General features: G+C 64.5%; 75 protein-coding genes and 2 pseudogenes. 57 read left to right on the top strand and 20 right to left on the bottom strand.

Annotated features, from left to right (window positions below):
* Window positions 1-118 precede the first annotated feature (118 nt).
* A complete protein-coding gene (locus H7U32_RS04910) occupies window positions 119-2,242 on the top strand; it encodes a beta-galactosidase (protein ID WP_204468588.1) in 2,124 nt (707 codons plus the stop codon).
* Between the two features lie 169 nt (window positions 2,243-2,411).
* Complete coding sequence (locus H7U32_RS04905) at window positions 2,412-3,470, top strand: LacI family DNA-binding transcriptional regulator (protein WP_204468586.1); 1,059 nt, start codon at window positions 2,412-2,414, stop codon at window positions 3,468-3,470.
* Between the two features lie 915 nt (window positions 3,471-4,385).
* On the opposite strand, the gene H7U32_RS04900 is transcribed toward H7U32_RS04905, so the two are convergent.
* Window positions 4,386-6,608 carry a sugar porter family MFS transporter gene (locus H7U32_RS04900; protein WP_204468584.1) on the bottom strand — a complete coding sequence of 741 codons (2,223 nt, stop codon included), beginning with the start codon at window positions 6,606-6,608 and terminating at the stop codon, window positions 4,386-4,388.
* 185 nt (window positions 6,609-6,793) lie between these two features.
* On the opposite strand from H7U32_RS04900, the gene H7U32_RS04895 reads away from it, so the two are divergent.
* The 3 genes from H7U32_RS04895 (at window position 6,794) to H7U32_RS04885 (ending at window position 9,891) form a co-directional block, all read left to right on the top strand.
* A complete protein-coding gene (locus H7U32_RS04895) occupies window positions 6,794-7,663 on the top strand; it encodes an aldo/keto reductase (protein WP_204468583.1) in 870 nt (289 codons plus the stop codon).
* Window positions 7,663-8,424 (top strand): HNH endonuclease family protein, encoded by a 762-nt coding sequence (locus H7U32_RS04890; protein ID WP_204468581.1) that lies wholly within the window; start codon window positions 7,663-7,665, stop codon window positions 8,422-8,424. Before H7U32_RS04895 ends, H7U32_RS04890 begins: the two co-directional genes overlap by 1 nt.
* Before the next feature lie 123 nt (window positions 8,425-8,547).
* Window positions 8,548-9,891, top strand: coding sequence for an Nramp family divalent metal transporter (locus H7U32_RS04885; RefSeq protein WP_204468579.1), 1,344 nt, complete (start codon window positions 8,548-8,550; stop codon window positions 9,889-9,891).
* A 27-nt stretch (window positions 9,892-9,918) separates the two neighbouring features.
* Here H7U32_RS04885 and H7U32_RS04880 read toward each other — a convergent pair whose 3' ends face one another.
* Window positions 9,919-11,448 (bottom strand): MDR family MFS transporter, encoded by a 1,530-nt coding sequence (locus H7U32_RS04880; protein WP_239457525.1) that lies wholly within the window; start codon window positions 11,446-11,448, stop codon window positions 9,919-9,921.
* 538 nt (window positions 11,449-11,986) lie between these two features.
* On the opposite strand from H7U32_RS04880, the gene H7U32_RS04875 reads away from it, so the two are divergent.
* The 19 genes from H7U32_RS04875 to H7U32_RS04780 all read left to right on the top strand — a co-directional run bounded on the left by H7U32_RS04875 (window position 11,987) and on the right by H7U32_RS04780 (window position 35,776).
* Window positions 11,987-12,439, top strand: a complete 453-nt coding sequence (locus H7U32_RS04875; protein WP_204468577.1) for a hypothetical protein — start codon at window positions 11,987-11,989, stop codon at window positions 12,437-12,439.
* Between the two features lie 191 nt (window positions 12,440-12,630).
* Window positions 12,631-14,217, top strand: a complete 1,587-nt coding sequence (locus H7U32_RS04870; protein WP_204468575.1) for a sugar transferase — start codon at window positions 12,631-12,633, stop codon at window positions 14,215-14,217.
* Between the two features lie 751 nt (window positions 14,218-14,968).
* Entirely contained in the window at window positions 14,969-16,132 is a 1,164-nt protein-coding gene (locus tag H7U32_RS04865) for an ATP-binding protein (RefSeq protein WP_204468573.1), read from the top strand.
* Window positions 16,133-16,284: 152 nt separating this feature from the next.
* Window positions 16,285-18,186, top strand: a complete 1,902-nt coding sequence (locus tag H7U32_RS04860; RefSeq protein WP_204468571.1) for a DUF4012 domain-containing protein — start codon at window positions 16,285-16,287, stop codon at window positions 18,184-18,186.
* A 168-nt stretch (window positions 18,187-18,354) separates the two neighbouring features.
* Complete coding sequence (locus tag H7U32_RS11005) at window positions 18,355-19,797, top strand: polysaccharide biosynthesis tyrosine autokinase (RefSeq protein WP_204468569.1); 1,443 nt, start codon at window positions 18,355-18,357, stop codon at window positions 19,795-19,797.
* A gap of 45 nt (window positions 19,798-19,842) precedes the next feature.
* Entirely contained in the window at window positions 19,843-20,946 is a 1,104-nt protein-coding gene (locus H7U32_RS04850) for a glycosyltransferase family 4 protein (RefSeq protein ID WP_239457519.1), read from the top strand.
* Complete coding sequence (locus H7U32_RS04840; RefSeq protein ID WP_239457518.1) at window positions 20,943-22,676, top strand: glycosyltransferase; 1,734 nt, start codon at window positions 20,943-20,945, stop codon at window positions 22,674-22,676. Before H7U32_RS04850 ends, H7U32_RS04840 begins: the two co-directional genes overlap by 4 nt.
* Entirely contained in the window at window positions 22,673-23,851 is a 1,179-nt protein-coding gene (locus H7U32_RS04835) for a hypothetical protein (RefSeq protein ID WP_204468566.1), read from the top strand. The genes H7U32_RS04840 and H7U32_RS04835 overlap by 4 nt, the downstream gene beginning before the upstream one ends.
* Window positions 23,848-24,981 carry a glycosyltransferase family 4 protein gene (locus tag H7U32_RS04830; protein WP_204468564.1) on the top strand — a complete coding sequence of 378 codons (1,134 nt, stop codon included), beginning with the start codon at window positions 23,848-23,850 and terminating at the stop codon, window positions 24,979-24,981. Before H7U32_RS04835 ends, H7U32_RS04830 begins: the two co-directional genes overlap by 4 nt.
* Window positions 24,982-25,018: 37 nt before the next feature.
* Complete coding sequence (locus H7U32_RS04825; protein ID WP_204468563.1) at window positions 25,019-26,215, top strand: polysaccharide pyruvyl transferase family protein; 1,197 nt, start codon at window positions 25,019-25,021, stop codon at window positions 26,213-26,215.
* A 2-nt stretch (window positions 26,216-26,217) separates the two neighbouring features.
* Window positions 26,218-27,231 carry a nitroreductase family protein gene (locus tag H7U32_RS04820; protein ID WP_239457517.1) on the top strand — a complete coding sequence of 338 codons (1,014 nt, stop codon included), beginning with the start codon at window positions 26,218-26,220 and terminating at the stop codon, window positions 27,229-27,231.
* Entirely contained in the window at window positions 27,232-28,218 is a 987-nt protein-coding gene (locus H7U32_RS04815; protein ID WP_204468561.1) for a glycosyltransferase family 2 protein, read from the top strand.
* 34 nt (window positions 28,219-28,252) lie between these two features.
* Complete coding sequence (locus H7U32_RS04810) at window positions 28,253-28,849, top strand: hypothetical protein (protein ID WP_204468559.1); 597 nt, start codon at window positions 28,253-28,255, stop codon at window positions 28,847-28,849.
* Window positions 28,846-30,039: a glycosyltransferase gene (locus H7U32_RS04805; RefSeq protein WP_239457516.1), complete on the top strand. Its 1,194-nt coding sequence runs from the start codon at window positions 28,846-28,848 to the stop codon at window positions 30,037-30,039. The genes H7U32_RS04810 and H7U32_RS04805 overlap by 4 nt, the downstream gene beginning before the upstream one ends.
* A complete protein-coding gene (locus H7U32_RS04800; RefSeq protein WP_204468557.1) occupies window positions 30,036-31,046 on the top strand; it encodes a glycosyltransferase family 2 protein in 1,011 nt (336 codons plus the stop codon). The genes H7U32_RS04805 and H7U32_RS04800 overlap by 4 nt, the downstream gene beginning before the upstream one ends.
* Before the next feature lie 5 nt (window positions 31,047-31,051).
* Complete coding sequence (locus H7U32_RS04795) at window positions 31,052-32,044, top strand: glycosyltransferase family 2 protein (RefSeq protein WP_204468555.1); 993 nt, start codon at window positions 31,052-31,054, stop codon at window positions 32,042-32,044.
* A gap of 65 nt (window positions 32,045-32,109) precedes the next feature.
* Complete coding sequence (locus H7U32_RS04790; RefSeq protein WP_204468553.1) at window positions 32,110-33,609, top strand: lipopolysaccharide biosynthesis protein; 1,500 nt, start codon at window positions 32,110-32,112, stop codon at window positions 33,607-33,609.
* A 92-nt stretch (window positions 33,610-33,701) separates the two neighbouring features.
* Entirely contained in the window at window positions 33,702-34,751 is a 1,050-nt protein-coding gene (locus H7U32_RS04785) for a polysaccharide pyruvyl transferase family protein (protein ID WP_204468551.1), read from the top strand.
* 14 nt (window positions 34,752-34,765) lie between these two features.
* Complete coding sequence (locus H7U32_RS04780; protein ID WP_204468549.1) at window positions 34,766-35,776, top strand: nitroreductase family protein; 1,011 nt, start codon at window positions 34,766-34,768, stop codon at window positions 35,774-35,776.
* A gap of 163 nt (window positions 35,777-35,939) precedes the next feature.
* On the opposite strand, the gene H7U32_RS04775 is transcribed toward H7U32_RS04780, so the two are convergent.
* The 5 genes from H7U32_RS04775 to H7U32_RS04755 all read right to left on the bottom strand — a co-directional run bounded on the left by H7U32_RS04775 (window position 35,940) and on the right by H7U32_RS04755 (window position 42,256).
* The gene (locus H7U32_RS04775; RefSeq protein WP_204468547.1) at window positions 35,940-37,814 is read right to left on the bottom strand and encodes a DUF6020 family protein; all 1,875 of its coding nucleotides are present in this window, start codon (window positions 37,812-37,814) and stop codon (window positions 35,940-35,942) included.
* 49 nt (window positions 37,815-37,863) lie between these two features.
* On the bottom strand, window positions 37,864-38,769 hold the full coding sequence (locus H7U32_RS04770) for a glycosyltransferase family 2 protein (RefSeq protein WP_323804580.1): 906 nt from the start codon (window positions 38,767-38,769) through the stop codon (window positions 37,864-37,866).
* Between the two features lie 180 nt (window positions 38,770-38,949).
* Entirely contained in the window at window positions 38,950-40,164 is a 1,215-nt protein-coding gene (locus H7U32_RS04765) for an IS110 family transposase (RefSeq protein ID WP_204468543.1), read from the bottom strand.
* Window positions 40,165-40,755: 591 nt separating this feature from the next.
* Window positions 40,756-41,643 (bottom strand): hypothetical protein, encoded by an 888-nt coding sequence (locus H7U32_RS04760; RefSeq protein WP_204468541.1) that lies wholly within the window; start codon window positions 41,641-41,643, stop codon window positions 40,756-40,758.
* A gap of 388 nt (window positions 41,644-42,031) precedes the next feature.
* Entirely contained in the window at window positions 42,032-42,256 is a 225-nt protein-coding gene (locus H7U32_RS04755; protein WP_204468540.1) for a helix-turn-helix domain-containing protein, read from the bottom strand.
* Between the two features lie 58 nt (window positions 42,257-42,314).
* Here H7U32_RS04755 and H7U32_RS04750 point away from each other — a divergent pair.
* Window positions 42,315-43,530: pseudogene (locus H7U32_RS04750) on the top strand (IS3 family transposase).
* Window positions 43,531-43,884: 354 nt separating this feature from the next.
* Window positions 43,885-44,868 carry a glycosyltransferase family 2 protein gene (locus H7U32_RS04745; protein ID WP_306452353.1) on the top strand — a complete coding sequence of 328 codons (984 nt, stop codon included), beginning with the start codon at window positions 43,885-43,887 and terminating at the stop codon, window positions 44,866-44,868.
* 215 nt (window positions 44,869-45,083) lie between these two features.
* On the opposite strand, the gene H7U32_RS04740 is transcribed toward H7U32_RS04745, so the two are convergent.
* Window positions 45,084-46,571, bottom strand: a complete 1,488-nt coding sequence (locus tag H7U32_RS04740; protein ID WP_204468537.1) for an ArnT family glycosyltransferase — start codon at window positions 46,569-46,571, stop codon at window positions 45,084-45,086.
* Window positions 46,568-47,617 carry a glycosyltransferase family 2 protein gene (locus H7U32_RS04735; protein ID WP_323804582.1) on the bottom strand — a complete coding sequence of 350 codons (1,050 nt, stop codon included), beginning with the start codon at window positions 47,615-47,617 and terminating at the stop codon, window positions 46,568-46,570. Before H7U32_RS04735 ends, H7U32_RS04740 begins: the two co-directional genes overlap by 4 nt.
* A 311-nt stretch (window positions 47,618-47,928) precedes the next feature.
* Here H7U32_RS04735 and H7U32_RS04730 point away from each other — a divergent pair, with 311 nt between their 5' ends.
* Window positions 47,929-48,144: a hypothetical protein gene (locus H7U32_RS04730; RefSeq protein WP_204468533.1), complete on the top strand. Its 216-nt coding sequence runs from the start codon at window positions 47,929-47,931 to the stop codon at window positions 48,142-48,144.
* Between the two features lie 1,209 nt (window positions 48,145-49,353).
* Here H7U32_RS04730 and H7U32_RS04725 read toward each other — a convergent pair.
* The gene (locus H7U32_RS04725; protein WP_204468531.1) at window positions 49,354-50,355 is read right to left on the bottom strand and encodes a DNA-processing protein DprA; all 1,002 of its coding nucleotides are present in this window, start codon (window positions 50,353-50,355) and stop codon (window positions 49,354-49,356) included.
* A 476-nt stretch (window positions 50,356-50,831) separates the two neighbouring features.
* Here H7U32_RS04725 and H7U32_RS04720 point away from each other — a divergent pair, with 476 nt between their 5' ends.
* The 3 genes from H7U32_RS04720 (at window position 50,832) to H7U32_RS04710 (ending at window position 51,929) form a co-directional block, all read left to right on the top strand.
* Window positions 50,832-51,323, top strand: a complete 492-nt coding sequence (locus H7U32_RS04720) for an ATP-binding protein (protein WP_204468530.1) — start codon at window positions 50,832-50,834, stop codon at window positions 51,321-51,323.
* Between the two features lie 112 nt (window positions 51,324-51,435).
* Window positions 51,436-51,687, top strand: coding sequence for a hypothetical protein (locus tag H7U32_RS04715; protein ID WP_204468528.1), 252 nt, complete (start codon window positions 51,436-51,438; stop codon window positions 51,685-51,687).
* On the top strand, window positions 51,687-51,929 hold the full coding sequence (locus H7U32_RS04710; protein ID WP_204468527.1) for a hypothetical protein: 243 nt from the start codon (window positions 51,687-51,689) through the stop codon (window positions 51,927-51,929). Before H7U32_RS04715 ends, H7U32_RS04710 begins: the two co-directional genes overlap by 1 nt.
* Before the next feature lie 153 nt (window positions 51,930-52,082).
* Here the strand turns inward: H7U32_RS04710 and H7U32_RS04705 are convergent, their stop codons facing one another.
* The 7 genes from H7U32_RS04705 to trxA all read right to left on the bottom strand — a co-directional run bounded on the left by H7U32_RS04705 (window position 52,083) and on the right by trxA (window position 57,376).
* On the bottom strand, window positions 52,083-52,625 hold the full coding sequence (locus tag H7U32_RS04705; RefSeq protein WP_204468525.1) for an arsenate reductase/protein-tyrosine-phosphatase family protein: 543 nt from the start codon (window positions 52,623-52,625) through the stop codon (window positions 52,083-52,085).
* Window positions 52,626-52,671: 46 nt separating this feature from the next.
* Window positions 52,672-54,021: a hypothetical protein gene (locus H7U32_RS04700; RefSeq protein WP_204468524.1), complete on the bottom strand. Its 1,350-nt coding sequence runs from the start codon at window positions 54,019-54,021 to the stop codon at window positions 52,672-52,674.
* Between the two features lie 219 nt (window positions 54,022-54,240).
* Complete coding sequence (locus tag H7U32_RS04695) at window positions 54,241-54,870, bottom strand: hypothetical protein (protein ID WP_204468522.1); 630 nt, start codon at window positions 54,868-54,870, stop codon at window positions 54,241-54,243.
* A 278-nt stretch (window positions 54,871-55,148) separates the two neighbouring features.
* Entirely contained in the window at window positions 55,149-55,361 is a 213-nt protein-coding gene (locus H7U32_RS04690) for a helix-turn-helix transcriptional regulator (RefSeq protein ID WP_204468520.1), read from the bottom strand.
* Complete coding sequence (locus H7U32_RS04685; RefSeq protein WP_204468593.1) at window positions 55,351-55,773, bottom strand: hypothetical protein; 423 nt, start codon at window positions 55,771-55,773, stop codon at window positions 55,351-55,353. Before H7U32_RS04685 ends, H7U32_RS04690 begins: the two co-directional genes overlap by 11 nt.
* A 126-nt stretch (window positions 55,774-55,899) precedes the next feature.
* Window positions 55,900-56,901, bottom strand: a complete 1,002-nt coding sequence (locus H7U32_RS04680) for a G5 domain-containing protein (RefSeq protein ID WP_204468518.1) — start codon at window positions 56,899-56,901, stop codon at window positions 55,900-55,902.
* 121 nt (window positions 56,902-57,022) lie between these two features.
* Window positions 57,023-57,376, bottom strand: a complete 354-nt coding sequence (gene trxA / locus H7U32_RS04675; RefSeq protein WP_204468516.1) for a thioredoxin — start codon at window positions 57,374-57,376, stop codon at window positions 57,023-57,025.
* A 175-nt stretch (window positions 57,377-57,551) separates the two neighbouring features.
* Here trxA and H7U32_RS04670 point away from each other — a divergent pair, with 175 nt between their 5' ends.
* The 8 genes from H7U32_RS04670 (at window position 57,552) to H7U32_RS04635 (ending at window position 67,279) form a co-directional block, all read left to right on the top strand.
* The gene (locus H7U32_RS04670; RefSeq protein ID WP_204468514.1) at window positions 57,552-58,178 is read left to right on the top strand and encodes an NUDIX hydrolase family protein; all 627 of its coding nucleotides are present in this window, start codon (window positions 57,552-57,554) and stop codon (window positions 58,176-58,178) included.
* Between the two features lie 24 nt (window positions 58,179-58,202).
* Window positions 58,203-59,057, top strand: coding sequence for an alpha/beta fold hydrolase (locus tag H7U32_RS04665; protein ID WP_204468512.1), 855 nt, complete (start codon window positions 58,203-58,205; stop codon window positions 59,055-59,057).
* Window positions 59,054-60,238 (top strand): NAD(+) diphosphatase, encoded by a 1,185-nt coding sequence (gene nudC / locus H7U32_RS04660; protein WP_204468510.1) that lies wholly within the window; start codon window positions 59,054-59,056, stop codon window positions 60,236-60,238. Before H7U32_RS04665 ends, nudC begins: the two co-directional genes overlap by 4 nt.
* Window positions 60,239-60,389: 151 nt before the next feature.
* A complete protein-coding gene (locus H7U32_RS04655) occupies window positions 60,390-62,003 on the top strand; it encodes a L,D-transpeptidase family protein (protein ID WP_204468509.1) in 1,614 nt (537 codons plus the stop codon).
* A 92-nt stretch (window positions 62,004-62,095) separates the two neighbouring features.
* Window positions 62,096-62,503 (top strand): glycine cleavage system protein GcvH, encoded by a 408-nt coding sequence (gene gcvH / locus H7U32_RS04650; RefSeq protein ID WP_204468507.1) that lies wholly within the window; start codon window positions 62,096-62,098, stop codon window positions 62,501-62,503.
* A 2-nt stretch (window positions 62,504-62,505) separates the two neighbouring features.
* Window positions 62,506-63,732 (top strand): App1 family protein, encoded by a 1,227-nt coding sequence (locus H7U32_RS04645; RefSeq protein WP_440201436.1) that lies wholly within the window; start codon window positions 62,506-62,508, stop codon window positions 63,730-63,732.
* 65 nt (window positions 63,733-63,797) lie between these two features.
* Complete coding sequence (locus H7U32_RS04640; RefSeq protein ID WP_204468506.1) at window positions 63,798-66,188, top strand: S9 family peptidase; 2,391 nt, start codon at window positions 63,798-63,800, stop codon at window positions 66,186-66,188.
* A 59-nt stretch (window positions 66,189-66,247) separates the two neighbouring features.
* The gene (locus tag H7U32_RS04635; RefSeq protein ID WP_204468504.1) at window positions 66,248-67,279 is read left to right on the top strand and encodes a 3-isopropylmalate dehydrogenase; all 1,032 of its coding nucleotides are present in this window, start codon (window positions 66,248-66,250) and stop codon (window positions 67,277-67,279) included.
* A 1,560-nt stretch (window positions 67,280-68,839) separates the two neighbouring features.
* On the opposite strand, the gene H7U32_RS04630 is transcribed toward H7U32_RS04635, so the two are convergent.
* On the bottom strand, window positions 68,840-69,148 hold the full coding sequence (locus H7U32_RS04630; RefSeq protein ID WP_204468502.1) for a hypothetical protein: 309 nt from the start codon (window positions 69,146-69,148) through the stop codon (window positions 68,840-68,842).
* A 112-nt stretch (window positions 69,149-69,260) separates the two neighbouring features.
* On the opposite strand from H7U32_RS04630, the gene H7U32_RS04625 reads away from it, so the two are divergent.
* The 5 genes from H7U32_RS04625 to H7U32_RS04605 all read left to right on the top strand — a co-directional run bounded on the left by H7U32_RS04625 (window position 69,261) and on the right by H7U32_RS04605 (window position 83,078).
* Complete coding sequence (locus H7U32_RS04625) at window positions 69,261-77,474, top strand: cell surface protein (protein ID WP_204468500.1); 8,214 nt, start codon at window positions 69,261-69,263, stop codon at window positions 77,472-77,474.
* Between the two features lie 10 nt (window positions 77,475-77,484).
* Window positions 77,485-78,675 (top strand): lipoate--protein ligase family protein, encoded by a 1,191-nt coding sequence (locus tag H7U32_RS04620; protein WP_204468498.1) that lies wholly within the window; start codon window positions 77,485-77,487, stop codon window positions 78,673-78,675.
* A 113-nt stretch (window positions 78,676-78,788) separates the two neighbouring features.
* On the top strand, window positions 78,789-79,508 hold the full coding sequence (locus tag H7U32_RS04615) for a Crp/Fnr family transcriptional regulator (protein WP_204468590.1): 720 nt from the start codon (window positions 78,789-78,791) through the stop codon (window positions 79,506-79,508).
* Between the two features lie 90 nt (window positions 79,509-79,598).
* Complete coding sequence (locus tag H7U32_RS04610) at window positions 79,599-81,854, top strand: transglycosylase domain-containing protein (RefSeq protein WP_204468496.1); 2,256 nt, start codon at window positions 79,599-79,601, stop codon at window positions 81,852-81,854.
* A gap of 69 nt (window positions 81,855-81,923) precedes the next feature.
* Window positions 81,924-83,078 carry an NADH:flavin oxidoreductase/NADH oxidase gene (locus tag H7U32_RS04605; protein ID WP_204468494.1) on the top strand — a complete coding sequence of 385 codons (1,155 nt, stop codon included), beginning with the start codon at window positions 81,924-81,926 and terminating at the stop codon, window positions 83,076-83,078.
* A gap of 176 nt (window positions 83,079-83,254) precedes the next feature.
* On the opposite strand, the gene H7U32_RS04600 is transcribed toward H7U32_RS04605, so the two are convergent.
* A complete protein-coding gene (locus tag H7U32_RS04600; RefSeq protein WP_204468492.1) occupies window positions 83,255-84,403 on the bottom strand; it encodes a quinone-dependent dihydroorotate dehydrogenase in 1,149 nt (382 codons plus the stop codon).
* Between the two features lie 132 nt (window positions 84,404-84,535).
* Here H7U32_RS04600 and H7U32_RS04595 point away from each other — a divergent pair, with 132 nt between their 5' ends.
* The 7 genes and pseudogenes from H7U32_RS04595 to H7U32_RS11785 form a co-directional block, all read left to right on the top strand.
* Window positions 84,536-85,351 (top strand): DeoR/GlpR family DNA-binding transcription regulator, encoded by an 816-nt coding sequence (locus H7U32_RS04595; RefSeq protein ID WP_204468490.1) that lies wholly within the window; start codon window positions 84,536-84,538, stop codon window positions 85,349-85,351.
* Window positions 85,348-86,598, top strand: a complete 1,251-nt coding sequence (gene galT, locus H7U32_RS04590; protein ID WP_204468489.1) for a galactose-1-phosphate uridylyltransferase — start codon at window positions 85,348-85,350, stop codon at window positions 86,596-86,598. The genes H7U32_RS04595 and galT overlap by 4 nt, the downstream gene beginning before the upstream one ends.
* Before the next feature lie 28 nt (window positions 86,599-86,626).
* Window positions 86,627-87,877, top strand: coding sequence for a galactokinase (galK, locus tag H7U32_RS04585; protein ID WP_204468487.1), 1,251 nt, complete (start codon window positions 86,627-86,629; stop codon window positions 87,875-87,877).
* Between the two features lie 432 nt (window positions 87,878-88,309).
* Window positions 88,310-88,894, top strand: a complete 585-nt coding sequence (locus H7U32_RS04580) for an IS607 family transposase (protein ID WP_204468485.1) — start codon at window positions 88,310-88,312, stop codon at window positions 88,892-88,894.
* A complete protein-coding gene (gene tnpB, locus H7U32_RS04575) occupies window positions 88,884-90,257 on the top strand; it encodes an IS607 family element RNA-guided endonuclease TnpB (RefSeq protein WP_204468483.1) in 1,374 nt (457 codons plus the stop codon). Before H7U32_RS04580 ends, tnpB begins: the two co-directional genes overlap by 11 nt.
* Before the next feature lie 28 nt (window positions 90,258-90,285).
* Window positions 90,286-91,440: an MFS transporter gene (locus tag H7U32_RS04570; RefSeq protein ID WP_239457513.1), complete on the top strand. Its 1,155-nt coding sequence runs from the start codon at window positions 90,286-90,288 to the stop codon at window positions 91,438-91,440.
* Window positions 91,441-91,450: 10 nt separating this feature from the next.
* Window positions 91,451-91,534 (top strand): annotated as a pseudogene (locus H7U32_RS11785) (hypothetical protein); the annotation flags it as partial.
* Here the strand turns inward: H7U32_RS11785 and H7U32_RS10740 are convergent.
* A complete protein-coding gene (locus H7U32_RS10740) occupies window positions 91,513-91,677 on the bottom strand; it encodes a hypothetical protein (RefSeq protein ID WP_239457512.1) in 165 nt (54 codons plus the stop codon). The pseudogene H7U32_RS11785 and the gene H7U32_RS10740 overlap by 22 nt on opposite strands.
* A gap of 772 nt (window positions 91,678-92,449) precedes the next feature.
* Here H7U32_RS10740 and H7U32_RS10940 point away from each other — a divergent pair.
* The 7 genes from H7U32_RS10940 (at window position 92,450) to H7U32_RS04535 (ending at window position 100,390) form a co-directional block, all read left to right on the top strand.
* Window positions 92,450-93,370, top strand: a complete 921-nt coding sequence (locus tag H7U32_RS10940) for a serine hydrolase (protein ID WP_275051221.1) — start codon at window positions 92,450-92,452, stop codon at window positions 93,368-93,370.
* A gap of 50 nt (window positions 93,371-93,420) precedes the next feature.
* Window positions 93,421-94,377: a serine hydrolase gene (locus tag H7U32_RS11000; RefSeq protein ID WP_204468479.1), complete on the top strand. Its 957-nt coding sequence runs from the start codon at window positions 93,421-93,423 to the stop codon at window positions 94,375-94,377.
* Window positions 94,378-94,645: 268 nt separating this feature from the next.
* Window positions 94,646-96,253 (top strand): extracellular solute-binding protein, encoded by a 1,608-nt coding sequence (locus tag H7U32_RS04555; protein ID WP_204468478.1) that lies wholly within the window; start codon window positions 94,646-94,648, stop codon window positions 96,251-96,253.
* Between the two features lie 248 nt (window positions 96,254-96,501).
* The gene (locus H7U32_RS04550; protein ID WP_239457520.1) at window positions 96,502-97,419 is read left to right on the top strand and encodes an ABC transporter permease; all 918 of its coding nucleotides are present in this window, start codon (window positions 96,502-96,504) and stop codon (window positions 97,417-97,419) included.
* Between the two features lie 12 nt (window positions 97,420-97,431).
* Window positions 97,432-98,385, top strand: a complete 954-nt coding sequence (locus H7U32_RS04545) for a carbohydrate ABC transporter permease (RefSeq protein WP_204468474.1) — start codon at window positions 97,432-97,434, stop codon at window positions 98,383-98,385.
* Between the two features lie 155 nt (window positions 98,386-98,540).
* Window positions 98,541-99,188, top strand: coding sequence for a YesL family protein (locus tag H7U32_RS04540; RefSeq protein WP_204468472.1), 648 nt, complete (start codon window positions 98,541-98,543; stop codon window positions 99,186-99,188).
* Window positions 99,189-99,265: 77 nt separating this feature from the next.
* Entirely contained in the window at window positions 99,266-100,390 is a 1,125-nt protein-coding gene (locus H7U32_RS04535) for a LacI family DNA-binding transcriptional regulator (RefSeq protein ID WP_204468470.1), read from the top strand.
* Window positions 100,391-100,784 lie beyond the last annotated feature (394 nt).

The following is a 100,784-nucleotide window of genomic DNA, read 5'->3' as shown; positions in this document are numbered from 1 at the left end:
CCCCAATCCCTGACCCCGGTCCCCGACCCAGACCCAGATTCCGGTCCTCGGTCCCGACCCGAGTCTCCGCCCCCCACACACACAATCCCAGCCATCCCAATCATCCCAAGGAGTTCCCATGCGACGTCCCTTCCGCTGGCCGCGTCTGCTCACGCCTGACGGCGGCGGCATCGCCTACGGCGGCGACTACAACCCCGACCAGTGGCCCGAGGAGGTGTGGGACGAGGACATCGAACTCATGCGCCGCGCCCACGTCACCACCGTGGCCCTCGCGATCTTCTCCTGGGCGCGCATCGAACCCGCCGAGGGGGTGTGGGACTTCGGCTGGCTCGACCGCATCATCGGCAAGCTCGGCGATGCCGGCATCGCCGTCGACCTGTCCACCGCCACCGCCACCGCGCCGCTGTGGCTGTACGAGGCGCACCCCGAGGTCCTGCCGCGCGACCGCTACGGGCATGTGATCAACCCCGGCTCCCGCCAGTCGTGGAGCCCTGCCAGCCCCGTCTTCAAGGACTACGCGCTGGCGATGTGCCGCCGCCTGGCCGAGCGCTACGGCGACCATCCCGCCGTCACCGCCTGGCATGTGGGCAACGAATACGGCTGGAACAACCGCCATGACTACTCCGACGACGCCCAGGCCGCCTTCCGCACCTGGTGCCGGGCGCGCTACGGCACCGTCGAGGCGCTCAACGACGCCTGGGGCACCTCCTTCTGGTCGCAGCATGTCGCGTCCTTCGACGAGGTGCTGCTGCCCCGGCACATGGGCGGCGACTCCATGGTCAATCCCGCCCAGCAGCTCGACTTCGAACGCTTCGGCAACGACATGCTCCTCGATTTCTACCGTGCCGAGCGCGACGCCATCGAGGCGATCTGCCCAGGCAAGCCGCTGACCACGAACTTCATGGTCTCCACCGACCAGTGTTCGATGGACTACGCCCGGTGGAGCGACGAGGTGGACTTCGTCTCCAACGACCACTACTTCCACGAGGGCGCGACGCACCTGGACGAGCTCGCCTGCTCCGACGCGCTTATGGACGGCTTCTCGCAGGGCCGCCCCTGGTACGTCATGGAGCATTCCCCTTCCGCCGTCCAGTGGAAGAGCCTCAACGTGCGCAAACGCGCCGGCGAACTCGTGCGCGACTCCCTCGCCCACGTGGCCTTCGGCGCGGACGGCGTCAACTTCTTCCAGTGGCGCCAGTCCCGCTCCGGGGCCGAGGCCTTTCATTCCGCGATGGTGCCCCACGCGGGCGCCGACAGCCGCGTGTTCCGCGAGGTGTGCGAGCTGGGGCAGCTCCTGACGGCGCTGTCGGACGCCGGCATCCAGGGCACCGAGCTGGAGCGGGCGGACACGGCCATCCTCTTCTCCGCCGAATCCGAATGGGCCACCTGGTCCGAGACGCTGCCCACCACGAAGCTTGCCCACTTCCACGACGTGCGCGACTGGTACCGCGCCTTCCTGGACGCTGGCCGTCGCGCCGACGTGGTGCCGCTGCGCGACGACTGGAGCGGGTACCGCACGGTGGTGCTGCCCACCGTGCTCGTCCTCGACGACGCCGACGTGCGCCGCCTCGTCCGCTTCGCCGAATCCGGCGGCACGGTGGTCGTCGGCTACGCCACAGGCCTCGTTGACGGGTGCTTCCGCGTCGGCCTGGGCGGCTACCCGGGCGTGGGGGAGGGGCAGCTGCGCGACCTGCTTGGCGTGCGCAGCGAGGAATGCAACATCGTCTCCGGTGAGGAGCCCGCCGACGGGGGAACCCTCGACGATCCCGGCACCGACGATCCCGGCGTGGTGCGGCTGTCCGACGGGTCGACCAGCCGCCTCTGGCAGCAGGTCGTCACCTCGCTCGCCCCGGACGCGCAGGTGCTCGCCCGCTACGAGGGCCCCGAGGCCGCCAGCTGGGAGCTGGACGGCACGCCGGCCGTCATCGTGCATCCCTACGGGGATGGACGGGGGGTCTACGTCGGCTGCGACCTCGACGTCGACGACCTGGCGCGGCTGATTCGCCGGCTGCCCGCCGCGGATGCCGGCGGCGACGCCTCGCTCATCCACACCCGTCGCGTGGCCCCCGACGGCACCGTCGCCTTCGACTTCTACCTCAACCGCACCGCCGGCCCCGTAGCCCTGCCGGCCGTCGGCGGCGAACGCATCGTGACGCATCGGTGCGACGTCGCGCCCGACGGCACGGCGACACTGCGGCGCAACGGCCTGGTCGTCGTCCGGACCGCGGCGTCGGCGGCATAGCGGCGGCGGCCGGGCGGGCCGGCTGCCAGGCCGGGCGGCGATGTCAACGCCGCGGGATACGGTCAACCGCAATCCTGCGGCAGGTGGCGGCCGACGCCCTGGACGGGCGAAGGTCAGGGCGCCGCAGGGCGGACAGCGCGAGCGGACAACACGGAAAGGCGGAGCGCGTATGGCAGGGCAGACCGGCGCCAACGGCAGACGCGTCACGTTGCGCGACGTCGCGCAGGAAGCCGGCGTGTCGCTCAAAACCGCGTCGAATGTCATCAACGGCACCGGGCGCATGGCCGAGGCGACGCGGCTGCGCGTGCAGCAGGTCATCGACCGGCTCGGCTATCAGGTGAACGTCGCCGCGCGCAACCTCAACCGCGACCGCACCGGCGTGATCACGCTCGCCGTGCCCAGCCTCACCCCGCCGTATCTGGCCGAGCTCGCCAACCGCGTCATCGACGCGGCCCGCGAGCGCGGCTACTCCGTGTACGTCACCACCTACGCCGAAGGCTCGGCCAAGGGAGCGCGCGACCTGCTGGCACGGTTCAACACCACGGTTTCCGACGGCCTGATTCTGTCGATGTCCGAGGTGGAGACCATCGCTCCCGAGGACCTGGACGTGGACTTCCCGCTTGTGGTGGTGGGCGCGCGCAGCACTTGGGGCCTGTGCGACCATGTGACGCCCGACGACGTGCAGGCGGCGTCGGAGGCGGCGCGGTACCTGTTCTCGCGCGGTTCGCGGCAGCTCGCCGTGGTCGGCGTGCGCGACCTGATCGACGAGGAGACCGCGCTTACGGCGACCGAAGGCAACGCGCAGCAGCGTCTGCGCGGCGTACTCGAGGAATGCCGCCGCCAGGGGCATCCGCTCAACCTGCGATTGGTCGGATACACCGGCCAGGACTGGACAATCGGCTCCGGCTACCGCGTCACCCAGCGGCTGCTGGATGCCGGCGTGCCGTTCGACGGCATCGTGGCGTTCAACGACCAGCTGGCGATCGGCGCCGTCTCCGCGCTGACCGCGAACGGCCGCGAGATCCCCGGGCAGGTGCAGGTGATCGGCTTCGACAACATCGAGGAGGCCGCCTACCTGCAGACGCCGCTGACCACGATGGATTCCCGGCTCGATTGGACCGCGCCCACCGCCGTGGGGCGCATCATCGCTCGCATCGACGGCTCCTCCCTTGAACCGGAGCTGCTCACCATCCCCTCGCGGGTGATCGCCCGCGCGACCACGCGCTGACCCCCACGGGCTGAACGTGCGGCGGGGTCCATGGGCTGAGCGCGGTGACTCCTGCGGTTCCCATGCGGCGAACCGTACTCTTACTCGCCGTCAGCGTACGGTTTGTCACGTGGGTGCGGTTTCTATGCGGCGAACCGTACTCTTGCGCGCTCTCAGTGTACGGTTTGCCGCAGTCTTGCGGTGTCTGTGCGGCGAACCGTACTCTTACTCGTCGCCAGCGTACGGTTTGCCGTAGTCTTGCGGTGTCTGGATAGCTTTGCTTTTGTGCAGTTGTGCATGGGGCGGCATCCTTGGGGCATGGCTGTGCATGCCGTGGCTGTGGGATAATCCTTAAACGCAGGGCTGTGCATGGAGTGGCCATTCGTTGGTGTTCTGAAGGTGGTTTGCGATTCAATGGGGCGCCCCAACGGTGGTATCTCGGTTCGTTGGGGCGGATTCGGGCCCGTGCGGAGGTCTATCTGCGTTCGTTGGGTCCTCTCCGGTGTGATACCTCATCTAGGCAAGTCCCGAAAACGGCGGAATTCCAAGGCCAGGTTCCTCGATAGGCCTCAGCCTGAGGACCCAATGAACGCAGATAGACCTCCGCAACAAGGAAAATCCGCCCCAACGAACCGAGATAGGTGGTCTGCCGCGCCCCAACGAACCGGGATACGTGGCCTGTAGCGCCCCAACGAACGCAGATACGTCAGCTGCCACGCCTCAGTGAACGCAGGTGTCGTGTCTTTCACGGCGAACCGTACTCTTGCGTGCTCTCAGCGTACGGTTTGCCGCATGGCCTTCGTATCAGTGCGGCGAACCGTACGCTTACTCGCCGTCACAGTACGGTTTGCCGTAGAGCCTTCGTTTCTGTACGGCAAACCGTACTCTTACTGCGGCTAAGAGTACGGTTCGCCGTATGAGGGGGTGCGTGGCGGATCAGTCCTTGCGTATGAGCTGGTCGAGCGAGTCGAGCACGTTGCGCAGCGCCTCGTTCTCGCGGCGCAGCTCGGCCTCGTCCTTGCGGCGGTCGGCCTCCGGCAGGTCGTCCAGCTCGGAGAGATCCACATCCGCGAAATTGTCCACGTTTACCGCGCCAATCCTCGTGTCCCCTGCGCCGGTTCCCGCGCCAGCCTCGTGAACACCCGCGCCAAGACCCGTCCCCGCCGTGCCGGCTCTGCCCGCCAAGCCCGACGAACCAAGTCCCGCCGCGCCGGCCGAGCCAAGCCCGATCCCCGTCGCGTCGTCCGCGCCGGCCGAACCAATCCCTGCGCCAAGCCCGGCTCCGGCCGCGCTACGCACCGCGTTCGCCAGTACCTCGTTGATCGACGCCAGGTCCTCCAACGGCAGCATGTCCGCGGTGATGTGCTCCGGTCCCTCGCCGGTCACCTGCACCAGGTCGTCGGAATCGGGGGAGACGCTGTCGGCGTGCAGCCGCCGCGCCACCAGACTGTCGATCGGGTCGGCCTGCGGCCCGGGCACCTGCGTGACATGCACGGTGCTGCCGCTGCGCTCCTCGGTCTCCCGCAGAGCGCGGCGGTACTCGTCCAGCCGCCGTGTGATCTCGCGGCGCATCCGCTCGTTCTGCAGGGAGAACAGCCGCTTCTGCGCGGCCACGCGGTCGCGCTCCGCCTGTTCGATGATGCCCAGCGCCTGCATCCGCTGGTTCTCCACATGCGCCAGCGTGGACTCGGCGCGCCGGATCCGCGCGTCCGCGGTGCTCAGCGCCACACGTGCCGAAGCCTCCGGCGTGCGCGGCAGCCAGTCGCTCTCGATGTCCTCCAGCGTGCGGTCCATCGTCTCCGGCACCAGTTTGACCACGCCCACCAGGCACGCCAGGTCGAGCAGCGCGAACAGCGCGAAGGTGCCGCCTCCACCGACCGAACCGACCAGCATCGGCGTGAACTGGCCGACCGCCCAGTTCGTCAGGAACAGGAACGCGGTGCACAGGCCCACGGCCCGGCCGCGCAGATGGTTGGGGAACAGCTCCGGCAGCATGACCCATGGCACCGGTCCCATCGAGAATCCGAACGTGGAGGTGAACAGCATGGCGAACACCAGCATCCACAGCTGCGAGCCCGCCGAATAGCTGACGGCCAGGCACGCCGCGAACACCGCCATGAGCGCCGCCCCTGCCTCCAGGAGGTGCTTGCGGCCCACCGCGTCGATCAGGTACATGCCCACCACCGTGGCCACCAGCTCCACGCCCGCCACGCAGGAGGCGGCCAGGAATCCCGTGTCGCCCTCGTAGCCGATGCCCTTGAACAGCACCGGTCCGTAGTAGGAGATGACGTTGACGCCCACCGCCTGGTTCGCGACCGCCAGGAATACGCCCACGATGAGCGCGCGGCGCAGTCCCGGGCGGAACAGGTCGGCGGCGCTGGCCCCCAGCTCGCGCTCCAGCGCCATCGACGACTGCACATCCGTGACGCGCGTGCGCGCCTTGTCCGTGCCGTTGACATGCTCCAGCACCGCGAAGCCCTCGTCCACGCGGCCGGACTGGATGAGGAAGCGCGGCGACTCCGGCGCGAACCACATCGTCATGAGGAACACGGCCGCCGGCACCGCGCCGATGCCGAGCATCCACCGCCAGCCCGTGGCTATGTCCCAGGCGTCGGTGCCGCGCGCCGCGATGATGTAGTTGGCCACGTTGGCCAGGAAGATGCCGCAGACGGCGAGCAGCTGGTACGAGAACGCCAGCGTGCCGCGGATATGCGTGGGCGCCGATTCGGTGATGTACGTGACGGCCAGCGCCGCCGTCAGCCCGATGCCCACGCCGCCGACCATGCGCGCGACGATGAGCTGCAACGCCGTGTCCGAGGCGGCCGAGAACAGGGAGGCGACGAGGAACAGCGCCGCGCCTGCCATGAGCACGCGTCGCCGGCCGAACCGGTCCGCCAGGAAGCCCGCGCCCACCGCGCCCGCGATGCCGCCGAGCATGACCGAGGAGATGACGAGCCCCTCGAACGCCGCGTCGAGCCCGTAGTGCGCGCGCAGGAAATCGATGGCCCCGGAGATGGCGACGGTATCGTAGCCGTAGAGCAGCCCGGCGAGCCCGGCCGCGAGGGCCAGCCCGAAGGTGTAGCGTCCGGTGCCGCGCGTCCGGGCGAGTGTGCCCAGCGGATTATGGGGATTGCGAACGGCATGGAACAGACCGGTCATCGTTCTCCTTCTTCACACCGCAACCGGCTGGGACTGTTTCATCCTAGCCGGGATGGGTGAACGCCGGCGCCGCCGGTCCACGGACGCGCCGCCGGCCCGCCCCGCCGCCCCGCCGCGCGCCGCCGAGCCCACCGGCTAGGCTGGGAGCCGGACGAGCATCGGACTCACTTTTGGGAGGCACAGCCATGACCAACGGCATCACCAACCCGGCCTCGGTTCCGGACATCACGCTCGCCGACGGATGCGGCATCCCGCAGGTCGGCCTGGGCGTGCTGCGCATCGACGACGAGGGGGTGCAGCCGGTCGTCGAGGAGGCGCTCGCCGCCGGCTACCGGCACATCGACGGCGCCGCCGGCTACAACAACGAGGGCGGCGTCGGCCGTGCGCTCGCCGCCGCCGGATACACCGCCGGCGAGGCGCGCGCCAGCCTGTGGGTCACCACCAAGCTGCGCGACTCCGAGCAGGGCTACGACTCCGCGCTCAAGGCCTTCGACCGCCAGCTCGGCCTGCTGCGGCTCGATTACGTGGACATGTACATGATCCACTGGCCCACCCCCTTCGACTGGCGCAGCGGCGAGACCTGGAAGGCCTTCGTGCGCCTGCGCGGGGAGGGCCGCGTGAAAACCCTGGGCGTGTGCAACTTCCTGCCCGAGCACCTCGAGCGCCTGCACGCCGAGACGGGGGAGTGGCCCACCGTCAACCAGATCGAGCTGCACCCCACCTGGCAGCAGCGCGAGGTCGTCGCGTTCTGCAAGGCGCACGGCATCGCCGTCGAAGCCTATTCGCCGATGGCCCGCGGCTCCGACCTCAACGCCGGCGGCGGCACGATCGGGCGCATCGCCGCCGCGCACGGCGTCTCTCCGGCGCAGGCGATCCTGCGCTGGCACATCGAGAACGGCACCGTGATCATCCCCAAGTCCGTGCACGCCGACCGCCAGCGGGAGAACCTCGACCTCTTTGGCTTCGCTCTGACGCCCGAGGAACACGCCGCGATCGACGCGCTCGACGGCCCCACCCGCGCCGGGCACGACCCGCTGACCTTCACCTACGCCTGATGGCCGTCCGACGACGGCGCCGTCGCGCCGCCCCCGCCACTCGGTTCAGCCGGCGGCCCGGCGCCACCGGGCCGCTCGAGGGGCTGCTCATCCTGCTGGTCATCGCCGTCGCCGTCGGGATGAGCGTCGGCTTCGTTCTGCCGAAGGTGAGCCCCACCGTCGGCAAGGCCACCGGCGAGTTCACGGCCAGCGGCCCGGCCGCCGACGCGCTGGCCGGGCTCGCCGTCGACGACCACCCCCGCAAGGACGGCTACGACCGCAACCTCTTCGGCTACCGGGAGACCGACGAGGACGGCAACGGCTGCGACGTGCGCGACGACGTGCTCGCCCGCGACCTGACGGACGTGACCTTCCGGCGCGGCTCGTGCATCGTCGAATCCGGCGTGCTCGACGACCCGTACACCGGCAGGACCATCCACTTCCAGCGGGGGCGCGCCACCAGCGCCGCCGTGCAGATCGACCATGTGGTCGCGCTGGAGAACGCCTGGCAGTCCGGCGCCCGCGACTGGGACCAGGCCACGCGCTACCGCTTCGGCAACGACATGGGCAACCTCCTGGCGGTGGACGGCCCGGCCAACAGTGAGAAAGGCTCCGCCTCCGCCGCCTACTGGCTGCCCACCAACGGCGCCTACCGCTGCGACTACGTGGCCCGGCAGATCGCCGTGAAAGCCGAATACGCCCTGAGCGTGACCAGCGCCGAACGCGACGCGATGCGCGCCGTGCTGCACACCTGCCCCGCCCAGGAGCTGCCCCGCTCCTGAGCCGGGCGGCCTCCGGCGGCCGCCCGGTCCGCGTCGGTAACATGGCGTTATTTCACACGGCTATACCAAGGTGACGGATTGGGGAACCTTGGGTAGGTCTCCGGAACAAGGAGGCAAACGGATATGAAGGACGGGACTCGGACGGAAGGCCGGGCCGGCGGGCCGGGTGACGCCACTGTGACGCCGCGCACCGACGCGACGCCGCACACCGAGGAGGAGCGGCAGGACGCGCGGCACACGGCCGGCAGCCAGCGGCACGGCCATGCGCTCGCCGGCATCCTGGGGCCGGCGTTCGTGGCGGCCGTCGCCTATGTGGACCCGGGCAATGTGGCCGCGAACATCACCTCCGGCGCGCGCTACGGCTTCCTGCTGGTGTGGGTGCTGGTGCTGGCCAACGCGATGAGCGTGCTCATTCAATACCAGTCGGCCAAGCTGGGCATCGTCACCGGCAAGTCGCTGCCGCAGCTGCTCGGCGAACGCATGGGCGACGCCGGCCGCTTCCTGTTCTTCATGCAGGCGGAGGTCATCGCCATCGCCACCGACCTGGCCGAGCTCATCGGCGGCGCCATCGCCCTGAAGCTCCTGTTCGGCATCCCGCTGTTCTGGGGCGGCTGCATCATCGGCGCCGTGTCCACCGTGCTGCTGCACTTCCAGGGCGGCAGCACGCACCGGATGTTCGAGAAGATCATCATCGCGCTGCTGCTGGTCATCACCTTCGGCTTCATCGCCGGGCTGTTCATGGACCCGCCGTCCCCCGCGGACGTGCTCGGCGGCTTGGTGCCGCGCTTCTCCACCGTGGATTCGGTGCTCATGGCGAGCTCGATGCTCGGCGCCACCGTGATGCCGCACGCCATCTACCTGCATTCCACGCTGGTCAACGACCATTATTCCGGCGGGCAGCGCAAGCCCAGCACCAAGCGTCTGCTGCTCGGCTCCAAGGTCGATGTGGTGTGGGCGCTGGTGCTCGCCGGCAGCGTGAACCTGGCGCTGCTCATCCTCGCCGCCAACTCGCTGTACGGCATGACCGGCACCGATTCCATCGAAGGCGCCCAGCACGCCATCGTCACCGTGCTCGGGCCGGTCATCGGCACCATCTTCTCCATCGGGCTGCTCGCCTCGTCGCTGAGCTCCACCTCGGTGGGCACCTACGCCGGCTCGGAGATCATGTACGGGTTGCTGCACATCAAGGCGCCGATGTGGGCCTGCCGCATCGTCACGCTGGTGCCGGGGCTGACCGTGCTGTGGTTCGCGTCCAACCCCACCGAGGCGCTGGTCATCGGGCAGGTGATCCTGTCCATCGGCATTCCGTTCGCGATCATCCCGCTTATGCGCTACACGCATGACCGCGAGCTCATGGGGGAGTATGTGGACGGGCCGGTCAAGCACGCCGTGTTCATCCTGGTGGCCGCGCTGATCATCGCGCTCAACGTGGCGCTCATCGCGCTCACGCTGCTCGGCATCAGCTAGCCGCGGGGGACTTCGGCCCGGCCTCCCTCACACCTCGACGTGCCGCATGCGTGCGATGGCGCGGTGCGCCAGGTCGCGCGTGGAGCCGGAGCCGTCGCCCCTGACGCCGACGAGCACCATCACCACCATCGCGAAGGAGATGACGGCGCTGATGCGCAGCACCCACTGGATGCCGAAGATGGACCCGGACACCGTGGCGGCCGCTCCGCCGCCGAGCTGGCCGGCGCGCATGGCCGCCAGTGACTCCATGATGATGACGAGCACCGGCGCGCCCATCGCGCCCGCGATCTGGCGCAGCGTGTTCGTCACCGCGGAGCCGGCGGACACGTCCTTGGGCTCCAGGCAGTTGAGCGACCAGGTGGTGATGGGCATGAGCACGAAGCCCATGCCGATCTGGCGTACGAACTGGCAGATCGACACCCACCAGATCCAGGTGCTCGGCCCGATCAGGGACATGCCCACCGTGCCGAGGAACAGGATGATCGTGCCCGTCAGCGCCACCGGGCGGGCGCCGAAGCGGTCGAGCGCGCGGCCGCCGAAGAACTGCGAGATGCACTGGCCGATGGCGCCGGGCAGCATGATCAGGCCGCTCATCGTGGCCGAGTAGCCGCGGTCGTCCTGGATATACAGCGGCATGATCACCATGATCGAGCTGAACGCGAAGAAGCTCATCGCCGCGATCACGGTGCCGTAGGTGAAGGAGCGGTTGCGCATCACGAGCAGGTCGAGCAGCGGCACCTTGGTGCCGGTGCCGGCGTCCAGCCTGCGCTGGCGGCCGATCTGGCGCAGGGCGAACCAGACGACGCCGGCCACGCCGATCGCCATGGGCAGCCACACCATCGGGTTGGCGAAGGGGTAGGCCTCGATGTTGGTGAAGCCGAACATGAGGCCGCCGAAGCCGAACACCGAAAGGCCCACCGAGAAGAAGTCGGCCTTGGCGTCCTTGTCGCTGGCGCCGAAGTTGCGCAGCAGCAGCGTCGCGAGCACCAGCGCCACGGCGCCGAGCACCGTCAGCGTCAGGAAGATCGAGCGCCAGCCGTTCATATCGGTCTGCCAGCCGCCGCAGGTGGGGCCGATGGCCGGGGCCACGCTCATGGCCATGCCCACCGTGCCCATGGCCACGCCGCGCCTGGACAGCGGGTAGATGTTGAACACCGTGATCTGCAGCACCGGCCACATCACGCCGGTGCCGACGGCCTGGAGCAGACGGCCGGCGAGCACCAGCACGAAGGTGGGGCCGAGCCAGGAGAAGAGCGAGCCAAGCGTGAACACCGCCATCGAGGTGATCACGATCTGGCGCGTGGAGAAGCGGCGCGTGAGGAACGCCGTCAGCGGCACCATCACGCCCATGACCAGCTGGAACACCGAGGTGAGCCACTGGCCGGTGGTCACCGAGATATGGAATTCGGCGACGATGGTGGGCAGCGCCGCGCTCAGCTGCAGCTGGGTGAAGTTGCCGACGAAGGTGATGAAGGTGAGGATCGCGATGGAGACGAACGCCGCGTGGGTGAGGTGGCCGTCCCGGTACGACTCCTCCCGGGTGAGGACGCGGCCCAGAGAGCCGCGCCTGGAAGCGGGACGCTCGGAGGAGGGCCGGTTCCCGGAGGAGGGTTGATCCGCCCGCTGTGCCGCCGTCAGTTCGGTGCCGTTCTCGTTCGATGCCACGTCCTCGCCTCTTCCTCGCCCCGGCTTGCGCCGGCGGTTCATCTCGCGTCCATACCGCATTGATGCCGCGTTCACCCCGCGGAAAGCAACCACAGCATCATACGCTTGCGCCGGTCGACGGCAGGCGGGAGTGTCGAACGGTGGACAGGATGCCGGCATGTGGGACCGCCGCATGGAGGCTGGGCCGATGGGTGCGGACCGCGGCGCGGGATGCGCCGTGTTTTTTTACTCTGCGGATTGCGACTCTGAATACGGTTGCCGAATTGCGCGATGGAATTGCGTTGAGAATGGTTTGTGGATACGATGGGATTCGTCAGAAGTATTCCATGAGGAAAATGCAGAGGGAATGGCCGGTGTTTTTCATATGAGAATCGGCCGGCTCTCGTGTGAAACACATAGTGGAATATCAGGATATAAGGAGCGGAATACCATGGCCTCTGTGCTGCAAGGATTCGAGGAAGTGAGCCTGACGGCGCCCGTGCCCAAGGTGACGATGACGGTCACCGAATCGGTGGTGCGGTTCAACAAGGACACCGCCGAGGCGCTGGGCTGGCCGGCGTACGTGCGCGTGCTGGTCAACGACCGCAAGAAGCAGGTCGCGGTGCAGGTGTGCGGCAAGGACGATCCGAACGCCGTGCGCTTCAGCAAGCCCGAGGGCAAGCAGACCGCCTCCGTGGCCATCCACGAGCCGATGGTGCTGGTGGCGGTGCAGAAGTATCTGCCGCTGGCACAGGCCCCGGAGGGCGAGGTGGCCTATCAGAGCGTGGACGGCACGGTCCATGCGGATGAGAAGGTCGCGCTGTTCAACACCGCCGATGCGGTGGCCGGCATGATGAAGAAGCGCGGCCGCAAGAAGGCCTCCGCCCCGGCGAACGCCGAGTGAGGCGACGGTCTTCGATTCTCCGCCGATGTGACTGACCGGCCGGCCAGGTGCCGGCCGGTCAGCCGCGTCAACGGACTGTAACGGAAAGATGGGGGTGTTCCGCTATAGTGAAAGTCGCACTCCCCCCCCCCCCCACTGGATGCTGTCACCGGCATGGGCCGAGGGTGCGGTCTTGGACGAGGAGGAAGAGAATGGCTAGGCTCGCGACTTCCGCTGGCGGCGCACGTGTCCCCAAGGCGGGAACCACGCCGGTGTGGAATCGTGAACAGTTGGACGAGCTGCGGCGCAAACAGCTGTCCAGCGCGGTCCATTGGCGGTTCTATATCAATCTGGCGCTGATGCTGCTGGATGCGGCCATGGTGATCGTGGCCAGCCAGACGGTGCTGCTGCTTATGGGCCAGTGGGCCGGGGTGGCGTCCCTGCGACTCGGCTTGGTGATTCCGGCGGTCGTATACCTCCTGGTGATGGGCGTGGTGTCCGTGATCTGCCTGCATGCGGTGGGGGTGTACCACCGGCATGTGATGGGCGACGGCTATCAGCTCAACGTGCTGCTGTTCAAGGGCATGCTGAGCAGCTGGGTGGTGATGTGCGCCATCAGCTTCGTGTTCGGCTTCACGCTCGGATTGGGCACCCTGACGGTGATGACGCTGGCCTCCTGGATCGTGGTGATGGGCGGCCGCGCCGTCTCGCGGATGCTCATCACCCGGGAACGCCACAAAGGGGCCTATGCCTATGGCACGGTGATCGTGGGATCGCCCGAGGGCATCGGCAACGCGCTGCGCTTCCTGGCGAACCGTTCGCAGCTGAACTACCGGCCGTCGGCGGTGTGCCCGGTGCGGTTCAACCCCGCGACCGAGTTGATCGAGGCCGATCCGGACGCGGCTGTGGTGGCCAAGGAAGTGCGGGACAACTGGGGAAGCCCGCTGCCGGTGCTTGATTACGATGACAGCCGCATGGCCGAGCATGTGGTGGAGCTCGGCGCCCAGACGGTGCTCGTCACCGATGTGATCAAACGGTATTCGGATAATTTCAACATCTTCTCCGTGCGCATGGAGTCCCTCAACCTCGAGGTGGCCATGCTCACGTCGACCGCGGATGTGGGCAGCCACGAACTCTCCATCCGCTCGATCCAAGGCGTGAGCATCATCACGCAGCGCCTGGCGCAGTACTCGCCGTACAGCCTGGCGCTCAAACGCGCGTTCGACCTCATCGTCTCCTCCCTGGCGATCGTCTGCTCGCTGATCGTCACACTGCCGGTGGCGATCGCGATCAAACTGACGGACCACGGTCCGGTGTTCTACACGCAGACGCGCATCGGTCTGCGCGGCAAGCCGTTCAAGATGATCAAATTCCGCTCCATGGTGGTGAACGCGGATGCGCTCAAGGCCGAGCTGGCGCATGAGACCGGCCAGGACGACCGCTTCATCTTCAAGATGAAGGACGATCCGCGCATCACTCCGGTGGGGCGCTTCATCCGCCGCTTCTCGATTGACGAGCTGCCGCAGTTCCTCAACGTGTTCAAGGGCGATATGTCCGTGGTGGGGCCGCGCCCGCCGCTGCCGGAGGAGTACGCGCGGTACAACAAGCTGTATGCCACGCGCATGCTGGTCAAGCCCGGCATCACCGGCCCCTGGCAGGTGTCCGGCCGCTCCGATCTCTCCGAGGAGGAGAGTGAGGCGCTGGATGTCGGCTATGTGCAGAGCTGGAGCATCCTGGGCGACATCGTGCTCCTGCTGCGCACCGTCGGCGCCGTGCTCAGCCATAAGGGCGCGTACTGAGCGTAAGGCCCATGTGGCTTATGCTGCAGTGTTTCTCTTGCGAACTCATCGTGCAGCGCATCGATTATGGGCTCTTCGCATTGCTATGCGCGAGGGGCACGGATCCGGTCCAGGGCGAGTCGGCGTAAGCCTCCGCCGCGCAGCGGGCTCCGTTGGACGTGGCCGGTGATGCCGCGGAAGTCCTGGGCGATGCCGCGCGGGTGCTCAAGCCGGGCCTTCCGCCTGCTCGCCGAGGGCGGCCCGGTCTTCCTAGGAGGATTCCGCGGGCCCGGTGGGTCAGGGCGGCCTTGGCACCGTACCGGCTGTCCTTCCTGTCGGCCGGGCCCACGATTGTTCATGCTCAAGGTCCGTTCGACTCAACCACGGCGCATCCCGATCCCAACGATCCATGCGTTGTCGCCCAGGCCGGATCTCGCACAGCCCGCTCAAATCCTCACGCGGCCCGCGCAGCGCCCGCCCAGCGTACGGTTCGCCGCACTGATACGAAGGCCATGCGGCGAACCGTACTGTGGCGGCGTGTAAGCGTACGGTTCGCCGTATGCGTGTGATGCCGGGGCGGCGGACGCACATCGGAAACACCTCCACACCTCCGGAAACAACACCCCGGCGACAACGCACGCACGCGAAAATGCGAAGAGCCTGATTATGAGCGTTCCTACTTATCGATCGTGGTAGTCTCTATTTACTGATTGTGGTAATTTTGCTGTATTCGGCAGAAGGTTACGGATACGATCTGAGGGTGAGGGGCGTCATGATTCCCAGAAAGCTTGCGGACAAGACGAGGCAGCTGGCTGAGTGGTTCCCCGTGGTGTCGGTGACGGGACCTCGTCAGAGCGGCAAATCAACGCTGGTCCGGGATGTGTTCCCTGACTACGATTATCTCAATCTCGAGGATCCGCAACTGCGAAAGGCAGCACTCGACGATCCCGTGGGCTTCATCCGGAATCGTTCCGACAGAGTCCTCATTGATGAGGTTCAGTACGCTCCGGATTTGTTCTCCATGATCCAGGTCGTCTCCGATGAGCGCAATACGCCCGGCCAATACATTCTGTCCGGCTCACAGAACTTCCTGCTGCTCAAGCGCATCACCCAGTCTCTGGCCGGACGCGTGGGCATCCTGCGCCTGCTGCCGTTGGGATATGACGAAGCGGTGGCGGTCAAGCCCGAGCTGACCGTGGACGAATTCATGTTCCGGGGTGGCTTCCCCAGGCTCCATGTCACAGGCATGCCCACGGACGTCTTCTTCGACGCCTATCTGTCCACGTATGTCGAGCGCGATGCCGGCGACTACCTGGACGTGCGCAATCTTGATTCCTTCCGTAAGTTCCTCGGCCTATGCGCGCTCAATGCCGGGAATCTGGTGAACTATGCCAAGTTGGCGGACGGCGTGGAGGTCAGCACGGCCACGGTGCGCTCATGGCTGTCGATTCTGGAGTCAAGCTATATCGCGTTCGAGCTCATGCCTTATCACGCCAATGTGCGCAAGCGTCTGACCAAGACACCGAAGCTGTACTTCCATGACACGGGTCTGCTGTGTCATCTGCTTGGCGTGAGAACCGTTTCCGAGCTTCTCGTCTCGCCGTACCTGGGCATGGTGTTCGAGAATCTCATCGTTGCCGAGACCCTCAAGCAGCACTTCAACGAGGGCAAGACCCCCGGCCTGTTCTTCTACCGGGACGACAGCAAGATCGAGGTCGACCTCATCGACGCCACGGATCCCAACCGGATCGAACTCATCGAGATCAAATCCGGACAGACCTATCACGACCGCTTCGCCAGGAATCTGGGGCATGTGGGTGAGATGCTGGGTGTGCCGGAGGACAGCCGCTACGTCGTATCCCGGGTCGCCGACAGCTTCCAGGGCAGGGGAGCACGAGTGCTGAGCGCCGCCGACTGGCTCCGTGCCCAGCCATAAGGGCGCGTACTGAGCGTAAGGCCTATGTGCCGGCCCTCTGCGAAGCACCCCGACTGGGACAATCCGCCGCGTGGACGGGGGGATATTCCTTCATCCGGCTCTCAACACCCCCCATTGGCTATAGGATCCCATCATGACTACCATGGGGCACCATGGATTTGCAGGATACGCTGGGGGGAGCGGAGCAGCCTCCCGAGCCGCCGGATCAGAAAGCCGGGCAGACGGTGGTCGCGCCGGACCTGTCCGTGGTGATCGACGACCCGCATGACCGCCGGCGCAAACCGTCGCGCCGAGGGCGTATCCGTGCAGCGAAACAACGGCGCCGCCGCAGGCGCCGCATCATCATCGGCAGCGTGTTCACCGTGCTGCTGCTGTACCTCGCCTTCCTGGGCGTGAGCGCGCTGATGGCGTTGCGCGAGGCCAAGAGCGCGGTCCAGGCGGTCAGGCAGCTCACCTCCCTGAGCGACATCGGCAACCTGGGCAATGTGAACACCACCGCCGCGGCAACGGCGTTGGACACATTGTCCGACTCGATCAACGGCATCGAGACCTGGGTGGGGAATCCGGGCTGGAAGCCTCTGGAATGGGTGCCGTATTACGGCAAGGACGTCAAAGCGGCGCGCAGCATGATTCATGTGGCCAACACCGTGGCCAATGATGCGATGCCGCAGCTGCGCAATGCGCTCGGCTCCATCAAACCCGCCGAATTCGGCATCACCGGCGGCACGGTGAGCCTGCCGGGACTGGCGGATGCGGCGCCCAGCCTGCAGCTGGCGAATCCGGTGATGACCCAGGCCGCCGCCGATCTAAGGCAGATCCAGCCGGGGCATATCGGCGCGGTCACCGATGCGTTGGAACAGGGCAAAGCCCTGATCGGCACCGTGGCGGATCTTACGGACGGTCTGTCCCGGTTCGCCACGGTCGCTCCCTCGATGCTTGACCTTAACAACAGCCAACCGCGCACCTACCTGGTGTTGGCGCAGAACAACGCCGAGCTGCGTGCCACCGGCGGTCTGCCCGGATCGTGGGGCACTCTCACGGTGGCGGGCGGGCGCATGACGCTCGGCGAGTTCATCCCCGAGACCCAGCTGCCCATCCTCGACCAGCCAGTCATCCCGCTGGAGTCGGAGGAGACGAACCTGTATACGGATGCGCTCGGCCGCATCCCTCACGATGTGAATCTGACCCCCGAATTCCCCAGGGCGGCCGCCATCGCCAAGGCCATGTGGGAGCAGGCGAATCCCGGGCAGACCATCGACGGCGTCATCGCACTCGATCCGGTGTTGCTGCAGTCGCTGCTGGGGGCCGTGGGCGGCGTGACGGTGGACGGCATGACGCTGGACGGGCAGAACGCCGCGAAGGTGCTGCTGCACGAGGTCTATGCCAAGTCGGCGGATGCGAACTGGCAGAACGAGTTCTTCGCCCGGGCCGCGCACGCGTCGTTCGCGCGCATCGTGGACGGTGCGAACGCGAATGTGATGGCTCTGGTCGGCGCCATGCGCCAGGCTGTCGGCGGCGGACATCTGCTGCTGTGGTCGGCCCAGGGCGCGGAGCAGCGGCAGATCGAAGACACGGCGGTGGCGGGCATGCTCAACGACACCCCGGCCCAGCCGAAGCTAGGCATCTACTTCAACGACCTGGGCCAGTCGAAGATGGACTGGTATCTGGACCGCCGCACAAAGGTGACGCTCGACCATGCCAATGCGGACGGCTCCAAGGTGTGGACGGTGAACGTCACCCTCACCAACACCTTGGACCCGGCGGACGTGGACTCCACGCCGGCGTATGTGCTTGGCGACGGCGCGCATGGCATCACTCCCGGCCAGTTGGGCGTGAACGTGTTCCACTACACGCCCGCCGGCGGCCGGCTAGTGAGCTGGCAGCTGCCGGACGGCGGCGATTTCGACCTGCTCACCACGCATGACGGGCATACGGTGGGAGCCAAGGCCTTTGTGCTGGATCCGGGCCAGTCGGTGACGTACACGCTCAGCGTGCAGACCGCGGCCACGCCGAATGCGGCGGACCTGGTGGTGGCCCAGACGCCGCTGCTGTGAGCGGCGCTGCCGCGATTCCCAGCCTCACCCTAGTCTCACCGGACGTGTGCCAGCACCCCCTTAATACGGGCATTATAGGGCTGGGCTATGATGAGGGGGTCAAGTCGTTCCCCGATATGGTGTATGAGTCCGGGACGACCGCTGCCTGGAAACACGAGGAGAAGAACCGTGACCGTCACCGAGATCGTGCAGATACTGAGGAAACACTGGATCGCAGGCGTTCTGGCCTTGCTGGTCGCGCTGGGCGTCACCGGTGGACTGGTGGCGACGAGCACCCCCCAGTACACGGCGTCGATGACAGCCATCGCCACCAGCTCCTCCGGCCAGGCCCAGACCAGCACCAGCGACAGTGCTTCGGGCATGACGTCGATCGCCACGCGCCTGGCCACGGTGCCGGCGGTGCTGCAGCCGGTGATCGACAGGCTGGGGCTCAACACCTCCGTGGATGCTTTGGCCAGCCAAGTCAGTGCCGTGGCTGACGCCAACGGCTTCATCACCATCAGCGCCACCAGCAGCAACCCCAAGCAGGCGGCGGACATCGCGAACACCGTGTACACCAGCCTGACCCGGCAGATCGCGGACGATAGCTTCGCCAGCGACAAGACGGGGGTGCTGGCCACCCTGCGCCTTTCGGTGATCAAGCAGGCGGAGACCCCGGGCAAGCCGAGTGCCCCGAACGTGACGAAGATGTGGTTCATCGGATTGCTCGCCGGCATCGTGCTGGGATTCCTCGCGGTGATCGTCGCCGAGTTTTCCGACAAGAAGATCCGCCGCGAGGAGGACGTGCAGCGCACGGTCGGCGCGCCGGTGGTGGTCTCCGTCCCCAAGACCTCGGTGTTCAAGGGCAGCGCGCCGGTGGTGGTCTCCAACCCGGCCGGACGCGCCGCGGAGACGATCCGCCGCCTGGCCCTGAACCTGGTGTTCATCTCCCCGGACCGTGCAGCCATGCCGAACGTCACGGTGGTGACCTCCGCCGGCCCGAACGAGGGCAAGACCACGATCGCCACCAACCTTGCCGCGGCCATCGTGGAAAGCGGCAAGCGCGTGCTGCTCATCGACACCGATCTGCGCAAACCGTCCGTGGCGAACATGCTGGACATCAACGGCAAGGTGGGCCTGGCCCATGTGCTGGCCGGCCAGGCTTCGCTGGACGAGACGGTGCAGCGGTACTGGAAGCCCAACTTCCATGTGCTGCCGGCCGGCGAGCAGCACGGCAACCCCTCGATTCTCATCAATTCGCAGGCGATGGAGAAGCTGCTGGCCGCCGCATCCCAGCAGTATGACAATGTGATCGTGGATTCCACGCCGATGTCCGTGGCCAACGACGCGGCGGTGTTCGCCCGTCAGGGTTGCACGCTGCTGATGGTGGTCGGCCAGGGCACCGGTCTGAAGAAGCTGCTGCGTGACACCGCGCGGGAGTTCGCGATGATCAACGTCGCTCCCGCCGGCGCGGTGTTCAACATGGTCAAGGAGACTCGTCTCGCCAAGAAGGACTACTACTACAAGTACAGCGACGAGAAGTCGGAGAAACGGCATGGCAAGGCGCCGCGTGCGGCGAAGTCCGGAGCGGCCGAGGCGACCGGCGCCTCGGACGAGCCGAGGGAACGGTGACCGCCCATGCCTCGCCGTATCCGACTCCTGTTGATCATCGAGTCGATGGGCGGCAGCAGCCGCCATGTGGTGGATCTGATCGACGGGCTCGACCCGGAGCGCTTCGAGATCACGCTGATCCATGGCACGTCGCGCGTCGACGACTACTTCGCCGCCGCGCTGCCGCGCCTGCGCCAGCGAGCCCGCGTACTCGGCTGCCCCGACCTGGTGCGCGAGATCAGCCCCGCCCATGAAGCGCGCGCACTGCGGTTCGTGCGGCGGGTGATTCGCGACATCCGCCCGGATGTGGTGCACTGCCACAGCTCCAAGGCCGGCGCGATCGGACGTGTGGCCGCCAAGCTGTGCGGGGTGGGGAAGGTGTTCTACACGCCGCATGCGTATGCCTTCCTGGCTCCGGAGTTCGGCGGCAAGAAGCGCATGGTGTTCGTGGGCATCGAGCGTTTCCTGAGCCGCCACGCCACCACGCTCACCTTCAACGTCTCCCAGGGCGAGCGCAGCGCCGCCCTGGCGGAACACCTCGACCGCCCGGATAAGTTCGAGGTGGTGTACAACGGCATCGCCGACATCCCCCTGCCCACCAAGGCCGAGGCGCGCGAGGCGCTCGGCCTGCCGCAGGATGTGCCGGTGGCAGGCGTGACCGCGCGCCTGGTGGAGCAGAAGGATCCGATGACGTCGGTCCGCATCGCCGCCCAGGTGCTGCAGGCCCGTCCGGACGCGCACTTCGCGTACATCGGCGACGGCGACTTCGAGGAGCGGATGCGCCAGGCGGCGCGCGAGGCCGGCGTGGCCGACCGCGTGCATTTCCTCGGCTACCGGAAGGACGCCGACCGGCTGGTCACGGCCTTCGACGCCTATTTGCTGACCTCCCTGTACGAGGGGATGCCCTATTCGCTCGTGGAGGCGTTGCGCGCGGGCGTGCCGATCGCCGCCACCCGCACCACCGGAAACGACGAGGTGGTGATCGAGGGAGAGAACGGCACACTGTTCCCCGTCGGCGACGTGCAGGCCGGTGCGGTCGCGCTGCTCGGCCTGTTGGACGACCCGCCGAGCCGTGAGCGCGTGCGCGCCACATATCTGGAGCGGTTCACGGTGCGGCGGATGCTTGACCATATCGCCGCGCGGTACGAACAGAGGGGAACGGACGAATGATTCTGATCAAGGTGTGGTACCGCATCACCGGATTGCTGCTCAAAGCGCTGTACCGGGTGGTGTACGGCCGCCATATGCGCTGGGGCAAGGGTCTGCACATGCGCCGCGGTTTCCAGGCCACGGTGGAGCACGGCGGCGAGATCGCCATCGGCGACAACGTGTTCTTCAACAACGGCTGTGGTCTGCACGCGCGCAAGTCCATTCGAATCGGTTCCGAGACGATTTTCGGTGAGAACGTGCATGTGTACGACCACAACCACCGGTTCGCCGATCCGAGCCTGCCGATCAAGGACCAGGGGTACAGCGAGGCGCCGGTTTCGATCGGCCGCCACTGCTGGATCGGCTCCAACGTGACGATCCTCAAGGGCGTGACCATCGGAGACAACGTGGTCATCGGCGCCGGATGTACGGTGGACCATGACATTCCGTCGGACACGGTGGTGCGACAGCACACGGAGCTGGTGGAGACGCCGGTGCGCCAGCCGAAGACGGCGCAGGCCGCCGTGCCCGCCGCGCCGGCCACGCTGGCTTCGGCCTCCGCCGACGCCGGGCAGGCCGCTCCGATGCGGGTGCTCGTGCTGGACACGGTGATGGACCGCGGCGGCGCCGAGACGATGATGATGAACTATCTGCGGCATTTCGACCGAAGCCAGGTGACCTATGACTTCTTGGTCAACCGCCCGTACCGCGCCGCCTACGAGGACGAGATCGAGCAGCTGGGCGGGCGTGTGTACCGCATGTGCCCGATGTACCCGCAGTACTTCGGCCGGTACAAGCGCGAGTTCCGCGCCTTCCTCGAGGCGCACCCCGAGTACCAGGTCATCCACTCGAACCTCGAGGAGCGCAGCTACTTCGGGCTCAAAGTGGCCAAGCGCATGGGTGTGCCCGTGCGCATCGCCCACGCGCATAACCGTCCGGTGGGGTTCACGCTGAAATCGGTGTTCCGCGAGTACTTCCGCCTGCGGCTGCCGAAGTATTGCAACTACATGTTCGCCTGTGGGCAGGAGGCCGGCGACTGGCTGTTCGGTGAGAAGAACCGCGGCCGGGTGGTCCAGCAGCGCAATGCCATCGACACGGCCCGGTACCGCTATGACCCGGCTGTGGCCGCCGCGGTGCGCGCCGAGTTCGGCGTCACCAACCCCAACACGCTGGTGCTGGGGCATGTGGGGCGTTTCTTCCCGCAGAAGAACCATCTGTTCCTGGTGGACATCTTCAAGGCCGTGCACGATCAGCGCCCGGACAGCGTGCTGTGGCTGGTCGGCGGCGGCGAACTCGACGACGCGCTGAAGAACCAGGTGCGTGCCAAAGTGCATGAGCTGGGGCTGGATGACGCGGTACGCTTCCTCGGTGTGCGTTCCGATGTGGAGCGCATCATGCAGGGCATGGACGCGTTCGTGCTGCCCAGCCTGTTCGAAGGCCTGCCCGTCACCATGATCGAGGCGCAGGCGGCCGGCCTGCCGTGCACGATCAGTGACCGTGTGCCGCGGCAGTGCGATGTGACCGGCACCACGCAGATCGTGGCGTTGGACGCGGCTCCGGCCGAATGGGCGCGGCGCATCCTCGGGCAGGCGGACCGGCATGCCGCGGACAAGGCGGACGGCACGCGTGCCGCCGGGCCTGAGCGGGTGAAGGCCGCCGGATTCGACATCGTGGAGAACGCCGCCTGGTTGCAGCGCTTCTACCGGCAGGCGTTGTCCGAGCAGCGCGCCGCGGAGGGCCGGGCGTCATGAGCGGCATGCGCCGGACCGAACGCCGCCGGCTCAGGCATGCGAGGGACAATCATGTGCGGCTGGTGATGGCCGTGCTCATCATCTTGGTGATGCTCGTGGCCAAGGGGCTGGTGGCGTTCATTCTGCCGCCGAAGTACTTCTACGACAACAATCGCATCCTGGGCATGACGAACGCCACACTCGGCATCGGTGACCAGAGCGGCATGAAGGAATGGGAAGGCAGCTACCGCGTTGCCTCCGATCTGTTCGCCTCGCTCAACATCCCCCGGTTCGAGACCATGCTGGACTGGTCGATCGCGCTGGGCTTCCTGCTGACGCTGGTCATGGTGTTCATGACATTGCGCGCCGACGCGCCGGACCTCATGCAGTCGGTGTTCATCCTCGCCACGGTTGGGCTGCTCAACATCTACGTGTTCACCATCGGCAAGGATGTGATCCAGTTCTTTTTCTTCTTCGCGGTGTATGCGATTCTATTGCTGCCGCTACGGAGCTCGACGCTCAAAGTCGTGCTCAGCGCGGCGGTGCTATGGTACGAGAGCACGTTCTTCCGGGAATACTATGTGCTTATCGCGGCGCTGGTACTGCTGGTGTACGCCATTCTGACGTTCTTCCGCACCACGGTGCAGCGGTTCACCGCCGGCACGGTGGTGCAGATCTGTGTCACCCTGTTCGTGACGATCTGGCTGGTGCTGGCGGTGTCCAGTGTGGCCATGCCCGATGAGTACAACCAGGTGATGACGCTGCGGGATTCATACAGTACGACGATGGACGGCAACGCCGATTCCTCTACCTTCATCCAGAACTGGGTTCCCGGCGGCGGCCTGCCGGTGTTCATGGCCAATTATGTGATCGACGCATTCCGCATGATGATTCCATTGGAACTGGCGCTGCGCGGGCCGTACTACTGGCCGTTCTTCATCTTCCAGGTGCTGGTGACCGTGTACCTGGTCAATCTGCTGCGGCAGATGAACAAGCTTAATGACCCTACGGTGTTCCTGGCATTGTGCGTATTCATCGGCTATGCGCTGGCGTCGTTCCTCTTCGAGCCGGACTTCGGCTCCTGGACACGCCACGAGGCGGCCACCTTCCCGGTGCTGCATTTGCTTGTGCTCAACCGGTACCAGCGGATTCCTCTCACTGAACAGGAACGACAGATGGAAAGGGAACTGGCATGATCGCACAGAGCTCGGTACCGCATATCGCATTCTTCTCCGGGGACATCACACGTTCCGGTGGCACCGAGAATGTGAGTGTGATGATCGCCAATGCGTTGGCAGAGACCGGCGAGTGGCGGGTTTCCTTCGTCAGCCTGTTCGAGGAAGCGGACCGGCCGTTCTTCGCCATCGATGGTCGCATCGGCCGGTTCACGCTGTATCCTGTGCCCACGCACGGCATCCAGCATTACTTCGACACCTGCGCACGGCTCAGGCGTATGGTCCGCGAACAGCACTTCGACGTACTGGTGGACATCGACGGCATCCTTGATATGTACTCGCTGCCCGTCAAGCGTGCCACTGGTGTGAAGGTCGTCTCCTGGGAGCATTTCAACTATCTGCAGAACCCGAGCGTGCCGTACCGCAAGCTCACCCGCCGTTGGGCGGCCCGTTCCGCCGACGCGATCGTCACGCTCACCGAGGCGGACAGGAAGCTCTACGAGCGGTATCTGAAGCTGCGGTGCCCGATTGTGGCCATTCCCAATCCGATGACCGCTGTGGAACCCGAGCCGGTGTACGACGCGGACTCGCACCTCATCATCAGCTCCGGCCGCCTGACCTACCAGAAGGGCTTCGACATGGCGGTGGACGCGGCTGCGCGCGTGCTGCCCGGCCACCCCGACTGGACCTGGGTCATCCTGGGAGAGGGCGAGGACCGTCCGATGCTGGAGCGGAAGATCGCCGAGGCCGGTCTGGAAGGCAGGCTGATCCTCCAGGGACGTGTGGAGAACATGGATGACTGGTACCGCAAGGCGGCCATGTTCGTGCTCACCTCGCGCTTTGAGGGACTGCCGATGGTGCTGCTGGAGGCCAAGGCCCACCGGCTGCCGATTGTCAGCTTTGACTGCCCGACAGGGCCGAGCGACATCATCGAGGACGGCGTCAATGGGGTGTTGATATCCTGCTTTGATATAGCGGCGATGGCCGAGGCCATATCCGCGTTGATCGACGATGACGCGAAGCGTGCGGCCATGGCGGAACATACCGTGGCTGGCGCCGAACGCTTCGACCGCACGGCCATCCTTCGGCAGTGGACGGCGCTGCTGGCATCGCTGACAGAGCAGCCGCGGCATGAGACGAACGCCGGCTGAGCGAGAAGACCGAGAGAGCAAGGACAAAGGACACGACATGACGGACACCAAACAGGTCGCGCTGATCACCTACCATGCCGCGCACAACAACGGCTCCTTCCTGCAGGCGTACGCCACGCAGCGGGCCATCGAGGCGTTGGGCTACAGCTGCGACATCATCGACTTCTCCACGCCGCGCCAGCGGTATCTGTACGACGTGTACAAGACCGTGCACGGGCCGAAGGATGTGGCGAAGAACATCTATGCGCTGTTTCACCACAAGCTCATCCAGCGCCGGCACGACGACTTCACGTCGCTTATCCATTCCGCGCTCATGCTGACGCCGAAGTCCTATGACGATGACGCGCAGCTGGCGGAGCTGAATGACCGCTACGAGACCTTCGTCTCCGGCTCCGACCAGATCTGGAACACGGACGCCTGGGACTATTCGGACGCCTATCTGCTGGACTTCGTGCATGGCAGGCGCAAGATCTCCTACGCCTCCAGTATGGGCGGGCATATCTTGGACAAGCGTGGCGACCAGAAGCTTGCGAATCACTATGCCACGCTGCTGGCCGACTACGAGGCCATCTCGGTGCGTGAGCGCAGCGCCCAGGAATACCTCCAGCCGCTTGTGAAACAGCATGTGGAACAGGTCATCGACCCGACGCTGTTGCTCGACGGGGACGCATACGACGGCATCACCGCGCCTCGGCTGGTGGACGAGCCGTACATCTTCTACTATGCGATCGACTCGATCGAACTCAACGACTCGGCGGCCAGGGCCGTGCAGGCCTTCGCCGAGCGCAGGGGGGGGCTGCCGGTGTACGTGATGTTCACCGGCAACAAGTCGTACGGGCTGCGCAAGTACGGCTTCCACCTGCTCGAGGTGGCCGCGCCCAACCACTACCTGAGCCTGATCCGCCACGCCGAGCATGTGCTCTCAGCCTCGTTCCACGGCACCGCGTTCTCCATCAACTTCCACAAGCAGTTCCACGTGGTGCGAGGCAAGCACAACGGCACCGTGAACATGGACGACCGCATGAGCTCGCTGCTCGCCCTGTGCGGACTGGAGAGCCGCCAGCTCATCGAAGGCGAGCCGTGGGACGACGGCGTGATTGACTACGGCCCGGTGAGCGAGCGTCTGGGGGCGGAGGTCGCCCGGTCGAAGGCGTTCCTTGAGGCGGCGCTGACGGGGAAGTCTGTGACAGGGCATACGGACAGCCGAGCCGATGAATCCGGCAAGGAGATGTGAGAATGATGAAGGATGCAATCAAGCGGGCCATTCCCGAACCGGTGATCGCCTGGGCGCGCGGCGTGCAAGCCGATGTGAAGCTGCGTCGGGAGACCCTCCGGCAGATGAAGCGGTTCCGCCGCAATTATGCACGGCGTGGCTGCACGGGGGTGGAACAGATGCGTACGCGCATCATCTATTTCACCCATCAGATTGAGAAGGGGCTGAGCCACAGCGATTTCCGCTATGGATTCGGCAAGGGGGTGCTTGCCCAGCTTGCGCCGCTGCTGGTCCAGCTGCGCAAATCCGAGCCCGGGTATGCAGGCGATGGCGTGTATCGTTCCGCGCTGTCGGCGCTACACGAGTACCGGCAGCGCCATGAGGTAGCGGACTACGACCTGGGGTACATGCGCCAGCTGTTCCCCTTAGACCTCTGGCAGGAGATCGGAGCGGCAGATGGCACCTATGGTGGGGACATCGTCATTCGCGCCGTCGACAAGGCGGACAATGCGAGTCTGCCGTTCTCCGCGCTGTCGGAGGCGCGGCATTCCATCCGTGAATTTACCGATGAACCGGTGAGCGTGGATGACATCATGGCCGCGGTGCGGGTGGCGATGCGCACGCCGTCGGTGTGCAACCGCCAGCCCACGCGTGTGCACATCACTACGGACCGTGATCTGATCGGTCGCCTGCTGGCCGTGCAGGGCGGTTTCCGCGGCTATCCGACGCCTCCTGCCTTGGTGCTGCTCACTGCGGACACCTGGGCCTTCATGAACCAGGACGAACGCAACGAAGGTTTCACGGACGCCGGCCTGTTCGGCATGTCGCTGCTGCTGTCGCTGGAGGAGCGGCAGCTGGCTGCATGCCCGCTCAACACGATGCTGCCGATGCAGCGCGACGACCAGACGCGTTCGCTGCTGCATCTGCCGGACAACGAACTGCTGGTGATGTATGTGGCAGTCGGGCACTTCCCCGAGGAAAGCAAGACATGCATGTCACGTCGTTTCGAGGCCGAACAGATTGTGACGGTGCATTGAATGGGAACGGAGACTGACATTCCGCTCATCAGCGTGATCGTCCCCGTGTATGGGGTGGAGCGGTATCTTGACCGTTGCGTCGAGAGCGTCGTGAATCAGACGTATCGGCATCTGGAGATCATCCTGGTGGATGACGGTTCACCGGATGCCTGCCCTGCCATGTGCGATGCATGGGCTCAGCGGGATACGCGCATCCGCGTGGCGCATAAGGCCAATGGCGGACTGTCCTCGGCGAGGAACGCCGGGCTGGATGTTGCCACTGGCGAACTGGTCGGCTTCGTGGACAGCGACGACTGGATTGATTCCACAATGTATGAGACCATGGCGGCGTGGATGCGCAGGCATGAGGATGCCGACGTGGTGATGTGCGGCACCATGCGTGAGTATGAGGACGGACGGCATGAACCGTTCGATGCGCATTATCCAGAGCGGAGCTTCACTTCGCAGCAGGCGGTGCACGACTTCCTGTACCACCGCAACCGCATGGCCAGCGCTTCTTGGAACAAGCTGTATGATGCGCGTTTCTTCCGGGGAAACGATGCCGTCCGCTTCCCCGAAGGTCTCAATAACGAGGATTATTACATGCTGGCCCAGGTGTATCCGCGGATGCGAGGTCTGTATTTCAATCCTGCGTCGCTGTATCACTATTCGCTGCGGCCAGGATCCATTACCACAGCAAAATTTAATGAACACTCTTTGGACAGAGCCAAAATTGCAGATGCCTGCTGTAGTCTGCTCCAGGAAACCGGATATCAGGATGATCATGCGCTGGCATACTTCGCCATGCAGGGGCGCTATGACGTGCTGCATGACTTGGTGCGCATGCGAGTCGACCGGTCGGTGATCCGTGACTGCCGCAAAGATCTGGCCCGTGCCGCACGGCCCGTGTATGCTAACCCTGCGCTCGGCTGTGGCAGGAAAGCCAAGATCTTTACTATGGCGCATATGCCGCGTCTGTATGTTGCGTTAAGTGAGCGCGGCAAGTGATAAGGGTATGTGGATATGGAAAGGGATAGTTTATATGGTAGAGAATAATAATGTGAATATTGTTACCAGGGGTGATCTTAAAAGATTTCTTGATGTTGAGCGAACGTTTTATATTCCTCGAAATAGACAGAAGCGCTGGTATCTGTATTTGACGAATGATATTCAGGTTCAAATATGGCGATTTCAGAAGCGTTTACGTGTTGGTGAATATTGGTTCAACAATCGCCATCGTTCACTATTCCACTATCTGATATTTCTATGGAAATATCGCATGAAAAACAATGCGGGAGGACGACTTGGAATCAGCATTGCGGAGAATTGTTGTGATATTGGTTTACGTATCTATCACGAAGGTATCATTATAAATGGTCATGCGAGAATCGGTAAAAATCTTCATCTGCATGGTCGTAACTGCATCGGGAATCGTGGTATGACTGGAGTGAAAGACGAAAAAAACTGGGCAACTCCAGTTATCGGCGACAATGTTGAATTTGGTATGGGTGCCACTGCTATAGGTGGAATTACGATTGCTGATGATGTGACGATTGGTGCGGGAGCGGTGGTTGTTAAATCTTGTTCTTGCCAGGGGGGGACTCTGATTGGTGTTCCAGCTCGACTTTATAAATCTTGAAGCAAAAATCTCTTGACAGACGAGCAGATGAAGTGATGAGCGTAATACATAAGCCTATTCGTATTCTTCAGTGGGGCATGACCACCGGGCTGGGCGGTCTGGAGACTTTTCTCATGGGGGTGTACCGCCATATCGACCGGTCTCAGGTGCAGTTCGACTTCCTGCAGGCCCATGACGAGGGGAAGCTGGCGTTCGAGGACGAGATTCGTGACCTGGGCGGACATGTGTACCGGGTCATGGTGCCGCAGCGGGAGTCCTTCGTGCGATCCCGCCGATGCCTTGCGGAGTTCTTCGCTGAGCATCGGGAGTTTGCCGGCGTGCACGTCAACGCGAACTTCCGTTACGCCTTCCCGCTGCGGTATGCGAAGCGCGCCGGCATCGGCCTTCGCATCCTGCACTCGCACAACATAGCCGAATCGCATGCGTATACGGACCCGGTGCACGAGCTGGCATGGCGGCTGCGCACATGCAGCGTGAACCACGACATCAACACCCTTCCTACGCATTACTTCGCCTGCTCGGCGCAGGCCGCGGAATTCATGTTTCCCGGCAGGCCGTTCACCTGGATCCGCAACGGCATCGACACCGCCGTCTTCGCCTTCGACGCCGATGTCCGCAACCGGCTCCGGCACGAACTGGGCATCGCACGCACGACGACGGTGCTCGGATTCTGCGGCAACCTGCGCGAGCAGAAGGCCCCGCTGTTCCTGATCGACATCTTCGACCGGTACCACCGCATGCAGCCTGACTCGAAGCTGCTCATCGTCGGCGATGGCGTGCTGCGGGACGCCGTCGAACGGCGCATAACTGACCTTGGATTGACAGGCTCCGTCCTGATGCTGGGGCAGCGCACGGATGTCGCCGACCTCTATCAGGCGATGGATGCCTTCGTGCTGCCATCCAGGTTTGAGGGGCTGGGCATCGTCTACATCGAGGCGCAGTGCGCCGGACTCCCCTCCTTCGCTCCGGAAGGCAACGTGCCCCCCGAGGTAAGGGCCAGCGACCTCATGACCTTCGTGCCCCGGGGAAGCGATGCAGAGAGCTGGGCATGGGCCATCGACCGGAAGTTCGTCGAAGTCAGGCCCCGTGCCAATCGGGTCGCACAGGTCAGGGCCGCCGGCTATGAGATGGCCGACGTGGCTGCCGGGCTTCAGGAGTTCTATCTGACGCATGCGGAGGCGGGCCGATGACGAACCGCACGGACAACATGGACCGGCCGCTGGTCAGCATCATCGTTCCGGTATACCGGGCCGAACGGTTCCTGGACGAGTGCGTCGCCTCTCTGACCGGGCAGACGTATCGTGAACTGGACATTGTGCTCGTTGATGATGCCTCCCCGGATTCCTGCCCGGAAATGTGCGACGCATGGGCGGCAAGGGACAGCCGTGTGCGCGTCTCCCACACATCTGGAGGTGGCGCATCGGCTGCGCGCAATGCCGGGTTGGACATGGCACAGGGAGACGCCGTGATGTTCGTGGACAGCGACGATGTCCTCGATTCGCAGGCCGTGGAACGGGCACTCGCCGCCATGCAGGCGACGGACAGTGCCGTGGTCATCTTCGGGAAGAGGTATATCGACGAGAACGGCAGCGTGCAGCGGACCTCGGCCATCGACCATGACATGGTCTGCGACGGGACGTCCTACGACGAGAATCTGGCCTATCTGCTCGACCATGACTATCTCAGCCCGCCCTGGGGCAAGCTGTTCGGCAGATCCGTCATCGACGGGCTGCGTTTCGACGAGACCATGGTGTACGAGGAGGATCTGGACTTCAACCTCCGGGCACTGGCGAACAGACCTCGCGTCTGCGCCATGGCGGAGGCGATGTACCGGTACCGGCACATGGACTCGGGTATGGCGACGGTGTATTCGGAAGCGAAGGTCGTCAACGTCATTGCGGCGAATCGCAGCAAGCTGAGATTCTTCGATGGACGTCTGGGGAAGGAAGGACTGAAAAGCCTGGACCATCACATCGCCAATGACGTGGGGTGGATCATCCCCCAGATCGCCGGAGCGCATGATGTTCCGATCGGCCGGAGAATCCAGGACATCATGTCTATGACATCGGAACCGGCATATCGCCGTCATCTGGTGCACGGTCTGCCGCATGCCGGCCTGACCAGGCGGCTCAAGATGCTGATGCTGGTGAATGCGCGATGGCTGTGGCGGATTTATATGCGAGGTTGGGAGGAATGACATCTATGGATGACGCTAAGAGTGATGACGTTCTGGTCAGCGTGATCGTACCTGTATATAATGTTGCTAAATATTTGGGACGATGTCTTGACAGTCTGCTTGCGCAGACACATGGCAATTGCGAGTTCATCGTGATTGACGACGGTTCCACTGATGAATCTGCCCGGATATGCGACCATTATGCTGCACAGGACGGCAGGGTGCGAGTTGTGCATAAACAGAACGGAGGGCTATCATCCGCACGGAATGCCGGTCTGGATATAGCGCGAGGCTCATACTATGCTTTCGTGGATAGTGATGACTATGTCGAGTCGAAGTATGTCGAGAATATGTTGCGTGCGATTCTTGAGTCCGAGGCCGAGCTTGCAATGTGTTCCGTTGTGTGTGAAGACGGGGAGGGACATCCTGTCGCATTGCCATTTTTCGTCGCTCTGGATGACTGTGTGCATAGAAGGTATGACTGCATGGCCATGTCCTGCGACAATACGGCCATGATTGTGGCATGGAACAAACTGTACAGGGCGAATCTGTGGTCCTCCCTTCGATTCCCGGAAGGGGAGATTCACGAGGATGAGCTTGTGTTCCACCATGTGTTGAAGCAATGCAAATCCGTAGCGTTTGTCTCCGATGGGCTATATCACTATGTGAGTAACGATAAGAGCATCATGCATGCGGATTATTCTTCAAGGAATCTTTCGCGTATCACGGCTCTATCGGAACGTATAGCCGTTCTGAGGGACCTAGGATATGACGATCTGGTCTCCACTGTGACCGATATGCTTATCGATGCCTATCTGGTTCAGGTCATTCGCATGAATTATCGCGATGCGTCCACTCGAAGGGAACTGAGCTCCCTGGGTAAACGGATCAGCAGGGACCTCGGAGGGGCATCTTCGTTGCTGACCTTGAAGCAAAGAATGAATCTGCAGGGGATATCCCGCTGCCCCGTATTGTATCTGGATTTACGACGGTGCCTGAATAAGTTGCGGAAACAGTGAAGACGGACATGAAGTGACGACGGAGGTGGTTGAATTTGGGCGGGAATAAGCGGCTGGCAATCAACATGATTGCGAACGTGATAGCGTTCGGTGTGCAGTTTGGCATCAACTTCGTGCTGACGCCTTACATCATCAAAACCTTGGGCAGCGAGGCGTACGGATTCGTGCCTCTGGCGAACAATTTCATCGGATACGTCAACATTCTCACTGTTGCATTGAATTCCATGTCAAGTCGTTTCCTTACTATCGAGATAAACCGTGGGAATACAAGACAGGCACAGGTATATTTCAATTCCGTACTCATGGCGAATACGGTAATGGCTGCGATTCTTGCTGTACCCAGCGTGCTGCTTGTGGCGTTCGCCGGCAGAGTCATGAATGTGCCGGAGGGATTGTTGCAGGATGTGCAGCTGACGTTCGCATATGCTCTGCTGGGCATGGAGATCTCCCTGGTGCTGAGTGTGTTCGGCGATGTATTCTATGTCAAGAACCGTCTGGATCTGAGCGCGAAACGCAATATCGAGAGCAACGTGTTACGTGCTGTGATTCTCGTGGGACTGTTCGCGATATTTCGTCCTAGAATCTGGTTTATCACAGGAACAATGCTCATCGTGACCATATATCTGTCATGTGCGAACATCCATTACACGCATAAGCTTACTCCGGAATTCAAGATCGATCGTACGAAATTCAGCGGCAAGACAGTGAGAACACTGCTGAGCGCTGGAGTGTGGAACTCCGTCAATCAGCTAAGCATGGTGCTGCTGACCACGCTGGATATATATCTGGCGAATATATTCATTGGGGCGCAGGCAAGCGGTGAGTATTCTCTTGTGAAGACGGTACCGAACTTCATTCAGTCGCTCGTTGGCGTACTTGTTGGTGTGTTCATCCCCCAGTTCACTATCAGCTATGCGAAGCGCCAGAAGAGGCAATTGTTGGATCAAGTCGATTTCTCCATCAAGGTGATGGGGTATGTCATGATGCTGCCTATCGGCTTTCTACTGGTATTCGGCGAAGATTTCTTCAGGGTGTGGGTTCCATCGCAGAACTCCCAATTGCTGCAGCAGCTCTCGATTCTGACCATTCTTCCGATGGTCGTGACATGTAGCATAAATACAATTTTTAATGTATATACCGTGACCAGCAAGTTGAAAGTTCCGGCCTTGGTGCTTCTATTCACAGGAATTGGTAACACCTTGGCAGTGATTGTTTTGCTCCGATTCACTGATTTGGGGCTGCTGGCCATTCCGCTTGTCTCTTTCGCTATCGGATTGATTAGGAACTTGACTTTCACTCCCGTCTATGCTGCTCATTGCCTGGGCGTAAGGAACGGAACGTTCTATAAGGCCATTGCGAGGGGTTGCGGCTGCGTGGTGATCATGGTGTTGTGCTGTCTGGTCTATCATTCTTTGTTCCGCACGGATTCCTGGCCGACTCTGATTCTGGCGGCTGCTGTGTGCAGTGTAATCGCCGGTGCGATGAACCTGTTCCTTGCGTTTGGGAAAGCAGACAGGCAGATGCTATGGCGACTGGTGGCGAGTAAAGTCATCAGGCGCTCTTAACGATTGGAATTGGTGATATATCATAGAACTATAATAATAAAGGATTATATTATATGTTGTGTATGATTATCTTTAGTGTAAGGAGAGATTGAATGAGATTCATCAGGAAGTCCATCTCAGTCATTGAGCGTGAGATTGAGCTTTCGAAGCTTGTTCACGATATGCGTAATTCGGTCGGACATAACATCTTTGTATTTGGCTCGCCCTATCACTCTAATCTCGGCGATCAGGCGCAGAGCTATTGCATCGAGCGCTGGGCGAGTACGAACTATCCCGGGCATCGCGTATGGGTCCTGGATACCATGCTCCTTACGTTCCATGATTATCAGCTGCTGAAATCCATCAGGAACATTATCGCTCCTACCGATCGTATCTTCCTTCATTCCGGATATCACACCACCGACCTGTATATGCTCGAAGAAAAAATGCAGCGCAAGGTGGTGACGATGTTCCCCGATATGCGTGTGGTCATCTTGCCTCAGACCATCTATTATCAGAATCCTTCTCAGCTGGAACAGGCAAAGATTATCTACAACGCTCATCCTGATTTACATCTGCTTTGTCGGGATGACGTCTCCTATGAGACGGCGCTGCAGGAATTTCCCGATTGTCACCCGGCAATGTTCCCTGACATCGTGACTACGATGATCGGCGCAAAGCTTTACACTCATCCTCGCAAAGGAATCTTTCTCTGCGTGCGTAACGATAAGGAAGCATTCTACTCGAAGACCCGTATGGAACAGCTCCGAGACGATCTTGCATCCATCGATGATGTGACTGTGGGCGACACCACCGTGGACATTCCCGCCAAGGAGATCATCGCCCATCGAGGCGAAGTGTTAGAGAAGACCTGGGACGACTATTCGAAGTACAGGTTGATTGTCACCGATCGCTACCATGGCACCATCTTCTCGCTGGTCGCCGGCACGCCTGTGCTCGTTCTGTCGTCGTCCGATCATAAGCTCAGCTCCGGCGTTAAATGGTTTCCCCCCGAGTTTTCCGACTATGTCAAGTACATTCCTGATATCGATGACGTACCGGACGAGGCTCGTCGTGTATACTCGAAGAAGCTTGATTACGTACTGCCTCCATACTTCCAAGACAAATACTATTCCAAGCTTAAGCAGCTGATTGTCGACTGACCAAGGAGAGATTGATGGGAATCAAGACAACAATTCGACATATCGTTCCAGATGGGTTGTATCAATGGATGAAGAAGCAGCGAAGCGGTGTTAAACTTCGTACTTTCTTATCACGTCAGCGTCGGCAGTTTATGCGTACAGCAGCTTTGCCTGGTAATGAAGGAGAAGCACAGCTTGAAGCGCTTCTGCAATATCATGCACATGAAATTGAGAAAGGGCTAAGTCATAACGATTTCCGCGCAGGATTTGGGCGTCGTGCGATGTGGTTTCTAGCCGATATACTTGCACGATGGGAGAAGCATGGTTATTCGTGGAACGATTTTGGCGTTCGCCAGGCGCTTTCTGTTCTAAGACAATACAAGGAAAAGCATGCTGAGCTGGGAGTGCCTCTGCCTGATTTCTTCCAACAACTTATGGGTCGATGGACGGACCGCATCGATACCGCTGATTTGAATGCTTCAGGGGCGGCGTTATTTGAATACCAACGTCCTTCGGAACATCGTTCTTATTCTCAGGTACTGATGGATAGAGTGAGTTTGCGAAACTATTCATCAGAGCCCGTGGATGAGCAGTTGCTTGTTAAGGCTGGTACATTGGCCATGCGTGCGCCTTCTGTGTGCAATAGACAATCTGCTCGTCTCTATGTCATTACGGATTCAAAGATACTGGAGCAGGCTATGGATATGCAGGCAGGTATGTACGGATATGCTAAACCTCCTGCACTTTTGATGGTGACTTCAAAAATTTCAACGTTTGTTGATGTCACGGAACGCAACGAGCCATATATTGATGGTGGATTGTATTCTATGGCTTTGCTTGGAGCCCTCGAAGAATTAGATTTAGCTGCTTGTCCGCTCAATACCATGTTTGAGAAGAGGCGAGAAAATGGAGTGCGATCCATTCTCAATCTTCCAGATGATGAAGTACTTATCATGTTTATTGCTGTAGGACATAAACCTGAACGTACGCTGCATCCTAAATCGTTGCGCAGGTCGCCTGAAGATATTATTACCTGTATTCGTTAAATTTTTATTGAGAAGAATCTATATCGGAGAGGGGAGGGCAGATTTGTATGAATCTGCCCTTCCCTCTTATATGAATTTGAGTCACTCAATGGTGTTGTACGGTGCAGCGGTCGGATTATGACTTCCTGAACATAATCCGACCGCCTTATGTATCTTGCTCTTCTCAGCTTGTCAGTTCTGTGCGAACAGGCTGCTCCATACTCTGCACGTCCTGGGGCTGGAAATCGTCATCGTTCATGAACGGTACGAGGATGGCGAAGGGCAGAACCATGGCGAGGTAGAAGACGTATCGGTAGCAGAAGGCGATGGGTGTGGCGATCATGAGGGTGGCCCAGCAGGCGATGACCGGCAGGAGGGCGATGGTGCGCCTGCCTCTGTTGAGTCGGAGGAGCATGAGGGCCAGCAGCAGGACCGTCCAGATTTCGAATGAGGCGCCGGGAGCCTGGTATCGTTTCGGCTGGCCTATCCAGGTGTCGCGGATGAAGTCTACGGCAGGCCTGGGCAGCAGCGGGGTTTGTTGTAGCTCAAGACGCTCGAAGATTTCCTCATAGTTTGCGTTGAGTTTTTGGAAATAGGTATACGGTACAAATATGGGCGATTGCGCCCTAAGGTTCCAGAATCCGTAGGTGGCGGTGAGATAACTGGTGACATAGGTACCGAAGTTGCGGGGGAGCATCTGGGCCCAGATGACCAGATACTCACCTTTGTGATCGGAGAGGTATTGCCGGTCGAAGCGCTGGTTCCATTTGATAGGGTCGCTTCGCATGGGAGCATAGCTGTCTTTCCAATCCTGTTCCGGCATGAGCCTGAACAGGAACTGACGTTGTTCGGTTGTCATGTGACCGTCCTGCGCGATGACGGCGGCGGTCTGCCGGAGAGAGATGCCCGGGGATTCGGATGTCTGCACGGCAGGAGCGCCAAGCATCGGTGGCACAGCGCTTACGCCCAGAGAGACCATTACTGGGATTATGACGGCAACAGCCCAGCGGAGCCAGTATTCGCGCTTGATGAGCGCTAGGGCGATCAGGCCACAGATAAGAAGCACATAGATACCGTTGTTACGGGACAGGCACAATGCGGTGAATGTCAGAAGATACTTCCAGAAGTTCGTGCTCTTGATATTGGCGCCCTTGGTATGTATCAGCTCGAACATCAAAGGGGTCACCAGAAGAATGAAGATCGAGAACCATACGTCCTTGGTTGTATTCAACGCAAAGACGGAGTACAACGGATTAATCGCGAAGAATGCGGTGAGGATGGCCGCAGGTGTTGTTTTCAGGCCCTTGTGGTGGAGCCAGTTGATGGCGTAGGCGATGGCGGCGGCTATGGCCAGGCTCTGGATGGCCGTGTACGCGGCGATGCCAATATTGATGTCCCCGAACACGGTCTTTCCCACAAAGGCGCTTCCATAGAAGAGCACAATATAGGCAAAAGGATGCTGGCTGGAGCGGTACAGGGGCGCATTTAACACATCTACGGCGTCACTGACGCCGGCGCCGGGGTAGAGGGTGAGCCAGATGGGCAGCCAGCAGATGGCGATGGCGAGGAATGCAGGCAGGAGAATGGATCTGGGTCGTGCTGCGTTGGTGTCGGTGCTGTCGAAGAGGAGGTTGGAGAGTGCGCTGTGGTGCTGATGAAGTCGGGCGGCGAGTCCGTCGAGGATCTGGTAGGTGGCGAGGGCGAGGAGGAGGGCTGCCAGGATGTGCTGGGGGCCGATGCCATCGAAGTGGTTGTCCTTGAGGCCGGCTGCGATGTTTCCACTGTAGGTGATGCGGGTGTGGAGGACGAGGTTGATGGCGGTGTATGCGGCGAACAGGGCGGTGAGGACGGTCTGCGTGCGGGTGGGTCTGCGGTCGGCCCGGCCCATGGCGAGGTAGGCGAATGCGGCGAGCAGGACGATGACGATGGGGGCGTTCCACTGGGCGTCCAGACAGGTGAGGATTCCCGTGGTTGCGACGGCGGAGGCGAGGATCGCGAGGGGGAACCGGGGTCGGAGGAGACGCGCGGGGAGCGTTGCGGTCGTGGCGTGTGCGGGCATGGTAGGGCTGTTTCCTTGCGTGTGATTTGTGGTCTGGGGTGTCTGCGGACTATCGGCGTGCGTTGAGCACGGCGAGCTCGTATTGCTTGCGGCTGTTCTTGGCGATGGTGTCGAGGATGAGCGCGGTGGTCAGGCTCAGTGCGGCGAGGATTTCCAGGGCGGAGGCGAGGAACGCGGTGGGGAGACGGGGGACGAGCCCTGTGCTGAGGTATTCGCCGATGACCGGGATGGCGACGGCGATTCCGAGGATGGCCAGAAGGAGGGAGAGCCAGCCGAAGAAGGCGAACGGTCGGTAGTCCTTGAACAGTCCGGCTATGGTCCTGAGCACGCGCAGCCCGTCGGAGAGGGTGTTGAGCTTGGAGATGCTGCCCGCGGGCCGGTCGCGGTAGTCGATGGGAATCTCGGCGACTCTCCAGCGCTTGTCGGCCGTATGGATGGCCAGCTCGGTCTCGAGCTCGAATCCGGGGGAGAGGATGGGCAGCGTCCTGGCTGCCAGACGGGTGAAGCCGCGGTATCCGGTCATGACGTCGGTGTAGCTGACACCGTACAGGTGTCTGATCAGGGTGCGTACCAGGTTGTTGCCCAGGTTGTGGAAGGCGCGCTTGTTCTCGTGTTCGTAGGTGCCGTTGCTGAGCCGGTCGCCGAGGGAGAAGTCGACCTCGCCGTCGAGGAGAGGGTTGAGGAGGTCAGGAGCGGCTTCGGCGGGGTAGGTGTCGTCGCCGTCGACCATGAGATAGGCGTCGGCGTCGATGTCGCGTAACATTTGGCGGACCGTGTGGCCTTTGCCCTGTCTGCGTTCCGTCCGTACGACGGCTCCGTGGGAGCGGGCGATCGTCGCGGTGTCGTCGGTGGAGTTGTTGTCGTAGACGTATACGGTGGCGCCGGGCAGGCAGCGGTGGAAGTCGTCGATGACTTTGCCGATGGTGACTGCCTCGTTGTAGCAGGGAACGAGCACCGCCACATGCGACCAGTCGCGTCCCGTTGTAGATTCGTTAACTACCTTGCGGAGGGTGTCCCTATGTTTTTGTCGATTGGTTTGGGTGGTTGCGTGTTGTCTTGTTGAGGGTGTTGTCGGGCGTGTTCGGCCGTCACCGGGGGTGTCCGGTGTCGGGGTTCGTCGTGTGGTGGTTGTTGGTCAGGCGGCGGTGCCCAGGGTTTTGTACTGGGGTTGGTAGAGGGTTCCGGTTTTCAGGATGGCGTGGATGACGTCGCGTCTGCGGCGTGCGAGGCAGATGATGGCGGCGTTGTGCCGTTTGCCTTCGGCGCGTTTGCGTTGGTAGTGGGCGCGGGAGGCGGGGTCGCGGCGGCTGGCCGCGAACGAGGATTGCCATAGCGCGTTCTTGAGGCGTTTGTCGCCGCCCCGGGCGGGGTGTTCGCTGTGGATGGACGTGCCGGAGCGTTTGGTGACGGGCGCGATGCCCGCGTGGGCGGCGAGGTGGGCGGCGTCCTTGAACCGGGTGATGTCGCCGGCGATGGCCAGGGGGATCTGGCTGCCGGTCCTGGCCGCGATTCCTGGCATGCTGGTCAAGACCGCGAGAAGAGGGCGGTCCTCCAGGAGCCGTTCGACCCGCGCGCCGATGTCGCGGCGTTCCTCCTTGATCTGCCTGATGCGCCGGGCGATGCTGGGGATGATGGCTTCCACGGCCTGGGTGCCCGTGACGGTCACGCTCTGGCGTCCGATCGCGTCGAACAGGTCCGCCACGAGGCTCCCGGCGCCGCGCAGTCCCTTGTCCGTGGCCCATTGCGTGACGAGGGCGGGGCCGCTGCGCCTCATGCCGGACGGGCCTCCGTGGTGTTCCAGGAGCGCCAGGGCCGTCTCGCTGGCGATGCGGTCGCCCTTGAGCGCGCGTTCGAACGCGGGGCGGACCTGCGGCAGCGGGCTGCGCGGCTGGTTGATGTGGCGGGTGAGTTCGCGGGCGAGGTCGTCGTCGAAGCCGGACAGCACCTTCAGGCTGGCCAGCGTCGCGTCGTCCGGGCCGGGGTCCCTGAGCGTGTCGGGCATCCTCAGCGCCGTGCAGGCGATGACGTACGCGTCCCGCTTGTCGGTCTTCGCATCCCCGGGCGGCAGTTGGGCGGCCTTGCGCATCGCGCCTCCGGGCAGGTAGGCGACCGCGACGCCCATGTCGCGGGCGACCGCCAGGGGCGGCGAGCCGATGGTGTTGGGCTGGTCCACGACCAGCGGCACCCGGCCGTGCTCCCGCAGGCGGGATATGAGGGCGCGGATCTGGGCCTCGTCCTGTTTCACGGGCCTGTCGTACAATCGCGTGCCCTCACGGTCGAGGGCGCAGGCGTGGTGCGATTCCTTGCCGACATCCAATCCGAGCCACACCGTGATGTCGCTGGCCTGCATCGTGACCTCCCTGGCATTGGATCTCCAGGTCGCCTGTCGACCGCGGTCGGTTGAGCACGATCATGACGTCCGGTCCCGGCATCCACATTACGAGGAGACCTCGCCCCGTTCGTTCCGCACTCCCGTCGGGCTGGCCATGTCCCTATCAGCGGTCAGCAAACGTCCCTCCCAAGGCGACAACACCCCCCGGATCATCAATGACAGGGGAAGACAGTCATACCAAGGTCGGCGACCAAGCCCCGAACCATTCAGGGCTCACCAACCAATGTAATGGGGGATACGCTCCCGGCCCCTCTTTCTCCTGGACTTCGTCCATCGTCCGCTCTTTCCTACTGCCTGTCAGCCGAGGAACGGGGGTAACACCGTGCCCCGTCACAGGGCAAGCATAATCACACCACGGGAGATAGGAGATGTCAGGGAACTGATCTATCGACAGAATGCCGGCATTCCCTGCTTCCCTGCTGCTTCGGAATGCTGGCGGTTCATCTGATCCTCGAATATCCGCCTGGTCGGACGTGACTGTGGAAGACTCTGCCGGTGCATGCCCTGATGGATGACTGACTCATCCACATGTGGCGTGGTTGTCCTACTTCATGTAGCTGGCAATTGGAGTTTCAGATTCGGCCAGCCTTGGAATCCGCTGCACCAGCCGGCTCCGCTCCATGCTCTTTCGAAGCCTTTGCCTCTGCGGTCGGGCCTGTCCACTGTGACGGCAAACAGCGCCTTCCGGAACAGATCGATAACCACAATCACTGCGTATACTGCCAGCAGCAGCGCGAAATGTGTGCCGAACAGTACCCATGGGCTGCCCAATACGTGTGCCTCTGCTTTCAGCAGTGCGGCCTGCAGCCAGCTCGTCGCTGGCCAATATTCATGCACCAGGTACACCGGCAGCGTCGAACCGGCTATGGCATTGATCACGCGGCTGTGGAACGGGCGAGCCTGGCCGCAAAGCAGAATCGCACCCAGCGCAGTCAGCATGGACGGCGCGGACCACGGCTGCACACCGTAATTCCACCGACCGCCGGTCAGGCCATTCAGCATGCAACTGGCCAGCACCATGGCGGCACCGATGCCGAACACCCACCACGCCGTCGCGCGCGACCGTTCCATCTGTGGCAGATACCAGCGCAGATACGACATCGGCACATACATGTACAGGAACATGAACGCCGACAAACCCATGCCATTCGTGAAGAACGGCAGCACACCCCAGAGCACGAGCCCCACCACCGACAGGACGCCATGACCGGTGCGTCCGATGGCATGCAGGCCGCGGTTGACCCACGGGAGCATCAGAATGAAAATGACGTACGCGGTCGGGTGCCACCACAGTCCGGTCAGCGCCGGCGCTACGGACACCACCGCAAGATGCGCCCAGTCGAACCATGAGCGCAGCATCGGGTACATCCCCAGCAGCCATATCGTGCTGCATATCGCGAACATGCCCAGGCTGTAGAACAGCAGTTGCTTCTCCAACTGCCAGACGCGACGACACGACGTATGGAACGATGATGCCTTCTCACACAGAAACCATGCGGTCAAACCGAAGAACAGATCATCGCCTACTCCGCCGAGATACGGTAACAGCTGGAAGGGCCACACCCCCCTGAGTCTGACTGTAACCGGGCAATCTGCCCAGGTGCGTCCACAGAATGAACAGCATGGAGAGGATGCGCAGCAGCTCAAACCATGAGTTTCTCGATGTGGGAGCAGCTTTGTAGCTCTTTCGTTTGGTAGCTCTTGTGGCAGTCATATACTGGTATCTCTTTGGCATCATAGGAGAAGGCGATATCGTACGGGCTTGCAGCCTGGAACGTGCCGATGTGTTGTCCTTCCCTCCATACGTGAAGGGTATGTGGCGCCGTCATGCGTACTCCACGGGTAGTTGCAGGTCGAGGATATCGAGCGCTTTGAGGATATGCTGGAGGGAAAGAATGGGGATGACTTTGCCGTGTTCGCTGTTGCGAATTGCGACTTGGGGGACGTTGGCCTTTTGGGCGAGTTCCTTGATGGTCCATCCACGTTGTGCTCGCCCGTCGTGGATGGTCTGGGCGAGTTGAGTCATGGCATCGAAGATGATTTCACTCATTGATATGGCCTGATTTTTGTTCCGTGTTTCCCCTGACTGGATGGGAGATGATGGAATCATGGGCAAGGGCATGCGGTATACGCCGGAGTTCTGTCAGAAGGCCGTCGGGCTTCTGGCGGAGTCACGCGAGTCGCATTCATCCGAGACACGCGCGCTGGCGCAGGTCGCCGGGAACCTGGGCGCGGCCCCGGAGACGCTGCGCCGTTGGCGCAGCCAGGCCGACGGGGCCGCGGCCGCGCGGTCCGCGCAGGACGCGCAGGCCGCGCTGGAGGAGCTCAAGCGCCTGCGCAGGGAGGTCGTCGAATTGCGTCGGGCGAACGAGATACTGACGACGGCGTCGGCTTTTTTCGCGGCAAGGCTCGGCCCGGCACGGCCCTGATGGCCGCGTACATCGACGGGCATCGGGATCGTTTCGGGGTCGGGCCGATCTGCCGGGTCCTGTCCGCGGCCCTGGACTGCGGGTTCCTCACGCCGCGAGGCTACCGCCGGTTCAAGAGCAGGCCGGTAAGCCGCACGACCGCGCGTCACGAGGCTCTGGCGCGCGACATCATGCAGATCCGCTCGGACTTCTTCATGGCCGTGTATGGGTACGGGAAGATGCACGCCCGGCTGCTGGCGCAGGGGTGGACGGGGATCGGCCGTGACCAGGTCGCGCGGATCGTGCGCGGACTGGGCGTCCGGGGTGTGCGCCGCGGACGCGCGCCCGCGGCCGCCCGGCCCGCCAAGGGCGCGGGCGGCAGGCCCGGCCTGGTGGAGCGCGGGTTCCGGGCGTGCGCGCCGGACCGGCTGCATGTGGCCGGCATCACCTACGCGCGCATGGCCGGCGGCCGGTTCGCGTATGCGGCGTTCGTCACCGACGTGTACGCGCGTCGTATCGTCGGCTGGGCGTGCGCCGCGAGCATGAACACGGAGGAGCTGCCCCTGCGGGCGTTGGAACGGGCGGTCTCCTGGGCGTCGAGGCATGGCGGCGCCCGGGGGCTCGTGCGCCACGGCGGCCACGGCCCCCAGTGCATCGGCACGGTGTGCGCCACCAGGGTGATGGAGTACGGGATGCTCCCGTCCACCGGCACGGTCGGCGACTCGTGCGACAACGCCATGGCCGAATCCGTCGACGGCGCGTACAGGACCGAGCTCGTCTGGCGCAGCAGGCCCTTCCGCAGTCTGGACGGGCTGGAACTGGCCACGTTCCAGTGGGTCTCGTGGTGGAACACGAAGCGGCTCCACCAGTCCCTGGGCTACAAGACACCACAGCAGGTCGAGAACGAGTATTATGAACACCAGGCAGCACAAGCTGCCTCACTATAAGGGCGGAACAAAAACCAGGCCAGTTCACATGGTTATTCCTTCCGCTACTATAATATATATCTTATGGCAGCAGAAGGACATCCCGGGACTTCGAAGGCTGTATGCAATGGGGAGGGGTAACGGGTTAGCGGTCATCGTCCGTGTGGCCCTTGCATTCATTGCATTCCGTGCGGATGCTCCCGCAAAGCACCTTACAGTGCGGAATGATAGCCGAATCAGTGTTCTACTCTGATTCTGCTCGTCACTATCCACAGAAAGATGGGGCAGCAATGTGAAACGATGTCAGTCAAAGATCTTGATGATGCCTGCGGGTCGTGGTAAATATGAAAAATATGAATTTGGGTTCGAGTTCGGCTGATCGTGTAAGTGTTATCGTTCCTGTGTATAACTGCGAGGAACCATTGCTTCGACGCTGTCTGGACAGTGTTTTGAATCAGGTATATCGAAGCGTGGAGCTGATCGTTGTCGATGATGGTTCGACCAATGGGACTTCTCTGGTTGTCGATGAATATGCTGATCGTGATGAGCGTGTTATTGCCATGCATCAAGAGAATGGTGGCGTGTCCTCGGCTCGCAATCGTGGATTGTCTCTTGCTTCTGGCGGTTGGACGCTATTCGTAGATGCAGACGACTGGTTGGAGAAAGATGCTATTCTTGACGGTGTCAATTCTCTGAGTCAGCATAACGCGGATCTGTATATCATGGGGCATCGGGAAGATAAAACAAATGGAGCGATTCGTCGATGTGCTGAGGGGGCGATAGTTTCGTCCAGCGATCGGAATGCGATAGCGAGGCTTGATCGTCAATTGCGATTGTTCTCATGCTGGGGAAAGATTTATAGAACTGCAGGTCTACGAGGATGCCAATTCGATACAAGCATGTCATGGGGTGAGGATACCGCATTTGTATATAATGTGCTTGAACATTCTGATGTCTCTGTTGTCGCTTCCGAAGAGGTGTCGTATCATTATGATACGAGTGCTGGCGGCGCAAGTACATCTTTCTCAATGAATCATGCTGATGATTTGTTGTCGCTAGATAATACTATTTTAAATTACTATAAAGGATCGGATTCTTGTGTCATGAAGCAGGTGTACAAGCAAATGGCTAACCATCTGGTGCTGATGATTAGAACTGTCAAGTGCGATGGAGTCTCTGATGCCGATAAAATCAGCTTCATTGACAAGATAGTAAATTCACCGTTGCGAAAGTATTATCTCAAGGAAATTCGTGAGTCTTGGGCTTCGAGATTGGAGAAGATGTTGATTATTGCGAATTCTAGCTTATTGTGGCGTGCTTTGTACTAATGTCGGATTGAATCATGACAGTATTGCTCTGGGTGTGCAATTTGTCTGCGATTATGGTGACATTGCTCTTATCTGTTGTCTTGCCATTGCTATCATGAGTCGCTGGTGGTGCCGTGGTTGGAAAGCGGTAACTATCACCCCGTTTAGCATATTTATGTTTAGGTGCCGCATTCTTGGTGGCTTTCGTGGCCATCAAAATCCCCAAGAATGAACGGTCAATGCGAGTTGTGTTGGTAGATGAGCCACATCCCGCAGTTCATGGCGTCTACTTGAGTGTATCGTTCGTTGAGAATGGGCTGGATGACGGGGGTAATATTGCCGGAACGGGTGACGATGAGATATTCGGGCCCTTCCTTGCTCTCGTAATCTTCGAGGATCTTATGTTTGAGGTCATTGCTGAAGGAGGCCTGCCAGTCAGGCAGGATGGTGTAGGTGTAGTACGGTGTTATGCCGTATTCAGGCAGGATGGTATAGGCCTGTGTGACATTGTAGAAGGCGATGCTGCCGTGTGACTGCTGTATGAGCTGGCGTACCTCTGTCGGATTCGTGACGAAGGGGGCTGCTGTGAACGAGGAAACGACGTACTGGACAACGAACACTGCGGAGGCGAAGGCAGCGATGACGTCCAGCAGGGCGGTGACCACCTGTTTCATGAAGAAGCGATGGAATCCTGCGACGGCAAGCGGGGCCAGTAGCACGCAGGGGATGGCGTAGTGAGGATAGGGGTTGCTGCGGAGGAAGAGGACGGTGAATGCCAGTCCGCAAAACAGAGCGTATGCGGCGAGAGGAAACGAACGCGCTGTCTTTGCCGTGAATAGCAGTGCGCCTCCAATGATCAGCCCGGCTGGGATGAAGAACATCGGGAGGATGTTGCCAAGATTGAAGCCCCACAGCAGGATGTTGCCACCGGCTCCGTAGCTGATGTTGTAGAGGATGGTGCCGTAGAGGAAGTCCTGGAAGGCGTTGTTGGCGGCGAAGTAGATGGCGAAGGGAGCGGCGAGGATGAGGAATCCGGTGAGGAATCCTGCGATGCACACTCCGAGGGTCTTCCACTGCTTGCGCATGATGAGCAGGATGGCGAGGATGAGCACGCCGATGCAGGTGGGGATGGCGTTGGTGACGCGGGTGAGGAAGCAGACGGAGAATGCAAGGCCGTGGATGATCGCCTCCCACAGGGGGATTCGGATCGGCTGGCCGGCTTGCGTGCGGTTAATGGTGCGGATGATGAGCCAGATGGAGGCTGCAAGGAACGGCAGACAGTAGTTCTCTGTCATGTTCCAGGTTGTGCCGGAGAGAAACAGGGCCCACAGGAGCGAGGCCGCGAACGTGAGGATGCGAAGCAGGCTTTGATTGTTTGTGAACAGTTCGCAGACGATCTTCCACAGGAGGATGACGGTGGCGATGGCGAAGGGCAGTTCGATGTAGAAGATGCCGTGCGCGTCGCCGGTCAGGAGCCAGCCCAGCAGGTTGACGAAGAAGATGAACGGTCCCTTCTGGTCGAAGATGTCACGGTAGGGGACCAGTCCCTCCGACCAGGACCAGCCGATGAGCTGGAAGATGCTCTGGTCTCCCGGCTGCATGCCCTGGGGATGCAGGGGGGACATCGAGTCGATGAGCAGCAGCATGACGCATATCGCCACGCTGGCGATGGCGGGGACGAGGATGTCGTGGTTGATGTGACGGGTGGGGGATTGGTGTTTCATCGGTGGGACTCCTGGTCGGTGGGAAGTATGTCGGTGCGGGTGTGTCGGCTGGTTTCGGTTTCCTTGGTGAGGTAGATGGGGCGGTGCTTGGTCTCGGTGTAGGTCTTGGCGAGGTATTCGCCGAGGATGCCGGTGCAGAACAGTTGCAGGCCGCCGATGAGCAGGATGATGCAGATGGTGCTGGGCCAGCCGGCGACGGGGTCTCCGTACAGGAGGGCGCGCACGATGATGAAGACGATGCTGATGAAGGACACCAGGCAGCAGGCGATGCCGAGGAACGCGGCGAACATGAGGGGCACGGTGGAGAAGCCCACGATGCCTTCGATGGAGTAGCGGAACAGGCCGCGGAAGTTCCACTTGGTCTTGCCTGCGACTCGTTCGACGTTCTCGTAGGAGATCCAGTGGGTCTTGAACCCGACCCAGGAGAACAGTCCCTTGGAGAAGCGGTTGACCTCGCTCATGGACAGGACCGCGTCGACGAAGGTGCGGGTCATGAGGCGGAAGTCGCGGGCTCCGTCGACGATGTGCGTGCCGGACAGCCGGTTGATGATCCGGTAGAACAGGCGTGAGAAGAAGCTGCGGACCGGGGGCTCCCCGGCGCGGGTCTCGCGCCGGGTGGCCACACAGTCGTAGTCGGGGTGTTCGGCGAGGAATCCTAGCATCTGCGGCAGCAGGGACGGCGGGTCCTGCAGGTCGGCGTCCAGGGTGGCCACGTAGTCGCCGCGGGCCGTCCTCAGGCCGGCGTAGAGGGCGGATTCCTTGCCGAAGTTGCGGGAGAAGGAGACGTATCGCACGCGCGGGTCCTGCTCGTGCAGACGGCGCAGCTCGTCGAGCGTGGCGTCGGAGGATCCGTCGTCCACGAACACGAACTCGGCACGCGTCCCGTACCTGTCCAGGAGTGTCCGGGCGACCCTCGTCGCCTCCTCGTAGAACAGGGGCAGGGACTCCTGCTCGTTGAAGCAGGGGACGACGAACGAGACTAACGGATTATGCTCGCGGGGGGGGGTATGCGGTTCCGGCCCCCTCCGTTCCTGGGTCACTTCCACAGCAGCCAACTTTCTCTCTCCTGCCGTCTGCCAGGCAGGCCACGGGGGCACACGCATGCCCCTACGCTAGACAAGCGTAACCCAACCAACGGAAGTAACGGAACAGGAACATGGCGCCCAAGTTCTGGCGCATGTCCAGGCCTGCGCAAACAGTGGTAGGCGCTGCTGGTACGTTCCCCGGTGGATGCGAGGGAACTCAGGCTTGTGGTGCAGCAGGCCGAGGCTGAGTACTGTGAGCATTAGGCGGCGCACGTCGCTTCGTTGATAGGAGTGGAACGGGGGACCAGAGCAGTTCGGCAGGAAGGTGATGGATGATGACTGCCATGGTGAAGGGACCGAAGTCCCACAAGGTCGGGCCTCCGATTATGTTGACCCTTGAACAGATCGACGAGCGTAGGAAGCAGATCGAGGCCAAGTATGGGACCCGCCGGGAGCTGGAGTTTAAGCTTAATCTGATTGGACTGAGCCTTGAGGAGCGGAACGCGTTGCGGGAGCTTAAAGACTTGGACTATCTGTCGGACTGGTGACCGTTTTCGTCCTTGTCTGGAGGACGTACTGCAGATGGCATGCTCCGAGCTTGGCGTCGACACTGTGTCTGGATGGCAGGCGGCCCTCGAGCACAGCAGGGCGGAATATCGTAGGAGACAGGTCAGGGCAGTTGTCGAAGAGTTCCCCGATCTTGATCCGATGTGCTTGTCAATGCTGGTTATGATCTTTCTACGCGGCCGCAGCGTCCGGATCGTGCGGGAAAGGCGGACAACCTCATCCGTTACTGGCACAGCTCGATCGGCGAGGAATTGACGTTGGGACGATGCGGTCTTCATGAGCGGCCCAGTGCATCGTGTCGGCAGACAAGCAGCAAAACCGTGCAACGGCCAAAACGCAACAGTAGAATCCGGAAGTAAGACATTTAATCCCATGAGGCAAGTCCTTCGCATTGGTTACCGGGGCGTGTCGTCCATGGGCATCGGAGCTGAAACTCGAGGTTGGAAAAGCCTTGAGATATTTTGTCGCCGTAGTTGTGTGCAATCCAGTTGGGAGCGAGGATACGGGCGATACAGTAGGCAGTGACTCGGCTGGCTCCGGCTCGTTTTAGCATGGCTGCCGCGGATTGAATGGTGGCGCCGGTAGTCTAGGAATCGTCAATCAGAAGAACATGGTTGAGTGCATCGGGATTGGGCGTAGTCTCAAGCGCAAAGGCGTCAGGGTCAATCACAGCGCGTTTCTTCGCGCTCTTGGAGACGATGCTGAACATAGGAATGTCAGACAGGTGAGGCGATACAAGCCGAGCAAGGACGCTGTTGGTGCCGTATCTGGGGCTACTCTTACTGGAGGCACGACCGACCATGAGGTTGGCGTTGCCCCCGTTGCCATGGGGATGCAAGCTCGATGAATCATGAGGGCGTCGCCAAGGATGTATTTGACAACGTTTTGATAATCTTTGACGGCGGGACTGCCAAGATTCTTGTAGCCCTCCATGACGCGGTATGCCTGGTCGTCGTATTCTGAAGCGTAGATACTTATGCGGACCATATCAGCGAGCGCTAGATTCTGACTTTTCGCCTGCTGGCGTTCCCTCTCGCAAGATATGCAGAAACTATACTTGTCCTGCTTAGGGCCACCGCATACGGGACAGACATGGCCATGGGTACTACTGTAGACGACGTTGCGGGCGTAACTGCCGATGAGCATATCCATACGGTGTTCAAAGTCTCGGGCGTAGAGTGTCAGGGAACTCATGCGTAGGCCGTTTCTGCCTGAAGAATGTTCCTGATGAGCTGGTCCACCCCTGTATCGATACGCTGGATGTCATCAAGCGCGTGGGCAGCCTCGGCGGCATCGCCGACAATATAGATTCCGGGGCGATGGGCAAGGTCGCGTGCCCACTTGGCCTTGTCTAGGACCATACGGTTGATGATGACGGGACGCCCGTGACGCTGCGCCTGACGTGCCTGGATGCGCGTACCGGAATGCTCCCCGGCATCGGCGACGATGGTGGCAATGCCATAGCCCGACATAAGTGCGTTGCGCATCGGGAAGGAATGCCTGGTAGGAGCGGCATCCGGCCAGAACTGGGAAAGAACGAGGCCATGCTCGGCGATTTCACGCTGCAGATCACGGTTCTCGGGCGGATAGCAACGACGGATACCGGTGCCGATGAACGCGACGGTACGGCCGCCCTGTTCCAGAGCGGTGCGATGGGCGAAGGCGTCGATTCCTTTGGCCAGCCCGGCAACGACCGTCAGTCCTCTGTCGATGAGCATGCCGGCGCAGGCACGCGCGAACCGCATGCCCTCGGGTGTGCAGTGACGGGAACCGACGACACTGACGCCCCTATCGTCGGGAACGAGAGTACCATCGGCAAAGAGGAACGGGGGCACATCGACGGTGGCACGCAGCCGGGAAGGGAAACGCGGATCGAATACTGACACGAAGTCGAGTCCCTGATCCTTCCAAACGTCAAGGTCGGCAAGCGCCCGTATCCGCTCACGTCTGAGCCTGTCCGACTGCATGTCGGTGGGCTGGGAAGCGGCATCGTCGAAAAGAGTCCCCTGCGGGTCATGCCAATCGTCCGGATAGGGGTGACGAATGGGATCCAGCCGGTGCTCATACACGGTGACCGCGCTTCCCCTGACCACGCACTCATTGGTGAGGGAGGCCCACGTGTCAGGCTTCTCGCAGGAACGTACGAGCGCCAGAAGCGCGGCGTTTTCCTCGCGCAGCGTGCTGCTGTCCATCGTAGATGTCTCCTTCTTGCTCCTATTCAACTCCGACCGGGCGTCAAGTCGCCATACATCTGATCAGCGGACACGGTGGTTCTAATGGCAAGAGGAAATCCTCTATACAGATTTCTACCACGGTAAGGAAAAACAGTGCCTTTTCTCTCTCGTGTGCGGCTCTGTACCTGCGCATTGGCGCGTCGGTGGACCTGTGGATCGGCGCGAGTACGCTCGAGATCTGACACAAGGATCTGCGGCTGGGCGCGCACCGGTTTCTGCCCGAGCATGTGTCCAACCGGTACTCCACGTACGAGGCCGACCTGTCTGCCGGGCAAGGGCATGTGGAGGCAATGGGATCGCAGGCGCTGCGAGCAGCCCGACGAAGGCATGACCGACACCATCGACGACTCCGACGGATGGATGCGCGACGGCGACTACTACGTGAACACGGGAAGGCGACGCGACGATGATCATCGACACTTCAAACCAAGCGTTTGCTGCGTTTCGACGAGAAGTATTATCTCGTGGACCCCGGCCTCAGGCAGGCGGCCGGCATGGACAACGCCTCGGCGATCGACCGGACCCTCGAGGACATCGTCCACCTCGAGCTGCGCCGCCGCGGTTATACGGTTACCGTCGGCAAGGTTGGTGACAAGGAGGTCGACTTCGTTGCCACCCGCGCCGGACGCACCCACTATTTCCAGGTCACCTACCTGTGCGCGGAGGGACCGACCCGCGAACGCGAGTTCGGCGCGTTCGGGGCCATCCATGACAACTACCCCAAGACCGTGCTCTCCCTGGACGAATTCCCCTACAGCCGCAACGGCATCCAAGGGCAGAACATCATCGACTGGCTCCTTGGGGGAGTGACGCTTCCACGGCAGGCCATGCCGGCGAACCCTGCGCGAACAGCGGCAGACGCTGCCGGTACGTTTCCCGGTGGATTCGTGGGAACCGGGGATTGTGGTGCAGCAGGCCGAGGCTGAGTACTATGAGCATTAGGCGGCGCAAGTCTCTTTGATGATAGGAGTGGACCGAGAATCAGGTCAGTTCAGCAATGGAAGCCTAGACACTGTATGTCGTGAATGGAGGTGGACGATGACGGCTGTTACGTTTTCCCCGAGGCCGATAAGCGTCAGCGATGCCGCCTTGGCCCGGTTCATGAACTATGCCTATGACTGTGGTGTTTCGCCTGACGAGATGCTGGCGTCCTTCATCGAGTCTTTTGATTCCCCGAGTGGTGATGTCGAACTCGACGATGAGGGATATCCGGTTCTTGCGTTTGATGAGTCCCGTATGAACGTCATGGAGCCCAAGGTGGATGCCGCAACGGGCGGGCGTATGCCCTGATGTTGAAGATCACGGGTAATACGTGGCGCTATGCCCCAGATGATGTCCCGTTGCTGGATTGGCGTGAGGCCGGGTTACGTAAACCATGTGTGGTTCGTTGCGACAAGGTCGCGAGAATCACCGCCGATGACATTGCGTGGGACGATACGCCAGTGTATGGTCGGCTCTCCCATCAAGACGCTTTGCGCGTCGCCGTTAAAGTCATGGAGATTCAGAAGAGAGCGGACAGTGAATCCCGCTGATTCCAGTGGGCTCTTCCGGTCAGGAAACAGCCGTTGCAGACTCTGATGGTTCGTCGCCCAGTGGATGCCTGACCTGTCGCGCTCGCCGTTGCCGGCGGAGACCGCAGATGCGTCGGGCGCCGTCAGTTCCATGGCTGGGCCGCGATATGAAGCTCACAGCACCTCGGCAATTGCGCTGACGGCGCCATCGATGCGGGCCGCGACATCCGCGTACAGCTGCGCCGATTCGTGGTGCGGGTCCTCGATGTCCTGCGGATGGGGCAGGAACGGTCGTTTGAACGGCGCGCATTCGGCGATGGCGGCAAGCCGGCGCCCGGGGGTGGCTGCGGAGGCGAGGTCGCCGTCGGCCAGGCAACGCTGCGCGAGCGCGGCGAAATCGGTGAGCAGCCAGGTCTTGCGCGAGGCGGTGGGGAAGCGCTCGCACAGCTCGCTCAGCTGCTGGTCGGTGAACAGGAGGATGAGCCCGGCGTCGGAGACGTCCTGCCCGCTCACCTGGGCGGCGTGATGGCCGGAGGCGTCGATGCCGCGGGCCGCCAGCCAATCGAGGTACTGGGGATCCATTGTGCGCGGACCGATGTCCAGCAGTCCGCGGCTGGCCACCTCGACGTCCGCGCCCGCGGGCAATGCGGCGCGCAGCAGATATTCCGCCAGAGCGGAACGGCAGATGTTGCCATGGCAGACGAACAGAACGCGCATAACTCTCCTTGGCAGTGTGGATACACCGGCCTTCTTGGCCCGGCTCCTATTGTACGAGCCGCCGCACGGCCCGTGGGCAGGCGTCGGAACGGCTACCCCGCCGGCGGCCCGTGGCCCAGAGGAACAGGGGGAGCGCGTAGAACGCGTACGCCTCGAACTGTGCGTACAGATAGGCCAGCAGCAGCAACCAACATACCGTGGTCTTCGACCACGCGTGATGCCGCGTGATGTGCACCAGCAGCAGCACCACCGCGGCGATGGCCAGCAGCAGGCCGAACTCGGTGACGAACGAGGCATACGCGTTCATGGTGAACACATTGCCTGCGCGGTTGAGCGTCGGCGCGAATGGATGGCGCATCTCCTCGATCTCCTGCGTCATCATGCCGCCGTGCGCCGTATACCAGGCCATGGCCGGGCCGTACCCGCGTTCCATCGCCACCCCCAGATTGCCTGCGCCGAATCCGAACAACAGATGCAGGGGGTCGCGCAGCCCCGCCATCAGCGGCGCCACCGTGCGTAGCAGGCGGGCCGACATCGACGCATCGCTGGACAGCAGCCCACCGGTCAACACCTCGCGCAGCCTTGGCTGCGACAGCACCACCGCCGCGCCGGCGACGGCGGCCGCGGCCAGGCCGGCCACGGCGCCGGCCAACGCCCGGGGATTGCGCGCCAGCCGGCGCCAACGGACCATCATAACCGCGACGAGCACCAGCGCCACCGCGCTGTCCACCGCGATGCGCGCGCCCGACCCCATCGCCAGCGCGCCCACGGCGAAGATGGCGATGAGCACTGGCAGTCGCCTGTCGCGCGTCAGCCAGAACATCGGCAGCAGCACACCGTACAGATGCATGCCGATGTAACTGGGTTCGGCGAACAGGAACTGCGGGCGCGAGCTGAAATACTGGCGCAGGAACACCGGGTTCAGCGTGCGCTGCACGGCGCCCCAGCCGAAGTGCGCGGGCTCGGCCAGCCAGGTGAACACACCGAACAGAAAGGCCGCCGCATACGCCACCACCGCGACCGTGACCACGGTATGCGGGCGAATACCGCCTGCCTCGGGGGACCGGTCGAACGCGAGCGACAACGCGAGCACGAGCGCCATCGCCGCCGTCACGGCAAGCGTGGTGCGTCCCAAATACGTCGGATTCACGCCGATGGTCACCCAGCCGACCACGCTGACCGCGGCCATCGCGCAGAACATCACTGGCACGTAAGGATGCCGGCGCAGCGCCCACGGCAGCCGGCGGGCGTTGAGCAGCACGTACGCCAGGAACAGCACCGGGCTGATCGGGCTCCAGTATGGCATCTGCACGCCGTAGACCAGGCCGTCCACCGGCAGCAACAGCACGGCCGCGCAGAACACGACGGGTGCGATACGGCGTTCCAGAACGGTCATCGGCTTTGGCTCCTTTTGCTTGAGTCTCCCACGTGTTTCAGTATCCCAGGCATCCCAGTATCCCAGGCATCCCAGTATCCCAGACGTCCGATCACATGCCGCGGAGCGGCATGCACCCCGACCGGTATCAATAACACAAAAAGATTCCGGCATGGAACCCCATGCCGGAATCTTCATCAGTCAATCACCGCCGGACTAAGCCGGTGGCTTTGCGCCGGTTCAGCGGGTGGTGCTCTTACGCACGGCCATCAGCGCGATGCCGGCGGCGGCGAGCAGGAGCACGGCCACGATATACGGAGCCACGGCGGCGCCGGTCTTCGCGGTGGAGCCGGACGGCTCGGAGGACTCGGTCTGCTCACCGACCTGCGGGATGTTGAAGCTCACCGAGAGGTCCTGCTCGGTGCCCTTGACCTGAAGAGCCTCGCCACTGGCAAGCCAGTTCTGAATATCCTCAGCGGTCGGATCCGCCTTCTGCGTCTTGCACATGTAGAACTTGACGTAGATCTTGGTGGCGTTCTTCACAGCCTTATCGGTGAGATGGATGCGCACCGTGAACACGTCGGCTTTGGCCTCGCCCACATACTGGGTGTGGTCGAAGGCGGCGGCGAGCTCCACGCTGGAGACCAGCGTGGAGTCGTACTGGGCGTACACATACTTGTAGCCGGCGTCCACAGCGCCACCGGAATCGATGGCGGCGGTCAGAGTGCGGTTCGTGGAGTCGTAGGTCACCGTGCCCTGGATCGCCGGAGCATACGGAACGGCAGGGGCAGCCATGGCGGTGCTGGCGCCGAAGCCCAGGCCGAACACCGTGGCGATGGCCGCAAGCAGGGCCATAATTTTCTTCTTCATCACATACCTCCTTGAATCATTGCCCTTCCCCTCGCAGAGGGGGTTCAGGTGGATCCGATTGGTCACTATACACGCCGCGCGAACAGTGGTCCGTAACACAAGAACGGCGGAATTCCGGGGAAGAGACAACATTGTCACGCCATGTGAGGTTGTTGTCGCACGGCGTGACACGGACATCACGTGATACCCCCGCCTGAGGGGGTGCCGCCGCGCGACACGCCGATGCGCCACCGGGCGCCGGTTCACTGCCGGCGAACCCGCCGGGCGAATCCCCATCTTCAGCTACCGGCGTTCTTCTCGTCGTCGAAGCTAAACATATCCTCCACTGTGACGCCGAACACCTGCGCCAGGTCCATCGCCAGCCGCAGGGAAGGGCAGTACTGCCCCTGCTCCAGCCGGCTGATCGTCTCGCGGCGCACATCGACCAGGTCTGCCAGCTCCGATTGCTTGAGCCCACGCGCTAGACGGCGCGCCTTGAGGTCAGTCCTCATCGTCGTCGTCTTTCATATCCCCGCGCTCCAGCCAGAGGTAGCGTGCGTCGGCGACCGCCAGCGCCGCCATCGCCAGCGCCGGCAGCAGCATCGGATGGATCCTCACGTCGCCGGTGGAGAACAGCCCGGCCACGGTATCCGCGAATCCGATGAGGACCAGCACGGCGACCAGCGCCATGAGCGCGAATTGCATGGCCTGCTTCTGGTTCTCGTCCGAAAGCTCGTCACGCCGCGGATGACGGCGTTGCAGCACCGTTGCCGCCCACACCTCGCCGGCGGCCCAGACCAGTGCCACCACGCCGGCGACGATGACCCCCTCCAGGGCGCCTCCCACGGCGATGAGGGCCAGGCAGGCCGCGGCGCCGAGGGCCTCCACCCACATGCGCAGGAACATATACCGGTTGAACGTCATCACAGGGCCCACCCTAACATCCTCCGGCCGCAGTCGGTCCGTCGCCGGCCGCAGTCGGTCCGCCTACCAGCAGTCAGTGGTCAGTAGCCGGCAGTCAGCAGCCCGCAGCCCGCAGCCGGCCGAAGATCAGTAGCTGTGGTGCGAGAGCCAGTAGTTGTACGCGCCCTGAATGGAGCCGTAGCGGGCGTTGCAGTAGTTGACGAACCACTTGAACTGCGTCTGGTAGTTGGTGGCCCAGTCGGCGCCGGCGGAGGCCATCTTGCTGCCGGGCAGGGCCTGCGGCAGACCGTAGGCGCCGGAGCTCGGGTTCTTGGCGGTGGGGTTCCAACCGGACTCGTGGTTGATGATGTACACGGCCGCGGAGAAATCAGCCTCGCTGTAGCCGCTGGAGAGCAAGTAGTCATGCGCCCACTGCTGCATCTCGCTGGCCGGCACCGTAGTGCCCAGGGAAGCTCCGGCGGAACCGGAGGAGACGTGCGTGGAGCCGGTGCCCACCAGGATGACCTTGTCCACCGGGGCCGTCTTCACATACGAGGTGATGGGATTCGAGGAGATGACCTTATCTCCGGCCCGGGTGACCAGGCTCGTGGTCTCCATCACGCCCTGGGCGCCCTCCTGCTCCACCTTCTCGGTGCCCTTGGGCAGGCTGGCGGTCTCCTTGCGCACCTCGTTGAACGGAATCGGCGTCTCAGCGGTCTCCACATCCGCGCCCGCGCGGTTGATGGTGACCACAGTGGACTCGGTGACCTTGGTATCCAGCGAGGGCTCGACGGTGTCGTCTGGGTCGAGCAAGATGCCGCCGGCCTGGAGCACGGACTTCACGTCGGTGAAGTCGCTGCCGAGCACGGTGGTCTTGTCGCCGTTGATGACCACGGTCACGTAGGAGGTGCCCGCGTCCGCGCCGCGCAAACCCTCGCGGGCCGTGCCACGGGAGGCGGCCTGGGGTGCGGTGGCCGAGAACGCGGTGATCTGCGAGGTGCCGGTGTCTTGGGACTGATAGAAGAACCGTGTGGAGACGACTCCCGCCGCCGCCACAAGTGCGATTCCCGCCACCGCCGCCGAGAATTTCATCCACTGCCGCTTGCTCAGGGACTTCAGGGTCGGGGTGTTCTTGCGGTGATTCGCCATATCGCTCCTCAAAAATTGCTGGCTTGTTACACGCTAAGAAACCAGTCTAGTCCGACGTATGCCCGGACGGGCCGCCGCGGGCGGAACGCCCGGGCGGAGCCCCGCGCTCCGCCCGGTCCGCTCACTGCTGCTGGGCGGCGGCGTCCACATCCAGCGCCTTGGCCTGGGCGATGAGGTCGTCCAACGCCTCGGCCGGCAGCGCGCCCGCCTGCTGGAAGACCACATGCTGCTTCTTGACGATCATGAGCGTGGGCACCGCCTGCACGCCCGCCGCGGAGGCGAGGTCCTGGTTCTGGTCGATGTCCACCTTCGCGAACACGACGTCGGCGTTCTCCGGCTTGTTGCTGGCGGCCTCGTAGATCGGGCCGAAGGCGCGGCACGGGCCGCACCAGGTGGCCCAGAAATCGATGAACACGAGGTCGTTGTGGTTGATGAGCTGCTCGAATTCGGCGGACGAGACGGCGGTGGTGGCCATGGTCGCTTCCTTTCCTACGGATGGGTTCCGCCCGACGGATGATTCCGTTCGGCGGGATGGGTTCCGCGGCGCCGACCGCCGCGAGTCTCTCCATCATCCCACCCCCGCGGGCCGCGGCGCGATTGTTTCGGCTCTCGGCTCACCGCGGTCATCCGAACGCGCGATAATGGGCCGCATGCCAGTGATGAACGATGAGGTGCCCGACGACTCCGACTTCGACGCCGGCCGCGCCCGCGGCGAGTTCGACCACGTGACCCCGGAGGATTTCATCCGCGGCACCGGCCGCGGCAACCCGCCCGGATGGCTCAGCGCCCGCGACATCGAGCGCACGCGCGGCCAGATGCCGATTCCGTACGTGGAGATCGTGCCGGTGCGCACCGACGACCTCGGCCGCGTGGCCCAGGTGGGCTCGCTGCTGCGCGTGGCCGACGACGGCTCGATCGAGCGCACGCTGATCACCGGACGCGTACTGTTCCACGAGACGCTGCGCGAGGCCATCGCCCGCAACATCGCCAAGGACCTGGGCGAGATCGCGCTGCCGGTGCTGCCCGCCGGCCTCCAGCCGTTCACCGTGGCCGAGTTCTTCCCCACGCCGGGCCTGTCCGAGTACTACGACCCGCGCCAGCACGCGATCGCGCTGTGCTATGTGGTGCCGATCGCCGGCGACTGCAAGCCGCAGGACGAGACCCTGGACGTGGAGTGGGTGGCCCCCGACTCCGACGTGCTGGAGGTGTTCCTCTCGCAGATGGCGGGCGGCCACGGCGCGATTGTGCGCCGCGCCCTCGCCTGGGCCGGCCAGTGAAGTGATTTTCCCCAACCAAGGAGCATGAAGATGAGGATTGCGAACCGTGTGTTGCGCGAAGGCGAGGGTATGCCGCTGGTGCTGGTGAACGCCTTCCCGGTGGATGGGCGTATGTGGGAGGCCTGCGCCCGCCAGATCGCCCGCCAGGCCGACGAGGCCGGCCTGGTCCCGTTCCCGGTGTGGGCGCCGGATATGCCGGGCTCCGGCCAGTCGCCGGTGCCCACTGCCGAGGAATCCGGCCCGATGGACGCCTCCGGCGCCTACCCCGAGGCCCTCGACCGCATGGCGGACGCCTACGCGGACCTGGTGCGCTCAGCCGGCTACGACCAGGCCGTGTGGGCGGGACTGTCGATGGGCGGCTACCTGGTGGCCGACCTGTGGCGCCGCCAGCCGCAGACCATGGCCGCGGTCGCGCTGTGCGACACGATGGCCGCCTCCGACGGCGTGGGCGGCGCGGCCCGCATCGAGACCGCTGAGGCCCTGGAACGCACGGACAGCGTGGAGCCGGTCATGCACTTCGCCGAGCCGGCCGAAGGCGACTCCACCGTCAAATGCTCCCCGGACTTCTGCGCCACGATGCGTGGCTGGATCATGGAGCAGCGCCCCGCCGGCTGCGCGTGGCGCCAGCGCATGACCGCCGGCCGCCCCGACCTGACTGACGTGCCCGTCACCATCGACGTGCCCTGCGCCGTCGTCTCCGGCGAGCTCGACCCCTCGAGCAACCCGGGCGTGATGCGCCCGCTGGCGGAGCGCATCGGCGCCAACGCCACCTTCACCGCCATCCCCGACTGCGGCCACTTCAGCGCCGTCGAACATCCGGACATCGTGGCCAAGGCCCTGCTGGACCTCTACCGGCGCGCTGCGGAGGGGAACCGATGAACTTCTCCCCGCTGGCTCTGACCCAGGCGCTGCCCTTCCTGCCCCTCGCCCAGGGCGACATCGACTACGAGACCGAGCGGCGCTCGCAGCCCGGCGTCGTGGACGCCACGCTGCGCGAACCGGCCGCGAAGGTCATCCTCACGCGCGGTGGCCTGCTCGCCGTGCCCCGCGGCCAGGGCGAGCTGGTCGACCGCCAGGCCGTCGCGATGCGTCTGGCCACCTTGCCCGGCGCCTACGTGGCCGACGAGCTCGCTACCCATCCGCACGCGGTGGCGATGGTCCTCGGCTCCTACGGCGGGGCACGGCGCGAGCGCGTCGTCGCCGTCGACCTCACCCGGCTCGGCGAGGCCGGCGACGCTCCGCGTCTCGCCGGCACCACCGACTCGGGCACTGTGGACGGCGCGATGGGCGCGGCCGGCCAGCCCGGCTCGCCCACCGACCCCGGCGTCGGCCGCGTCCCCGACTCGGCGGACCAGGGGGCGGACGACGCCTTCGACGAATCCGTCGGCACGGCCTCGCCGCAGCGGGGCAAACCGAGTCTGCTGGACCAGGCCGCCGAACGCTTCGACTGGGTGGATTTGCGTGGCTTCGCGCCGCACGCCAGCGCCCGCGAGGCCGGCCAGGCCACCACCGCCGTGTGCCTGTCCATCTGGCACACGCGCCAGCGCCACTGCCCGACCTGCGGCGCGCCCACCGAGGCCGCGATGGCCGGCTGGGCCCAGCGCTGCACCAGCGCCGCCGACGGCAACCGCCTGCTGTTCCCGCGCGTGGAGCCCGCTGTCATCACCGCCATCGTCGACTCCCAGGACCGGCTGCTGCTGCAGCACAACGCCGCCTGGAACGACCCGACGCTGTACTCGGTGTCCGCCGGATTCGTGGAGGCGGGGGAGAACCTCGAGCACGCCTGCCGCCGCGAGGCGATGGAGGAGGTGGGTGTCCGGCTCGGCGAGGTGCGCTACCTCGGCTCCCAGCCGTGGCCGTACCCGGCCTCGCTCATGGTGGCGTTCAAGGCGCAGGCGCTGGGCACCACCGTGCGCGTGGACGGCGTGGAGACGCGCTGCGCCGAATGGATGACGCGCGACGAATACACCGCCGCCGTGGTCTCAGGCCGTGTGAGCGCGCCCGGCAAGGCCACGATCGCCCGGTACATGATCGAGGAGTGGCTCGGCCGCGAGCTGTGAGCCGCCGCGGGCTGTGAGCCGCCGCGGGCTGTAACCGCGGCCGTATCTGCGATGACATCCCGGCGTTGTACAGTGTGAGGCGGCGGAACCCGGAGCGGGGCCGCCGCAATCTTTGTGGTTTTTATGGTGTCATATCAGTAAGGAAGCGCACATGTCCTACGAACTTGGTGCGAACGGGTTCGCCGGCGTCCCCAACGACGACCGCACCGAGGTCATCACCCCGGTCGGCGGCACGATGCCCCCGGTGGCCGAACCGGTCGCCATGGCCATGCCCCCCGAGGGCGGCGCCGTGGCACCGGCGCTGGACCAGGCGCGGCACTCGCGCAAGCCGCTGGTCATCGCGCTGGTGGCCATCGGCCTGGTGATCGCCGCGCTCGTAGCCGCGTTCTTCACCCTGCGCTGGTATTACGCCGACCGCGTGGCCCCCGGCGTGAGCTTCGGCAACACGAAGGTGGTGGGCCTCGATCGCGACGCGCTCACCGATGCCGTCGAATCCACCGTCAAGGCCACCACGATCACCGTCACCGACACGAACGGTGGCAAGGTGACCGCCTCCCTCAAGGACCTCGGCGCCGACGTGGATGTGAACAAAACCGTTGACGCGTTGCTGGGCGCCAAGGCCGTGCACGGCGTGGGCGACGAGTTCGCGCGCCTCTACCCCTTCGACAAGGTGAGCGTGCCGCTGAGCGCCACCACCGACGACTATGCGATGAGCACCTTCCTGACCGACCGCCTGGTGACCGAGGACGACCGCGCCGTGGCCTCCACCGTCGCCTATGACGGGAATGCCAAGGCCTTCGTGGCCACGGCCGGCCGCGACGGCAAGGCTCCCGAGGCCGGCGGCGTGGCCAAGGCCGTGGACGCGGCCATCGCCTCGCCCGGCACCGGGCACACCGTCAACGTCGTGTTCAAGAGCGTGGCGATGCCGGTGAGCGCCGAAACCGCCACCGACGCGGCCAACGCCGCCAACCAGCGCCTGGCCGCGCCGATCGTCATCACCAACGGTGACCAGAAGGAGATGACCATCCCGGCGGACCAGATCGCCGCATGGACCAAGCCCCAGGTGGACGTCCAGAAGGGAACCATCGCCCTCGCCTACGATCAGGACGCCATCAAGGCGTACCTCGCCCAGACCATGCCGGCCGAGCTTAACCAGGACATGGTCAAGGAGAAGAACGTGGTGAACAAGGACGGCGGCGCGGTGCTCTACCAGGAGGTCAAGGGCGTCAACGGCGTGGCCGTGAAGGACACGGACGCCACTGCCGCCGCGGTGACGCAGGCGCTGGACGGCGGGCAGGGCGGCACCCTGACCGCGCAGACCGACGTGACCAAGTTCGAGACCGAGAACCGCGTGGTGGACTACACGAGCCCGAACGGCGACCCGCACGCGATGATCGACCTCTCCTCGCAGACCGCCTCTTTCTATAAGGGCTCCACGCTGGTCAAGACGTTCCAGGTCTCCACCGGCGCGCCCGGGCATGACACGCCCCGGGGCACCTTCTTCGTGCAGCGCAAGCTGAGCAGCGACAACATGCGTGGCCCCGGCTACTTCACGCCGAACGTGCCGTGGTGCACGTACTTCACGTTCAGCGGCGTGGCCTTCCACGGTGCCCCGTGGAATCCCGGCGGCATCGCCTCCGGCACGCCCAAGTCGCACGGCTGCATCAATATGAACGTCGGCGACGCCAAGTGGGCGTACGACTTCCTGCCGGTCGGCGCGATGGTGGAGGTCAACGGCTCCACGCCCGCCGGCGCGGTGCGCTGACTCGCGCTGGCCTGCGCTAACCGGGGTGTGAGGGACGCGACATCCGTCCACCCGCCTGCGCAATCGGCGGTTGCGATGGTAATGTGAAGGCCATGAGCGACAACGCAACCGAACCCACGTCCCTCAACGTCGACGTGCCCGAGCACCTCGCCTACTCCGCCGAGCATGTGTGGGTGGACGCCTCCGCCGAACCCGCCCTCCTCGGCATCACCGCCTACGCGGCCGAGCAGCTCGGCGACCTCGTGTACGTGGACCTGCCCGAGCCCGGCACGCGCATCGAGGCCGGCGACGAGGTGATGGAGCTGGAATCCGCCAAGGCCGTCGAGCCGCTGGTCAGCCCCGTCTCCGGCGTCATCCGCTACGTCAACCATGATGTGGCCGACGACCCCGAGGTCATCAACCACGACCCGTACGGCGAGGGCTGGATCCTCAAGGTGGAGCTGGACGAGGACGAGCCCGAGCTGCTCGACGCTGCCCAGTACATGAAGGTCGTGGACTGACCATGGACCACCGGCCCACGGAACCCATGCCGCCGCAGGGGGCCATCCCCGCCGACGACATGCCCACCGTGCCGATTCCGGCCCATCAGGTCGTCACCACCTTCGACGCCGCTTCCAAACGCGAACGCATCGAGTTCAAGCCGGCGCATGTGCGCTTCCTGCGCCGCACCATCACCGGCGCCTTCGGCCTGTGGGTGAGGGCCTCCACCCTGGTGGCGCGCCACCTCGACTGGTTCCCGCAGGTGGAGCCCTACGTCGGCTACGGCACCGGCGCCTACTCGCGCCTCATCTGCCGCACTATCCTGGCGCCGAAGGACAACCAGCCGGGCAAGCTTATGCGCGGCATCCACGGCATGCTCACCGTGCCCGCTCCGCGCACCCGCGTGCGCATCAGCATCGACGGCGTGCCGTTGGAAACCGTGCAGGTGGGCGCCTCCGAGCGCTACGACGCGCTCGACGCCCTGCCGGAGATGGACAGCGAATACGCGGTGTCCGACAGCTCCGGCTACCTCGACCTCGTGGCCGAGCACCGGCTCGACCCCGGCGTCCACCAGGTCACCTATCAGGTGCGCGGCCGCCGGCCTGTCATCCAACGCCTGTACACCATCGCCTCGGGGGCGCGGGTGGGCGTGATCTCCGACGTGGACGACACGGTGATGATCACCCAGGCGCCGGTGTTCTGGAAGGCCGCGTGGAACGTGCTGTTCCTCGACCCGAACAAGAAGGCCTCCGTGCCCGGCATGAGCGTGCTGTACAACCGCATCGCCGACCTGTTCCCGGACGCACCGTTCTTCTACCTGTCCACCAGCCCGTGGAACGTGGAGAGCGCCATCCGCCACTTCATCGCCAACCATGGCTTCCCGGCCGGGCCTCTGCTGCTGCGCGACCTCGACCCCCGGCCCAAGACCTTCGTGCCCTCCGGCGTGCAGCACAAGCTCGAGTTCGCCGAACAGCTCATGGCCGACTTCCCGGACATGAAGTTCATCCTCATGGGCGACGACGGCCAGAAGGACCCCACCACCTACGCGACGATCGCCCGCCGGTACCCCGGCCGCGTGCTCGCCATCGGCATCCGGCAGCTCAGCCCGCGCGAGGCGTCGCCGGTGGCCGCCGTCTCCGGGCTCACCTCCTCCCAGCCGGTGCCGGTCACGGATGTGCCGGTGTTCACCGGCACCACCGGAGCCAACCTCATGAACACGATGCTGCCGTACCTGCGCACATTGGTCTGACCGGAGACTGACCGGCCGTCGCCGCCGGGGCGTCGGCTGCCGGCCTCGTGTTTAGAATGGCGGCTATGACTGTGGAACAAGACGCCGCGATGACTCCGCCCGTGGCCAGGAAGGCGCCGACGGAGCGCCGCGCGCACGGCGACGTGTTCATGGACCCCTACGAGTGGATGCGCGACAAGGATTCGGCCGAAGTGCGCGACTACGTGGCCGCGCAGAACGCCTACACCGAGGCGCGCGTCAAGCCGCTGGCCGGATTGCGCCGCACGCTGTTTGACGAGCTCAAGGGCCGCATCCAGGAGACCGACATGTCCGTGCCCACGCGCATGAACGGCTACTGGTACTTCACCCGCACCCGGGAAGGGCGCCAGTACGCGGTCCAGTGCCGCATCCCCATCGCCGGCGAGGACGACTGGACGCCGCCCGAGGTGGACCCGGCCGGCGAACCCGGCTCGATGCCCGGCGAACAGGTGGTGTTCGACGCGAACCGCGAGGCCGAGGGGCATGACTTCTTCCGCGTGGGCGGCATCGACCTGAGCCACGACGGCCGTTGGATGCTCTACGGGGTGGATACCTCCGGTGACGAGCGCTACGACTACCGCATCCGCGACCTGGCCACCGGCACGGAGCTGGACGAGGCCTTCCCCTCCGTGGGCTGCGCCTGCATCACCGCCGACGCCCGCTACGTGTTCTGGATCGAACTGGACCAGGCGTGGCGGCCGTGCGCGGTGTGGCGGCATAAGGTCGGCACCCCGGTTGCCGACGACACGGAGGTGTTCCGCGAGGCCGACGAACGCTTCTGGGTGGGCGTGGGCCTGAGCTTCGACGAGCGCAACATTGTGATCGGCACCGGTTCCAAAACCACCACCGAGGTGTGGATGCTCGACGCTGCCGACCCCGAGGGCGAGTTCCGCCCGTTCATCCCGCGCCGGGAGGGCGTGGAATACGACGTGAGCTTCGCCCGCTTCGAAGGCGCGGGGGAGGGCGGCGCGGACATTCCGCTCGCCGTCGTCTACCACAACGCCATCGACCCGAACTTCGAGGTCGACGTGATCGACCTGCGCGGCCACGAGCCGCCCTACCGGCTCGGCGAGGGCGTGCGCGTGGCCGCCGGCTCGCCCTACGGCTGCGAGCTCGGCGACCGGATGGAGGCCGGCGCCGCCGCCAAACCCATCGCCACCCCCGCGCATATCGCCGGCAACCCCGCCATCCTCGACGGCGCCCACGGACTGGGCATCGAGGGCATCGCCCTGCACCGGCACTTCGTGGCGCTGAGCTACCGGGCCGACGGCCTGCCCCACATCGCCATGATGACCAAGGACGAAGCCGCCGCCGACTTCCTCGTCGGCCGGCCGTGGCGCTTCCGCGAGCTCACCCCGCCGCCGCTGGACGGCGACTGGGACGCGCCCGCCGGCCGGGGCGACGGACTGGACGGCGCCGCTGCCGCCGGCGACGGCATGGACGGCGCCACCCGCCGCCTGTACACGATCGGCACCGCCGGCAACCCCTCCTACGAGGCGCCGCGCCTGCGCTACTCCTTCGCCAGCTACACGCGCCCCGGCGAGCTGCGCGAGGTGGACCCCGCCACCGGGCGGGACGCGCTGCTCAAACGCGCCACCGTGCTCGGCGACTTCGACCCGCGCGACTACATGGAGCGGCGCGTGTGGATCGCGGCCCGCGACGGCGAACGCGTGCCCGTCTCCCTGGTGTGGCGGCGCGGGACGCCGGTGCGGAACATGCCGATGTTCATCACCGGCTACGGCGCCTATGAGATCAGCTCAGACCCGGGCTTCTCCGTGGCGCGGCTGAGCCTGCTCGACCGCGGCGTGCTGTACGCTGTGCCGCATGTGCGCGGCGGCGGCGAGATGGGCCGCGCCTGGTACGAGCAGGGCCGCAGGCTCGCCAAGCGGCACACCTTCGAGGACTTCGTGGACGCAACCGCCGCGCTCGAGGACGCCGGACTGGCGGACGCGCGGCGCACCGTGGCCAACGGCGGCTCCGCCGGCGGCCTGCTCATGGGCGCCATCGCGAACATGGCGCCGGAGCGCTACGCGGGCATCGAGGCGGACGTGCCCTTCGTGGACGCGCTCACCTCGATCCTCGACCCCGACCTGCCGCTGACGGTCACCGAATGGGACGAATGGGGCGACCCGCTCCACCAGGCCGAGGTCTACCGGTATATGAAGTCGTATACGCCGTACGAGAACCTGCCCGCCGCGGACTCGCCGGCCGGCCGGCACTGGCCGCATATCCTCATCACCACCTCGATGAACGACACGCGCGTGCTCTACGTGGAGCCGCTCAAATGGCTGGCCGCCATGCAGGAGCGCGGCTTCGACGCGATCGCGCGCATCGAGGTGGAGGCCGGGCACGGCGGGCGCTCCGGCCGCTACCGGCAGTGGGAGGAGGTCTCCTACGAGAACGCCTGGTGCCTGGCGCAGATGGGCATTCTGAGCTGATGTCCACCAACTGAGCCGGCGCGCTCCGCCGGCGGCGGGCCGCGGGTAGGTTGGCCAGCATGGCTAAGACATACAAGATCGCCGTCATCCCCGGCGACGGCATTGGCAAGGAAGTCACCCCCTGGGCACAGAAGGCCCTGGAACAGGCCGCTCAAGGCGTGGCCGAGTTCGAGTACGAACACTTCGACCTGGGCGCCGAACGCTACCTGCGCGACGGCGCGATTCTGCCCGAGGACGAGGAGGCGCGCATCAGGGCGAACGACGCGATCCTGCTCGGCGCTGTGGGCGATCCGCGCATCAAGGCCGGCATCCTCGAGCGCGGCCTGCTCCTGAAGCTGCGCTTCGACTTCGACCAGTACATCAACCTGCGCCCGAGCAAGCTGTACCGCGGCGTCACCTCGCCGTTGGCGAACCCGGGCGAGATCGACTTCGTGGTGGTGCGCGAGGGCACCGAGGGCCTGTACTGCGGCGCCGGCGGCGCCGTGCGCCGCGGCACGCCGCAGGAGGTGGCCACCGAGGTGTCCATCAACACCGCCTACGGCGCCGAGCGCGTGGTGCGCTACGCCTTCCAGCTGGCGATGAAGCGCCGCAAGCACGTCACCCTGGTGCATAAGAAGAACGTGCTCGTCAACGCCGGCGACATGTGGCAGCGCCTGGTGGACAAGGTGGGCGCCGAGTTCCCTGAGGTCAGCCACGACTACTGCCACATCGACGCGGCCACGATCTACCTGGTCTCCGACCCGGGCCGCTTCGACGTGATCCTGACCGACAACCTCTTCGGCGACATCCTCACCGACGAGGCCGGCGCGGTGGTCGGCGGCGTGGGCTACTCCGCCTCCGGCTGCATCAACGCCACCGACGAGTTCCCGTCCATGTTCGAGCCGATCCACGGCTCCGCGCCGGACATCGCCGGCCAGCACAAGGCCAACCCGACCGCCGCGATCCTCTCCGCCGCGATGCTGCTGGAGCATCTCGGTTTCGACGAGGCGGCGCAGCGGATCCACCGCGCCGTCGAGGCGGATATCGCCGAGCTTGGCTCCACCGCGCGCACCACCGAAGAGGTGGGCCGCGACATCCTCGCCCGTATGTGACCGCGGGGGCCGCGGGGCTTGCGGGTCCGAAGGGCTTGCGGGGCCGCGGGTCTTGCGGGTCCCGGTTTTCGGCCGGGGCGTCTGGCGAATGGCCGGCCGCCCCGGCCGTTGCGTTTGCCGCAAGGGTGCGGTGCCCGTGCGGCTGCCCGTGCGGGCTGCCCGTGCGGCAAACCGTACTCTTGCGCGCCGTCAGCGTACGGTTTGTCGCATGGGTGTGGTGCCGGTGCGGCGAACCGTACGCTCACGCCCGCTCAGCGTACGGTTTTCCACATGGGTGTGGTGCCGGTGCGGCGAACCGTCGTCTCGGCCGGGGTATCTCGGTTCAGTGGGGCGTCTCGGCCGGGGTATCTCGGTTCGTTGGGGCGGATTTTCCGTGTTGCAGAAGTCTATCGGCGTTCGTTGGGTCCTCCGGCCAGAGACACCACGGAACCCGAACCTTGGAATTCCGCCGTTTTGGGGACTTCCCTAGGTGGGATATCGCCTCGGAGAGGACCCAACGAACACAGATAGACCTCCGCAAAGGCCTGAATCCGCCCCAACGAACCGAGATACACCTCACCGGAGGACCCAACGAACGCAGATACGATGTCCCACAAACCCCAACGAACCGAGATACGAAGGCCATGCACTTCAGCGGACACGGAACAGCGTTCACCACGACCGTCACAATACGGTTCGCCGCAGTGAGACGAACCCCATGCGGCAAACCGTACGCTTACGAACGCTTACAGTACGGTTCTCCGCACTGACACGAAGGCCATGCGGCGAACCGTACTGTGACGGCGCGCAAGCGTACGATTCGCCGCACAGGCGCCGTGGGACTGCGGCAAACCGTACGCTTACGAACGCTCAGCGTACGGTTCGCCGTATGCGTGTGATGCCGGTGCGACGGTGCGGTGGGCGCGCATCGGAAACGCCTTCACACCCTCGGCGACAACACCCCGGCGACAACGCACACACATGACAATGCGAAGAGCCCGTTTGCTGTTGCTCCGGACCGCACCACGGCGAGGTTGCCGTGGACTCCGGCGTGTCGCGGGGAAGGCAGGGGCCATGGAATCTGTGAGCGCTTCCCCCCGTTGGGGTTTTGCCCGGGATGCTGCTGCGGCCGTGCCGTTCCAAAGGATGGGAAGCATCGGAACAAAGGTACGGGGGGGGGGTCTATTGTTGAGCCATATTTGACAATGCCGCGCCATATGTCAATTCAGGCAGATGCCCGGCAGCCGGATGGCTGTCCGCGGAGCGGAAGCCCGCCCGGTAGGACGGGGTTCTCGATGAGGGTGGAACGCCCAGGGCGCGGTATCGCAAAGAGAGAAACGACCTCGGCCGAGTGCGGCCGCTGGAACAGTGGAAAACAATGGAGATGAGACCAACGATGACTGGACTCGACGGGAACAGCCCGCGCCATGGCCGCGGCCGTAACGTGTTCCAATCGATGTTCGGGGAAGGAAGCCGCATGATGCGCGGCGCCTTCGCCTCCCGTATGCGCGGGCATGCCCATGCGCGGCATGCCTCCGCCGCACCCACCCAGTACGGTGCCGGCGGCGCCAGCCGCCGGACCTACGCCTTCCGCTCCGCCGTGGCGAGCGTGGCTGCCATCGCGATGCTGGTGCCTTCGGCGACCGCGGCTTCTGCGGCGACGTCGGCCGGCACGGTGATCACGCAGGGGGCGGCCGCCTCCTCCAACGCTCCCGTGGTGTCCGCTTCCGCGCTGGTGCAGCGGTCGTCCGCCGAAGGCGTGATCGACGGCGACGTGATCCTGGTCTCGAACCTGCGCCAGCTGCAGGCCGTCGGCACCGGCATGCCCGTCACCAATGCGGACGCGAAGGCCGACACCTTCGGCACCGGCGCCACCGTGACCGATGACAAGGGGACGCCGCTGACCTACGCGGCGAACGCCACCTACCGCCTGACGTGTGACATCGAGCTGTCCGGCGACGGCTGGCAGCTTCCCGCCGGATTCTCCGGGCGCTTCGAGGGCATGTCCAGCGCGCCGCTGTACGACGCCGCCACCGGCACCCTCACCATCCACAATCCGTATCAGCTGGCGATGCTGGGGCGCGCCGATGCCGCCGAACAGCCGGTGATGAGCCAGGACGCCTCCGCCGCCACCTTCGGCATGGGCACGGTGGTGCTCGACGCGAACGGCAAGACCGTCACCTACGGCTCCGCCGCCCACGTGGTGCTTGCCGCCGACTTCTCCGCCGACACCCCGCAGGGCATCGCCGGCCAGATCAACGGCGACAAGTCTTCGGCGTCCGGCAACGACGCCAAAGCCGAGGACCAGGCCGCCGCCGAGCCGCAGACCCAGGCCGCCACGGACCCGCAGGGCCTTGACGGCCGCGACTACGTCGGCCAGGTCACCAAGGAGATCGACGGCAAGACGTATATCCTCATCGGCAACGAGCAGCAGCTGCGCGCGATTGGCACGGATAAGAAGGTCATCGGCAAGCTATGGGCAGTCCAACAGACCTGGAGCGGCCATTGGCAGGACCATGATGATTCTGTCAAGCTCGAGTATGCCGGAGATGCGGATTTGAAGCCGGATGAGTCTCTGAAAGGAGAGATCAAACAGCAAGGAGACTTTCCTAGAAGATGGCGGTTGTATGGCAGCGGTCAGGACGGCCAGATTGATAAGACAGTCGATTTGGACAACCTTCCAACATATTCCACCACGGCAAACTACATCATTTTCCGCGACATTGACCTGAACGGCAAGGATTGGACGCCGCTCATGTTCTCGGGCACCATGATCGGTGCGAAGGCCGAAGGTACAAGCACGCTCTGGGACGCCAACGGTACGCTCACCGCCACGGCGAAGCCGACCATCTCCCATGTCCGCGTCAACCAGAAAGGCCAGCTGGACGTCCGGCAACGTTCCGGCGTCGGATTCTTCGCGACGGTGACCAGCCAACGCAATGACATGGGCCAGCCCACCACGCCGGCTGCGGTCAAGAACCTGCGGATGTCCGACGTCCAGGTGAGCAACACCTCGACCGGAATCAAAAAGGACGAGAGCCTTATCACCGATCTTACGGCGTTGGTGAGTGGTGCCCTGGGAGAGGTGCTTGACTTCATTCTGGGTTTTCTGGGCATCAAGCTGGATATCAGTCAGCTGCTGACGGATCTTCTGACGCTGCAGAACAATGACCCCTCCACGCTTGCGACGGGTTCGTTCGCAGGACGTATCGTCGGTGACGTCACCATTTCGGGCATCGAGGTCGATGGCGCGGCAATCGATCATGCGAAAGGCAATATGACCGGCGGATTCGTCGGTTACACCAGCGGCGTCGTGCAATACGATCCTACCAGCAAAGGCCTTACGGATATCGCCGAAATCATCTCGGAGTTGCTGAACATCATTCCCGGGCTAGGGCTCGGTGACCTGGTCACGATTCTGCTGGACCACAATCTCATCAAGGTCTCGCAGCTGTTCCCCATCGGGTACAAGGCCCCCGTCATCACCAACTCCTCCGTGAAGCTCAATGCGAATACGGTCATCGGCAACGAGAGCGGACAATACGCCGGTGGCTTCGCGGGAGCACTCGTCGCCACCGCCGTCAGCGGTTCCTCGGTCACGGGTGACTCCGTGACGGTGAAGGCCGAAAAATATGCCGGTGGTTTTGCCGGCGTGGTGCGCGACGGCATCGTGCAAGGCACGCTCAACCTGGATAAGATCGTCGATCTTGGCCTCATGTCCTACGCGACACAGAGCATTATCTATGACTCTAAGGTTAATGTGGGAGCCCTGACGGTAAGCACCGCGGAATACAACGCCGGTGGTTTCGCCGGAGGCCTGGCTCAGGCATATATGGTCAACGACACGGTCACCGTCACAGGCAACGCATCCATCGCCTCAGGCGGCGACAACGCCGGTGGATTCGCCGGAGTGGCGTCCCTGGGATGGGCTATGGACCTCGGCAAGAGCGACCGCGACCCATCCGACGGATCAGGATCGCTGCTCGGCGGACTCAACAACCTGCTTAACGACATCCTGAGTGGTCCGGATCAGGGGAACCGCGACCCGCTGCTGTCCCTGGCCGGTGTCAGGGAGACCGTGATGCTTGGCACCCAGGTGCAGGCAGGGAACCTGAAGGTGACGTCCGGCAAATCCAACGCCGGCGGTCTGCTCGGCCAGGGCAAGGGCACGCTTATCGCGAACACCCTCGCCGTTGCTCCTGGCAAGGACGACCAGCAGGGGGATCGTTACTGGAACACGAAGGTGCCGGCAACGCTTGTCGCGCGTCTGCAGCTGCAGGCCGACCTGACCCCCACGGATCAGAACGTGTCCGTCACCGGACTGTCCTCGGTACAGACGACCACGGACCACGCCGGTGGTCTGGTCGGCATGCTGCAAGTCGCCAACGGCGGCGGTCTGCTGGACGGCGTGGTCGGTCTTGACCAGCTGCTGTCTCCTACGCTTGCCGGTGCCACGGTGACGGGCGTTGATTCCGGTGCGACCATCACCGCCGAGGGTGACCTGGCGGGCGGCGCGGTTGGACTCGCCATCGGCGCCAAGACCCAGAACGTCACCGTCAGCAATCTTGGGGCCGTGACCGCAAGCAACTATGCGGGCGGCTTCGTCGGCACCACCGACACCGGAGCAGTCGTCGGCACCAAGGGCCTCGACCTGCTCGGCCTTGGAGTAGTGAAGGTGAACAATCTTCTGTCCCTTGGCGAGGCCACGTTGACCACGATCGACGTCGCCACGGTGAGCGGAACCGCCTCCCATGGTCTCAAGGTCACCGCGAAGGGCGACAAGACCGACACGCATGCGCACCGGGCCGGCGGCTTCATCGCTCTCGGCGGCGCCGCCAAGATCTCGAACGCGCACGTGACCAACCTGCTCACGGTCAGCGCGAATACGGAAGACGGCAAGGCCGGCGGCTTCGTCGGCGAATCCTCCACGGCGGGACTGGCGGACGTCGGTAGCAAGGCCGACATCAAGGAACTGCTGCAGAAGGACCAGGGGCCCGTCTCCATCGACGGTCTGCTTGGCGCCGTCACCTATCTGCTGCCGTCCTACAGGAACGCGGACGTCGCCTTCCTGGACGACGACGGCACGGACAAGGACGGCGGCCTCAAGGGGGCCGTCACCGCGGACACGGCCGGCGGCTGGGCGGGTGAGCTCGCCAGCGGCACCGTGACGTTCGGCGACGCCTCCTACACGTCCGCCGGCGGCACCAGCACCGCGACCCGCCATGAGGCCGTGACCGGCATCGACACTGTCACCGGCACGTCGTATGCGGGCGGCTTCGCCGGCACCATGCATTCCGGCGCCCTGGCCGACGCCGGGAAGGGCATCTCGGTGCTGGGCGACCTTGGCCTGAACATCAATGTCACCGGTCTGGTGAGCCTGGTCCAGGCGTACGTCCCGAGCGTCAGCGGCGCCGAGGTCCGTTCCTCCCAGCGCGGTCTGGTGGTGTCCGCCACCGTCGATACGACGAAGCGCACCAAGGACTCGCATGCCGGTTCGGCCGGCGGCTTCCTCGGCTACGGCGCCGGCGTCCAGATCTCGAACTGCCGGATCGACCATCTGCGCCATACCACCGTCACGGATCCGAAGAATCCGACCGGTGCAAAGGCGACCTCGTATTTCGGCAAGGAGAAGAGCTCCTACGCGGTGACCGCCTCGCGTGCCGCGGGCGGCTTCGCCGGGCACCTTGACGTCGCCTCGGCGGCGTCCGTGGGCGATGGCCTGGGCATCCTCGGTGAGGAAATCAACCTCACCGACCTGCTCAGCGTGCTGAACGTCGTGGTCTCCACCGTCGAGCATTCGGACGTGACCGGCAATGCGGCGGGCTATGCGGTGCTGGCCAGCGGCACGGACAGCGACAACGCGGCGATCGGCGATGCCGGCGGCTTCGTCGGACTCCTCTCCGGCGGTCATATCCAGGACTCCAACGCCTACCACTTCACCCACGTGATTGGTCAGGTCGCGGCCGGCGGCTATGCCGGCGAGCTGGAGCCCGGCGACGTGGCCAGCGTGGCCGGCGAAAGCGGCGTGCTCAAGAAGCTCATCAACATCGACAGCCTGCTCTCCCTGGTGCAGAGCTTCGTGCCGACTGTGCGCAACAGTGAAACGGTCAGCGTGCCGTGCGCCGGCATCGTGCGTGCCCAGGCCGCTTCCACCGCCGACGCCCAGCGCGGCATGGCCGGCGGGTATGTCGGCCACAACGAGGGCGGCCAGATCTGGGGCATGAACACGCGGTCGTGGAAGCAGGAGAACGACCAGTACGGCGCATACACCGGCCCGCAGCGCATGGCCCAGGTCCTGCATCTCCGCACCGTCTACGGCCAGGAGATCGCCGGCGGCTTCACCGGCCTCATGGAAAGCGCCGACACCGCGAGCGGCGGCAGCCTGTCCCTGCTGGGCGGCCTCATCACGGCAGGCAATGTGCTCAGCGCCCTGCAGGCCGTCTACCCGACGGAGGAGAACACCCGTACGGTCGGCTCGCTGGATGGCCTCACCCGGGACGAATGGAACTCCTGGGTGAAGGTCTCCGGCCAGTACGGCGGCTACGGTGCGATCCTCGCCGCCAAGGGCGAGTACACCAATGACGAGGCATTCCAGACGATGCTGAGCTCGATCGACTACGGCTACGATGTGGCCGCAGGCCGCACTGAGTACGAGCAGAAGACCAACCTGTCCCGCGGCGGCAACGCGGGTGGCTACGTCGGCCTGATGCAGGCCGGAACTGTCACCAACGCCCAGGCGGAGAAGACGAAGACCGTGACCGCCATGCAGTCGGCCGGTGGCTTCGCCGGGCGGATGGAGCCGGGAACCCTGGCATCGATCGGCACCGTGGGACTGTTCGGTGGCAACACCAACCTGGACCTGGACGGTCTGCTGGCTACGCCGCAGATCTTTGTCCCCGTGGTCAAGTCCTCGTCGGTCGCCGGATATCGGCATGGCCTCCGCGTCACCGCCACCGGCGATCCCATGGCGTCCGGCAAGTCGGTCCCTGTCGGCTATGCCGGCGGCTTCGTGGGCCGCGGCATCGGCGCCCAGCTCTGGGGCGACGAGACCGTCGGTAGCGATAAGCCCACCGGCGTGAATGCGACCAACCTGCGCTCCGTGGACGGCCTCAATGCGATCGGCGGCTTCGCCGGCTCGCTGACCTCCGGTTCCGTGGCCGGCGTCGACACCTCCGCATCCGGCTCCGGCCTGGTGCAGGGACTGCTCGACCGGCTGATCGATAAGAAGAACTACACCCAGCTGCTGAAGGTACTTGAGGTCACGCGCACCGACATCAAGAACGCGTCTGTCTCGGCGGTCGATGGCGAGACGAGCGCAGCTGACGCGGCGTGGGGCTTCACCGTCGGCAGCACGCATGGCTCCGGCGCGGAAGCGAAGTATCCGCGGCTTGCGGGTGGCTTCGCGGGCGAGCTCAAGTCCGCGCTCATCGGCGACAAGAACGGCACTGCGGGTGCTACGGTCATCGGTCTGCGCGGTGTCGAAGGCGATGCGGCGGCCGGCGGCTTCGTCGGCAATGCCACCGTCGCCTCCGTGGCTGACATTGTCTCGGGCGACAACACGAGCACTGCGGCCACGCATATCCTTCAGGGTCTGCTCAACTTGGGCTCGGCTTCCGTGCTTGAAGCGTTCCGCACGTACGTGTATCACGCCAACGTCACGGGTGTGGCGGACGGCCTGACCGTCGTGGCTCGCGGCAAGACGGACAAGACGATCGGCGCGGCCGGCGGCTTCGCCGGCATCGTGAAGAACGGCAGCATCGCCAATTCCACCGTCACCGCGCTGAGCCGCGTGATCGGCGAGTCGAAGGCCGGCGGCTTCGCCGGCGACCTCGCCAAGGGCGGCACCGTCGACCTCGGCGCGAACGTCGGCGGCGACGGCAGCGACGACGGTCTTCTTGGCCTGAACGCCGGTGTGCTCGACATCTGGGGCTCCCATGTCGACGCTTCCATGGTCACGGGCATTGCGGCCGGTTACACGGTGGAGGCCCAGGGTGCTCCCCGTACCGGTGCCGACACGAGCGTCACCAACACCGAGGAGGCAACGGTCGATGCCGGCGGATTCGCCGGACTCGCCGACCTGTCCCGCATCAACGGTTCGACGGTCGCCAACCTCAAGCAGGTGACGAGCACGCAGGTCGCCGGCGGCTTCGTCGGCCGCACCACCCAGGCCTATCTGGCCAGCGTGGGAGTGGACACGAACCTGGTCGATCCGGTGCTCGAGGTTGTCGAGGCATTGGCCAAGGGGTTGCTGGGGAAGGGGGGGAACCTTGTTCACCTCCAGATTCCCGGCTTGCTGGAGCTGAAAGTGCTGCATGACGGCAACGTCGCATCCGTCAACCTGCTCGGTCTGCTCATCACCGTTCAGCTGAGCGAGGATAAAAAGGTGGCGCATGTCGGCATCGGCGACTCGTCCTTCGATCTCAAGATCGATGGCGATGGCAACGTGCTCAAAGGCCAGGATGACACCATCGCCATTAACCTCATCAAGGCCAACCGCACCGCCATCGACCACTCGTCGGTGAACGGCATCGTGCAGGGATACGACGTGTTCGGCGGCGGCGCTGACCAGGACAGCGAAGGTACGGACAAGTACGGCATCGCCGGTGGCTTCGTCGGCTACAACCGCGAGGGCCTGCTGACGAATGACAGGATGCTCTATGCGGACACCATCAAGGGCACGCCGTCCGAAGAGCAGACCTCGGGCAAAGGCACGCACGGCAACGTCGGCCCCTTCACCGGCCGCACTGACTACGACAGCACCTACGCGGGACTGGACATCGACTCCATCGAATCCGAGAACAACTCGTATGCCATCTACCGTAGCCTCGAACCTGGTGAGGACGCGGGACAGATGATGGTGGAAATCGACGGGCAAACGCCGATTGCCTCCGGTGTCTCTGATGGTGGCTTGGTCAGGTTCGATGTGGAGCATCGCAAGGAGATCAAGGAGCCTCAGGACCTCGAGGATGCCGTCATCAAAGAGGACGCCGACGAGGAGCCGCTGAACGCCTACGTGGACTCCGCCGAGATGCAGCTCATGCTGAACACGCCTACCTTCCCGAACTCCGGCGGCCAGACGCCTGAACCTGGCGATGGCCAGGATCCGTGTGGCGCGGAGGGCTGCGCGAATGTCAACCTGACCGTGCAGAAGGTGTGGGTCGACGATGATGACGCGAAGGGCCTTCGCCCCGAGAGCATCAGCTATAACGTGTTCATGCGCTACGTCGACGCTGCGGGGGCGACGCGATATGTGACCGCCTATGACAAGAGCACGGGCGAGCCGACCACGTCGGTGCCGGGCAACCCCGAACCGTTGGATCAGCAGTACGAGCTGAAGGCTGACGCAGCCGAGTCGGAGTGGACGAAGAACACGTGGACTGGCACGGTTAAGCTGCCGGTCGGTTTCTGGGACAAGGGCGATCGCGATGATCCGCAGGATGACGTGTTCCGCTACTACACGTACTCGGCTGAGGAGCAAGCGGTAAACGGCTATGAGTCGAGTGCCACCGCCAGCGAGAATAATACGGTCTTCCAGTTCACCAATAAGCTGCGCGGTGAGTTCGTAGGCAACTCGTTGCACAAGTGGCACTACGTGCATGTGGCTGACTCGGACAAGAACGACTTCGCGAAGAATCATCAAAGTCTCATGGAGACGCTTAAGGGTCTTGAGAACAGAACGTCGTATCCAGAAAAGGATGCCACGTACTACGGCAAGACCGATCTGCGCTATGAGTTCCGGTTCTCTATGCCTGAGAACGTCGATCCCTCGAATGCGAAGATCGTGCTGGAGTATGGCGGTCAGCAATTGCCTAAAGCAGGCTCGGATGAGAAGCTCAAGGTCGTGCCGTTGGGCAATGGCTTCTACCAGACCAACCTGGTCATCAAGGGCTATCCGAATGAGAAGAAAGACGAAAAGAACCACTGGTTCAATGCCAAACTGGACGTGACATTGAAGGTTCAGAACGCGCAGACAAATGAGGTGTACTACACCGTCCGATCTGGCTCGAAGTCAGTGTTGTCGACGATAGGTCTCATCACGACGGCTCGACAAAGCCACCCGGAGGATCAGAAGATCGCAGCCGATGCCAGCTATGTGGAAGGCTTGGAAGCATGGTATAAGGAAGGCATGAGGGATCCCTACACGGCCATTCCCAATGGGAACTGGAAGGACGAGGAAAACCTTGCCGGCGCCATCCCGTCCAAGCCCGCCGCGTAGACTCGACGGCATGGATGACTGGGCGAGGGGCGAATATAAGGTGCCGGGCGGCAAGCTGGTCGCCGTGAGCGTGGCGATTGGCGCGGCCGCCTGCACCTGCCCCATCGGCCCAGTCGACTTCGCCGTCCACACGGACGTCCGCCACCAGGACGTCCGTGTGGACGGCGATTTTTTCGTTGACCCCGCGGACGACGCCCCGGCGCTGCTCGCCGACATCGCGCGCGCACTGGCGGCAGGGGAGCCGGCGCAGGCGGCCCTCGACCGGCATCCCGGCGTGCGGCTCGTCGGCATCGACGCCGCCGCCATCGACACCGCCTATGCGCGGGCGCTCGCGGCCGCCGCCGGCTCCAACCCGGCAGTGGCCACGGGCCATCGGACGCAGCCGGAGCACCCGCACCCGTCGCACGGCCTGCCGGCGGACACCCCGGCCGGCGGCGACGCCATCGCGGCGGTGGGGGAGGACTCGGAATTCGCGCGGCGGTGGGAGCGGCTCGGCCGTGACTTGGTCGTCGTGCATGATGCGCCCCGGGAGCCAGCCGAGCAGATGGCGCTCGACAAACGCTGGGCGCGCGAGGTGGCCGCCGGACTGCGGCCGCCGACGCTACGCCTGTGGGAATGGGCGTCGCCCTGCGTGGTCATCGGGCGCTTCCAATCCCTGCCGGACGAGGTCCACGAGGCCGCGGCCCGCGCCGAGGGCTTCGCGGTCGTGCGCCGGTGCACCGGCGGCGGCGCGATGGTCGTGCGGCCGCAGCACACCATCACCTATTCGCTATACGTGCCGGCCTGGTTCGTCGGCGGACTCGACGCGCGGGCAGCCTACCGGCTGTGCGACCGGCCCATCGTGCGGGCTCTGGCGGACCTCGGCATCGCCGTCGGCTTCTCCGGACTCAACGACATCGCCTCCCCGCTCGGCAAAATCGGCGGGGCGGCGCAACGGCGCTTCCCGGCGCCGCCATCGTCCCCGGCGCAGGCGGACCCCCGCCGGCCAGCCGGCGGCGCCACGCTCCACCACACGACGCTGGCTTACGATTTCGATGCCGACCTCATGGCGCGTCTGCTCAACACCTCCCCGGAGAAGCTCGCCGACAAGGCCGTCCGCTCCGCCCGGCGGCGCGTCGACCCCCTGCGCCGGCAGACCGACCTGACCCGCGGGCAGGTCGTCGCCCATCTGCTCGCCGCGATGCCCGGCCACCGCGCGTAGGCGCGGCGCGGGCGGCGGCCGGCGCCGGCAGCGGGCGGCGGAGTATAGTGGTCTGGACGGTTTTCGCAATGGCAAGGCGGTCCGGGCTGCGGCTGGCCGGCAAGGTGGTGGGGATGAACATCGACAAGCCGAATGTCTTCGAGGAGGACGACAACGTCCTGCTGCACACCGCGCTGTTCAAGCAGGTGTCGCCGGTGGAGGCCGAGGAGCTGCTGCCGGCGCTCAGCCAGGCCACGTATGGCAAGGGCGAGACCATCTTCGAGGAAGGCGACACCGACCACCGCATGTACCTGCTGGAGCGCGGGCGCGTCAAGCTGGTGCGCCATGCCATTGACCGCCGTGTGCAGCTGCTGTCCATCCACGCGCCCGGCGAGGTACTCGGCGAGATCCCCGTCTTCGACCCGTCCGGCGGCCCGCGCACGGCCTCCGCGGTGGCGATGCGCCAGGGCACGCGCGTGGTGTGGCTGGAGCACGACGCCCTGTTCGCCTGGCTGGACCAGCATCCGCGCGTGGCCATCGACATGCTCCAGGTGCTCGCCAATCGCATGCGCGCCAACAACGAGCGCATCTCCGACCTGGTGTTCATGGACGTGCCCGCGCGCCTGGCCAAGACGTTGCTCAATCTGGGCGCGCGCTTCGGCGAGCCGGTGGAGCAGGGGCTCAAGGTGCCCCATGACCTGACCCAGGAGGAGATGGCCCAGCTGGTGGGCTCCAGCCGCGAGACCGTGAACAAGGCGCTCATGGACTTCGCCAACCGCGGGTGGATCGCGCGCGAGGGCCGCTCCATCATCATCTACGAGCCGGGCAAGCTCATCCGCCGCTCGCGCCGGTAGGGGAGCGGCGGGGCGGACCGTGGCGGTTGTGTGAACGATGTCGCCGGAGGCCGCACAAGGGGGTTGGGGCGGTAGAGGCGCCCCGATAGTATGGGCCGCATGCCCAAGAAGAACTCCCTGACTGTGCGACGTGTGCTCACGTTGCTGCTCACCTACGTGCTGCTGGCCGTGAGCGGCGGCGTCGTGGCGAGTGTGTTCTTTGTGCCCGCCGTGATGGCGGCCAACCATGTGGCCCGTGTGGTGGTGCCCACCCTGAAGGTGGAGGGCATCGACTTCGACGTGACGAGCATGCCGCAGAAGTCCACGATGTACGCCTCCGACGGCTCCAAGATCGCCGACTTCTACGCCGACAACCGCGAGGTCGTGCCGATCAAGGACATCTCCGTGGCGATGCAGCACGCGGTGGTCGCGCGTGAGGACCGCCGCTTCTTCCAGCACCATGGCGTGGACGTGCAGGGCGTGATGCGCGCGTTCATGTCGAATATGTCCGGCGGCGACACCCAGGGCGGCTCCACCCTCACCCAGCAGTATGTGAAGAACGTGCTGGCCATGCAGGCGCGCGAGGACGACGACCCGATCGCCGAGTACCACGCCACCGAGCAGACGGTGGCCCGCAAGGTACGCGAGATGCTCATCGCCGTGCAGATGGAGAAGAAGTACTCCAAGATGGAGATCCTGCAGGGCTACCTCAACATCGCGCAGTTCGGCACCAACAATCTCTACGGTGTGGAGGCCGCGGCCCACCGCTACTTCAACGTCTCCGCCAAGGACCTGACCGTGGTGCAAGCCGCCACCATCGCGGCCATCACCAAGAACCCAGCGCATTACGACCCCTCGCAGGAAGCGAACCTCAAGGAGTCGGAGAAGCAGCGCAACATCACGCTGCAGCTCATGCTTGGCCAGGGCTACATCACCGAGAAGGAATACCAGACCGCGCACGACACCCCGCTCAAGGACACGCTGAACGTGCAGCCCATCGCCAACGGCTGCCAGACCGCCGGCGACGCGGCGTTCTTCTGCGAATACACCACCCGCCAGATCCTCAACTCGGAGGAGTTCGGCAAAACCCAGGAGGACCGCGAGAAGCTCCTCAAGGAGGGCGGCCTCGACATCCACACCACGATGGACGTCAAGGCGAACGCAGCGGCCATGCAGGCGGCGCGCGACACGATCCCCCCGGAGGACCCCTCCGGCTTCGAGGTGTCCATCGCCGCGGTCAAGCCGGGCACCGGCGAGGTGCTGGGCTTCGGCCTCAACCGCACGTACGACGCCACCGACCGCGCCAAGACGGATTCCACGCGCACCGCCATCAACTACGCGGTGGACCAGAAGGACGGCGGCGGCATGGGCTACAACGTGGGCTCCACATGGAAGCCGATCAACCTGGTGGCGTGGATGCTGCAGGGCAAGTCAATCAACCAGGGCCTGGCCACGAGCACGGTGTACCGCAACAGCAGCTTCAACTGCAACGGTCACGTGTTCTACGGCAGCTGGTCGGTGCAGAACTCCGGCGGCGGCACCGTGGCGGTGGAAAGCCCGCTGCAGGGCCTGGTGCTCTCGCACAACACCACGCAGGCGGCCATGGCCTCGCAGATCGGCCTGTGCGCGATCGCGGACACCGCCAAGACGATGGGCTACCACAACTCGCCGATCGGCCACGAGGACATCTACGACACGAACTCCTTCCAGCCGCCGATGGTCATCGGCACCGTGCAGGCCTCCCCGCTGACGATGGCCAGCGTGTACGCCACGATCGCCGCCAACGGCGTGGCCTGCACCCCGATCGCCATCACCAAGATGACCGATGCCCGCGGCAAGGAGTACCAGGTGCCGTCCGCGAATTGCCACCAGGCGATTCCGCCGGAGGTGGCGCAGACCGCCGCGTACGCGCTCAACCAGGCCGTGGTCTCTCCCAACGGCGGCGCGCAGGACGCTCAGCTGGACAACAACCGCAAGACCTTCGCCAAGACCGGCACCAACGAGCAGACGTACATGCTCACCGGCGGCTTTACCAACGGCGTCGCAGCATATGTGGCGGTGGGCAACGCGGAGCAGCCGGTGGAGTTCCGCTACAAGACCATCAACGGCCAGTACGCGCGCACCTGGTACGGCTATATGATCGCCACCCCGGCGTGGAAGGAGTTCATGAACACCTACGTCGCGGCGGCCGGCCTGCCCGACGACCCGAACTACGGCAACCCCGCGCAGCAGTACATGCAGGGCGGCACAGCCAGCGGCACCTACGGCGGCACGTCCACCCGGCGTGGCTGGCAGAACGGCGGCACCGGCACCACCACGCAGGGTGGCGGCACCCAGGGCGGCGGCACGCTGCAGCAACAGCAGTGATCGCGCGGGCGGCGGATTCGCCGCCCGCAACCTTCGCATGGTAAGAAGGAACCGTCGAAAGGACGGACGATGACATCATCCAAGGCGAAGAAGCAGTCCACCACCAAGACCAAGGGGAAGGCCGCCTCCCAGGCCGCCGACCATACGCCGGCGCTGTTCAAGCCCCTCACCCTGCGCGGCCTGACCACCCGCAACCGCATCTGGCTGCCGCCGATGTGCACCTATTCGGCCGGCTCCGACGGCCGGCCCACGCCGTTCCACTACCAGCATTACGTCTCGCGCGCCGTCGGCGGCTACGGCATGGTCATCGCCGAGGCGACCGCCGTCTGCCCGGAGGGGCGCATCTCGCCGCGTGACGTGGGCCTGTGGGACGACTCGATGATCGACTCCTGGCGTTGGATTGTGGACGGCATCAGGGCCACCGGATGCGCCGCCGCCGTCCAGCTCGGCCACGCCGGGCGCAAGGCCTCCACCGGCTGCATCGGCCTGGGGTACGAGGGCGCCACCATGCCGCCCGAGGCCGGCGGCTGGCACACCGTGGCCCCCAGCCCGATCGCCTTCGGCGACCTGGCCACGCCGCGCGAGCTGACCGTCGACGAGATCCATGGCATCGTCTGGGCCTTCGGCCAGGCCGCCCGCCGCGCCGTCGCCGCCGGCTTCCAGGCCGTCCAGATCCACGCCGCCCACGGCTACCTGCTCTCCGAATTCCTCGACCCGCTCACCAACGAGCGCGCCGACGAATACGGCGGCGACCTGGACGGCCGCTCCCGCATCCTCTTCGAGGTGGTGGACGCCGTGCGCGCGAACATCCCGGAGGAGATGCCGCTTATGGTGCGCGTCTCCGCCACCGACTGGGCCGCCGGCGGCTGGGACCTCGACCAGACCATCGCACTCGCCCGTGGGCTCAAGGCCGCCGGCGTCGACCTGGTGGACGTGTCCACCGGCGGCATCCTGCCGAATGTGACGATCCCCGTCCAGCCGGGCTACCAGGTGCCGTTCTCCATGCAGGTGCGTTCCAAGGCGGATGTGCCGGTGACGGCGGTGGGGCTCATTACCAAGCCGAAACAGGCGGAGAAGATTCTGGTGCACGGCCGCGCCGACGCCGTGGAGATTGGCCGCGCCGGCCTACGCGACCCGTACTGGCCGCTGCGCGCCGCCCACAAGCTTGGGGTTCCCGCGGACCAGGCGCCGTACCAGCCGCAGTATCTGCGCGGCGCCTACTGAGCGGTGCCTACTGAGCGGTGCCCGCTGGGCGTCGGGACCGGCCGGCGGGGCGGGGTGCGCTGTTCCCGACACACTCAAGGCCGTTCGGCCAAGCCTACGGTCGGGAACAGCGCACCCCGCCCCCCCGTCCATCACCTGACTGCAGTCGGTTCAGTCGGTGCAGTCGGTTCGGTCGGTCACAGGTCGACGCCCACGGCGTCGGCGACATGCGCGAAGCCGTCGCGCTTGAGCAGCCGCGCCAGACCGCGCTTGAGCACGGTGATCTGCTGCGGGCCGCGGTACATGAGCGCGCTGATGAACATGACCAGGTCGGCGCCGGCGCGGATCCGCTCGTAGGCCTGGCGCGGGGTGAACACGCCGCCGACGCCGGCGATCGCGAAGCGGTCGCCGAACTCGCGGCGGGTGCGCGCCACCAGCGCGGTGGAGGCGGCCGTGCACGGGCCGCCGGACAGGCCGCCCTCCCAGCCGTCGGGGATCTGCAGTCCGGTGCGGTCCTTGTTCAGGTTCGCGATGGTCAGGCCCTGCACATTGTGCTCGGCGAGCACGGCCACCAGGTCGCGGAACTCCTCCCACGGCTTGTTGAGCGGCATCTTGACCAGCGTCGGCTGCGGGCGGTCGATGCGGTCGAGTGCGTCGAACAGGCGGTCGAGGTTCTCGGGGGAGGCGGTGAACGGCTCGCCGGCGGTGGTGTTCGGGCAGGAGACGTTCACCTCCACCATCGCGGTGCGGCCGGCGGCGCGGCGCATCGAGACGCAGTAGTCCTCGATGCCCTCGTCCAGATCGCCCACCTGGTCGTCGTTCGTGCGGGCGATCGAGACGGAGACCTGCATGCCGTCGGCGTGCGTCCAGGCCTGCTCGGCGCGGTCGATCACCTGGTCCGAGCCGATGTTCGCCAGGCCCACATGCACCATCATCGAATCGTATTCGGGCAGGCGGTGGAACCACGGCTTGGCGTTGCCGGCGCACGGGCGGGAGGTGGTGGAGCCCACGGTCTCGAAGCCGAAGCCGGCGTGGTCGAGCACGGCGGCCATCTCGCAGTTCTTGTCCAGACCCGCGGAGAGGCCGAAGGGATTGGCGAAGTCCACGCCCATCACCGTCGTCTCGAGCACCGGGTCGGTGTAGTCGAGCATCGCGCGCTCGAGCCACAGCAGCGGCGGCAGCTGGCCGGCCATGCGGCAGAAGGCGAGCATATCGTCGTGCGCCTGGTCCGGCGGGCGGCTGAACACGAGGTCCGGCTTGACCACATGCTTGTAGCCGAAGGTGAAGAGGTCGGTCGTGGCTTTGTTGACCGCGTCATGCCAGAAGCTCTCGGAAACATAACCCATGGGGCCATTGTGGCACGCCCGCACGCCATCGGGGCGGAGGATTTGCGGTTGTGTGCGGAAAGTCCGCCGACCTCCACAGGAAACGCTCATGTCGGTTTGGGAAATGAGAGTTTGTGTGCGATAATGTGCGTTATGATTTCGTCACAACGTCAGCACCTGATTTTGAGCCGGCTACGCACGCGAGGTGCCGTGCGGATCACCGCGCTCTCCAAGGAGTTGGGCGTGTCGGCGATGACCATCCGCCGTGACATCGCCGAGCTGGCCGACAAGGGCCTGCTCAAGCGCGTGCACGGCGGTGCCGTGACCACCAGCACGCTGCTGAGCGAACCGCTGTTCTCGGTCAAATCCCAGATGGACATCGGTCTCAAGGATGCGATCGCGCAGGAAGCCGTCAAATACGTGGCCCCCGGCGATGTCATCGCCATCGGCGGCGGCACCACGGCCTACGTGTTCGCTCAGCATCTGCTGGAAAGCCAGCAGGCCAGCGGCATCACGATCCTCACCAACTCGATCCCGGTGGCGGAACTCGTCCAGGCGCTCGAGTCGAAGGATGTGGAGGTCATCGTCACCGGTGGCGTCACCACCAGGTCCAACTCCCTCGTCGGCCCCATCGCCGACAAGGTCGTCGCCTCCCTGCGTGTCAACACCGTGTTCCTGGGCACCCATTCGGTGTCCATCCCGCGCGGCTTCCTGATGCCCAACTCGCTGGAGGCGGCCACGGACATGGCGATGATGGACATCGCCGACAAGACGATCATCCTCACGGACCACACGAAGTGGAGCTGCACGTCGCTGTCGCTGTTCGCACGCTTCGACCAAGTGGATGTGGTCATCACCGACGACGGCCTCGACCCCGATTCCGCCGCCAAAACCAAGGATTTGGTCAAGGAGCTGGTGCTCGCGCACCAGACCGAACCGACACAAGAAAGTGAGATGCAACAGGCATGAGCGAATTCACCGCTTACGAACCCGGTGCGTATGCGAAGGAGCACATCCGCATCACCCCGACCACGCTGGCCGACGGCCGTGACTTCTTCTACCTCGACGACGACCCGGAGTACGTCTCCGGTGCCAAGACCCGCGAGCTCAAGGACCCGCGCGACCTGCCGTACCGCTTCGCCAACCAGATCAACGCCGCCGGTCAGGAGGTGCCGTACGCGGCCCCGGAGATGCGCCGCGACCCGCTGACCGGCGACTGGATCCCGATGGCCACCGCGCGCATGAACCGCCCGATCACCGCCGGCCCCGGCGCCACCGCCAAGGGCAACCCGCTGGCCGCGCGCAAGCCCGGCGACCCGTACCAGGACGGCGAGGTGCCGGATACCGACTACAACGTGGTGGTCTTCGAGAACCGCTTCCCCTCGATGGTCAAGGTGCCCGGCCGCTCCACCGCCGTCGAATACGTGGACGGCAACCCGCTGTGGGAGAAGAAGATGGCCGCCGGCCGCTGCGAGGTCATCTGCTTCGATCCGGACGAGAACGGCCTGCCCGCCGACCTGCCGGTCACCCGTCTGCGCACGGTGGTGGAGGCCTGGGCCTTCCGCACCGCCGAGATCTCCACGATGGAGGGCATCGAACAGATCTTCCCGTTCGAGAACCACGGCCAGGAGATCGGCGTCTCGCTCGCCCACCCGCACGGCCAGGTGTACTGCTACCCGTTCATCGCCCCGAAGCTGGAGGCCGAGCTCAAGCACACCGAGGCCTATCACGAGCGCACCGGCGGCAACCTGCTCAAGGACCTCATGAACGCCGAGCTCGAGGCCAAGGAGCGTGTGGTCATGCGCAACCACTCCTGGGTCGCCTACGTGCCGGCCGCTGCCCGCTGGCCCCTCGAGGTGCACGTGCAGCCGGTGCGCGACGTGCTCACGCTCGACCAGCTGGACGACCAGGAGCGCTGGGACCTTGCCTCGATGTACTCGCACCTGCTCAAGCGCGGCAACGCGTTCTTCGACAAGGGCGACGGCAAGGGCATGGACCTGCCGTACATCGCCGCCTGGCACCAGGCGCCGATCCACGACGCGCGCCGCGAGAACTATCGCCTCAACCTGCAGTTCTTCTCCTTCCGCCGCGCCGCCAACAAGATCAAGTACCTGGCCGGCTCCGAATCCGGCATGGCCGCTTGGATCTCCGACACCACCCCCGAGCTCATCGCCAAGCGCTTCCATGAGCTCGGCCCGATCGACATTGCCGACTGAGCGAGCTGGAAAGGCAAGTGAAACGATTATGACCGCTGTGGAATTCATCGAACCGCTGACCCGCGAGCAGGGTGTGGCCCGGGCCACCGAGCTGTTCGCCGCCTCCTTCGGCGAGCAGCCCGAGGGCGTGTGGGGCGCGCCGGGCCGTGTGAACCTCATCGGCGAGCACACCGACTACAACGCCGGCCTGTGCCTGCCGATCGCGCTGCCGCACCGCACCTTCATCGCCCTGAAGCCGCGCGAGGACACCCTGGTGCGCGTCGTCTCCGACGTGAACCCCGATGCGGTGGCCTCCGCCGACCTCGACGGCCTCGCCGCCGGCGGCGTGGACGGCTGGGCCGCCTACCCGGTGGGCGTGGCCTGGGCGCTGCGCCAGGCCGGCTTCGACCAGGTCAAGGGCTTCGACGCCGCCTTCGCCTCCTGCGTGCCGCTGGGCAGCGGCCTGAGCTCCTCCGCCGCGATGACCTGCTCGACCGCGCTGGCGCTCGACGAGGTGTACGGCCTGGGCTACGGCTCCTCCGACGCCGGCCGCGTGACGCTGATCAACGCCGCCATCAAGTCCGAGAACGAGATGGCCGGCGCCTCCACCGGCGGCCTCGACCAGAACGCCTCGATGCGCTGCACCGCCGGCCACGCGCTGCTGCTCGACTGCCGCCCGGAGCTCACCCCGCTGGAGAACGTCTCCCAGCAGGACTTCGACCTAGACAAGTACGGCCTCGAGCTGCTCGTGGTGGACACCCAGGCTCCGCACCAGCTCAACGACGGCCAGTACGCCGAGCGCCGCGCCACCTGCGAGGAGGCCGCCCGCATCCTCGGCGTGGCCAACCTGCGCGTGACCGCCGACGGCATCACCAAGGCCGACGATCCGTTCCAGGCCCTCAAGGAGACGCTGGACGCGCTGCCCGAGGAGCGGATGAAGAAGCGCGTGCGCCACGTGGTCACCGAGATCGAGCGCGTGCGCTCCTTCGTGCACGCCTTCGCCCAGGGCGACATCGAACAGGCCGGCCGCTTGTTCAACGCCTCGCACGACTCGCTGGCCGCCGACTACGAGGTCACCGTGCCCGAGCTCGACGTGGCTGTGGACGTGGCGCGCCACAACGGCGCGTACGGCGCTCGCATGACCGGCGGCGGCTTCGGTGGCTCGATCATCGCGCTGCTCGACAAGGGCCGTTCTCAGGAGGTCGCCCAGCTGATCGCCGACGAGTTCGAGCGCCGCGGCTTCCACGCGCCGCGCGCGATGGCCGCCGTCGCCTCGGCCTCCGCGTCCAGGGAGGCATAGCGCCGCGCGCGATGGCCGCCGTCGCCTCGGCCTCCGCGTCCAGGGAGGCATAGCGCCGCGCGCGACACGCCGTCGCCGCTTACGAAGCGTTCCGCTTCGTGCTAGGTTGACCCACTGATTTGAAAACCGCATGGCCTCTGGTCGTTTGATCCGACCAGAGGGCGTGCGGTTTTTCGTTGCCCGCGACCAGTTCGCACCTTATTTTCGCCGATGACGGACGCCGCCCCGCCGACCAGGGGCGGGCACCGCCGTGCGCGGGCTACGGAAGGCCCCGGACGGCAACCCGCCGCGGGGAGACCCAGTGGAAAGGACACCAGCGGCGTGAACCAGAACACCGCACCTGACATGACCCCCGAGGCGCTGACCAAGGGGCTGACAACTGCTGGTTGATTGATTTGCTTTCGTCTGCTTTCATGTGTTATAATATATCGCATGCTGGTTCGTGAATGGGCTGCCCGTGAGGGGCTTAATCCGCAGACGGTATGGAAATGGTGCCGTACCGGCAAGATGCCCGTGCCCGTGGAGCATACGCCGTCGGGCATGTGGCTCGTTCACGACCCCAAGTACGAAACCCAACTGTCCGAAAACATTCAAGGCCGGACCGTCTGCTACGCCCGCGTCTCGTCATCCGACCAGAAGGATGATTTGCAGCGTCAGGCCGACCGGCTGAAGGCGTTCGCCATCGGCATGGGCGTCGAAGACCCGGAGGTGGTCATGGAGACCGGCTCCGGGATGAACGACCGGCGGCGCAAACTGAACCGGCTGCTGTCCGACCCTACCGTGACCCGTATCATCGTGGAGCATCGAGACCGTCTCGCCCGAATGAACGCCGGACTGGTGGAGAGCGCGTTGAAGGCGCAAGGACGGCAGGTCATCATCGTGGACGACACCGAACTGGATGATGATTTGGTACGCGACATGACCGAAGTCCTCACCTCGTTCTGCGCCCGCCTGTACGGTCGTCGCGCGGCCAAGCACAAGGCGGAGGCGGCTTTGAAGGCGGCGCATGATGCGTAAGGGAATCAAGGTCAGGCTCGACCCGACGCCACGACAGGAGCGATTGCTCGCATCCAACGCGGGTGCGGCACGCTACGTGTTCAACCTCGGTCTGATGCACATCAAAAGCCAGTTGAACGGCAACACGTCCTGCGACGGGCAGGGCAAAGCGGATTGGAGCATGCCCGCGTTGCGCCGCTGGTGGAACGCGTGGAAGCAGGAACTCGCCCCGTGGTGGCGTGAGAACAGCAAGGAGGCGTACACCAGCGGCCTGCAATCATTGTCGGACGCGTTCTCCAACTACTTCGCGTCCCGTGACGGTGAACGCAAGGGCGAACGCATGGGCTGGCCGAAATGGCGCAGCAAACACAAGACCACGCCGAAGTTCACGTACACGACCGGCTCGTTCGGCGTCGCCGACCCGCACGGGCTGAAGCTGCCGCGCATCGGCCGCGTGCATTGCATGGAGAACGTCGAACAGTTGACCGGAGGTATCCAACCGTCACACATGACCATCAGCAAGCACGGCGGACACTGGTATGCAAGCCTGTGCGTCGAAGTGCCCGACCCGCAGCCGCCGACCACGTTGGAAGGGCATGTGGGCGTCGATATTGGCGTCAAACGCATAGCCACACTCAGCGACGGCACGACGGTCGAAAACCCGCACACGTTGAAGACGAGCATGCGCAGGCAGCGCCGCACGCAACGCAAGCTGAACCGCCGCAGGAAGGGGTCGAAACGCTACCTAAAGGCGAAAAAGGAGCTGCAACGCGTAGAAGGACATGTCGCCAACCAGCGGCGTGACCGGATGGACAAGCTCACCACCATGCTCGCCACGACCTACGCGGACATCAGCATCGAGGATTTGAGCGTCAAAGGCATGACGAAACGCCCGAAAGCGAAACCCGACCCGAACAACCCCGACAAATACCTGCCGAACGGACGCAAAGCCAAAGCCGGGCTGAACCGGGAGATTCTGGACGTGGGCTTCGGCATGTTCCGTCGGATGCTCGAATACAAGTGCGCCCTATCCGGCGCACGACTCCACATCGTCGACCGCTGGTACCCAAGCAGCAAGACCTGTTCCAACTGCGGGACGGTGAAAGCCAAACTGTCCCTCAAAGAGAGGGTCTACCGTTGCGACCATTGCGGACTGGTCATCGACCGCGACCTTAACGCGGCCAGCAATATAGATGTCGCCGGGAGTGCCCCGAGAGACGTTAAACGCGCGTGGAGGGCGCATAAGACCAAGGAATCTTGGCTGACGCCCGAAACCCTCGCAGCCAGCGGGGAAGGAAACGCGAACCAAGCAGCAGTCCCCGCAGACTGCCTAAGACTTGGAGCGGACGCCGGTAACGGCGTCCTGTCAACTAGAACAAACTAGCTGACAACGGCGCAACCCGCATATCGTGATGCTCGGCCCGTACATCGGCGCCTTCCTCGGCATGCTCTCCGAGACCTCGATGAACATCGCCCTGCCCGACCTCGTCGACGCGTTCGGCGTGTCGATGGGCGGCGTGCAGTGGATGGTCGTCGGCTACATGCTTGCCATCGGCATCGTGCTGCCGTGCGTCGGCTTCCTGCTCAAGTGGTTCAAGGCCCGCTCCCTGGCGCTGTTCGCGCTCGCCTGCTTCCTCGTGGGCGCGGTGCTCTCCGCCGCCGCCGTCAACTTCCCGATGCTGCTGACGGGCCGCATCATCCAGGGCGTGTGCACCGGCATCATGCTGCCGCTCATGTACGCGGCCATCATGCGTGTCTTCCCGATCGAGCGGATCGGCGCCGCCAACGGCGTGGCCGGCCTGGTCATCATGTTCGCGCCGGTCATCGGCCCCACTCTCTCCGGCGTGCTCATCGGCGCCCTGAGCTGGCGTGCCGTCTTCTGGATGTTCGCGATCGTGTCCGTCGTGGCGCTCATCGTCACCGCCGCCACCTTCGTCAACCCGATCGAAACCACCCGTCCGCATATCGACGCGCTGTCCGTGGTCGCCTCCGCGATCGGCTTCGGCGGCCTGGTGGCCGGCGTCTCGCTGGTCGCCGACCAGGGCTTCTCCCCGCTGGTCATCGCGCTGCTGGTGGTGGGCGTGCTCGTCATCGCGTTCTACGCCTGGCGCCAGCTGCACATCGCCACCCCGATCCTCGACCTGCGCGCCCTGGGCGTGGCCGCGTTCCGCACCCCGGCCCTCATGGTCACCCTCTCCTTCTGCTGCACGCTCGCGTTCATGTACCTGGTGCCGCAGGAACTCCAGCGCGGCCTCGGCCTCGACTCCACCACCGCCGGCCTGCTCATGCTGCCGCCGGCATCGTCAACGCCGTGTGCAGCCTGCTCGCCGGCCGGATGTTCGACAAGCACGGCGCCAAGGTGCTCGTCTGGTTCGGCGCGGTCGTCGTGCTCGTGCTCGCGCTCTCCTTCCTGCTCAAGTCCCACCGTCAGGTGCGTATGGAGCAGGTCGGCGACTGACGTCGCCTGCGCCGTCTGCACGCCGACTGCACGACGGTGGAATTGTGAAGGCCGCCGCGGGGTCCGTCCCGCGGCGGCCTTCGCCGTTTTTCGGCGTCGGGGGCGATAATGGAGGGCAGATGGATATCCGGGACCGGACATCCGGGACGAGGGGAGGAACGATGCGCTGCTCACAGTGCGGTCAGGAGAATGCCGACGGCGCCAGGTTCTGCGCCTTCTGTGGCGCGCCGATGAACGGGATGGGCGGCGCGGCGATGTCTGGGATGGGCGGCGCGGCGATGCCCGGGATGGGCGGCGCGGCGATGCCTGGCGAGAACAATAGCCTCGCCTCCTTGGTGCGTGACACCGAGCGCAAGGAACGCCATGTGCCGTCTGCCCGACCCGCTGGTTCCGACGGTTCTGCTGGTTCCGCTGGCTCCGACGGTTCTGCTGGTTCTGTTGGTTCTGCTGGTTCCGTTGGTTCTGCTGGTTCTGTTGGTTCCGCTGGTTCCGCCGCCGCGACGACGCCCGACCAGCCCACCACTGCCACGGTTTCGATGCCTCCTGCCTTCGCGCCCGTCGAAGCCGCCCGGGAGGCGGCTCAGGACCAGTCGGCCAGCACCGACGATTGGGAGGGACGTCTCTTCGAGGAGTTCGGGGCGCGCCAGCCCGTCGCCTCCGCGCCGGTCGCCGCTCCGGCAGCCGTTCCGCGCCAGGTGGCCGCGAAGGCTGGGGCTGCTCAGGCTAGGACTGTGCCGGCTGGGACTGTGCCAGCTGGTGCCGTGCCGGTTGCGTCGGCTGGAACTGGGGCGGCTGGGAGCGCTCAGGCTAGGACTGTGCCGGCTGGGGCAGTGCCAGTTACGTCGGCTGGGGCTGCGCAAGCTGGGTCGGCAGGTGTTGCGTCGGCTGGGGCTGTGTCGGCTGGGACAATGCCAGCCGGTGCGGCGCCGGTTGGGGCTGCGCAGGCCGCGTCCCAAGTGCTGGGCCGGATATCGGGGCAGTCTGCGGAGCAGACGCCCGGCAACGTTCCCAGTGTCCCTGCTGCGTCTGGCGTTTCCGGTGTCTCTGGTGCGTCCGGTGTCCCCGGCGTGCTGGGCGCGTCCGGTGTGTCCGGCGCCCTTGGTGCGTCGGTTCCCGGTATGCCTGGTGTGCCCGGCGCTCCGGATGCGGCGAAGAAACGTCGTAATCGCATCATCGTCATCGTCATCGCGGCGATTGCGGCGGTGGCGCTCGCCGTCACCGGCGTCGTCGTGGCGGTCAACCAAACCCAGGCGCGCAAGGAAGCCGAGGCGGCCTTCGCCCAGGCCGACGCCCGGGCGAAGGCCGAGGCGGAGCGGCGCGAACGGGCCGAGCGGAAGGCCGAGCGGCAGGAGAAAAAGGACCAGCAGGAGGAGGAACGGAACCGGCAGCTCGACACGGCCACGCTTGACCGCATCGTGGACTCCTATTCGAGCACGGACGCGGGCGTGGCGGTGATGACCGGCGGCAATAGCCCGGCCTACTCGTCGCCGGGCGGAAGCAGCCAGTTCATCGCGGCTGGTCTCTACCTGCCCCTCTACCTCGCCAGTCCGAAGACGCCCACGCCCAGCGATTCTGCCGGCGAGATGATGCGTTCGATGAACAACGAGGCCGCCAACGGCCTGATCGACGCCGAAGGCGGACTCGGTGGCCTCAACCAGTGGCTGGCCGACCACCGGTACTCCGGCACGTATTTTGGCCGCAAGTTCGGCGACGTCACCGCCTCCGACGAAGGCCAGGAGAACTACTCGACGCCTGATGATGCGGCCCGCATGCTCATGGCCGTGGCCAAGGACGGCGGCGACCAGCTCATGAACGTGGACCTCGCCGCCGAGGGCGTGGCCATTCCGCAGGACGTGACCGTCCACGCGCACCGCGGCTCCGGCATCCAGGACGCCTACAACTACTTCATCGTGATGTCGGACGGCGACCAGAAGGTGGCCGTCGCGGTGATGACGCGCGGCCTTGGCCAGGCCAACGCCGCCCAACTTACCTCCGACGTGCTCGCCAACGTCGCCCAATCCCTGTTCTGGGAGGAGTGACGGGCGCCCCGCGTCACCGGCGCGCCGTCCGGCGTCACTGGCTGCCGGCTGTGGCCGCGGTCTGTGTGGCCGTGGCCGTCGTCGTCGCAATCCTCGTCGGCATCCTCGGCCGGGGCATTGGCGACGGTCGGCCGGAAGCGGACCGGTCGGGCGTTGCGGCGGCGCGGACCGGGCAGGCGACCGGGGCCGGCGGACCGCTCGTCCGCGGCGCCGTGCCCGCAGCGGACGAGCGGAGTGCGGCGCAGCGACGGCTCGACGCGCTGGGCGGGCGGCTCGGCCTCGACACGTACCAGGGCACCTGGCAGGTGTACATCGAGGACCTCGTCACCGGGGCCAGCCTGGCGGTCGGCGACCATGCCGCCTACGCGGCGTCGGTCATCAAACTGTATGTGATGCTCGCGGTGTTCCAGCGCATCGCCGACGGCGCGCTCGCCGACACACCGCAGGTCGAGCGGCTGCTGGAGCAGATGGTCACCGTCAGCTCCAACGAGGCGACGAACACGCTGGTGCGCATGCTCGCCTCTGACGGCGAGCGCGGCTTCGACGTGGTCACCCGCGTCGCGCGCGAGCACGGCTTTGCCAGCGTCAATCTCAGCCAATGGCTCGGGGTGCTCGACGGCGACGTGCAGGCCAAGCGCACTAGCGCCTCCGACGCCGGCCGGTTTCTGGCCGCTGCCTACCGTGGCCAGCTCGTCTCGCGCGAGGCTTCGGAGCGGATGATCGGGCTGCTGCTCGGCCAGACGAGGCGCGCGAAGATTCCCGGCGGTGTGCCCGGCGGCGTGGCCGTCGCCAACAAAACCGGCGAGGCGGCCGGCGTTGACAACGACGCGGCCATCGTCTTCGGTTCGGGCTCCACCGACGTGTTCGACGGCACCGGGACTGCGGCCTTGGGCCGGCGCGGCGACTACGTGCTCATCGTGATGACCGAGGGGATCGCCGATGCCGAGGCGACCAGGGCCGCCATCCGGAGCCTCTCCGCCACCGTCTGGGCCACGATGGAGACATGAGCCGGCGGCGGGGAGCCGGTGGTGGGGCTGCTTTGCGCCGGAGCACAAGGTGCGACACGCCGGGGGATAGCTGCAAGGCGTTGGAATTCCAAGGGCTGTGCACTGCCCATGTAAATCGTTTGACGTTAAACGTATAACGCAATACACTATGACCTGTCACCACGTACGAGGCGAAGAGGCCGGAACACAGCTGGTCCGCTTGATGGCTCGCTCGAGACCGCTTCCCCCGGTGGCAGGAAATGTCCATTCCAAGGAAAGAAGAAGAACGATGGCACGAGGACGTGTACGCACCATCATTGCGGCCGCCGCAGCCGTGGCCACGCTGATCCCGCTCGCCGCCTGCAGCAGCCAGGAGGCCACCACCGACGAGAACGGCAAGCCGATCGTCAACATCATGGTCCGCCGCAACGTGACGGACCACCCCATGCGGGACACCCAGTACACCAAGGACCTGGAGGCCGCCTGCGACTGTACGATCAAGTGGCAGGAGGTCTCCGACAACGCCTGGGGCCAGCAGAAGAGCGCCAAGATGGCCGCCAGCGAGTTCCCGGACATCGGACTGAGCCTGTTCTCCATGCAGGACGCCGCCAAGTACGCCGATTACTTCGATGACTTCAAGCCCGCCCTGGACAAGATGCCCAACGTCAAGGAGTTCCTCGACGCGCAGCCCGGCGCCCTGAAGTACGTGCAGGAAGGCGACAAGATCGCCATGCTGCCCTCCGACCGCGGCAAGGGCTACGAGGTCTCCGGCACCCACATGTTCATCAACAAGACCTGGCTCGATAAGCTCGGCCTCCAGGTCCCGACCACCTGGGACGAGCTCGAGACCGTGCTCAAGGCCTTCAAGACCGAGGATCCGAACGGCAACGGCAAGGCCGACGAGATCCCGATGAACATCCGCAGCCTCGGCTTTGGCCTGTGGAGCCCGCTGACCCTCATGAACTCCGAGGGCGTGGTCACCGCCTTCATGGGCGGCGGCGCCTCCGAGCAGGGTTACTACGTGGACAACGGCACCGTGAAGAGCTACTACACCTCCGACACCCTCAAGGACGTCATCGCCTACCTGCACGAGCTGCTCGCCCAGGGCCTGATCCCCAAGGACGTGCTCACCCGCGACGCCTCCCAGTACAGCGCGCAGACCATCAGCGACGGCAAGACCGCGCTGACCGGCGTCTCCTTCGGCTGGTCGAACTACGCCGAGTTCGGCAACACCCTCGGCGAGGAGTACATCACCCTGCCGCCGCTGAAGAAGGACGCCTCCACCCCGGACAGCCAGGTCAAGTGGGACTACTCGCAGGACGCCGCCCGCTGGGCGTACTCCGGCTCCGGCCTGTCCGTCAACCCGAAGGCCGCCAACAAGGATGCGATCTACAAGGTCATCAACGCCATGTACAGCGAGAAGCTTTCCGTGGCCGGTTACTTCGGTTCCATCCCCGACATCGTCTCCGATGACGGCGACCACACCTACACCATCAATATGGAGAAGGCGTACGCCGAGTATCCGGACACCCGCGCCGTCGCCCTGCAGGACCGCTTCGGCGGCTGGATCCGCGATGATGTGACCATCGTCAACGACACCAACGCCGACCAGGTCACCGCCTCCGACCAGGCCGTGCGCGAGGCCCGCGACCGCGTCGATCCGATCAAGGACGTGATCCCGGTCTACGTGCGCCCCGACACGGAGGACACCAACACCCTGCAGAACAACAACACCGCCATCTCCAACTACGCGAACAACCAGCTCGCCAAGTGGGTGCAATCCGGCGGCGTCGAGAACGAGTGGGACGACTACGTGAAGAAGGTCAGCGAGCCGAGCCTGGGTCTTGAGGAGAACATCAAGATCTGGCAGAAGTGGTACGACGAGTACACCAAGTGACCTGACCGCCGCGGGGCGCCGCCACCGGCGCGGCGCCCCGCGGCCACGTCTCCGGCGCCGCAGACCGTGCGCCGGAGGTCGATTCCTTCCCTTCCTTTTCCTTTCCCTTTCCCGGGGTCCGCGCCCCGCCCGGAACCCGCACCGCGAGGATCCGGGCGGGGACGGCCCCATCCACCGTTCCCATCGTCGTGAAAGGCACTATCATGGCAATCTCCACCGCGCACGCCGCGCGTGGCCGCGCCGCCGCCATGGAGCCGCGCCGCAAGCGCGGCATCCTGGACCGGCTTGCCGATCATTTCCAGCGCTACTGGCAGCTGTGGCTGCTGTGCGCCCCCGCTTTGTTCTTCGTCGCGTTGTTCGCGTACGTGCCGATGTGGGGCATCCAGCTCGCCTTCCGTGAGTTCGAGCCTTCCAAGGGTCTGACCGGCGGCACATTCGTCGGCTTCCAGTACTTCCTCGACTTCTTCCACAACCCGTTGTTCGGTGAGATCATGGTCAACACGATCCGCATCTCGCTGTGGACGCTGGTCATGGGCTTCATCTGCCCGATCATCCTGGCCCTGCTCATCAACCAGATCGGCTCGAAGAAGGTCAAGGGCTTCGTGCAGACGGTCACCTACATGCCGCACTTCATCTCGGTCGTGGTCATCGTCTCCATGCTCAACATCTTCCTGACCCCGGGCTCCGGCATCATCGGCCGCTTCCTGGGCGACGAATCCCTGATGGGCAGCACCAGCGCCATCACCGCCGTCTACTGGATCTCCGAGGTCTGGCAGCACGTGGGATGGAACTCCATCATCTACCTGGCCGCGCTCGCCGGCGTGGACACCTCGCTGTACGAGGCGGCGAAGATCGACGGCGCCGGCCGACTGCAGCTCATCCGCTACGTGGACTTCCCCGCGATCCTGCCGACCTGCTCCATCCTGCTCATCATGAACATGGGCTCCGTGCTCAACGTGGGCTTCGACAAGATCTACCTCATGCAGAACGCGTTGAACATGCCGGCCACCGAGGTCATCTCCACCTACACGTACAAGATCGGTATTCTCAACGGCCAGTATTCGTACTCCACGGCCATCGGTCTGTTCAACACCGTCATCAACTTCCTGTTCCTCATCACCGCGAACGCCATCGCCAAGCGGGTCTCGGACTCGAGCATCTTCTAGGAGGAATCCATCATGTCCGCAACAACAGCCGGGGCGCTCGCCCCGAAGGTCGCCGGCTCCGGCAGCGGCGACATCCCGTGGAACAAGCATGTGCGCCAGAAGAAGACGCCCGGCGACTGGGTGGTGACCATCGTCATCGACGTCCTGCTGCTGCTCGTCGTGCTCGCCGTGCTCTACCCCCTGTGGTTCGTCGTGATCGCCTCGTTCTCCAATCCGAACGCGGTGGCGGCCGGCAATGTGACGCTCCTGCCCAAGGACGTGACCTTCGTCGGCTACGAGAAGGTGTTCTCCAACAACCGCATCTGGCAGGGCTACCTCAACACGATTATCTACTCGGTGGTCGGCACCGCCGTGAACATGGCCGTGACCATCCCGTGCGCCTTCGCGCTGTCCCGGCGCGAGTTCAAGCCGCGCCGCGTGATCATGTTCCTGTTCACCGTGACCATGTTCATCGCCGGCGGCCTGATCCCGAACTACCTGCTCTACAAGTCGCTCGGCATCAACAACACCATGTGGGTGTTCATCCTGCCCGGCGCGGTGAGCGTGTACAACGTGATCGTGGCCCGCTCGTTCTTCGAGACCTCCATCCCCGAGGAGCTGCATGACGCGGCCCAGATCGACGGCCTGAGCTACTTCGGCTACTTCTTCAAGATCGTGCTCCCGCTGAGCGCCGCGATCCTGGCGGTGATCGGCCTGTACTACTTCGTCGGCCACTGGAACGACTTCATGACGGGCCTTATCTACATCACCGACGACCGCAAGCAGCCGTTGCAGGTGGTGCTCCAGCAGCTGCTGCTGGTGGCGCAGGGCACCGGCACGAACGTCAACGCGGCCGCGCAGCAGCAGGCCGCCGACCAGATCAAGTTCGGCATCATCATCGTCTCCACGCTGCCGCTGCTGGTGCTGTACCCGTTCATGCAGAAGTACTTCAACAAGGGCGTGATGCTCGGCGCCGTCAAGGGCTGAGCATCAGGCGGCCACGGGCCTGGCCGGCCGCCCATCGCGGCCGGCCGACCCCACGGCCTGACACGGCTCCACCCACGGACTCGATCCACGGCCCACGGACCCGACCCACGGGCCCCACCCACGGACCGCACCGCGCATCGGAAAGGACGGAAGGTATGCTTGGTTCCTTCGCCATCGGCTACGAACGCTTCTGCAGGGGTATCCTCACGGTGTTCGTCGTCAACGTGGCCCTCATCGCTCACACACTGCTGGGATTGGTGGTCGGAGGGCTTTTCCCCTCCATCGCCGCGGCCTACGCCACCTACCGCTCGTGGCTGCTGTCGGCAGACCGCGGCTGGACGGTGCGCGAGACCTGGTGCGCGTTCCACGCCGCATGGCGCGCCGAGCTCAGGTCCGCGAACCTGTTCGGCTGGGCCACGGCGGCGGTGTGGGCGGCGCTCGGCTACGCCTACTGGCTGGTGCTGCACAATGACATGGGCCCGGCCGGCTACGCCTCGTCCGGCGTGCTGCTGGTCGCGCTCGTGTGCTGGGGCCTGTTCACCATGCTGTCCTGGGCGGTGCGCGCCAATTTCGCCGAATCGAACCGGTGGGCGGCGCGCATGGCCCTGCAGATGGTGGTGGCCCGGCCGGCGTGCAGCCTGATCCTCGTGGTGCTGTTCCTGGTCACGGTGTGCGCATGGGCCATGTGGCCCGGCATCCTCATGGTGTTCGGCGTCTCGGCGCCGATCCTGGTGGCCGAGTACGTGGCATCCGTCTTTGGCCGGCTGCCGGGGATGGTCCGCGCCGATGGCCGCCGCCTGTGAGGGCTCCGGGGCACTCATCGGGACTCCCACCGAGGCACCTATAATATGGACGCACGCCGGCCTGAGGAAGGAACGCCATGGTTTCGATGAAGGACATCGCCCGCCAAGCCGGCGTATCCGTATGCACCGTGTCACTGGTGTTCAACGGCAAAACCGGCAACCGCGTGAGCGAGCGCATGGTGCGACGGGTCCTCGCGACCGCCAAGGAACTCGGGTACGAACCGAACTCCGTGGCCCGCACCCTTCGGATGCGACGGTCCCATGTGCTGGGCTTCATCACCGACGAGATCGCCACCACGCCGTACGCCGGCGCGATCATGCTGGGCGCGCAGGACGCCGCCCGGCGCCTGGGCTACATCCTGCTGGTGGTGAGCACCGGCAACGACCGCGAGCTGGAGCGCGAGCAGATCGCCACGCTGCGCAGCCACCAGGTGGACGGCTACCTCTACGCGCTTATGTACCACCGGCGGGTTCCACTGCCGGCGGAACTGCGCGATGCCCCCACGGTCGTCGTCGACGGCGAGGACGAGGACGGACAGGCGCCCTCCCTCTACCCGGACGAACGGCTCATCGGGCGCGACGCCACGGCGCGGCTCATCGCGGCGGGATGCCGGCGCATCGTCTACTTCGGTTCGGAAACGCATATCCTCGCCCAAGACGAACGCCTCGAAGGCTACCGCCAGGCGCTCGACGAGGCCGATATCGGCTTCGACCCGGCGCTGGTGGTCAACGCCACCGAGAACGTGAACGCCGGCGAACGGGCGGGGCACATGCTCGACGAGCTCAAGCCGGACGGTGTGTTCTGCTTCAACGATGTGCGCGCCCCCGCGGTCTACGAGGCGGCCCAGGCGCGCGGCCTACGCGTCGGCAGTGACCTGGCCGTGATCGGCGTGGACAACCAGCCGTTCATCGCCTCCGTGCTGCGGCCGGCCCTGACCACCGTGGAGCTGCCGCACTACGACATGGGTTTCCTGGGCGTGCTGCGCGTGGTGTCCATGATCGACGGCCCCGACGCGGTGCAGGGCGTCCTGCCAGATCACGGGGCATTGGTCGAGGCCGGGGGCGAGGGTGCGGTTGGTGCTTCGGCGGTCTCGTCCGATGTCTCGGCTGCGGCTGGTGCGTTGGGCTCTGATGGTGCTCTGTCGGTCGGTCTGCGCTGCCGAATCGTAGACAAGGAGTCTGTGCCACCTGTGCTGCCATAACCGCGTGTCGGCCTGTGCATGGCGGGACGTTCCCAGCCAAGAGGCTGTGCATGGCGGGACGTTCCCAGCCAAGGCTGTGCATGCAATGGTCATGACACGCCGGCGCTCGGCCTCCCCATGGCCATTCCATGCACAGCTGTGCATGGCTGGACGTTGCTCGTGACCATCGGATGCACAGCTGTGCATCGGCTGACAGGGGCCTTGCATCCTTGCATGCACAGCTGTGCATTGGCGGATTGGGGTGGCGAGTCCTTCTGTACACAGCTGTGCATAGGGGGACGCCGTTCGCGGTCACTTGATGCACAGCTGTGCATTGACGCCACTCCCCGTCGCCCGTCCGTCGCCAGTCCGACGCCCTCCCATCCCCATCTCAGTCCCATCCCCATCCCTATCC

Origin of the sequence: Bifidobacterium pullorum subsp. saeculare (assembly GCF_016899725.1) — a bacterium.
GTDB classification, from domain to species: Bacteria; Actinomycetota; Actinomycetes; order Actinomycetales; family Bifidobacteriaceae; genus Bifidobacterium; species Bifidobacterium pullorum_C.
This window is presented reverse-complemented; position numbering and strand designations above follow the sequence as displayed.

Coding starts and splice junctions, on each gene's coding strand:
- gcvH (WP_204468507.1), top strand. CDS start 62,096: ATGAGCGACAACGCAACCGAACCCACGTCCCTCAACGTCGACGTGCCC.
- H7U32_RS04665 (WP_204468512.1), top strand. CDS start 58,203: ATGAAGATGAGGATTGCGAACCGTGTGTTGCGCGAAGGCGAGGGTATG.
- H7U32_RS04795 (WP_204468555.1), top strand. CDS start 31,052: ATGGATGACGCTAAGAGTGATGACGTTCTGGTCAGCGTGATCGTACCT.
- H7U32_RS04570 (WP_239457513.1), top strand. CDS start 90,286: ATGCTCGGCCCGTACATCGGCGCCTTCCTCGGCATGCTCTCCGAGACC.
- H7U32_RS04895 (WP_204468583.1), top strand. CDS start 6,794: ATGACCAACGGCATCACCAACCCGGCCTCGGTTCCGGACATCACGCTC.
- galT (WP_204468489.1), top strand. CDS start 85,348: ATGAGCGAATTCACCGCTTACGAACCCGGTGCGTATGCGAAGGAGCAC.
- H7U32_RS04645 (WP_440201436.1), top strand. CDS start 62,506: ATGGACCACCGGCCCACGGAACCCATGCCGCCGCAGGGGGCCATCCCC.
- tnpB (WP_204468483.1), top strand. CDS start 88,884: ATGATGCGTAAGGGAATCAAGGTCAGGCTCGACCCGACGCCACGACAG.
- H7U32_RS04640 (WP_204468506.1), top strand. CDS start 63,798: ATGACTGTGGAACAAGACGCCGCGATGACTCCGCCCGTGGCCAGGAAG.
- H7U32_RS04715 (WP_204468528.1), top strand. CDS start 51,436: ATGACGGCTGTTACGTTTTCCCCGAGGCCGATAAGCGTCAGCGATGCC.
- nudC (WP_204468510.1), top strand. CDS start 59,054: ATGAACTTCTCCCCGCTGGCTCTGACCCAGGCGCTGCCCTTCCTGCCC.
- H7U32_RS04655 (WP_204468509.1), top strand. CDS start 60,390: ATGTCCTACGAACTTGGTGCGAACGGGTTCGCCGGCGTCCCCAACGAC.
- H7U32_RS04820 (WP_239457517.1), top strand. CDS start 26,218: ATGATGAAGGATGCAATCAAGCGGGCCATTCCCGAACCGGTGATCGCC.
- H7U32_RS04840 (WP_239457518.1), top strand. CDS start 20,943: ATGATTCTGATCAAGGTGTGGTACCGCATCACCGGATTGCTGCTCAAA.
- H7U32_RS04910 (WP_204468588.1), top strand. CDS start 119: ATGCGACGTCCCTTCCGCTGGCCGCGTCTGCTCACGCCTGACGGCGGC.
- H7U32_RS04725 (WP_204468531.1), bottom strand. CDS start 50,355: ATGGACAGCAGCACGCTGCGCGAGGAAAACGCCGCGCTTCTGGCGCTC.
- H7U32_RS04610 (WP_204468496.1), top strand. CDS start 79,599: ATGGGCCGCATGCCCAAGAAGAACTCCCTGACTGTGCGACGTGTGCTC.
- H7U32_RS04680 (WP_204468518.1), bottom strand. CDS start 56,901: ATGGCGAATCACCGCAAGAACACCCCGACCCTGAAGTCCCTGAGCAAG.
- H7U32_RS04870 (WP_204468575.1), top strand. CDS start 12,631: ATGGCTAGGCTCGCGACTTCCGCTGGCGGCGCACGTGTCCCCAAGGCG.
- H7U32_RS04545 (WP_204468474.1), top strand. CDS start 97,432: ATGTCCGCAACAACAGCCGGGGCGCTCGCCCCGAAGGTCGCCGGCTCC.
- H7U32_RS04605 (WP_204468494.1), top strand. CDS start 81,924: ATGACATCATCCAAGGCGAAGAAGCAGTCCACCACCAAGACCAAGGGG.
- H7U32_RS04825 (WP_204468563.1), top strand. CDS start 25,019: ATGACGGACACCAAACAGGTCGCGCTGATCACCTACCATGCCGCGCAC.
- H7U32_RS04625 (WP_204468500.1), top strand. CDS start 69,261: ATGTCCAGCGCGCCGCTGTACGACGCCGCCACCGGCACCCTCACCATC.
- H7U32_RS04740 (WP_204468537.1), bottom strand. CDS start 46,571: ATGAAACACCAATCCCCCACCCGTCACATCAACCACGACATCCTCGTC.
- H7U32_RS04730 (WP_204468533.1), top strand. CDS start 47,929: ATGATGACTGCCATGGTGAAGGGACCGAAGTCCCACAAGGTCGGGCCT.
- H7U32_RS10940 (WP_275051221.1), top strand. CDS start 92,450: ATGCCTGGTGTGCCCGGCGCTCCGGATGCGGCGAAGAAACGTCGTAAT.
- H7U32_RS04690 (WP_204468520.1), bottom strand. CDS start 55,361: ATGAGGACTGACCTCAAGGCGCGCCGTCTAGCGCGTGGGCTCAAGCAA.
- H7U32_RS04810 (WP_204468559.1), top strand. CDS start 28,253: ATGGTAGAGAATAATAATGTGAATATTGTTACCAGGGGTGATCTTAAA.
- H7U32_RS04695 (WP_204468522.1), bottom strand. CDS start 54,870: ATGAAGAAGAAAATTATGGCCCTGCTTGCGGCCATCGCCACGGTGTTC.
- H7U32_RS04890 (WP_204468581.1), top strand. CDS start 7,663: ATGGCCGTCCGACGACGGCGCCGTCGCGCCGCCCCCGCCACTCGGTTC.
- H7U32_RS04615 (WP_204468590.1), top strand. CDS start 78,789: ATGAACATCGACAAGCCGAATGTCTTCGAGGAGGACGACAACGTCCTG.
- H7U32_RS04540 (WP_204468472.1), top strand. CDS start 98,541: ATGCTTGGTTCCTTCGCCATCGGCTACGAACGCTTCTGCAGGGGTATC.
- H7U32_RS04555 (WP_204468478.1), top strand. CDS start 94,646: ATGGCACGAGGACGTGTACGCACCATCATTGCGGCCGCCGCAGCCGTG.
- H7U32_RS04830 (WP_204468564.1), top strand. CDS start 23,848: ATGATCGCACAGAGCTCGGTACCGCATATCGCATTCTTCTCCGGGGAC.
- H7U32_RS04550 (WP_239457520.1), top strand. CDS start 96,502: ATGGAGCCGCGCCGCAAGCGCGGCATCCTGGACCGGCTTGCCGATCAT.
- H7U32_RS04900 (WP_204468584.1), bottom strand. CDS start 6,608: ATGACCGGTCTGTTCCATGCCGTTCGCAATCCCCATAATCCGCTGGGC.
- H7U32_RS04700 (WP_204468524.1), bottom strand. CDS start 54,021: ATGACCGTTCTGGAACGCCGTATCGCACCCGTCGTGTTCTGCGCGGCC.
- H7U32_RS04800 (WP_204468557.1), top strand. CDS start 30,036: ATGACGAACCGCACGGACAACATGGACCGGCCGCTGGTCAGCATCATC.
- H7U32_RS04835 (WP_204468566.1), top strand. CDS start 22,673: ATGAGCGGCATGCGCCGGACCGAACGCCGCCGGCTCAGGCATGCGAGG.
- H7U32_RS04580 (WP_204468485.1), top strand. CDS start 88,310: ATGCTGGTTCGTGAATGGGCTGCCCGTGAGGGGCTTAATCCGCAGACG.
- H7U32_RS04670 (WP_204468514.1), top strand. CDS start 57,552: ATGCCAGTGATGAACGATGAGGTGCCCGACGACTCCGACTTCGACGCC.
- H7U32_RS04780 (WP_204468549.1), top strand. CDS start 34,766: ATGGGAATCAAGACAACAATTCGACATATCGTTCCAGATGGGTTGTAT.
- H7U32_RS04775 (WP_204468547.1), bottom strand. CDS start 37,814: ATGCCCGCACACGCCACGACCGCAACGCTCCCCGCGCGTCTCCTCCGA.
- H7U32_RS04635 (WP_204468504.1), top strand. CDS start 66,248: ATGGCTAAGACATACAAGATCGCCGTCATCCCCGGCGACGGCATTGGC.
- H7U32_RS04885 (WP_204468579.1), top strand. CDS start 8,548: ATGAAGGACGGGACTCGGACGGAAGGCCGGGCCGGCGGGCCGGGTGAC.
- H7U32_RS04905 (WP_204468586.1), top strand. CDS start 2,412: ATGGCAGGGCAGACCGGCGCCAACGGCAGACGCGTCACGTTGCGCGAC.
- H7U32_RS04595 (WP_204468490.1), top strand. CDS start 84,536: ATGATTTCGTCACAACGTCAGCACCTGATTTTGAGCCGGCTACGCACG.
- H7U32_RS04705 (WP_204468525.1), bottom strand. CDS start 52,625: ATGCGCGTTCTGTTCGTCTGCCATGGCAACATCTGCCGTTCCGCTCTG.
- trxA (WP_204468516.1), bottom strand. CDS start 57,376: ATGGCCACCACCGCCGTCTCGTCCGCCGAATTCGAGCAGCTCATCAAC.
- H7U32_RS04865 (WP_204468573.1), top strand. CDS start 14,969: ATGATTCCCAGAAAGCTTGCGGACAAGACGAGGCAGCTGGCTGAGTGG.
- H7U32_RS04850 (WP_239457519.1), top strand. CDS start 19,843: ATGGGCGGCAGCAGCCGCCATGTGGTGGATCTGATCGACGGGCTCGAC.
- H7U32_RS04790 (WP_204468553.1), top strand. CDS start 32,110: ATGATTGCGAACGTGATAGCGTTCGGTGTGCAGTTTGGCATCAACTTC.
- H7U32_RS04860 (WP_204468571.1), top strand. CDS start 16,285: ATGGATTTGCAGGATACGCTGGGGGGAGCGGAGCAGCCTCCCGAGCCG.
- H7U32_RS04745 (WP_306452353.1), top strand. CDS start 43,885: ATGAAAAATATGAATTTGGGTTCGAGTTCGGCTGATCGTGTAAGTGTT.
- H7U32_RS04710 (WP_204468527.1), top strand. CDS start 51,687: ATGTTGAAGATCACGGGTAATACGTGGCGCTATGCCCCAGATGATGTC.
- H7U32_RS04535 (WP_204468470.1), top strand. CDS start 99,266: ATGGTTTCGATGAAGGACATCGCCCGCCAAGCCGGCGTATCCGTATGC.
- H7U32_RS04685 (WP_204468593.1), bottom strand. CDS start 55,773: ATGACGTTCAACCGGTATATGTTCCTGCGCATGTGGGTGGAGGCCCTC.
- H7U32_RS04875 (WP_204468577.1), top strand. CDS start 11,987: ATGGCCTCTGTGCTGCAAGGATTCGAGGAAGTGAGCCTGACGGCGCCC.
- H7U32_RS04600 (WP_204468492.1), bottom strand. CDS start 84,403: ATGGGTTATGTTTCCGAGAGCTTCTGGCATGACGCGGTCAACAAAGCC.
- galK (WP_204468487.1), top strand. CDS start 86,627: ATGACCGCTGTGGAATTCATCGAACCGCTGACCCGCGAGCAGGGTGTG.
- H7U32_RS04785 (WP_204468551.1), top strand. CDS start 33,702: ATGAGATTCATCAGGAAGTCCATCTCAGTCATTGAGCGTGAGATTGAG.
- H7U32_RS04765 (WP_204468543.1), bottom strand. CDS start 40,164: ATGCAGGCCAGCGACATCACGGTGTGGCTCGGATTGGATGTCGGCAAG.
- H7U32_RS04815 (WP_204468561.1), top strand. CDS start 27,232: ATGGGAACGGAGACTGACATTCCGCTCATCAGCGTGATCGTCCCCGTG.
- H7U32_RS04620 (WP_204468498.1), top strand. CDS start 77,485: ATGGATGACTGGGCGAGGGGCGAATATAAGGTGCCGGGCGGCAAGCTG.
- H7U32_RS04755 (WP_204468540.1), bottom strand. CDS start 42,256: ATGAGTGAAATCATCTTCGATGCCATGACTCAACTCGCCCAGACCATC.